Genomic DNA, 113006 nt, shown 5'->3' with positions numbered 1-113006 from the left:
AAACGTCGGTGGCAAAGTCTTCGACGCGGTGGTGCCGCTGCTCAACGCCAAGGCACGCATCCCTCTTTGCGGCTTGATCGCGGCCTACAACGATCATCAGCCGCCAAGCGGTCCGGATCGCTTGCCGCAGCTGCAACGCACGTTGCTGACCAAACGCGTGCGGATCCAGGGCTTCATCGTGTTCGACGACTACGGCGACCGCCAGCCGGAGTTCATCAGCGCGATGGCGCCGTGGGTGCGCGATGGCAAGGTCAAGTTCCGCGAAGATGTGGTGGATGGCCTGGAGAACGCGCCGCAGGCTTTCATCGGGCTGCTGGAAGGGCGCAACTTCGGCAAATTGGTGATACGCGTGTCGAAGGATTGAGTATTTGACGCTAAACGGAGGCGCGGGTATAAACCGCGTCTCGTTGTTATGTCGGACGTTTCCTCCATGAGCTTCAGCCCTTTGATCCGCCAACTGATCGATGCCCTGCGAACCTTGCCGGGTGTGGGTCAGAAAACTGCCCAGCGCATGGCGTTGCAATTGCTTGAGCGTGATCGCAGCGGCGGGTCGCGCCTGGCCCAAGCCCTGAGCCAGGCCATGGAAGGGGTAGGGCATTGCCGCTTATGCCGCACCCTCACCGAAGACGACCTCTGCCCGCAATGTGCCGACCCGCGCCGGGACGACAGCCTGCTCTGCGTGGTGGAGGGGCCGATGGATGTCTACGCGGTGGAGCAGACCGGTTTCCGTGGCCGCTACTTTGTACTCAAGGGGCACTTGTCGCCGCTTGACGGCCTGGGGCCGGAGGCCATCGGCATTCCACAACTGATGGCGCGCATCGAAGAGGCGGGCACGTTCACCGAAGTCATCCTCGCGACGAACCCGACGGTGGAAGGCGAAGCTACCGCCCATTACATCGCTCAGTTGCTGGGCAACAAGGGCCTGGTTGCCTCCCGCATCGCCCATGGCGTGCCATTGGGTGGCGAGCTGGAGCTGGTGGATGGCGGGACGCTGGCGCATTCGTTTGCCGGGCGCAAGCCGATCGCCTTATAGCCGCAACACAAATCCCCTGTGGGAGCGAGCTTGCTCGCGATAGCGGTGTGTCAGCCGGTATAGGTATCGACTGATCTACCGCTATCGCGAGCAAGCTCGCTCCCACAGGGCTATTCATCGCCCTGAGGTTATTTTTCGCTAAGCGAAAACCGGGTCAGGCAGAACGTGGGAATGCCCATGTCTTCCAAGCGCCGGGAACCGAGCAATTCCGGCAAGTCGATGATCGCGGCGGCTTCATGGACCGTGGCGCGCATGCGGCGGATCAGGTTGGCGGCGGCGATCAGCGTGCCACCGGTGGCGATCAGGTCATCGAACATCACCACCGAATCGCCCTCGCACAGGCTATCGGCGTGGACCTCCAGGAAAGCCTCGCCGTACTCGGTCTGGTAACCCTCGGCCAACACGTCGGCCGGCAATTTGCCTTGCTTGCGGAACAGCACCAGCGGTTTGTTCAACTGATAGGCCAGGATCGAGCCGATCAGGAAGCCGCGCGCGTCCATCGCGCCGATGTGCGTGAAGCTGGCCTCGACGTAGCGATGGGCGAAGCTGTCCATGACCAGCCGCAGCGCGGTGGGGGACTGGAACAGTGGGGTGATGTCGCGAAAGATCACGCCTGGCTTGGGGAAGTCGATTACCGGGCGGATCAGGGATTTGATGTCGAAGGAGTCGAAGACCATCGTCGAGGTGTCCTGGCTGGCTGCAAACGCCGCAGTATAGCGCGGCGGCGGCAAAGCCTCAGCCGCGCAGGCGCATCAGCCTTCGACCGAGCCTCCGGCCAGCGCGCAGAGCTGGATCGGGTCAAGGATATGGATTTCCTTGCCCTCGGCGGCGATCAGTTTGCTCTGCTGGAAACGGGTAAACACCCGGGACACGGTTTCCACCGCCAGGCCCAGGTAGTTGCCGATCTCGTTGCGCGACATGCTCAGGCGAAACTGATTGGCCGAAAAACCACGGGCGCGGAAACGCGCCGAGAGGTTGACCAGGAAGGTCGCGATGCGCTCGTCGGCGGTTTTCTTCGAGAGCAGCAGCATCATCTGTTGGTCGTCGCGGATCTCCCGGCTCATCACGCGCATCAGTTGACGACGCAGTTGCGGCAGTTGCAAGGCCAGTTCGTCCAGGTGATCAAACGGAATCTCGCATACCGAGGTCGTCTCAAGCGCCTGGGCCGAGACCGGATGGGTCTCGGTGTCCATGCCCGACAGGCCGACCAGCTCGCTGGGCAAGTGGAAACCGGTGAGTTGTTCTTCGCCACCGTCGCTCAGGTTGAAGGTCTTCAAGGCGCCCGAGCGCACGGCGTAGACCGAATCGAAGGCATCGCCCTGGCGGAACAGGAACTCGCCTTTTTTCAACGGACGGCCTCGTTTGACGATGTCGTCCAGCGCGTCCATGTCCTCCAGGTTCAACGAAAGTGGCAGGCACAGAGGGGCCAGGCTGCAGTCCTTGCAATGGGCCTGGTTATGAGCGCGCGATTTGACTGGCTCGGACATTTCTTAAATCCTTGTGGGAAAACACACATAAGCCGTAAGGGTAACTCAGCACGCAAACACCGGCCAGTGTGGTATTGCCGTCAAATTGTCGCGCTCAGATGACGCGGGAAAAACGCTGCCGATTCTGCTGCTGCAGATACGCGTCGAATACCATGCAAACCGAACGCACCAACAGACGTCCGGCAGGGAGTACCTTGATGTGCGTAGCCGTCAGTTCAACCAGCCCGTCGTCGTTCATCGTCTGTAGTTGCGGCCATATAGAGCCGAAATACCCCCGGAAATCGATATTGAAGACTTGCTCGATCTCGGCGAATGCCAGGCTGAAATGGCAGATCAGTTGTTGGATCACCGCGCGTCGCAGCCTGTCGTCGGCATTGCACACAATGCCCCGGCTGGTTGCCAATTGCCCGTCGGCGAGGGCGTTCTGGTACTGGTTCAGGTCACTGCTGTTCTGGCAGTACAAGTCGCCGATCTGGCTGATGGCCGAGACCCCGAGGCCGATCAGGTCGCAATGGCCGTGAGTGGTGTAGCCCTGGAAATTGCGCTGTAAGGTCGCCTCCTCCTGGGCGATCGCCAGTTCGTCATCGGGCAGGGCGAAGTGGTCCATGCCGATGTAGCGATAACCGGCGGCGGTCAGCTGTTCAATAGTGCCTTGTAACATGGCCAGTTTCTGCACAGGATTCGGCAGGTCCTGGCTGTTGATGCGCCGCTGCGGCATGAAGCGCTCCGGCAGGTGGGCGTAGTTGAACACCGAGAGACGGTCCGGTTGCAGGCTGATCACTTCCTCGACGGTGCGGGCGAAGTTTTCCGGGGTCTGCTTGGGCAAGCCATAGATCAGGTCGATGTTGATCGAGCGAAACTGCAGGGTCCGGGCGGCTTCGATCACCGCACGGGTTTCGTCCAGGCTTTGCAGGCGGTTGACGGCACGCTGCACGGTAGGGTCAAGGTCCTGCAGGCCGATGCTGACCCGGTTGAAACCCAATTCCCGCAGCAGACCCATGGTCGACCAATCCGCCTCTCGCGGGTCGATCTCGATGCCGTAGTCACCGCAGTCATCGTCCATCAGGTTGAAACTCTCGCGCAGCCTGGCCATCAACTGGCGCAGCTCGTCGTGACTGAGGAAGGTTGGCGTGCCACCGCCCAGGTGCAACTGTTCCACGCGCTGGGCCGGGTCCAGGTGGCAGCCGATCAGCTGGATTTCCTGCTCCAGGCGTTGCAGGTAGGCATGGGCGCGGCCGCGGTCCTTGGTGATGACCTTGTTGCAGGCGCAGTAGTAGCAAATGTTCGCGCAAAACGGCACGTGCACATAAAGCGACAAAGGCCTGCGGGCCTTGCGGCTGTCGCGCAGGGCATGGAGCAGGTCGAACGTGCCCACCTGGCCGGCGAACTGGGCCGCGGTCGGGTACGAGGTATAGCGCGGTCCCGCCAGGTCGTAGCGGCGGATCAGGTCTGAGTCCCAACGAATGGCGTCGAGCATGCGGGCGTTCCCCGGTTAGGCTGGCATGCTTGAAGTCTATGAGGCGAAGGGAAGGGGCGTGTTGATTTGCGTCAACGGGGCATGGGGTTGACGCTTCTGGCCTCATCGCGAGCAAGCTCGCTCCTACATTTGGTCCCGGGAGTTCCCCAATCTGTGGTTTGCTACAAGTCCCCTGTGGGAGCGAGCTTGCTCGCGATTGCGGGCGCCTCGGTCAATGCCCCATGAGCCAATGCTGATGCGGCCCCGGCAATGTCCAGATGCCGAAGACAATCACCAGCAACCCCCCAGCCATGCGCACGCTGCGTTTGCGCAGCAGTGCCGTGACGCGCTCTGCCGCGAGGCCGGTGGCGAGCAGGACCGGCCAGGTGCCCAGGCCGAAGGCGAGCATCAGCAGTGCACTGTCCACCGCGTTACCCTGGCTGGCGGACCACAGCAGGGTGCTGTAGACCAGTCCGCAGGGCAGCCAGCCCCACAGCGCGCCGAGCAGCAGGGCCCGGGGCAGGCTCGACACCGGCAGCAGGCGGTTGGCGATGGGTTGGATACGCCGCCACAAACCACGGCCCAGGCTTTCGATACGGGTCAGGCCGCTCCACCAGCCCGCCAGGTAAAGTCCCATGACAATCATCAGTAAACCGGCCAGCACGCGCAGGATCATCGCCGCCGGGCTGTTCGCCACGGCCCAGCCGGCCAGGCCGATCAGCAGGCCGGCCGCGGCGTAGCTGACGATGCGTCCCAGGTTGTACGCGAGCAATAGTCGCAAGCGGCGGCTGCGTTGTTCCTTGGGAATCGCCAGGGTCAGGGCGCCCATCAGGCCACCGCACATGCCCAGGCAATGGCCGCCGCCGAGCAGGCCGAGGATGACGGCGGAAACCAGCATTGGCGCCAGGTCAAGCATGGGGCGGCGCCTTGTCGTCCGGTTTGTGGTCCGCGCTGCTGGCTTCCTCGACGGCCGCCTTGTGGTTCGGGTCCTGGTCGTCGAACAGGATGCTATGGGCCGGGCCGTCGAGGTCATCGTATTGGCCGCTGTCCACGGCCCAGAAGAAAATGTAGACGGCGACGGCCACGATCAACAGTGCGGCCGGGATCATCACGTAGAGAGCTGGCATCTCGGAACTCCATGCCCGCGCGGCTCAGGCCGGCAGCGGACGGGTATCGGGCGTGGTTTCGCCAACCTGCGCTCGCGGTTGGCGGGTCAGCCGCAAGGCATTCAGCACCACGGTCAACGAACTGATGGACATGCCGACCGCGGCCCACACCGGCGTGATCCAGCCGAGGGCGGCGAACGGCAACATGAGGCCATTGTACAGCCCTGCCCAGATCAGGTTCTCAATGATCACGCGGCGGGTACGCCGGGCCAGGCCGAATGCATGAATCAGGGCATCGAGGCGGTTGGACAGCAGCACTGCGTCGGCGCTGGTCTTGGCAAGGTCGGTGGCCGAACCCGTGGCGACACTGATGTCCGCCGCCGCCAGCACCGGCACGTCATTCACGCCATCACCGAGCATCAGCACCTTGCGACCCTGCTGGTGCAACTGCTGGAGCACGGCCAGCTTGTCGTCCGGACGCAAGCCGCCGCGGGCCTCGTCGATGCCCAGCTCGGCGGCGACACTGGCCACCATCGGCGAGCTGTCGCCGGAGAGCAATAGCGTACGCCAGCCCCGCGCCTTGCAGGCGGCGAGCAGCGCCGGCGCATCAGCGCGCAGGCGGTCATCGAGGACAAACCAGGCCAGTGGCCCGATGTCGTCGCCCAGCAACAGCCATTGTCCGGGTTCGTCCGGCATCGGCGGTACGGCCGAGCCGCTCAGTCCGCAGACAAAACCGGGCTGGCCGATGCGCAGGCGTTGTTCGGCGACCAGGCCTTCGAGTCCCAGCCCTGGGCTGCTGTGTACCTGTTCGGCGGCCAACGGTGCGCGACCAAAAGCTCGGGCGATGGGGTGTTCCGAACGGTTTTCCAAGGCCGCGGCCAAGCCCAGGCATTGATCACCGTCGAGGGCGGCCAATGGCCTGATGGCGCGTAACGCCAGGCGACCTTCCGTGAGGGTGCCGGTCTTGTCGAAAATCACCGTGTCGATCTGGTTAAGGCCTTCCAGCACATGACCACGCGTCAGCAGCAGGCCGAGTTTGTGCAGGGTTCCGGTGGCAGCTGTCAGAGCGGTTGGTGTCGCCAGGGACAGCGCACAAGGACAGGTCGCGACCAGCATCGCCAGGACGATCCAGAACGCACGCGAAGCATCCAGCTGCCACCACAACAGGCCGATGGCCGCCGCTGCGACCAGGGAGAACAGCAGGAACCATTGGGCGGCGCGGTCGGCGATTTCCGCCAGTCGTGGCTTTTCGGCCTGGGCCCGTTCCAGCAGGCGCACGATGGCCGATAACCGCGTGTCCTGTCCCAACGCCCGTACCTCGACCGTCAGGGCGCCTTCGACGTTGAGCGTGCCTGCCGTTACCGCGTCGCCTGCCTGGCGCGGTTGCGGCAGGTATTCGCCGGTCAGCAGCGATTCGTCGACGCTGGACTGGCCGTCGAGAATCGTGCCATCGGCGGGCAGGATCGCTCCGGGTTGGACCAGCACCCGGTCACCGGTGCGCAGTTCGCTGAGCAGGATGCGTTCGCTCTGGCCGCGCTCGTCCAGGCGCAGGCACGACGCTGGCAGCAGGTTGACCAGTTGGGCGGTGGCCGCAGCAGTGCGCTCCCGGGCCCGGCGTTCCAGGTAGCGGCCGGCGAGCAGGAACAGGGCGAACATGCCGACCGCATCGAAGTACAGCTCGCCCACCCCGGTGATGGAGGTCCAGATCCCGGCGACGTAGGCGCCGCCGATGGCCAAGGACACCGAAACGTCCATGGTCAGGTGGCGGGTGCGCAAATCTCGCAGCGCACCTTTGAAAAACGGCGCGCAACTGTAGAACACGATAGGCGTGGTGAGAAACAGTGCGACCCAGCGCAGGATGGTGTGCATCTCCGGGCTCAGGTCGATGTTGAATTCGGGCCAGGTCGCCATCGTCGCCATCATTGCCTGGAACCACAGCAACCCGGCCACGCCCAATTGACGCAGGGCCAGGCGGTTTTGCGCGGCGAGCTGCTCGCTGGCCTGATCGGCCTGGTACGGGTGCGCGGCATAGCCGATTTGGCGCAGTTCGGCGAGCAGCGTGCTCAGCGGCAGTTGCGCGTCGGCCCAGCGTACGTGCAGGCGGTGGTTCGACAGGTTCAACCGCGCCTCGGCCACGGCCGGCAGGCTGCGCAATTGCTTTTCGATCAGCCAGCCGCAGGCGGCGCAACTGATGCCTTCCATCAGCAGAGTCGTTTCGGCCAGCTCACCTTCATGGCGGACGAACGATTGCTGCACATCGGGGCGATCGTACAACGCCAGCTCGTCGGTCAATTGAACGGGCAGGGTTTGTGGGTTGGCCGACGCTTCGCTGCGGTGTTGGTAATAATGCTCAAGGCCGCCGGCAACGATCGCTTCGGCCACCGCCTGGCAACCGGGGCAACACAGCTCGCGGGTCTCACCGAGGACAACGGCGGTGAAGCGACTGCCGGGCGGGACGGGCAGGGCGCAGTGGTAGCAGGGCTGTGGAGTGGTCATGTTGTCGCGTGAAAACCTTTTTGTGGCGAGGGAGCTTGCTCCCGCTCGGCTGCGAAGCAGTCGCAGTCTGAGTACAACAATACGCCTGAGGAATGCCTGGATTAAAAAGCGGGGCCGCTTTGCGGCCCAGCGGGAGCAAGCTCCCTCGCCACACAACAGCGGTCTACTTTTTCAGGTCTTCAGCGCCTTGCAGCGGCTCGTCGCCAAGCTGGATGTCCTGGCCGTGGCTGATCTGTTCTTCTTCGAACAAGCGCCAGGTCCGATCGTGTTCCACACCCAGCAATTCGACAAAACGCCGACCTTCGATCTTGTCCGCCAGTTGGCCGACGTAGCGTCCTGGTTCGCTGTCGTTGCGGGTCAACAGGATCTTGCGGTCTTTCTCCGGCTGCGTTGGGGAGATCAGGCTCAGCTCCACGGTCTGGGGCCGGCTGTTGCCGTTCAGGCGCAGGCTCACTTCACCGGTGAGGTCGTCCAATTGCACGTTGGCATGCAACTGCAGGGTCTGGGCCAGCAGTTCGCGTTCCAGCGAGCGATTGATGCCCTTGCCGGCTTCGTAATAGTTGTCATTGACCAGGTTGTCCGGGTTCTTCACCGCGATGGTCACCATGGTCAGGCTCAGCGTCACCGAGCAAGCGAGGATCCCGATGATGATCCACGGCCAGAGGTGCTTGTACCAAGGGCTGGTGGCGGTTGCTGCAGGCATGTGCATTTCTCTCAACGAGTCTGTGGGCCGATGAACCGGCTCTTGGCTTCAACATGGACGCTGTCGTCATCGGCATCCTTGAGGATGAAGGTCACCTCATTGGTGCTGGACGGCAATTGTTCCGGTGCGCTGGATAGCTCTACCGGCTGGCTGTAGATATCACCGGCCGCGACCTTGATCTCCCGTTTACCCTGCAGCTTCAGATCAGGCAAACCGGTGGCTTCCAGCACGTAGGTATGGTCACGCTGGTCCTTGTTCATGATCTTCAGGCTGTAGACGTTCTCGATCCGGCCTTCGGCGTTCTCGCGGTACAGCACGCGGTCCTTGCTGACGTCGAAACCCACCAGCGAGCGCATGAAGAACGCGGTCACCAACAGGCTGATCATTGCCAGCAGCACCAGGGCATAACCGATCAGGCGCGGGCGCAGTTTATGGGTTTTCTGCCCCGAGAGGTTGTGTTCCGTGGTGTAGCTGATCAGGCCGCGGGGATAATCCATCTTGTCCATGATGTTGTCGCAGGCATCAATGCAGGCTGCGCAGCCGATGCATTCGATCTGCAGGCCGTCGCGGATGTCGATGCCGGTAGGGCAGACCTGGACGCACATGGTGCAATCGATGCAGTCCCCCAGGCCCAGCGCCTTGTAGTCGATGCCTTTCTTGCGCGGGCCCCGGGCTTCGCCGCGACGCGGGTCGTAGGAGACGATCAGGGTGTCCTTGTCGAACATCACGCTCTGGAAGCGGGCGTACGGGCACATGTAGATGCACACTTGCTCACGCAGCCAGCCGGCGTTGCCATAGGTGGCGAGGGTGAAGAAACCGACCCAGAAATACGACCAGCCATCGGCCTGGCCGGTGAAGAACTCGAAGACCAGCTCACGGATCGGGGTGAAGTAGCCAACGAAGGTCATGCCGGTGACAAAACCGATCAGCAGCCACAGGCTGTGCTTGGCGAACTTGCGCAGGAATTTGTTGGCGCTCATGGGCGTTTTGTCGAGCTTGATGCGTTGGTTGCGGTCGCCTTCGGTGACCTTTTCGCACCACATGAAAATCCACGTCCATACGCTTTGTGGGCAGGTATAGCCACACCAGACCCGACCGGCATAGACGGTAATGAAAAACAGGCCGAAGGCCGCGATGATCAGCAGCCCCGAGAGCAGGATGAAGTCCTGGGGCCAGAAGGTCGCGCCGAAAATAAAGAATTTGCGTTCCGGCAGGTTCCACCAGACAGCCTGATGACCGCCCCAGTTCAGCCAGACGGTACCGAAATACAGCAGGAACAGAACCGCCCCACCGACCATGCGCAGGTTGCGAAACAGGCCAGTGAAGGCGCGGGTGTAGATTTTTTCCCGAGATGCATAGAGGTCGACGCTTTTGTTGGCGTCCTTGGCAGGCGGGGTAACGTCATGTACCGGAATCTGGTTGCTCATCAATTGCATCCCACGGCAGTGGAAAAATGCCGAGGCCAGTACGTGCCGACCACGGTCAGAAAGGGTGTTGCAATGGCGCAATGATACGCCTGTCGCTCTGGCTCAAGCGTGCGACCTTTGGTCGCGTTGGGCGTCGGCGCCGAATGGTGTAGCGGATGTAACAACTCATGACCCAGATCAATTGACTATAGCCATGTCATGGTTTCCGGCGCGCGCATCTGTTGCTTGGCTAGCTAACCCATGGGTTGATCAGCGCCACGCCGCTGCTTCTGAAATCCGCCACGTTGCGGGTTACCACGGTCAGCCCATGGACCAGCGCCGTGGCGGCGATCAGCGCATCGCACTCATTGCTGCGGTCCGGGACATGCAGGCGGGCGCAACGCAGGGCCACGGCGCGGTCGACCGCGAGGATCCTGCCGGCAAACGCGGGCATGACGTGGTTATTCAGCCATGCACGCAAACGGCTGCCTTGCGCCGGGTCCTTGCGCTCAAAGCGCAAGACTCCGGTTTCCAGTTCCAACACGGTGATGGCCGAAACATACAGGCTGGGAGCGGGGACACTGCGCGCCCAGGCTTGTACGTTTTTATCGGCCTGGGGCTTGCGCAGCTCCGAGATGACGTTGGTATCGAGCAGGAACATTCAGGACAGGTCCACCGAGCGGGGCGTGATGACGGCGCGCTCGGGATCGAAGTCGATATCCGGCGCATCGGGCATGACCAGCAACTCGACGATGCTGGTGCCAGCGCCGGTCAGTTTCTGGTACTCCTCAATGCTTAGCAGCACATGGGCCGGCTTGCCACGGTCGGTGATAATGACCGGGCCTTCTCGGGTAGCTTTTTTGGCACCGCTTGTGTCGTGGTTGAACTCGCGGCTGGAAATGGTGGTGATGGACACGGCGGCGTCCCCCATTGAGTGTGAATGTAGGCACGTTACTACCGGCGCCGGATGCAAGCAAGGGTGAACAGGTGCAGCATGTTTCCCTGTGGACAAAAAAGGCCCCGCCAATGTGATTGGCGGGGCCTTCGTGTATCAGCTGCTTGCCTTACTGAGCGTCAGCAGCCGGAGCCTTTTCGCCGTGGGACAGGCTGTAGACATAGGCAGCCAGCAGGTGGACCTTGTCGTTGCCCTGCAGATCGGCCTGGGCCGGCATCTGGCCTTGGCGACCGTAGCGGATGGTCTGCTGCAACTGAGCGAAGCTCGAACCGTAGATGAAACCGGCCGGGTGCGTCAGGTCGGGTGCGCCCATGGCGGGCGTGCCTTTGCCGGCGGGGCCGTGGCAGGCCACGCAGTTGGCGGCGAACAGCTTCTGGCCGTTGGCCGGATCGGCCTTGGCGCCTTCCGGCAGTTTGCGGCTGTGCAGGCCGGTTACCAGATAGGCAGCCACGTCGGCGACGCCTTGTTCGCCAACCACGGCAGCCCAGCCCGGCATGACGGCATGACGACCGCCCATGATGGTGGTCTTGATGGTCTCCGGCTCGCCACCCCAGCGCCAGTCGGCGTCGGTCAGGTTAGGGAAGCCGTAGGCGCCCTTGGCGTCGGAGCCGTGGCAGACCGAGCAGTTGGAGGCAAACAGGCGGCCACCCATCTTCAGGGCCTGCGGGTCCTTGGCGACTTCTTCAATCGGCATGGAGGCAAACTTGGCGAAGATCGGACCGAATCTGGCATCCGAGCGGGCCATTTCCTTTTCCCACTCGTGCACGCCGGTCCAGCCGGTCTGGCCGTTGGCGAAGGGGGTCTGCTTTTCGGTGTCCAGGTAGTTATAGCCTGGCAGCAGGCCTTTCCAGTTGCCCAGGCCAGGGTAGAGCACCAGGTAACCAAGGGCGAACACGATGGTGCCGATGAACAGCATGAACCACCATTTCGGCAGCGGGTTGTCGTACTCCTCGATCCCGTCGAAGGAGTGGCCAACCGTTTCCTCGGTGGCTTCGCTGCGCTGGCCCTTGCGGGTCGACAGCAGCAGCCAGGTCAGGGCGAAGATCGTTCCCAGGCTGAGGACTGTGACGTACAGACTCCAGAACGTAGTCATTCTTTGTTACTCCTAGAAGCTTGCTCGACGTGCTTGATGGCTTCGGGATCATCCGCGAACGGCAGCAAGGTCGCGTCTTCGAACTCCGACTTGCGCTTGGGGCTGAACACCCACAGGGCCAGGCCGATAAAGGCCACCATCACGACGACGGTGCCCAGGCCACGAATCATCCCGATATCCATCCAGATCACCGTTTGCTTTTGATGATGGTGCCCAGGCCTTGCAGATAGGCCACCAGCGCGTCCATTTCAGTCTTGCCTTTCACGGCATCCCTGGCTCCGGCGATGTCTTCGTCGGTGTAGGGCACGCCGAGGGCGCGCAGGACTTCCATTTTCTTGGCGGTGTCTTTGCCGTCGAGCTTGTTTTCTACGAGGAACGGGTAGGCCGGCATCTTCGATTCAGGCACTACGTTGCGCGGGTTGTACAAGTGCGCACGCTGCCAGTCATCGGAGTAGCGACCACCGACGCGGGCCAGGTCCGGACCGGTGCGCTTGGAGCCCCACAGGAACGGGTGGTCCCAGACGCTTTCACCAGCAACGGAATAGTGACCGTAGCGTTCGGTTTCAGCACGGAACGGACGGATCATCTGCGAGTGGCAGCCGACACAACCGTTGGCGATGTAGACGTCGCGGCCTTCCAGTTCAAGGGCGGTGCGCGGCTTCATGCCTTCGACCGGCTTGTTGGTGACATCCTGGAAGAACAGCGGAACGATCTGGGTCAGGCCGCCAATGCTGACGGCGATGACCATGAAGAAGGCCAGCAGGCCGATATTCTTCTCTACTGCTTCGTGCTTCATCAGTGAGCTCCAACTACGGCGATCTTGGCGGCGGCTTCTGCTTCAACCGGGTCAGAGGCACGAACGGTGCGATACACGTTGTAGGCCATCAGCAGCATGCCGCTGGCGAAGAACGCGCCGCCCAGGGCACGGACGATGAAACCGGGGTGGCTGGCTTGCAGTGCTTCGACGAACGAATAGGTCAGGGTGCCGTCGTCGTTGATCGCGCGCCACATCAGGCCCTGGGTGATGCCGTTGACCCACATCGAGGCGATGTAGAGCACGGTACCGATGGTGGCGAGCCAGAAGTGCGCGTTGATCAGGCCGGTGCTGTGCATCTGCGCACGACCGAACAGTTTCGGGATCATGTGGTAGATGGCGCCGATGGAGATCATCGCGACCCAGCCGAGCGCACCGGCGTGTACGTGGCCGATGGTCCAGTCGGTGTAGTGGCTCAGGGAGTTGACGGTCTTGATCGCCATCATCGGACCTTCGAAGGTCGACATGCCGTAGAACGCAAGGGATACCACCAGAAAGCGCAGGATCGGGTCGGTGCGCAGCTTATGCCAGGCGCCCGACAGGGTCATCATGCCGTTGATCATGCCGCCCCAGCTTGGCGCCAGCAGGATGATCGACATTGCCATGCCCAGGGATTGCGCCCAGTCCGGCAGCGCGGTGTAGTGCAGGTGGTGCGGACCGGCCCAGATGTACAGGGTGATCAGCGCCCAGAAGTGCACGATGGACAGGCGATAGGAATAGATCGGACGCTCGGCCTGTTTCGGCACGAAGTAGTACATCATCCCCAGGAAGCCGGTGGTCAGGAAGAAGCCCACGGCGTTGTGGCCGTACCACCACTGGATCATCGCGTCGGTCGCGCCCGAGTAGGCCGAGTAGGACTTGAAGAAGCTGACCGGCAGCGACGCGTGGTTGACGATGTGCAGCATGGCGGTCACGACGATGAATGCACCGTAGAACCAGTTGCCGACGTAGATGTGCTTGGTCTTGCGCTTGACGATGGTGCCGAAGAACACCAGACCGTAGGTCACCCAGACAATGGCGAGCAGAATAGCCAGGGGCCATTCCAGTTCCGCGTATTCCTTGGTGGTGGTGAAACCCATTGGCAAGGTCACGATCGCGCCGACGATCACCGCTTGCCAACCCCAGAAGGTGAAGGCGGCGAGGCTGTCGGAAATCAGTCGCGTCTGGCAGGTTCGCTGCACGACGTAGTAGGAGGTGGCAAACAACGCACAGCCACCGAAGGCGAAGATCACCAGGTTGGTGTGCAGCGGGCGCAGGCGTCCAAATGTCGTCCATGGCAGATCGAAGTTCAACTCCGGCCAGACCAGTTGCGAGGCGATGAAGACACCGAGCCCCATGCCAAGGATCCCCCAGACCACCGTCATGATGGCGAACTGGCGGACTACCTTATAGTTATAAGCAGTCGGACTGATTGCTGTGCTCATTCTAAGGTTCCACGGTTTGGGTATTTTATTAGGATAAAAATCGGCCGCAAGTATGGAGAAAGCGGGGGGTCATTGCAACGCGCCATGACCTGCGTCAATGCTTTCCAACGCTGATTCTGCGGCCTTTCCATGCGCCGCGTAGGGACAAAAATCGCCCCCGACAAATTGTCGCGTCAAATGTACGAGGCGAGGGGGGCGGGTCGGTTGTAACGGGGTGTGTTCAAACGCTGCGTTCGGGGGATGCCCAGGTGTTCTCGCAACCGTCGGTATCTACCTGACTTCGCGGGGTTTTTATCGAACGAGCGGCAAACACATCGGGTCGGCTCGACCAGGTCCCGGCAGTCGCCCACATGCTTTGGGGCAAGCTTAGACGCGATTGCAGCGAACCGAAAGGAAGACCTTGGAAGGGTGCGACAATGCGTCGCGCAATGACATGGATCAGCCGCATCCGGATGAATGCGACTGATCAAACGGACAGGATTTATTCGCCTTCGCGTTCAGCTTGCAGGCGCTCGGTACCGGCGCCGTGGGAAAGGCTGTAGACGTAGGCGGCGAGCAGTTGCACCTTGTCGTTGCCGAGCAGTTCATTCTGCGCCGGCATATGGCCCTGACGGCCATGGCGGATGGTCTGCTGCAACTGCGCCAGGCTGGTGCCGTAGATGAAACCGGCCGGTTGCGTCAGGTTCGGCGCGCCCATGGCTTCGGTGCCCTGGCCGTTGGCGCCGTGGCAAGCCACGCAAGTGGTGTTGAAGGCTTGCTGGCCGGCTTGCAGGTCGGCACCGCTGTCGGCCGGTAGAGGCAGGCCAGCCAGGTCGTGGCGCACATAGGCGGCGACGTTCCTGACCCCGGCGTCCCCCAGCACTTCACCCCAGGCCGGCATTGCCGCCATGCGACCGCCCATGATGGTTGCCTTGATGGTCTCGGCAGTGCCGCCCCAGCGCCAGTTGCTGTCGGCCAGGTTCGGAAAGCCGAAGGCGCCCTTGGCGTCCGAGCCATGGCAGACCGAGCAGTTGGAGGCGAACAGGCGGCCCCCCATTTTCAAGGCTTGCGGGTCCTTGGCAACCTCTTCCACCGGCATTGCGGCGAATTTGGCGAAGATCGGCCCGAACCTGGCGTCGGCCCTGGCCATTTCCCTTTCCCATTCGTGGGCGCCGGTCCAGCCATTTTCGTAGCCGGGCAGGATACCTTTCCAGTTGCCCAGGCCGGGATACAGGATCAGGTAGCCGACGGAGAACACCAGGGTGCCGGCAAACAGCAGGAACCACCATTGCGGCAAGGGGTTGTCGTACTCCTCGATGCCGTCGAAGCTGTGGCCCATGGTCTGGTCGACGCTGCCCTTGGTCTCGCCCTTGCGGGTGCCGATCAGCAGCCAGGTCAGGCCGATGAGGCTGCCGAGGGTCAGCACGCAGATCCACGTACTCCAGAAAGTGCTCATGACCGGGTACTCCTTGGTGCGGGGTCTTGGGGGGTAGCGTCAGCGGGCGGCTCGTCGGCGAACGGCAGCAGGCGCGCCTGGGCGAATTCCGGGCCGCGCTTGCTGCTGAATACCCAAAGGGTCAGGCCGATGAAGGCCACAAACACCACGACCGTGCCCAGGCCGCGAATCATTCCAGTGCTCATTTCAAGGAACATCGCGCTTACCTCTTGCTCTTGATGGCAGTGCCGAGCACTTGCAGGTAGGCCACCAGTGCGTCCATCTCGGTCTTGCCCTTGAGCGAGGCTGCCGCGCCTGCAATGTCGTCGTCGCTGTACGGCACACCGAGGGTGCGCATGGCGCGCAGCTTGCCTTCGGTGTGGCTGCTGTCGACCGCCTGGGTCACCAGCCATGGGTAGGCCGGCATTTTCGACTCGGGGACGACGTTGCGCGGGTTGTACAGGTGGGCGCGATGCCAGTCATCGGAGTAGCGCGCGCCGACCCGGGCCAGGTCCGGGCCGGTGCGCTTGGAACCCCACAGGAAGGGGTGGTCCCAGACGCTTTCGCCAGCGACGGAGTAGTGCCCGTAACGTTCGGTTTCGGCGCGGAACGGACGGATCATCTGCGAGTGGCAGCCGACGCAGCCTTCGCGGATATAGATATCGCGGCCTTCAAGCTGCAGAGCGGTGTAGGGCTTCATGCCGTCCACCGGTTTGTTGGTCACGTCCTGGAAGAACAGCGGCACGATCTGGGTCAGGCCGCCGACACTCACGGCCAGGACCATCAGCAGCATCAGCAGGCCGACGTTTTTTTCGATTGTTTCGTGTTTCATGGCGGACTCCTCAAGCCATCTGCGCGGCAGCGGCGGCTTCGGCAGGCTGGTAGGCCCGCACGGTGCGCCAGGTGTTGTAGGCCATCAGCAGCATGCCGGCGAGGAAGATCGCCCCACCCGCCAACCGCACGATGAAGCCGGGGTGGCTGGCCACCAGGGTTTCGACGAAGGAGTAGGTGAGCGTGCCGTCCTCGTTCACCGCACGCCACATCAGCCCCTGGGCGATGCCGTTGACCCACATCGAGGCGATGTACAGCACGGTACCGATGGTCGCGAGCCAGAAGTGCGCGTTGATCAGGCCGATACTGTGCATCTGCGCCCGGCCGAAGACTTTCGGGATCATGTGGTACAGCGCACCGATGGAAATCATCGCCACCCAGCCGAGCGCGCCGGCATGAACGTGGCCGATGGTCCAGTCGGTGTAGTGGGAGAGGGCGTTGACGGTTTTGATCGCCATCATCGGGCCTTCGAAGGTCGACATGCCGTAGAACGCGAGGGATACCACGAGAAAGCGCAGGATCGGGTCGCTGCGCAATTTATGCCAGGCCCCCGAGAGGGTCATCATGCCGTTTATCATGCCGCCCCAACTGGGCGCCAGCAGGATCAGTGACATCACCATGCCCAGCGACTGTGCCCAGTCCGGCAGCGCTGTGTAGTGCAGATGGTGCGGGCCGGCCCAGATGTACAGGGTAATCAGCGCCCAGAAGTGCACGATGGACAAGCGATAGGAATACACCGGGCGCTCGGCCTGTTTCGGCACGAAGTAGTACATCATCCCGAGGAAACCGGCGGTGAGGAAAAAGCCCACGGCGTTGTGCCCGTACCACCACTGCACCATCGCGTCCGTGGCGCCGGCATACACCGAGTAGGATTTGGTGAGGCTCACCGGCAGTTCCAGGTTGTTGACGATGTGCAGGAGCGCCACGGTCAGGATGAACCCGCCGAAAAACCAGTTGCCGACGTAGATGTGTTTGGTGTTTCGCTTGGCCACGGTGCCAAAGAACACGATGGCGTAGGCGACCCAGACAATGGTGATGAGAATGTCGATTGGCCACTCGAGCTCGGCATACTCCTTGGAACTGGTGTAGCCCAGTGGCAGGCTGATGGCCGCCAGCAGGATCACCAGTTGCCAGCCCCAGAAGCAGAACGCGGCGAGTTTCGGTGCAAACAGCTGGGTCTGGCAGGTGCGTTGCACCGAGTAGAACGAACTGGCGAACAGGGCGCAGCCGCCGAAGGCGAAAATCACCGCGTTGGTGTGCAGTGGGCGCAGGCGGCCGAAGCTGGTCCAGGGCAAATCGAAATTGAGCTGTGGCCAGACCAATTGGGCCGCGAGAAAAACCCCGAGGCCCATGCCGACGATGCCCCACACCACCGTCATAATGGCGAATTGGCGGACCACCTTGTAGTTGTAGGCGGTACTGATTGAAGTGTTCATGGTTCCCCATCCACGGTTCAGCCGAAGTGCGCGCCCGCGCAGGGCAGGTGCAGCGTTCTTCGCCTGGAGTTATAGGCAGACTGAAAGCGAGGCAAGCATGAACAAACAGCACAAGGCCAGTATTGACGGGGATCAATGGGCGCGATGCGTGACCGAGCGCGGCTGGTTGTGGACAGCCGCGAAACCCGGTGCTGGCGCCGAATCGCCGACGCTGATTTTGGCCCATGGTGCGGGTGCGCCGATGGACAGCGGCTTCATGAACGAAATGGCCGCGCGCCTTGCCGCGCAAGGCATCAATGTGTTGCGCTTCGAGTTTCCCTACATGGCCCAACGGCGCCTGGACGGCGGCAAGCGCCCACCCAACCCGGCGCCTAAGCTGCTGGAATGCTGGCGTGAGGTCTACGCCACGGTGCGACCCTATGTCGCTGGGCGGCTGGCGATTGGCGGAAAATCCATGGGCGGGCGCATGGCAAGCCTGGTGGCCGATGAGCTGGGTGCCGATGCGCTGGTGTGCCTCGGGTATCCCTTCTATGCCGTGGGCAAACCGGAAAAACCGCGGGTCGAGCATTTGGCGGCGTTGAACACCCGGGCGCTGATTGTCCAGGGCGAGCGGGATGCGCTGGGTAATCGTGAGGCGGTCGAAGGTTATGCCTTGTCACCTGGCATCGAAGTGCTGTGGTTGGCGGCCGGGGATCATGACTTGAAGCCGCTGAAGGCTTCGGGATTCAGTCACGAGCAGCATCTGGAGGCGGCGGCGCAGAGAGTGGCTGGGTTCTTGTCTCAAGATTGATGGCGCTTGTGCGGGCCTCTTCGCGAGCAGGCTCGCTCCCACAATTGGAATGCATTTCAATGAGCAACCTGGAACTCCTGTGGGAGCGAGCCTGCTCGCGAAAGCGATCTTTCAGAGCGTAAAAAACCCGGAAGCTTTCGCTGTCCGGGTTTTCAGTTTGCCACTGAAATCAGCGGTTGAACCGCTCCACCAACGAATACTGGGTATTGGCCGTTCGAGTCAGTTCTTCGCTGAGCAGCGCCGAGCTGTGGGCCTGTCCCGAGGTCTGGTCGGCCAGTTCCGAGATGTTGCTGATGTTGCGGCTGATCTCCTCAGCCACCGAGCTCTGCTCCTCGGTGGCAGCCGCGATCTGGGTGGTCATGTCGGTGATGTGGGCCACGGCTTCGCTGATCCCGACGAGCGCCTGGTCCGCTTCCATGACCCGCGCCACGCCTTCTTCGGCCTGGCGATGGCCAGCGTCCATGGTCTGTACGGCGTTGTTGGCGGTCTGTTGAAGCTTGGCGATCAGGGCATGGATCTGCCCGGTGGATTCGCTGGTACGCTGGGCCAGTTGCCGCACTTCGTCGGCCACTACGGCAAAGCCGCGACCCATTTCACCGGCGCGGGCCGCTTCAATGGCGGCGTTGAGCGCCAGCAGGTTGGTCTGGTCGGCAATGCCCTTGATCACGTCGACCACACCACCGATTTCGTCGCTGTCCTTGGCCAGCTGGGTCACGGTCTGCCCGGTCTCGCCCACTACCACCGACAGGCGTTCGATGGCTTCACGGGTTTCTCCGGCAATGTCACGACCGCGACTGGTCAGGCGATTGGCCTCCTGGGTGGCATCGGCGGTGCGCTGCACGTGGCTGGCGACTTCCTGGGTGGTCGCGGCCATCTGGTTGACAGCGGTGGCCACCTGTTCGGTTTCCACCCGCTGGCGCTCAAGGCCTGTGGAACTGTCGTGGGCCAGGGAATTGGATTGCCGCGCTTGCGCGTTGAGATGTTCGGCGGTGTCCTGCAGGCGGGTCAGGCAGGTCTTCAGGCGCGCTTCCTGGCTGAGAATCGACATCTCCAGGCGTGCCTGGACACCGCGGCTGTCGGTGTACATCCGCGCGATCAACGGGTCGGAAGTGGTCTGTTCGGCCAGGCGCAGCAGGCGCTTGATCCCGCGTTGCTGCCATTGCAGGCCCATCAACCCCAACGGCACCGACAGCAGCGCAGCCAGGGCGAAGCCCCAGGAAGAGTTGAGGAACGCGCCAACGACGAAGCTCAACTGGCTGACCAGGATGAATGGCAGCCAGTCCTGCAGGATCGGCAGCCATTTGTCGCTGCCGGGTACCGCGGCCTTGCCCTGGTTGATGCGTTGATAGAGCGCTTCGGCTCGGGAGATCTGCTCGGCGCTGGGTTTGACCCGTACCGATTCATAGCCGACCACCTGATTGCCTTCGAATACAGGCGTGACGTAGGCGTTGACCCAGTAATGGTCACCGTTCTGGCAGCGGTTCTTGACGATGCCCATCCATGGCAAGCCTTGTTTCAGCGTGTCCCACATGTGGGCAAACACGGCCGACGGAACGTCGGGATGGCGTACCAGGTTGTGCGGTGCATGGATCAGCTCTTCCTTCGAGAACCCGCTGATTTCAACGAACGCGTCGTTGCAGTAGGTGATCACACCCTTGGTATTGGTGGTGGAAATCAATCTTTGCTGGGCCGGGAAGGTCCTTTCGCGCTGTGTAATAGGTTGGTTGTTACGCATGGTGGTGTAGTCCGCAAGGCTTTGAAAGGTTGTCGGCACCGTCAGCTTTTTGTTGAAAAAATTCTGCCCGGCGGCGTCACGCCAGCATCGGGTAAGTAAACAGGGCGAAATGCAGCAGATTGAGGCCGAAATGTGTGGCAATCGCCGCGCCCAGGCCGCCAAACCGATAGGCGAGGCCATAACCGATCCCGGCCAGCCCCGACAGCAATACCCACTGCCAGCCGGCACCGGCATGCACCAGGCCGAACAGCAGCGAGGCCAGCAGCAATGCGAGGTTGTCGCCATGGCGCAGATGTTTGAAGCGTCGGCTCAGGCCGCCCTGGATGTAGCCACGAAACAGTGCTTCCTCGACCAAGGTCACCAACAAAAGATTGTTGAGCACCCAGATCCAGGCCTGGTCCGGCCATTTCGGTGCCCAATGGATCATGCCCAGCAACATCGCCCCGCCCAAGGCCATTATCGCGCTTAGCGCAAGCCCCAGGGCCGTGCCGTAGACAGCGCCACGAAACGAGCGGCGGCCAACGATCCAGGGGCATGCCAGCAACAGCCAGAAACCGATCAGGGGCTTGTCCTGGTTCAGATACATCGCAAACCGCACGGCGTCATCGCTGAAGCGTTGCGCCGCGATCGCCCGGCTGTTGAAGAAACCCGGCATCCAATGCAATGCCAACGCGACCGCCAGGACGATGAACAGGCAATGCCCGAGAAACTGCCCGACCGGCGTCTGCCGCTGGCGAACCGCGTACCCGGCGAACAGCAGTAGCGCGACCGAGATGATGGCAGTCCAGGCCAGATGGCCGTACGCGAGGGCCAGGCCATAACCGATCGAGAGAAGGGCCAGGTACGGCCAGGGTAGGGAGAGCATGTGGAGTCCTTTGGGGCGGAAACATTCGAGGCTGTCGGGGCCGGCGGGATTATAGGCAGACCCAAACGAAAACACCGCCCTCAAGAGGCGGTGTTTTCGTAGGACGCTTCTTTTTTTATCCTGCAATCAATTGCCGCAGGACAAAATGCAGGATCCCGCCAGCCTTGAAATATTCCACTTCGTTCAAGGTGTCGATCCGGCACAACACTTCAATCCGCTCCTGGCTGCCATCCTCGCGGGTGATGACCACCGGCAGATTCATGCGCGGCGTCAGCTCGGCATCGCTCAGCCCGAGGATATCAAGGGTCTCCCTGCCAGTGAGGTTCAGGCTCTTGCGATTCTGATCGAGCTTGAATTGCAGCGGCAGCACGCCCATGCCCACCAGGTTGGAGCGGTGAATGCGTTCGAAGCTTTCGGCGATCACGGCCTTCACGCCCAGCAGGTTGGTACCCTTGGCCGCCCAGTCCCGGCTCGAACCGGTGCCATATTCCTGCCCGGCAATGACCACCAGAGGCGTGCCGGTGGCCTGGTACAACATGGCCGCATCGTAGATCGACATTCTTTCGCCGTTGGGGATATAGATCGTATTGCCGCCTTCTTCGCCGCCGAGCATCTCGTTGCGGATACGGATATTGGCGAAGGTGCCGCGCATCATCACCTGATGATTGCCCCGTCGCGAGCCGTAGGAGTTGAAGTCCCGCGGTTCCACGCCTTGTTCGCGCAAGTAACGGCCGGCAGGGCTGTCTGTCTTGATATTGCCGGCTGGCGAGATATGGTCGGTGGTCACCGAGTCTCCGAGCAGCGCAAGGACGCGCGCGCCCTCGACATTCCTGACCACCGGTGGCGGCCCGCCGATGTCGTCGAAGAATGGCGGATGCTGGATGTAGGTCGAGTCGTCTTGCCATACATAAGTAGCCGCCTGCGGCACTTCGATGGCTTGCCACTGTTCGTCACCGGCGAACACGGCGGCGTATTCCTTGTGGAACATGCTGGTGTCGACCTGGGCCACGGCGTCGGCTACTTCCTTGCTGCTCGGCCAGATGTCGCGCAGGTAGACCGGATTGCCGTCCCGGTCGTTGCCCAGCGGTTCGCTGCTGATATCGATGCGCACGGTGCCGGCCAGGGCGTAGGCGACCACCAATGGCGGCGAGGCCAGCCAGTTGGTTTTCACCAGTGGATGCACCCGGCCCTCGAAGTTGCGGTTACCCGACAGCACCGAAGCCACGGTCAGGTCGGCTTTCTGGATGGCTTTTTCGATGGGGTCGGGCAGAGGGCCGGAGTTGCCGATACAGGTTGTGCAGCCGTAGCCCACCAGGTCGAAGCCGAGCTTGTCGAGATACTCGGTCAGGCCCGCGGCGTTGTAGTAGTCGGTCACCACCTTGGAGCCAGGCGCCAGGGAGCTCTTGACCCAGGGCTTGCGCGTCAGGCCTTTTTCCACGGCTTTTTTTGCCACCAGCCCGGCGGCCATCATCACGCTGGGGTTGGAGGTGTTGGTGCAAGAGGTGATGGCGGCAATCACCACCGCGCCGTTTTTCAGGCGATGGGTCTGGCCTTCGAATTCGTACTCGGCTTCCCCTACCTGATCGGCATTGCCTACCGCGACGCCTCCGCCGCCTTCGCTTTCCAGGCGGCCCTCGTCCTTGCTGGTGGGTTTGATCTGCAAGCCGAGGAAATCACTGAAGGCTTGGCCGACATTCGGCAGCGAGACCCGATCCTGGGGACGCTTGGGGCCGGCGAGGCTGGCCTCGACGCTGCCCATGTCCAGTTCCAGCGTGTCGGTGAACACCGGTTCCTGGCCAGGCAGGCGCCACAGGCCCTGAGCCTTGCAATAGGCTTCCACCAGTTTCACGGTTTCTGCGGGGCGCCCGGACAGGCGCAAGTAATCCAGCGTTACATCGTCCACCGGGAAGAAACCGCACGTGGCGCCGTATTCCGGGGCCATGTTGGCGATGGTGGCGCGGTCGGCCAGGGGCAGGTCGGCGAGACCGTCGCCATAAAACTCGACGAATTTGCCCACCACACCCTTCTTGCGCAGCATCTGCGTGACGGTCAGCACCAGGTCGGTCGCGGTGATACCTTCGCGCAGCTTGCCGGTGAGCTTGAAACCGACAACCTCGGGGATCAGCATCGATACCGGTTGGCCGAGCATCGCCGCTTCCGCCTCGATCCCGCCGACGCCCCAGCCGAGCACGCCGAGGCCATTGATCATGGTGGTGTGAGAGTCGGTGCCGACTAGCGTGTCGGGGAAGGCGTAGGTGCGGCCGTCTTCCTCTTTGGTCCAGACGGTGCGACCCAGGTATTCCAGGTTCACCTGATGGCAGATGCCGGTGCCCGGTGGCACCACGCTGAAGTTGTCGAAGGCACTCTGGCCCCAGCGCAGGAAGGCATAACGTTCGCCGTTGCGCTGCATTTCGATGTCGACGTTCTGCTCGAAGGCCTGGCGGCTGGCGAACTTGTCCACCATCACCGAGTGGTCGATCACCAGGTCGACCGGTGACAACGGGTTGATTCGCTGGGGATCGCCTCCGGCCTTTTCCACGGCGGCGCGCATGGCGGCCAGGTCGACCACGGCGGGCACGCCGGTAAAGTCCTGCATCAGCACTCGTGCCGGGCGATACTGGATCTCGCGGTCGGAGCGGCGCTCCTTGAGCCAACCGGCCAGGGCCTTGAGGTCGGCGCCGGTGACGGTTTTTTCATCTTCCCAGCGCAGCAGGTTTTCCAGCAGCACCTTGAGGGACATTGGCAGTTTATCCAGATCACCGAGGCTTCGCGCGGCGTCCGGCAAGCTGAAATAGTGATAAGTCCTGGCGTCGACTTGCAATGTTTTAAGGGTTTTCAGGCTATCGAGGGACGGCATTGAAATCACTCCTTTGAGTCCGCACGGCTACGGACTGACGGAACGGACAGAGCCTTTAACCTAGCCCTGTTTTGAGCGTATGACTAATCACTGGACTCTATGGACAGGTTCGCGGTTCCGAACTCCGCTATCATGCGGCGGTTTTCGTGACAGGCTTTGCTACGGAGTTTCAATGAACACGCTTTTTATGCACTGCCGACCGGGCTTCGAAGGCGAGGTCTGTTCCGAGATCGCCGAACATGCCGCGCGGCTGAACGTGGCCGGCTACGCCAAGGCCAAGCCGGCCAGCGCCTGCGCCGAATTCGTCTGCACTGAAGAGGACGCCGCCGAGCGGCTGATGCGTGGGCAGCGCTTTGCCGAGCTGATTTTCCCGCGCCAATGGGCGCGTGGCTCGTTCATCGAGTTGCCGGAGACCGACCGCATCAGCGTCATCCTCGCCCATCTGGCGGCTTTCCCGACGTGCGGCAGCCTGTGGCTGGAAGTGGTCGATACCAACGACGGCAAAGAGCTTTCGAACTTCTGCAAGAAATTCGAAGGTCCGTTGCGCAAGGCCTTGAGTGGCGCCGGCAAGCTGGTGGACGACCCGCACAAGCCGCGCCTGCTGCTGACGTTCAAGAGTGGCCGCGAAGTGTTCCTTGGCCTGGCGGAAGCCGACAATTCGGCAATGTGGCCGATGGGTATTCCGCGGCTTAAATTCCCTCGGGAAGCGCCGAGCCGCTCGACCCTCAAACTCGAAGAGGCCTGGCACCATTTCATCCCCCGTGACCAATGGGACGAGCGGCTGCACAGCGACATGACCGGCGTGGACCTCGGCGCCGCGCCGGGTGGCTGGACCTGGCAATTGGTCAACCGGGGCATGCTGGTGACGGCCATCGACAACGGTCCGATGGCTGAAAGCCTGATGGACACCGGCCTGGTGCAGCACTTGATGGCGGACGGCTTCACGTTCAAGCCCAAGCAGCCGGTGGACTGGATGGTCTGTGACATCGTCGAAAAACCCGCGCGCAATGCGGCGATGCTGGAAGAGTGGATTGGCGAGGGGCATTGCCGTGAGGCGGTGGTCAACTTGAAACTACCGATGAAGCAGCGTTACGCCGAGGTGAAGCGTCTGCTCGAACGCATCGCCGAGGGTTTCAAGGCCCGGGGTATCAAGGTCGAGATTGGCTGCAAGCAGCTGTATCACGACCGTGAGGAAGTGACGTGCCATCTGCGGCGGCTGGATAGCAGGAAGCCGAAGTCTCGCTAAAGCCAAAGAGCTAGCCTTTGTGGCGAGGGAGCTTGCTCCCGCTGGGTTGCGAAGCGCCCCCAATGCCCTGTCGGATTCCAAGAGCGACGACTGCTGCGCAGCCGAGCGGGAGCAAGCTCCCTCGCCACATTGGATGCGCATTTGTTAAGAGCGCCGACATTGCGCGACAATAGCGGCCAGTTTCAGGAGTAGAACATGAGTGAAATGAACGAAACGCCGGTCGACGGCACGCTGGACGCCACCGGTCTCAACTGTCCGGAGCCGGTGATGATGCTGCATCAGCATATCCGTGACCTGGCCCCCGGCGGACTGCTGAAAGTCATTGCCACCGACCCGTCGACGCGCCGTGATATCCCCAAGTTTTGCGTGTTTCTCGACCACGAACTGGTCAGCCAGGATGAAGTGGACGGCACCTACCGCTACTGGATCCGCAAGAAGCTCGCTTAACCTGTCGAGCGACTGATGCGAATCTGCCCACGGGCACTGCGCGTCAGTCGGATCGACAGCATCAACGCCGCGCAGCTCAATCCCACGATCAGACCCTGCCACAATCCGCTTGGGCCGCTGGCGGTGCCGAGCCAGTCGGTCAGGCCCAGGGCATAACCCACCGGCAAGCCGATGCCCCAGTAAGCGAAGAGCGTCAGGATCATCGTCACCTGGGTGTCCTGGTAACCGCGCAGCGCGCCCGCCGCCGTGACCTGGATGGCATCGGAAAACTGAAACAGCGCCGCGTAGACGATCAGCATCGATGCCACTTCGATCACCACGGGGTCGGCGGTATAGATCGCCGCGATAGGCCCGCGCAACGCGAACATCAGGCTCGCCGACAGGCAGGCGTACGCCAGGGCCGTGGCCATGCCGACACCCGCTGCAAAGCGCGCTTCCCGAGGCTGGCTACGCCCCAGCGCCTGGCCGACCCGTACGGTCACGGCCATGCCCAGGGAATAGGGGATCATGAACACCAGCGAGCTGAAATTCAGGGCGATCTGGTGTCCGGCCACCACCGTGGCACCGAGGCTGCCGATCAGCAGGGCGATGACCGCGAAGATGCTAGATTCGGCAAACACCGCGATGCCGATCGGCAGGCCGATGCCGAGCAGGCGCTTGATGACTGACCATTGCGGCCAGTCGAAACGGCTGAACAGCTGACTCGATTGATAGATCGGGCCCCAGCGTGTCCAGGCGGCCATGCCCGCCGCCATGAACCACATCACGATGGCCGTGGCCCAGCCGCAGCCGACACCGCCCATGGCGGGGACGCCCAGGTGTCCATAGATGAAGATGTAGTTGAGCGGAATGTTCAGGGCCAGCCCGCACAGCCCCAGCACCATCGCCGGTCGCGTACGCCCCAGGCCGTCGCTGAAGCAGCGCAGCACGTAATAGAGCGCCACCGCCGGAAGACCGCTGCCGATGCCGCGCAGGTATTCCATGCAAGGGCCGATCAGTTCGGGATCGACTTTCATGACATGCAGGATCGGTTCGGCGCTGAGCAGCGCCAACGTTGCGATCAGCCCCACCGCGAGTGCCAGCCACAATGCCTGACGCACCAATGGACCGATCTGTTCAAACGTACCGGCACCGAAACGCTGGGCCACCTTCGGGGTGGTAGCCAACAGCGTGCCGGTCATCAACAGGAATACCGGAACCCAGATCGAGTTGCCCAGCGCCACCGCCGCGAGATCCCGCGGCCCGACCCGGCCGGCCATCACCGCGTCGACAAAGCCCATGGCGGTGGTCGCCAATTGCGCCACCATGATCGGCAGGGCCAGGGCCAGCAGGGTCTTGAGCTCCAGGCGCACCCGGGCAGGGCGGGAGAGAGTGGTGGCGGTGTCGATCACAGGATTCACAGGGCAAGCATCCGAAAATATTAAGCGCAAGGCGGCGAATTCTACGCCTTGACGCATCGGTCAGGAAAAAACCTGTGTTGGGGATTTGTAATCGGGCAGTACGGCAGCTTTCGTGGCGAGGGAGCTTGCTCCCGCTCGGCTGCGCAGCAGTCGCTGGCATTTTGGGCCCGCTTCGCAGGCCAGCGGGAGCAAGCTCCCTCGCCACAATGTTACTGCTCGCTCCTGGTAATGCGCGAAGCAACCGGAACGCCTACACTGGCCATCCCGCCAAAGGAGCTTTGCCATGCTGATCGTTGCCGACGAAAACATTCCCTTGCTCGATGCGTTTTTTCAAGGTTTTGGTGAAATCCGCCGGGTGCCGGGGCGGGGCATCGACCGGGCGTTGGTCGAGCAGGCTGACGTGCTGCTGGTGCGTTCGGTCAGCCAGGTCAATCGGGCGCTGCTGGAAGGCAGCAAGGTGCGTTTTGTCGGGACCTGCACCATCGGCACCGATCACCTGGACCTGGAATATTTCGCCGAAGCCGGCATCCGCTGGGCCAGTGCCCCGGGCTGTAACGCCCGCGGTGTGGTGGACTATGTGCTGGGCAGTCTCATGACCCTGGCGGAAATCGAAGGCGCGGATCTTGCGCAGCGCACCTTTGGCGTCGTCGGCGCGGGGCAGGTGGGCGGGCGATTGATCAAGGTACTCAAAGACCTGGGCTGGGTCGTGAAAGTCTGTGATCCGCCGCGCCAGGCTGCCGAAGGCGGCGATTACCTGAGCCTGGAGCAGATTATCGAGCAGTGCGATGTGATCAGCCTGCACACACCCCTGACCCGCGATGGCGAGCAACCGACCTGGCACCTTTTCGACGAGCAACGATTGAACAACCTCAAGCCGGGGACCTGGTTGATCAACGCCGCTCGCGGCCCGGTCATCGACAACACGGCGCTGCGCGAGGTGCTGCTGGAGCGCGAAGATCTGCAAGCGGTGCTGGATGTCTGGGAGCGGGAGCCGACAGTCGACGTCGATCTGGCCGACCTCTGCGTGATCGCCACTCCGCACATCGCCGGCTATAGCCTTGACGGTCGCCAGCGTGGCACGGCGCAGATTTATGAAGCCTTGTGCGGATTCCTGCAGCGGCCGGTGGAAGTCAGCCTGGCCGAGCTGTTGCCACGGCCGTGGCTCGCCGGCCTCACGCTGGATGCCGCCACCGACCCGGCCTGGGCCCTGGCGGCGTTGTGCCGGAGCGTTTACGACCCGCGCCGTGACGATGCGGACTTTCGCCGCAGCCTTATCGGCACCGACAGCGAGCAACGTAGCGCCTTTGATGCCTTGCGCAAGCATTATCCGCCACGCCGGGAAATCGACAGCTTGAAGGTGCGGATCGAAGGGCAATCGCCGACGTTGGAAAATATCGTGGCAGCCCTGGGCGCCACCATTGCTTGAGCATAGAGCGCCTTGTGGCGAGGGAGCTTGCTCCCGCTCGGCTGCGAAGCAGTCGCCGACTGCAACTGTCCAGCCGGAGCAAGCTCCTTCACCCCGCAAGGCGGCAAATCAAAGGCATAAAAAACCCGACATCAAGGTCGGGTTCAGCTGAAGACGGGCTGTATCACTTTTGTTCGGCAGGTTTGACCAGTCGTTTTTCCAGTTCGCTGCAGGCTTTCTGGATCATGTCTTCGGTGATCGGTACTTCGCGCCCTTGGGCATCGATGAACGAGCAGCCCAGGGACTGGTCCGGTTGCGTGCGGATCACTTGAATCTTGTCTTCGCTGCTGTGTTGCAAGGACATGGCCTGTCTCCTCATCAGGTTGCGTGCCTATAGTAATGTCGCCAGGTGACCGAGCCATGACACTCCTTGAGGTTCACGGCGACAGCTCCACTCAACCAGAAACGCTGACGCATTTCCAGCCAGACTTTAGACCGATAACATCTAGAGCCTGATCTTGGCGGTCATATCTAACCTGACTCATCCTGACTCAAATTGGTTCCGCTGCGTTTCGGTGCTCGTGACCGACTCCTTTTCCCGTTGCATTATCGGATGCCCTCGATGCTTTCTTCCCGACAACGCCGTGCCATACGCCTGGCCAGCGGCTTCATTGCTCCTTACCGCAAACAGGTCTTTGGCGCTTTGCTGGCCCTGATCGTCACCGCCGGCATTACCTTGTCCATGGGGCAGGGTATCCGGTTGCTGGTGGATCAGGGTTTCATGACGCGCTCGCCGCATCTGCTCAATCAATCGATCGGGTTGTTCATGGTCCTGGTGGCGGGGTTGGCGGTCGGTACGTTTGCCCGTTTCTACCTGGTGTCGTGGATTGGCGAGCGGGTGGTGGCCGATATCCGCCGACAGGTTTTCAACCACCTGGTGTATCTGCATCCCGGGTTCTACGAAAACAACCGCAGTTCGGAAATCCAGTCACGCCTGACCGCCGACACCACGCTGCTGCAATCGGTGATCGGTTCGTCGTTGTCACTGTTTCTGCGCAACGCGCTGATGGTGGTCGGAGGCATCGTGCTGCTGTTCGTCACCAATCCCAAGCTCACCAGCATCGTGGTGATTGCGCTGCCGCTGGTGCTGGCGCCGATCCTGGTCTTTGGCCGGCGAGTGCGCAGCCTGTCCCGCGAAAGCCAGGACCGCATCGCCGATGTCGGCAGTTACGTTTCCGAAACCCTCGGCCAGATCAAGACGGTGCAGGCCTATAACCACCAGGTCCAGGACGAGCACCGTTTCGCTGCTACCGTGGAGCAGGCCTTCGACACTGCCCGCAAGCGCATCGCCCAGCGCGCCTGGTTGATTACCCTGGTGATCGTTCTGGTACTGGGTGCGGTGGGCGTAATGCTCTGGGTCGGTGGCATGGACGTGATCGCCGGGCGCATTTCCGGCGGTGAGCTGGCGGCATTCGTGTTCTACAGCCTGATTGTCGGGAGCGCTTTCGGTACGCTCAGCGAAGTGATCGGCGAGCTGCAGCGGGCGGCCGGCGCCGCGGAGCGAATTGCCGAGTTGCTGCGTTCGCAGAACATCATCCAGCCGCCGGCGACGGGCCTTGTCACGTTGCCGCAGCGGGTCAGGGGCGACCTGCGCCTTGAAGGTGTACGGTTTTCCTACCCGTCGCGGCCGGAAAGCTACGCGGTCGATGGTCTGGACCTTAGCGTCAACGCTGGCGAAACCGTTGCGCTGGTCGGCCCGTCCGGGGCGGGCAAATCCACCGTGTACGATCTGCTGCTGCGATTCTACGATCCAGTGCAGGGGCAGATATACCTCGATGGTGTGCCGCTGACCTTGCTTGACCCGTTGGACCTGCGTCGTCACTTCGCCCTGGTCTCGCAGAGCCCGGCACTGTTCTTCGGTACGGTGGAAGAAAATATTCGCTACGGCAATCCGCAAGCCACCGACGAACAGGTGCGCGAAGCGGCGCGGATCGCTCACGCCCATGACTTCATCGAGAAAATGCCGGATGGCTACCAGACCCATCTGGGCGATGGCGGCCTGGGTTTGTCCGGTGGCCAGCGCCAACGCCTGGCCATCGCCCGGGCACTGCTGATCGACGCGCCGATCCTGCTGTTGGACGAAGCCACCAGCGCGCTCGATGCACAAAGCGAACACCTCATCCAGCAAGCCCTGCCCAGCCTGATGAAAAACCGCACCACCCTGGTCATCGCCCACCGCCTGGCCACGGTGAAAAATGCCGACCGGATCGCGGTAATGGACCAGGGCAGGGTAGTCGCCGTGGGCACTCATCAGGAGTTGGTGGCGAGTAATGCGCTGTATGCGCGGTTGGCGGCGTTGCAGTTCAACGTTAGCTTGGAGTCGGCAGCCGACTGAGCGCAGCGTCTACACGAATCCCTTGTGGGAGTGAGCTTGCTCGCGATAGCGGTGGGTCAGCTTGCATCCATGTTGAAGGTGCCGACGGCATCGCGAGCAAGCTCGCTCCCACAAGGTCCAGCACCGACCAAGTAACCGACCAAGTAACCGACCAAAAAATGCCCGCACTTTCGATGCGGGCATTTTTTTCTTCTCAGGACAGCTTCTCGCTAATACTCACTGATCATCGAAATAGCGCTCGTGCCAGTCCACCAACGGTTGTGGCGAGTTGAGTTTCTGGCCGTAGATCACCGAGTAGGACAGCACGTTCTGTACGTATTGACGGGTTTCGTCGAAAGGGATGCTTTCGACCCAGACGTCGAAGCTCAGGTGGTCAGCGCCACGCAGCCATTGACGCACGCGGCCAGGGCCGGCGTTGTACGCGGCGGAGGCGAGGACCCGGTTGCCGTTGAACTGGCTGTGCACCTGGCTCAGGTAAGCCGCGCCGAGCTGGATGTTCTTGTCCGGGTTGAACACTTGCTGGGGCGATGCCAGGGGAATGTTGAACTTGCGGGCGGTTTCCTTGGCGGTGCCTGGCATCAACTGCATCAGGCCGCTGGCACCGACGCTGGAGCGGGCATCGTCCATGAATGCGCTTTCCTGGCGGGTGATGGCGAACGCCCAGCTTGGATGCAGGCCGCGGATCCTGGCTTCGCGCACCAGCGTGTCGCGGTGGGCCATCGGGAAGCGGATATCCAGGTCGTCCCAGTATTTGGCCTGGCTGATGGTGCGGATGGCCGGGAAGTACCATTTCAGGTCATAGGCCAGTTTCGCCTGGGCAACCATTTCGTCCCGGCTGAAATGACGGCTGACGTGATACCACTCGCGGCGGCCATCGACGATCTGTCCGCGCGCATGAAACTCCAGCGCGCGGCGCACGCCCGGGGTGTTGCGCACTTTGTTGATCAGCGCCTGGCTCATCACCAGCGGCTTGTTGTTGAGCGAATAGGGTGACTGGGAGCGGTCGGCCGCCAGGAAGCCGTAGAAGTCACGCTCCCGGGCCAGTTGCTTGTAGAGCGTCACCGCTTGCGGGTTCTGCGGCTGCGCCAGCTCCAGGCTGCGGGCCTGCCAGTAACGCCAGCGGTTGGTGGTGGCGAGCGACTCGGGCAGGCGGCGGGTCAACTGATAGGCATCTTCCCAGCGGGCCAGGCGCAACAGCAGGCGCAAACGCCATTCCGAGACAGTGTCATCGCGCAGCTCCGGGTCGTATTTGGTCATCACGTCGAGGGCGCGGCTGTCGAAGCGTTTGGCCAGGGTCAGACCGATTTCCCGGGCGATTGCCACTTTCTCGTCTCGAGAGAAATGCATGGTGCTGGCATACCCGTCCAGCAACGCCATGGCTTTTTCCGGGTCCTGGCGGGCCAGGCGTCGCAAGCCGAGGCTCACGACATCGGACATCGGTTCATCGGCGGGCGCGAAGCGCGAAGGCTGGTTGAGCAGTTCGGGCCTCTGCGCCACGTCGATCAACAGGCTGCCGCGAGGCGCCAGGGTGGTCAGGCCGCTCACCAGGCTGTTGGCCAGCGGATAGTTACGCGCCTGGGCGGCCAGTTTGGCGCGCTCCCAGCGTTTCTGCTCAGTCAGTTGGCCTTGGGCCGCCCACATGCCGAACAGCGCATCGCAGGCCGCCGGCTGGGATTTGCCGGTAAGCCAGAGTTTCTCAGCGTTGGCGTAGCCTTCGGCCTTGAGGCCATGGCTCAGTTGATATTGAGCGTTGAGGCAATCGAGTTCGGTGAAGTTGAGCTTGGGGTCGTAATACTTGACGAAGGTTGCCCAGTCGCCACGCTCCGCCAGCCAGCGCAACCAGCGCAGCTTCATCCAGTTGGCCTGGGGCAGGTCGCCATGTTCGGCGAGGAATTTCTCGATCTCGGCATTGCTCGCGCTTTTCAGGCGAGCGGTCAACTCATCGTAGGCGAGGTAGGGCTCCAGCGGATAATCGCGCAGGGCCTGGCTGTAGCGCAAATAGGGGCCGGAATCACCTTTGGCCAGGGCGCGCTTGGCCTCATCGTAATACTGGCGCTGGGTGGAAATATCCACCGCCTGGGCGGTCTGAACGGCAGTGGCACACACAAACAAACAAGATAAGACACTGAAAAGGCGACTGCGCATGATACGTCCGGGCAGAAAAAACAAGACAAGCCCGGGGGGAGCCCGGGGTAACTGCCTGTAGCTTAGCCTTTTGCCAGCAACCGGCGAAAGCTTTGCAGGGCCGTTCGCGCAAGTTCGCAACAATTGTTGTGCAGAGTGCTTCGGAGGCGAAATTGGCGGACCTTTGAGGCCTCTTCTCAGGTAGAATGCGCGCCCGGTTTTTGGAGAAGCTCATGACCCTGCTCAAATTCAGCGATGTGTCCCTTGCTTTCGGCGCGATGCCGTTGTTGGACAAGGTGTCCTGGCAGATCGCCCGTGGAGAGCGGGTGTGCATCATCGGCCGCAACGGCACTGGCAAGTCCAGCATGATGAAGCTGGTCAAGGGCGACCAGAAGCCCGACGACGGCTCGGTCTGGCGCGCGCCAGGCCTGAAGATCGGCGAATTGCCCCAGGAACTGCCGGTAGCCGACGAGCGGACGGTATTCGACGTGGTCGCCGAAGGCCTGGACGGTGTCGGCGCGCTGTTGGCCGAATATCATCACCTGAGCCAGAACATCGTCACCGATGCCGACCTGGACAAGCTGATGCATGTCCAGCACGACCTCGAAGCCCGTGACGGCTGGCGCCTGCAGCAGTTGGTCGACAGCACGCTGAGCCGCTTGCAACTGCCGGCCGACAAGACTCTGGCCGAGCTGTCCGGTGGCTGGCGTCGCCGCGTCCTGCTGGCCCAGGCCCTGGTGTCCGAACCCGATCTGCTGCTGCTCGACGAGCCGACCAACCACCTCGACATCGGCGCCATCGCCTGGCTTGAAGAAGCCCTCAAGGATTTCCAGGGCGCGGTGCTGTTCATCACTCACGACCGTTCCTTCCTGCAGAACCTGGCGACCCGCATCCTCGAACTGGATCGCGGCGGCTTGATCGACTGGAACGGCGACTACGCCAGTTTCTTGGTGCACAAGGAAGCAGTACTGGCGGCGGAAGAAACCGCCAATGCGCTGTTCGACAAGCGCCTGGCCCAGGAAGAGGTCTGGATCCGCCAGGGCATCAAGGCCCGGCGTACCCGTAACGAAGGTCGCGTACGCGCCCTCAAGGCCTTGCGCGTTGAGCGTAGCGAGCGACGCGAGCGCACCGGCAAGGCGAATATCCAGCTGGAAACCGCCGACAAGTCGGGCAAGCAGGTCATGGTGCTGGAGAACGTCAGCTTCGCCCACCCGGGTGGCCCGTTCCTGGTCAAGGACTTCTCCATGGTTCTGCAGCGCGGCGATCGGATCGGCCTGCTGGGCGCCAACGGTACCGGCAAGACGACCTTGCTCAAGCTGATGCTTGGCGGTCTGGTGCCGACCAGCGGCAAAGTGGAAGAGGGGACAAAAATCGATGTCGCCTATTTCGACCAGTTGCGCCACCAGCTGGATCTGGAAAAAACCGTGATCGACAACGTGGCCGAAGGTCGCGACTTCATCGATATCGACGGCCAGAGCCGCCACGTGTTGAGTTACCTCGGCGATTTCCTGTTCAGTCCGCAGCGCGCCCGTACCCCGGTGAAGGCGTTGTCGGGTGGCGAGCGAGCCCGTCTGTTGCTGGCCAAGCTGTTCAGCAAGCCGGCGAACCTGCTGGTGCTCGACGAACCGACCAACGACCTGGACGTGGAAACCCTCGAACTGCTGGAAGAGGTGTTGCTCACCTTCAACGGCACCGTGCTGATGGTCAGCCACGACCGGGCCTTCCTCGACAACGTGGTCACCAGCACCCTGGTTTTCGAAGGCGAAGGGCTGGTTCGCGAGTACGTTGGTGGTTACCAGGACTGGCTGCGCCAGGGGGGCTCGCCACGTCTCCTGGGCGTGACCGAGAGCAAATCCGGCAAGGCCGACCTGAATTCGGCGGTCGTCAAGGCCGAGCCGGCTCCGGTTGCCGCCACTGCCGCGCCTGCCCCTGCGAAAAAGAAGCTCAGCTACAAACTGCAGCGTGAGCTGGAAGCATTGCCTGGCGATATCGAGGCGAAGGAGCAGCAGATTGCAGCGGTGGAGGCCGAGATGGCTGATGCCGGTTTCTACCAGCGACCAGCGGCCGAAACCGCCAAGGTGATTGCCCACCTGGAGCAGTTGCAGGCCGAGCTGGATGTACTGGTCGAGCGCTGGGCTGAACTGGACGCCTGATCCGTTGACGTAAAAAATCCCGGCACTCAGCGATGAGTACCGGGATTTTTGTTCGAAACGCTTGCCCCTTGTGGGAGCGAGCCTGCTCGCGAAAAGCGCTGTATCAGGTGACTTGAGCGTCGGCTGTCACGGCGCTTTCGCGAGCAGGCTCGCTCCCACCGGTTTGCTCTTTACGAGCGCTTGACCAGGTGCACCGCCAGCACGTCGCATGGAGCGCCATGCAATACGTCGTTGGCAGTGGAGCCCAGCAGCAGCGCGAGACCGTGGCGGCCATGGCTGCCGACAACGATCAGGTCGCAGCCCTGCTCCTTGGCCAGGTGATGAATCTCCTGGCGCGGCTGGCCGTAGGTCAGGTGACTGTTTTCCTTTTTTAATGCCGGGTATTTCACGATCAGTCGATCAAAGCGTTCCTTGGCCTGGTCAAATTGTTGCTGTTGCAACTGGGAAAGGTCCATTGGGACGTCGCCGCCGAAGGCCATGGCCATCGGCTCGACGATATGCACCAGCGACAGTTTGTTGTCCCGGCCTTCGCAGAGAGCGAGGGCTCGCTTGACGACAGGATCGCATTCTTCAGTAAGGTCGACGGCGACCAGGACGTGTTCGTAGTACATGAAAAGCACTCCAGAGAATGGCGATACGGTAAGTATGGCTGGTTTCAAGCGCATTGACGGCGATGCGGGTCAACGGGCTCATCAGAATTCGGGAGTACAGATATGACGGTCTGGATAGTGGTGTCAATCCTGTTGGTGGTATTGAGCCCCTTGGCATGGTTGCGGCCATCGCGTGTCCAGAGCGGTCGCATGGCCCTGCGCATGGAGGCGCGACGCCTCGGCCTGGCCATGCAACTGGCTTCCCAGGAGTGGCCGCACTGGCTCAGTCAGCCGCCGCCCAACCCTTGCGCTCAGTACCATCAGCCCCGACGTGGCAAGCAGCCGGCCCTCTGGAGCTACTGGCAGAGCGCCCCTGGCGTGTGGGTCAATCAGTGGCGCGAGCCCTGTCTGGACGAGTCGCTGCTGGCGCATTTCCACAAGCTGCCCGCCAACGTTTACAAAATCGAAGCCGACAAGCAGATGATTACCTTGTACTGGGGCGAAAAGGGCGAGGCGAGTGTTTTGCAGGATATATCCGCGGTGCTCAACGCATTGGCTTGAGGCGTAAAAAAGCCCGACAGATTCATCGGGCGGGTTGGCCAGGCAGGCCGGTAAACCATCTCCTCGGGACGTTCATTCGAACGTCCTTTCTTCATTCGGCTCAAACGTCTTGTCACCAGCTTAGCCGGTTGAATAAGGCGCGCTCGGAATTAGGGCGACTTTTCTAATTATTGATTCTATGAATGGCTGCCCATGCGGCGTCGTGTTGCGGATCCGCAGGGTACGGAAATGACCGTAAAGTCGCGTTCAAGCGCTTGTTTAGGGCGATTGACAATTGACGGAAATTCCGTGAAGGTGACGTACCCAAATCAAACGGGCGTATGAATTGAGCGTTTGTATTTTCAGAACGTTCCTACAGAACCCGACGATCGCGTTGGCGGGTGTGCCTGGCGGATTGGCGTAGCATCGACGGTAATGTCCATGCCGAACCAGCGGTCAGCGTTCAACGTGTACTGTTCAGCTTCCATATCGTGGAGATCAGTTGATGATTTACGAAGGTAAAGCCATCACGGTTAAGGCTCTTGAAAGTGGCATTGTCGAACTGAAGTTCGATCTCAAGGGTGAGTCCGTCAACAAGTTCAACCGTCTAACCCTGAACGAATTGCGTCAGGCCGTGGACACTATCAAGGCAGATGCTTCGGTCAAGGGTGTGATCGTCAGCAGCGGCAAGGACGTGTTCATCGTCGGCGCCGACATCACCGAATTCGTCGACAACTTCAAGCTGCCCGATGCCGAACTGATCGCAGGCAACCTCGAAGCGAACCGTATCTTCAGCGATTTCGAAGACCTTGGCGTGCCAACGGTTGCGGCCATCAACGGCATCGCCCTGGGTGGCGGACTGGAAATGTGCCTGGCGGCCGATTACCGTGTCATGTCCACCTCCGCCAAGATCGGCCTGCCGGAAGTCAAGCTGGGCATCTACCCGGGCTTCGGCGGTACCGTGCGCCTGCCGCGCCTGATCGGTGCCGACAATGCCATCGAGTGGATTGCCGCTGGCAAGGAAAACCGTGCCGAAGACGCGCTGAGAGTCGGCGCCGTGGATGCCGTGGTCGAACCTGGCAAGCTCCAGGAAGCGGCCCTTGAGACGATCAAGCGCGCCATCAGCGGCGAGTTCGACTACAAGGCCAAGCGCCAGCCGAAGCTGGAAAAGCTCAAGCTCAACGCCATTGAACAAATGATGGCCTTCGAAACCGCCAAGGGCTTTGTCGCCGGCCAGGCTGGCCCGAACTACCCGGCCCCGGTCGAAGCCATCAAGACCATCCAGAAAGCCGCGAATTTCGGTCGCGACAAGGCCCTGGAAGTCGAGGCCGCCGGTTTCGTCAAGCTGGCCAAGACCTCGGCTGCGCAAAGCCTGATCGGCCTGTTCCTCAACGATCAGGAGCTGAAGAAAAAGGCCAAGGCCTACGACGAAATCGCTCGCGACGTGAAGCAGGCGGCTGTGTTGGGTGCTGGCATCATGGGCGGTGGTATCGCCTACCAGTCGGCGTCCAAGGGCACGCCGATCCTGATGAAAGACATCAACGAACATGGCATCGAACAAGGTCTGGCCGAAGCTGCCAAGCTGCTGGTCGGCCGTGTCGACAAAGGTCGCATGACTGCCGCGAAGATGGCCGAAGTGCTTAACGGCATTCGCCCGACGCTGTCCTATGGCGATTTCGGCCATGTCGACCTGGTGGTCGAAGCCGTTGTCGAGAACCCGAAGGTCAAGCAGGCGGTACTGGCTGAAGTCGAAGACAAGGTCAAGGAAGATACGATCCTTGCCTCCAACACCTCGACCATTTCCATCTCGCTGCTGGCCAAGGCCCTCAAGCGTCCGGAAAACTTCGTCGGCATGCACTTCTTCAACCCGGTGCACATGATGCCGCTGGTGGAAGTCATCCGTGGCGAGAAGTCCAGTGAGCAGGCGATCGCCACCACCGTGGCCTACGCGAAAAAAATGGGCAAGAACCCGATCGTGGTCAACGACTGCCCGGGCTTTCTGGTCAACCGCGTGCTGTTCCCGTATTTCGGCGGTTTCGCCAAGCTGGTCAGCGCTGGCGTGGACTTCGTGCGCATCGACAAGATCATGGAAAAATTCGGCTGGCCGATGGGCCCGGCGTACCTGATGGACGTGGTTGGCATCGACACCGGCCACCACGGTCGCGATGTCATGGCCGAAGGCTTCCCGGATCGTATGAAGGACGATCGCCGTTCGGCTGTCGACGTGCTCTATGAAGCCAAGCGCCTTGGCCAGAAGAACGGCAAGGGCTTCTACGCCTACGAGACCGACAAGCGCGGCAAGCAGAAGAAAGTCGCCGATTCGTCGGTGCTCGAAGTGCTCAAGCCGATCGTCTACGAGCAGCGCGAAGTCACCGACGAGGACATCATCAACTGGATGATGATCCCGCTGTGCCTGGAAACCGTGCGTTGCCTGGAAGACGGCATTGTCGAAACCGCCGCCGAAGCCGACATGGGTCTGGTCTACGGTATCGGTTTCCCTCCATTCCGTGGCGGTGCGCTGCGCTACATCGATTCGATCGGTGTCGCCGAGTTCGTTGCCCTGGCTGACCAGTACGCTGATCTGGGCGCGCTGTACCACCCGACCGCGAAGCTGCGTGAAATGGCCAAGAACGGCCAGCGTTTCTTCGGTTAAGCGCCCAACGACTAGAGCGAGAGAACATTTATGAGCTTGAATCCTAGAGACGTCGTGATTGTCGACTTCGGTCGTACGCCGATGGGCCGCTCCAAGGGCGGCATGCACCGCAACACCCGTGCCGAGGACATGTCGGCGCATCTGATCAGCAAGCTGCTGGAACGCAACGTCAAGGTCGATCCCAATGAGGTCGAGGACGTGATCTGGGGCTGTGTGAACCAGACCCTGGAGCAGGGCTGGAACATCGCTCGCATGGCGTCGCTGATGACCCAGATCCCTCACACCGCGGCCGGCCAGACCGTCAGCCGCCTGTGCGGTTCGTCCATGAGCGCGCTGCACACCGCCGCCCAGGCGATCATGACCGGCAACGGTGATGTATTCGTCGTCGGCGGTGTCGAGCACATGGGCCACGTGAGCATGATGCACGGCGTCGATCCGAACCCGCACATGTCGCTGTACGCGGCAAAAGCCTCGGGCATGATGGGCCTGACCGCGGAAATGCTCGGCAAGATGCACGGCATCACCCGCGAACAGCAGGACGCCTTTGGCGTGCGCTCCCACCAGCTCGCCCACAAGGCGACGGTGGAAGGCAAGTTCAAGGATGAAATCATCCCGATGCAGGGTTACGACGAGAACGGCTTCCTGAAGCTGTTTGACTACGACGAGACCATTCGTCCGGAAACCACCCTGGAAAGCCTGGCGACGTTGAAGCCGGCCTTCAATCCAAAGGGCGGCACCGTGACAGCCGGTACCTCGTCGCAGATCACCGATGGTGCCTCGTGCATGATCGTGATGTCGGCCCAGCGTGCCCAGGACCTGGGCATCCAGCCGATGGCGGTGATTCGTTCGATGGCCGTCGCCGGTGTGGATCCCGCAATCATGGGCTATGGTCCAGTACCGGCCACGCAGAAAGCCTTGAAGCGCGCGGGCCTGAGTATCTCCGACATCGACTTCTTCGAGCTCAACGAAGCTTTCGCCGCACAGGCCCTGCCAGTGCTGAAAGATCTGAAAATACTCGACAAGATGAACGAGAAGGTTAACCTGCACGGCGGCGCCATCGCCCTGGGTCATCCGTTTGGCTGCTCCGGTGCGCGTATCTCCGGCACGCTGCTCAACGTCATGAAGCAGAACGGCGGCACTTTTGGGGTGTCCACCATGTGCATTGGCCTCGGCCAAGGCATCGCCACCGTCTTCGAGCGCATCTAAGCGTCACGTCGATGGAAGCCGGGGCCAAGTGCCCCGGTTTTTGTTTTTCTGGGTTTTCAACAAGAAAAATTTTGTTTTTATTTTGGAAAGATTCAGTGAGGGCCAAAGCATGCCGATACAACCTGGGCTCTACCAACATTACAAAGGCCCGCAGTACCGCGTATTCAGTATTGCGCGGCATTCCGAGACCGAGGAAGAAGTGGTCTTCTATCAAGCCCTGTATGGCGATTACGGCTTCTGGGTGCGTCCGTTGAACATGTTCCAGGAGTCCGTCGAGGTTGACGGCGAACAGGTGCCACGCTTTGCTTTGGTGCAGGCCGAGGAGAGCATTTTTTCCAAGCCTTGAGGCCAACATGAGGGCGAGCCTGCCCTTGACCTCACCTTGCAGCCACTATATATAGCGGTGCCGCGTCAGGCGCCAACCGCCTTTCACTTTTTAGAATTCAGGAATTTTCTGATCCATGGGCAAATCGCTGGTCATTGTGGAATCCCCGGCTAAGGCCAAGACCATCAACAAGTATCTGGGTAACCAATACGTGGTGAAGTCGAGTATCGGCCATATCCGAGACCTGCCCACCAGCGGTTCGGCTAGCGCCAGCAAAGAGCCTGCTGCCAAGCGCGGCAAGGCTGCCGCCGGCGAAGCGCCAGCGTTGTCGCCGAAGGAAAAGGCGCGCAAGCAGTTGGTCTCGCGCATGGGGGTTGATCCGGAACACGGCTGGAAAGCCAAGTACGAGATCCTCCCGGGCAAGGAAAAGGTCATCGAAGAGCTGCGCCGGCTCGCCAAGGATGCCGACACCATCTATCTCGCGACGGACTTGGACCGCGAAGGGGAAGCCATTGCCTGGCACCTGCGCGAAGCCATCGGTGGTGATGACAGCCGCTACAAGCGTGTGGTGTTCAACGAAATCACCAAGAAGGCCATCCAGGAAGCCTTCTCCCAGCCGGGCGAGCTGGATATCGATCGGGTCAACGCTCAACAGGCGCGACGTTTCCTTGACCGCGTGGTGGGCTACATGGTCTCGCCATTGCTGTGGGCCAAGATCGCTCGCGGCCTGTCCGCCGGACGTGTGCAATCGGTCGCGGTGAAACTGGTAGTGGAGCGCGAGCGGGAAATCCGCGCGTTCATCCCTGAAGAATATTGGGAAGTCCACGCTGATCTGGGTACCGCCAAGGGCGCCACCGTGCGCTTCGAAGTGGCCCGCGAGAAAGGCGAGGCCTTCAAGCCGCTCAATGAAGCGCAGGCCATGGCCGCGCTGGAAAAGCTCAAGGCTTCTAGCTACAGCATCGTCAAGCGTGAAGACAAGCCCACCAGCAGCAAGCCTTCGGCGCCGTTCATCACGTCCACGCTGCAGCAGGCCGCGAGTAACCGCCTGGGCTTCGGCGTGAAGAAAACCATGATGATGGCCCAGCGTCTGTACGAAGCGGGCTACATCACCTACATGCGTACCGACTCGACCAACCTCTCGGTCGATGCCGTGGCGATGGCGCGTACTTATATAGAAACCGAGTTCGGCAAGAAATACCTGCCGGAAACGCCAAACGTCTACAGCAGCAAGGAAGGCGCCCAGGAAGCTCACGAAGCGATTCGTCCATCCGACGCCAACACCACGCCAAGCAAGCTGTCTGGCATGGAGCGCGACGCCGAGCGTCTCTACGAGCTGATCTGGCGCCAGTTCCTGGCTTGCCAGATGCTGCCGGCCCAATACCTGTCGACCACCGTCAGCGTCGGTGCTGGCGACTTCGAGCTGCGTGCCAAGGGCCGTATCCTGAAGTTCGACGGCTACACCCGTGTCATGCCGCAGATCGCCAAGCCAGGGGATGACGACGTCCTGCCCGACATGGCCCAGGGCGACGTGATGAAGCTGCTCAAGCTGGATCCTACCCAGCACTTCACCAAGCCGCCGGCCCGGTATTCGGAAGCCAGCCTGGTCAAGGAAATGGAAAAGCGTGGCATCGGTCGCCCTTCGACTTATGCGGCTATCATTTCGACGATCCAGGATCGCGGCTACGTGGCGCTGCATAACCGACGTTTCTATTCGGAGAAGATGGGCGACATCGTGACCGAGCGCCTGTCCGAGAGCTTCTCGAACCTGATGGACTACGGCTTCACCGCCGGCATGGAAGAGAACCTCGATGACGTGGCCCAGGGTGAGCGGGACTGGAAAAACGTGCTCGACGAGTTCTACGGTGACTTCAAGAAAAAACTCGAAGTAGCCGAAAGCCCTGACAGCGGCATGCGCGCCAACCAGCCGGTGATGACGGATATTCCGTGCCTGACCTGCGGCCGACCAATGCAGATCCGCACGGCTTCGACCGGTGTTTTCCTCGGATGCTCGGGCTACAGCCTGCCGCCAAAGGAACGCTGCAAGGCAACGGTAAACCTGGTGCCCGGTGATGAAATCGCTGCGGACGACGAAGGTGAATCGGAATCCCTGGTGCTGCGCGGCAAGCATCGCTGCCCGATCTGCAGCACCGCAATGGACGCCTATTTGCTGGATGAAAAGCGCAAGCTGCACATCTGCGGTAACAATCCGGATTGCGCCGGTTACGAGATCGAAGAGGGCAGCTACCGCATCAAGGGCTATGAAGGTCCGAGCCTGGAATGCGACAAGTGCGGCAGCGAGATGCAGCTCAAGACCGGGCGTTTCGGCAAGTTTTTCGGCTGTACGAACCCAACCTGCAAGAATACCCGCAAGCTGCTCAAGAGCGGCGATGCGGCACCGCCAAAAATGGACCCGGTGAAGATGCCCGAGCTCAAGTGCGAGAAGGTCAATGACACCTACATCTTGCGCGACGGTGCTTCTGGCCTGTTCCTGGCGGCGAGCCAGTTCCCGAAAAATCGTGAAACCCGTGCGCCGTTGGTGATGGAGATTGTCCCGCACAAGGACGAAATCGATCCGAAGTATCACTTCCTTTGCGACGCACCGCAGAAAGACCCGGACGGCCGCCCGGCGGTGATTCGCTACAGCCGCAAGACCAAAGAGCAATACGTGCAGACCGAGGTTGACGGCAAGCCTACCGGCTGGAAGGCGTTTTACGACGGCGGCAAGTGGACCGTCGAAGACAAGCGCTGATCGGGATGGCGTAAGGGCCTTTGATGGCGAGGGAGCTTGCTCTCACTCGCCGACGTGGTCGTCGTCCTGCACTTCAGGCAAAAAAAGGCCGCATGACAACCTATGGGTTTTCATGCGGCCTTGCTGTTTTTGGCTTGCAGTGGCCTCGGTTGATCCACGACACTGTCGCACCTGCGTGACGCTTTTATTTCGTTGGGGAGATGCCGCCATGGCCCACGAACTCTATACCCGCACCAATCAGAAAATTTATTTCGCCGGCCTTTCGCTTGAGGCGCTTGCGCGGGCGGAGGATGGGCGTGCAATGAATTCCCCTGCGCTGGTCCAGGCGGGGCGCGAATCGGCGTTGTTTCATTTGTACGGTGCGTTGTTGGGCCTGTGCCACGAAATCGCCGGTTTTTATCGCTTGCCCCAGGCGAATGCGTCACGGGCCGAGCTGGTGTTGACTCGTGAGGTGCTGGAAACCATCGCAATTCCGGAGCTGGCCGAAATGGTCGAACTGGCGCAGAACCCGGAAACCTGGCTGGCCAGATTGCTGGCGGCCCACCAGGCGCTGTTCCAGCCACCTCGGGCTCCGCGCAAGCCCAAGGGCGACGTGACCCAGCCGCTGATCGTGGCGGTCAATCTTGACGAAGAAGAGCCAGAGCAAGAGCTTAATCGGGAAGAGTTGGAGAGCTGGCGGCAGAATCTCAAGAACCTGGCCATTCGCTTTCGCGAAGGGTTGAACGAGTGCTGAGTTCAGTTCGTCCCGTAACGTTCGCTAACGACGCTTGGTCAAGATCCCGAGCGAAGCCTGGCCGATGACTATATAATCCCCGCCTTTCGTGGAGAACAGACTTTTATGCCTACGTCCTTTCTAGAAATTGTCGAGCTTCCTGATGGCCGCATCGAGCTGCGCCGGGCCGAAGACGAGGGGTCTCTGGTTACCCTGAACTTCTCTGAGGACGCCAAGGTATTCCTGCAAGGTCAACACGTTGAGGTCGCCAAGGCGATGCTGAGCGTGGGTGTCCAGATGGCTGGCCGCCTGGTTGAAGGCGAATTCAACAAAGAAGAGGGGCCACGGGTTCTTCATTGATCCTGTTCGGCGACTTTTGAGATCTGGTAGCTGTTCTGGCTTCTCTGCCCTGGAGAAGCCCTGCGTTTGTCTTAGCCCAATCGAATATTCAGGCTTTGTGCGTCCCCGGTGCGTGCGGCGCTGATCAACTGTTGGCGAGCTGTCGCGGTCAGGGGGTTGAGCCAGCTGACCACCGTATGGCTGCGACCCAGGCGCAACGCTTCGCACGTCAATTGCTGGGCGCTCTGTGTGCCGCGCGGTTGCAATAACAGGATCCGCTCGCGATTGAGACCGGCATCCCGCAACCAGGCCTGGGTAACGCTGGCGGGTGGCGCGATCAGCGTCAGCCACCGAGCGTCCTGGTCCTGGCTCAACTCCCGCAGAATAGGTGCCAGCAGGTTCAGGCAATTCCCGGCCGCACCACGCAACGACAATTCGCTGAAGGCCTCGGGTTCGACGCCCCAAGGCGATTCGATGACCTCTTTAAGCACTGGAACCAGCGGTTGGGCCATGAATGCCTCGAACAGCGGAAGTTGCGTGTGCTGTGGTGTGTGGGGGAATTGCATAAAGCCTCCTTTAGCGGCGAATGACGCCGACACTCAAGCCTTCGATGACCAGGTCCTGATCTTTCAGGTCTACTTCGATGGGGGCGAACTCGGGATTTTCGGCTATCAGCCAGACCTTGCTGCCATCGCGCTTGAACCGCTTGACGGTGACTTCGTCGCCGATGCGCGCCACCACGATCTGCCCGTTGCGAGCCTCGCGGGTGGTGTGGACAGCCAGCAGATCGCCGTCGAAAATGCCGATATCCTTCATGCTCATACCGTGCACGCGAAGAAGGTAATCAGCCCTCGGGTGAAAGAACGAGGGGTTGATGTTGCAGGATTCTTCAACGTGCTGCTGGGCTAGGATCGGAGCGCCAGCGGCGACACGGCCGATGATTGGCAGCGTGGTTTCGTCAGCCTTGGCTTCGAAGCCGGGGATCCGAATGCCTCTCGAGGCACCGGGTGTCATCTCGATCGCGCCCTTGCGGGCTAGCGCCTTGAGGTGTTCTTCAGCCGCGTTGGGCGACTTGAAGCCCAATTCCTGAGCGATTTCCGCGCGGGTTGGCGGGTAGCCATTGTCTTCGAGGCAACGTTTGATGAAGGCCAGAATCTCTGCTTGGCGTGGCGTCAGCTTTAGCATATCGATCGCTCTGTCTTTTTATACAGTGACTGGGATTATATACAGTGCGAGCCGCTTGGCAATGCCCCTTTTTTCGTGCGCCGCTCGACGGTCGTTTCGGCCGCTATGAAGGGCAGGGCTACAGCCCGGATGAAGGTGTGGTTAAATAGCTGACCGAGCGTTCGCAAAACGTCCCGGCAGGCTTGACAAGCCCAGGGCTGAAACGTATGTTTCAAACAAGTGTTTGTCAGGCGGAGTAGCCATGGCCCAGTCGGAAACCGTTGAACGCATTCTCGATGCTGCCGAGCAGTTGTTCGCGGAAAAAGGTTTTGCCGAAACCTCTTTGCGTCTGATCACCAGCAAGGCCGGGGTAAACCTGGCTGCGGTGAACTATCACTTCGGTTCCAAGAAGGCGCTGATCCAGGCGGTGTTCTCACGTTTCCTCGGGCCGTTCTGTATCAGCCTCGACCGTGAACTGGAACGTCGTCAGGCCAAGCCTGACGTCAAGCCCACCCTAGAAGAGCTGCTCGAGATCCTGGTCGAGCAGGCCCTTGTTGTCCAACCACGCAGCGGTAATGATCTTTCCATTTTCATGCGCCTTTTGGGCCTGGCATTCAGTCAAAGCCAGGGTCACCTGCGGCGTTATCTGGAAGACATGTACGGCAAGGTGTTCCGTCGCTACATGCTGCTGGTCAATGAAGCCGCGCCACGCATACCACCGATCGAATTGTTCTGGCGCGTGCACTTCATGCTTGGCGCCGCTGCGTTCAGCATGTCTGGTATCAAGGCGCTGCGGGCCATCGCCGAAACCGATTTCGGCGTGAATACATCCATCGAACAGGTCATGCGTCTGATGGTTCCATTTCTGGCTGCCGGCATGCGTGCCGAAAGCGGCGTCACCGATGAGGCAATGGCGACAGCGCAGTTGCGTCCTCGCAGCAAATCCGCCCCGGCGCTCGCCAAGGCGTAAGGCCACGGGTGGGCGCGGCTGCTTACATCCGCTAAGCTAGCCGCCCATGCCGATTCTGCCTTTGAGTTCGTATTAAATTCATCGCCGATGCGCGACCTGCCAGGCCTGGAGCCTGGCGGCGTCATCGTGCATGCGTCGCCGTGCGCATCCATCGTTATTAAGGAATTGCTATGACTGCTGGCCTGCAAGGCTCGTTGATGGTGGACGTCGCCGGTACCTGGCTGACGGCCGAGGATCGCCATCTGTTGCGTCAGCCCGAAGTGGGCGGCTTGATCATCTTCGCTCGCAACATCGAGCATCCGCGCCAGGTGCGCGAGCTGAGTGCGGCGATCCGCGCCATTCGTCCCGACCTGTTGCTGGCGGTCGATCAGGAAGGGGGGCGTGTCCAGCGCCTGCGCCAGGGGTTCGTGCGTCTGCCGGCGATGCGGGCCATTGCCGATAACCCGAATGCCGAATACCTGGCCGAACAATGCGGCTGGATCATGGCCACCGAGGTGCTGGCGGTCGGCCTTGATCTGAGTTTCGCCCCGGTGCTGGATCTCGATTATCAGCGCAGTGCCGTGGTTGGCAGTCGTTCATTCGAGGGCGATCCCGAACGCGCCGCATTGTTGGCCGGTGCTTTCATTCGGGGCATGAACGCCGCGGGCATGGCCGCCACGGGCAAGCATTTTCCTGGGCACGGCTGGGCCGAGGCGGATTCCCATGTGGCCATCCCCAATGATGAGCGCAGCCTGGAACAGATCCGCGCCAACGATCTGCTGCCGTTTGCCAGGCTGGGCAAGCAGCTTGGCGCCGTGATGCCGGCCCATGTGATCTATCCGCAGGTCGATGCCAGCCCGGCCGGGTTTTCCCGACGTTGGCTGCAGGACATCCTGCGAGGCGAGTTGCAGTTCGACGGGGTGATTTTCAGTGATGACCTGTCAATGGCCGGTGCCCATGTGGTGGGTGATGCCGCGAGTCGTATCGAGGCCGCATTGACTGCCGGTTGCGACATGGGGTTGGTGTGCAACGACCGCGCTGCCGCAGAGTTGGCATTGAGCGCCGCCCAACGCTTGAAGATCAAGCCGTCGGCGCGGATCGCCCGCATGCGTGGCCAAGCCTTCGCCAGTACCGAGTATCGCCAGGATCCACACTGGCTGACAGCGATTGGCGCACTGAAAGCCGCCCAACTGATCGATTAAGGACGTTTGTTATGACCGTTTACGCAATTATCGGCGGCACAGGCCTGACCCAGCTGGAAGGCCTGACCATTCGCCAGTCCCTGGCGGTGGAAACGCCCTATGGCGCGCCATCGGCTGACGTGCAGATTGGCGAATATGCCGGGCGTGAGGTGCTGTTCCTGGCCCGTCATGGCCATCCTCATCGTTTTCCGCCGCACCAGGTCAACTATCGCGCCAATCTCTGGGCACTGAAGCAGGCGGGTGCCGAGGCCATCCTGGCGGTCAACGCCGTGGGCGGGATCCACGCGGCGATGGGCACCGGGCATTTCTGCGTGCCCCATCAGTTGATCGATTACACCAGTGGCCGCCAGCACACGTATTTTGCCGATGACCTGGAAGCGGTTACCCATATCGATTTCAGCTATCCCTACACGGAGACGCTGCGCCAGAAGTTGATTGCCGCCCTGGCCGCCGAGCGCTGCGGCTACAGCAGCCATGGCGTCTATGCCTGCACGCAGGGGCCGCGCCTGGAAACGGTGGCTGAAATCGCCCGCCTGGAACGCGATGGCTGCGACATTGTCGGCATGACAGGTATGCCGGAAGCGGCATTGGCTCGCGAGCTGGATTTGGACTATGCGTGCCTGGCCCTGGTGGTTAATCCCGCGGCAGGCAAATCCACGGCGGTGATCACCATGGCCGAGATCGAGCAAGCGCTGCATGACGGGATGGGGAAGGTGAAGTCGACCCTGGCGCGAGTGTTGGCGACAGGCTGATCCGGCCATCTTGACGCAGGGTGGGAGCGAGCCTGCTCGCGAAGCGGTTAACCGTTGTTACGAGGGTGGCTGTGAAGTAGCCATCCCGAGCAGGCTCGCTCCCACAGGCATAAACGAACCTCAGCGCTTCTCCAGCTTATCCGGCAGCGGTGCGAACAACGCCTCGATGTCTTCGTTCTGCAGTTTCCAGTCCCCGGCCACGCGCCCATCCAGCACGCCGGCCGCGAGATCGGACTTTTCCTTCTGCAGCAGTTGGATCTTTTCTTCCACTGTTCCCCGGGCTATCAGCTTGTAGACGAACACCGGCTTTTCCTGGCCGATGCGATAAGCGCGGTCGGTCGCCTGGTTTTCGGTGGCCGGGTTCCACCACGGGTCGTAGTGAATCACCGTGTCCGCTTCCGTCAGGTTCAGACCCACGCCGCCGGCCTTCAGGCTGATCAGGAAGATCTGACGCTTGCCGCTCTGGAATTCCTTCACCGGAGTGCGTCGGTCCCGGGTCTGGCCGGTCAGGATGGCGTATTCCACACCGCGCTTTTTCAGTTCGTCTTCGATCAGCGCCAGCATGGACGTGAACTGGGAAAACAGCAGCACCCGCCGACCTTCTTCAAACAACTCCTCGAGCATCTCCATCAGGCTGTCGAGCTTGCCCGAAGCACTGCCTCGGGCTGGCAGGGCGGCGTCGCTGATCAGGCGCAGGTCGCAGCACACCTGGCGCAGCTTGAGCAGCGCCTCGAGGATGATGATCTGGCTGCGCGCCACGCCTTTGCGGGTGATTTCGTCACGCACCTTCTTGTCCATCGCCAGGCGCATGGTTTCATAGACATCCCGTTGGGCGTCGCTGAGTTCGACCCAATGGATGATCTCGGTCTTGGGCGGCAATTCGGTTGCGACCTGTTCCTTGGTCCTGCGCAGCAAAAACGGTTTTATCCGACCGTTAAGGTGCTGCAATCGTACGGCGCTCCCGCGTTTTTCGATCGGCACGCGGTAGTCGCGGTTGAAATCCTTGATGTCGCCGAGCCAGCCCGGCAACAGGAAATGAAACAGCGACCACAATTCACCCAGGTGGTTTTCCAGCGGTGTCCCGGACAGGCACAACCGCTGCCGGGCATCGAGCTCACGGGCGGCCTGGGCGGCCTTGCTGGTGGGGTTCTTGATGTACTGGGCTTCATCCAGGATCAATACGTGCAGCGGTTGCGCTTTAAGGCGCTCGACATCCTTGGGCAGCAATGCATAGGTGGTCAGGATCAGGTCGTAGTCGGCCAACCGCTCGAAATGTTTCTTGCGTCCGGCACCGTACAGGGCCAATACCTTGAGCTGCGGGGTGAAGTGGCTGGCTTCATCGAGCCAGTTGGGAATCAGGCTCGTCGGCATCACCACCATGCACGGCCTGTCGAGGCGGCCGGCGTTTTTTTCGCTGAGAATGTGCGCCAGGGTCTGTAGGGTTTTGCCCAGGCCCATGTCATCCGCGAGAATGCCGCCAACCTCCAGTTGTCGTAGCGATTGCATCCAGCTCAGGCCTTCGAGCTGATAGGGCCGCAGCGTTGCGTTCAAGCCTTCCGGTGCCGCCGCGGTGTAGTCCTTGATGTCGCGCAGCCGCTGGGCCAGGCCACGGATATGTTCGCCCCCTTCCCAGCGCAGCGGCATGTCTTGCAGCGGGTTCAGGCGCAGGGCGTCCGCACTGTTCAGGCGCAGTTTGCTGGTGCCGGGTTCTTGCAGGTAAAACTCGCCAAGGGTCGCCAGCACCGGCTTCAGGCGTCCATAGGGCAGGGCGACTTGCTGCGGGCCGAATTCCGAATTGGGACGGTGCGGCAGGTTGACCAGGATGAGTTCGTCGTCGCGGCGCCGGGCCAGGCGTTCCGGGTTGAACAGCTCGATGTGCGAGCGCATCAGGTTCAGCAGGATCGGCAGCAGGCTCAAGCGCTCGCCGTTGACGATGATCCCCAATTCCAGATCAAACCAGTCTCGCTCCGGAGTTTCCTCGACGCTGGCGTACCACTCGTCCACGGCCGTCAGGTCGAAGCCGAAATCCTCGTCGATCTGCAGCTCCCAGCCTTGGTTGCGCAGTTTTGGCAGGTCATTGAGGGTAAAGGTCAACCAGGCACTGTCGTTGACCATCTCGTAAAGCTCGCCGGCGCTTTCCGGCAGCGCCTTGCTTTGCCGGGTGGCGACCTTGAAACCGAGGATTCGCAGTTGTTCGCGGTAGGACTGTTCCACATCGGTCTGGCGTTTAATACGCAGCGTCTGGGTTTCCTGGCGAATCAGTACGTCAGTGTTGCGCTGGCCGCTGACGTATTCGTCCAGATAGCTGAAGGACAGGGCAGCGCGGTGCTGGATGTAGCGCTGCATCTTGCCGTTGCGCGGCTCGAAGGCGCTGAACTCGATACTCGCCAGCCACAGGCGCGGCACCGGTTGCACGTTTTCCACGAGCACCTGCGGCGGGGCTTTGGGACTGCGGTTGTCGAGCACGGTCTGGAGTTTTTCCAGCAGATGCGCGTCTTTCTCGGCGGCTGGGTAGGCCAGGGTTTCCTGGACCTGCAACAAGACCGCCGCGCAATGTTTGCAGTTGATGCGCACCGGGCAGGAGCAGGCCGCTTCGAGCAGGATCAGCGTGCCCTTGGCTGACTCCTTGAGGCGAATGGTCTGACGATAGACGCTGCCGCCAGAGCCTTCGCAGCTGGCGATGATGCTGCTGTCTCCGGTCTCGACGATCCTGACGCGATTTTCCAGCGCGTATCGGCGTCCGCGCTCCAGGCTTTGTTCCTTGAATCGATTGACCCAGGAGGGTGCCAGGGGTTTGCTCAGGGGCGAGGGCATAGGCGCGCCGGTCAGTCCGGAATCGCTTCGGGCGCCTGCCGTGGCGCGGGCGCGGTCAGCGAGGTGATCTTGATCAGCAGGCCGAGGTGACCGTTATCGAGGAAATTCAGCTGGCCGTTCTTGGTGTGGCTCTGTTGCTTGAGGCGTTCGCTGGCGGTGACCAGGCCATTGGCGTCGATCTGGTTGACCCAGAAGTCGGCGTCGACGTCGGTAAAGCGGCCCAGTTTCATTTCCAGGGTGCCCTCGATGGGAAACTGGCCGAACTGTTCGGTGCCGTCGCTGACAGCGACCTTGCTGCCCTGTTCGCCCAGGTTCTGTTGCCAGGCCTTGTGCATCAGCACGCTGTATTGGCCGCTGGCGTTGAGTTTTTCGACGATATTGCCCAATGCTGGCGTGCGCTGGCTGTCCGGGGGCAGGCGTTGTGCGCCGGCGTCCCAGTCTTCCGGCGCGGCGCGACTGAGAATCGCCGGCTCGGCATTCTGGCGAACCAGGATCATTTCCACCTGATACAGGTCGTCGGCGAAGGCCAGGGGGGCGACCAGGGTCATCAACAACGTCAAGGAGCGAAACAGGCGCATTGGGCGTCCTTCAAGCAGTGGTCGGAGTGAGGCGCTCGAACAGCGCCTCCACGGTATTAAAACGCTCTTCCGGGCGTTCCATGGGCACCATGAACTTGAACATCGTGGCGCCTTCGAACTTGTAGCGTTTGGGCTGGCCCTGGATCAGCTTGATCAGTACCAGCGGATCGACCGGCGTCTGGGCTTCGAATTCGATGCGGCCGCCGTTGGGCCCACCGTCGACTTTCTTGATGCCCAGTTGCTCGGCCTTGAGTTTGAGCAGCGTGGTGCGCACCAGGTTCTTGGTCGGCTCCGGCAGCAGCCCGAAGCGGTCGATCATCTCCACCTGCAAGTCTTTCAGGCCTTCCTCGTCGGTGGCCGAGGCGATGCGTTTGTAGAGGATCAGCCGCGCATGGACGTCTGGCAGGTAATCTTCCGGGATCAGTGCCGGCACCCGCAGATTGATCTCCGGCCCACCGCCCAGAGGCTGGTCGAGGTTCGGTTGCTCGCCCTTGCGAATCGACTTGACCGCGCGTTCGAGCATTTCCATGTACAGCGTGAAGCCGACGGCCTGGATCTGGCCGCTCTGGCCGTCGCCGAGCAATTCGCCGGCACCACGGATTTCCAGGTCATTGGTGGCCAGCACGAAGCCGGCGCCGAGGTCCTGGGTGTTGGCGATGGCCTCCAGGCGCTTTTCCGCGTCTGGGGTGATCTGCTGGCGCGGCGGCGTCAGCAGGTAGGCATAGGCCTGGTGGTGGCTACGGCCGACCCGGCCGCGCAACTGGTGCAACTGGGCCAGGCCGAACTTGTCGGCGCGCTCGATGATGATGGTGTTGGCGCTCGGCACGTCGATGCCGGTCTCGATGATGGTCGAGGCGATCAGCACGTTGAAACGCTTGTGATAGAAGTCGCTCATCACCTGTTCGAGTTCGCGCTCGCGCATCTGTCCGTGGCCGATGCCGATACGGGCTTCCGGCACCAGCTCGGCGAGGTCGGCGGCACATTTCTCGATGGTCTTCACGTCGTTGTGCAAGTAATAGACCTGGCCGCCGCGCAGCAACTCCCGCAGCAGCGCTTCCTTGACCGTGCTTTTGTTCTGCTCCATCACGAACGTACGCACCGACAGGCGGCGGGCCGGCGGCGTGGCGATGATCGACAGGTCACGCATGCCCGACACCGCCATGTTCAGCGTGCGCGGGATCGGCGTGGCCGTCAGGGTCAGGATGTCGACTTCGCTACGCAGGGCCTTGAGCTGTTCTTTCTGGCGCACGCCGAAGCGGTGTTCTTCGTCGATGATCACCAGGCCGAGGCTTTTGAATTTCACGTCGTCCTGGAGCAGTTTGTGCGTGCCGATGACGATGTCGATCTTGCCCTCGGCCAGGTCGGCCACGGCGGCATTCACTTCCTTGGTCGACTTGAATCGGCTCATCACTTCCACAGTCACCGGCCAGTCGGCGAAGCGGTCGCGGAAACTGTTGTAGTGCTGCTGGGCGAGCAGGGTGGTCGGCACCAGGATCGCCACCTGCTTGCCGCCATGCACGGCGATGAACGCGGCGCGCATCGCCACTTCGGTCTTGCCGAAGCCGACGTCGCCGCAGACCAGTCGGTCCATCGGCTTGGGCGCGAGCATGTCGGCGCGCACGGCTTCGATGGTGGTCTGCTGGTCGACGGTTTCCTCGAACGGGAAGCCGGCGCTGAAGGTTTCGTAATCGGCTTTCGGGTCGGCGAACGCGTAGCCTTCGCGCGCGGCGCGACGGGCGTAGATGTCAAGCAGTTCGGCGGCCACGTCGCGCACCTGTTCGGCGGCCTTGCGCTTGGCTTTCTGCCAGGTTTCCGAGCCCAGGCGATGCAGCGGCGCCAGCGCATCGTCGCTGCCGGTGTAGCGGGCGATCAGGTGCAGGTTCGCCACCGGCACATAAAGTTTGGCGCCCTCGGCGTATTGCAGAGTGAGGAATTCGGCGACCTGGTTTTCGATCTCCAGGGTCGCCAGGCCCAGGTAGCGGCCCACGCCATGGTCGATGTGCACCACCGGCGCGCCCTCGCGCAACTCGGTAAGGTTCTTGATGACCGCGTCGTTGGCAGCGTCTGCGCGCTTCTCGCGACGGCGACGCTGCATCACCCGCTGGCCGAACAACGGGCTCTCGGCGACCAGTGCCAGGGCGGGATCATCCAGGACCAGCCCGTCATTGAGCGGCGCGATGGTGATTGCCAGGCGCTCCTTGCCGGCGACGAAATCCGGCCAGCTGTCGACAGTCTTCGGTCGCAGCTTCAGGCGTTCGAGCAGCTCCAGCAATACTTCGCGACGGCCGGCGGACTCGGCGGTGAACAGCACGCGGCCAGGGAATTGGTCGAGGAAACCGGCCAGGGCCGCCAACGGTTGCGTGGCCTTGGCTTCGATCGCCAGGTCCGGCAGCGCTCTGGCGGGGAAGCGTTCGCGACCGACGCCGGTTTCCACATCCTGTTGGCTCGCCACCACGCGCGGCCAGCTCTTGAGGCGGGCGAAGCAGTCTTCAACCGGCAGGAACAACTCGGCGGGCGGCAATAGAGGACGGGATGGGTCGACACGCCGCTCTTCGTAGCGGTTGCGCACGTCATTCCAGAAGTTTTCCGCCGCTTGCTCGATGCCGGGCAGGGAAAATACCTGGGTATCCTGGGGCAGGTAATCGAACAGGGTGGAGGTTTCTTCGAAGAACAGCGGCAGGTAATACTCGATACCGGCCGGGGTGATGCCGCTGCTGAGGTCCTGGAAGATCGGGCAGCGCCGGAAGTCCACGTCGAAGCGTTCGCGAAACCGCGCCTTGAAACGCGTCACCGCGTCTTTTTGCAGAGGGAATTCCTTGGCCGGCAACAGGCGGATCGACTGCACTTTGTCGATGGAACGCTGGTTTTCCGGATCAAAGGTGCGCAAGGTCTCGATCTCGTCATCGAACAGGTCGATGCGATAGGGCAGTTTGCTGCCCATCGGAAACAGGTCTATCAACGCGCCGCGGACCGTGAACTCGCCGTGCTCGTACACGGTATCGACGTAGCGGTAGCCGCTGGCCTCAAGCCGGGTGCGCATTTGCTCGACGTCGAGCTTCTGGCCGATGTCCAGCACCAGGCTGCTGCCCAGCAGGAATTGGGTCGGCGCCAGGCGATGTAGGGCTGTGGTAATCGGCACTACCAAAACGCCATGACTGAGCTCCGGCAGCCGGTAAAGGCTGGCGATGCGCTGGGAAATGATGTCCTGGTGCGGCGAAAAAAGGTCGTAGGGCAGGGTTTCCCAGTCCGGGAAATGCAGCACTGGCAAATCCGGGGCGAAGAAAGCCAGCTCCTGTTCCAGCCGTTCGGCGCTTTGGCTGTCGGCGGTCAGCAGCAGGGTAAAGCGCTTTGCAGCGCTGGCAGCCTCGGCGATGGCCAGGCTCAGGGCGGCACCGGGCAGGTTGCCCCAGTGCTGTTTACCTGCCGCGGCAGGGAGAAGCGGAAGACGCAGAACGGGCACGGAAGGTTGAGCTCCAGCGTTGCGACAAAGTCGACAATTGTAGCGGGGGAAGGGGGCTGCTGTCAGTCGCGGACTATGCTGCAGGAACGCAAAACCACGGCGCGACGGGCGCGCATTGCTCCGCCGATGACTCGGCGGCATAATGTAGCCCCTTTTTTCAGCCCCTACATGTGGAAGGTTACCGTGACTCAGAAGCCCGACCAGTGTCTTGGTGAATGGATTGATCGTGAAGCACTCGCAGAAGCGATGATCCCTCTCATCGGTCAGCTCTACCGCAATAACAACGTGGTGAGCTCGATCTATGGCCGCAGCCTGATCAACCAGTCTGTCATCGCGATCCTCAAGGCCCACCGCTTTGCTCGCCACCGTTCTTCCGACGACAGCGAACTCTCCGTCCACGAAACATTCCCCCTGCTCAAGGCGATGAGCGAGCTCAAGCTCGGCGCGGCCTCGGTGGACCTGGGCAAGCTGGCGTTCAAATTCCGTAACGAAGCCAATGGCCGTAGTGCCGAACAGTTCGTGCGCGAAGAAATGGCTGACGTGGTTGGTCAGCAGAACGCTTCGGCTCGTAAAGGTACCGACGTGGTCCTGTACGGCTTCGGTCGTATCGGCCGTCTGCTGGCGCGTATCCTGATCGAGAAAACCGGTGGTGGCGACGGCCTGCGCCTGCGCGCCATCGTCGTGCGCAAGGGCGCCGAGAACGACCTGACCAAGCGTGCCAGCCTGCTGCGCCGCGACTCGGTGCATGGCTCCTTCAACGGCACCATTACCATCGACGAAGAAAACAACACCATCACCGCCAACGGTAACCTGATCCAGGTGATCTACGCGAAGAACCCGACCGAGGTGGACTACACCCAGTACGGCATCAAGGACGCCCTGCTGGTGGATAACACCGGTGTATGGCGCGATGCCGATGGCCTTGGCCAGCACCTGGCCTGCCCGGGTATCGACCGCGTTGTCCTGACCGCACCTGGCAAGGGCAAGCTGAAGAACATCGTTCACGGTATCAACCACACCGAAATCACCGCTGACGACAAGATCATCTCTGCCGCTTCCTGCACCACCAACGCCATCGTGCCGGTGCTCAAAGCCGTGAATGACAAGTTCGGCATCATCAACGGTCACGTCGAAACCGTTCACTCGTACACCAACGACCAGAACCTGATCGACAACTTCCACAAGGGCGATCGCCGTGGCCGTAGCGCCGCGTTGAACATGGTCATCACCGAAACCGGTGCCGCCACTGCTGCCGCCAAGGCCTTGCCTGAGCTCGCTGGCAAGCTGACCGGCAACGCGATCCGTGTGCCGACGCCGAACGTGTCGATGGCCATTCTCAACCTGAACCTTGAGAAAGCCGCCACCCGTGAAGAGATGAACGAGTACCTGCGCTACATGGCGCTGCACTCCGACCTGCACAAGCAGATCGACTTCGTCAACTCGCAGGAAGTGGTGTCCACTGACTTCGTCGGTTCGCGCCACGCTGGCGTTGTCGACGCCGAAGCGACCATCGTCCAGGACAATCGTGTTGTCCTGTACGTCTGGTATGACAACGAGTTCGGCTACAGCTGCCAGGTAGTTCGCGTAATGGAAGACATGGCTGATGTGAATCCGCCTGCGTTTCCGCGCTAAGCCTTAAAGCTTTAGCTGCTGGTGAAAAAACGCCCCGACTTGTCGGGGCGTTTTTTTGTCTGGGTTTTGCTGTGTTTGGGCGGGCCTCATCGCGAGCAAGCTCGCTCCCACATTGGACCGCATACATCAGCAACAACTCGGTCAACTGTGGGAGCGAGCTTGCTCGCGATGACGATTTATCAGGCACCGCCCACTACAGAGGCCTGCGCCGTGCGCAGTTCATGCCGATTACCCTTGAACAGTACCAACGTCGCAATCAACCCCAACACCGCCGCACCACTGAGCCAGATCCCCGGCGCCGCTTTGTTATCCAGCACATGGATCAGATAGGTACAGGCCGCCGGCGTGAACCCGCCGAACGTTGCCGTCGCGAGGCTATAGGCCAGGGAAAAGCCAGTAGTACGCACTTCAACCGGCATGATTTCCGTCAGGGCGACCACCATGGCGCCGTTGTACGATCCATACAGGAACGACAACCACAGCTCGACGATCAGTAAATGGCTGAAGCTGGGGTTCGCCACCAGCCAGGACAGCGCCGGGTAGGCGGTCAGGATCGCCAGGATTGTCGCAGCCAGCAGCAGGGGTTTGCGCCCGATCTTGTCGGAAAGCGCGCCCATGACTGGCAGCCAGAAGAAATTCGACAAGCCGATACACACCGTGACCAGCAACGCATCCAGCTCCGACAGGTTGAGCTCAGCCTTGCCAAATGTCGGCGTGTAGGCCGTGATCAGGTAGAACGACACCGTAGTCATCACCACCAGTGCCATGCCGGCCAGGACAATGCCGAAGTTCTGGCCAATGGAGCGGACGATTTCCGACAGGGTAGGGCGGTGTTTTCTCGCCTGGAATTCCGGCGTTTCTTCCAGCGAGCGGCGAATTACAAAAATGACCGGTACGATCAGGCAACCGATCAGGAACGGCACGCGCCAGCCCCATTCGCCCATTTCTTGCGGGTTCAGCCAATGATTGAGGCCAACCCCCAGCAGACCGGCAAAGACCACGGCGGCCTGTTGGCTCGCGGACTGCCAACTGACAAAAAAGCCCTTGCGCCCCGGCGTAGAGATTTCCGCCAGGTACACCGAGACCCCACCGAGCTCCACGCCTGCGGAAAAGCCCTGCAGCAATCGGCCCAGCAATACCAGCAGCGGCGCCGCCACGCCCAACGTGGCGTAACCCGGTACACAGGCGATCAGCACCGTGCCGGCGGCCATCATCGCGAGGGTGATGATCAGGCCTTTGCGCCGGCCGTGACGGTCGATGTAGGCGCCAAGGAAGATCGCGCCCAGCGGACGCATCAGGAACCCGGCGCCGAATGTCGCCAGGGACAGCATCAGCGAGGCGAAGGCACTGTCGGTCGGGAAGAACGTCTTGGCAATGGCCGTGGCGTAGAAGCCATAGACCATGAAGTCGAACATCTCCAGGAAGTTGCCGCTGACAACGCGAAAAATCGCCTTGCCGTTGCTCGTGTTGGAAGGCATGTGTAGGTACTCACTCTGGCAATCTTGTATGAAAGCGCTGCAATCCCATGTGGGAGCGAGCCTGCTCGCGAAGGTGGTGTGTCAGGCACCTTGACCTTGATCGGTCCATTGTCGCGAGCAGGCTCGCTCCCACAGGTTTTTTTGCATGCGCTGTAGCCCATAATGGCCGGCGTGGTTTTGTGGGGAGATGAAGATTTGTTAACTGGACGATGGATTGGGCTTGTGATGCTGGCCGGCGTTGTGTCCGGCTGCGGCCGGGGCGATACCCTGGAACGCTTCGATGGCCCGACCATGGGCAGCCGTTATTCCGTCCAGTACGTCAGGCATGCCGCCACGCCCGGTCCGAACGTGGTGCAGGCCGAGGTGGAAAAAATTCTCGCTGAAGTGGATCGGCTGTTTTCCACCTATCGCAGCGATTCGGAAATCGAGCGCTTCAATGCCCTGCCTGGCGGCAGTTGCCTGACCATGCCGGGACCTGTGTTTGAACTTGTCCGGGTGGGTGAGCAGCTATCTTCGCAAAGCCATGGCGCGTTCGATCTGACGGTGGAGCCTTTGCTGAACCTGTGGGGCTTCGGCCCGCAATCCCGGCGAGAGGCGGTGCCCAGCGCCGAGGCCCTGGCCCTGGCGCGACGACAGGTTGGCCATGGCTACTTGCGGATCGAAGGCGACCGGTTATGCAAGGACGCCGCGGTGGAAGTCGATTTCAACAGCATCGCGGCGGGTTATGCCGTCGACCGCATCGCCGCGAAGCTCCAGGCTTTGGGCATCGACAGCTACCTGGCCGAAGCCACCGGGGAGCTCAAGGCTGTCGGGCACAAGCCGGATGGGTCGGCCTGGCGCATCGCCCTGGAAGAGCCTCGGAACGATCGGCAAATGGCTGAGCGTGTCATCGAGGTCAACGGCTACGGGGTTTCAACGTCGGGCGACTATCGTAAATATTTCGAGCAGGGCGGCAAGCGTTACTCCCACACCTTTGATGCGCGCACCGGGGCGCCGGTCCTACACAACCTGGCGTCAGTCACGGTAATTCATCCTTCAGCGATGTTGGCCGATGGACTATCGACGCTGTTGCTGATTCTCGGTCCCGAAGAGGGTTGGGATTATGCCCAGGAGCACGGCATCGGAGTATTTTTTGTGCTGCGCGATGGAGAGCGTTTCGTCGTACGCACAAACGATGCGTTTGAACGGATGGCCGGCGAAAAAACCCAATGATGACGATGAGCTTGTTCAGCGCTGTACTCGTGGCGAGGGAGCTTGCTCCCGCTTGAGTGCGAAGCGCTCAAAAAAGGGGCCGCTGCGCAGCCCAGCGGGAGCAAGCTCCCTCGCCACGATGATTCAGTTGAACTTGAGATGATTGTCACGCAATGCTGACAGGGTTATGAAAGCCCACCTGTGGCGAAATAGCGCAGGCAAAACTAGCCTACGACGCGACCAAGGGGTAATGTGCGCGGCGTTGACGCTTCTATAGACTGTGGCCGGGCGCGTGAACCGGTCCCAAATTGTTCCTTCATGCCGCCGGCCGGCATGATTTAGCCGTCGGTGCCAACTGTGGCATCGCGGCCTGTTCTGAGGAGTACGCATGGCTGTCTATAACTACGACGTGGTGGTACTGGGTTCCGGCCCGGCGGGGGAAGGTGCGGCAATGAACGCCGCCAAGGCAGGGCGCAAGGTGGCGATGGTCGACAGCCGTCGGCAGGTTGGCGGCAACTGCACCCACTTGGGTACCATCCCGTCCAAGGCCTTGCGTCACTCGGTCCGGCAGATCATGCAGTTCAACACCAACCCGATGTTCCGGGCAATCGGCGAGCCGCGCTGGTTCTCCTTCCCGGACGTGCTCAAGAGCGCCGAGAAGGTGATTTCCAAGCAAGTAGCCTCGCGTACCGGCTACTACGCCCGCAACCGTGTGGACGTGTTTTTCGGCACCGGCAGCTTCGCCGACGAGCAAACGGTCGAAGTGGTCTGTGGCAATGGCGTCGTCGAGAAACTGGTGGCCAAGCACATCATCATCGCCACCGGCTCGCGTCCGTATCGCCCGGCGGACATCGATTTCAACCACGCACGTATCTACGATAGCGACACGATCCTGAGCCTGGGGCATACCCCGCGCAAACTTATCGTCTACGGTGCCGGCGTGATCGGTTGCGAATACGCCTCGATCTTCAGCGGCCTGGGCGTGCTGGTGGAACTGGTGGACAACCGTGGCCAATTGCTGAGCTTCCTGGACTCGGAAATTTCCCAGGCCCTGAGCTACCACTTCAGCAACAACAACATCACCGTGCGCCACAATGAAGATTACGAGCGCGTCGAAGGCGTGGACAACGGTGTGATCCTGCACCTCAAGTCCGGTAAGAAGATCAAGGCCGACGCCTTGCTCTGGTGCAACGGCCGCACCGGCAACACCGACACCCTGGGCCTGGAAAACATCGGCGTGAAGGTCAACAGCCGGGGCCAGATCGAAGTTGACGAGAACTACCGCACCTGCGTGCCGAACATCTACGGTGCCGGTGACGTGATCGGCTGGCCGAGCCTGGCCAGTGCCGCCCACGACCAGGGCCGTTCGGCCGCCGGCAGCATCGTCGACAACGGCAGCTGGCGTTTCGTCAATGACGTGCCGACCGGCATCTACACCATTCCGGAGATCAGCTCGATCGGCAAGAACGAGCAGGAGCTGACCCAGGCCAAGGTGCCTTACGAGGTCGGCAAGGCCTTCTTCAAGAGCATGGCGCGGGCGCAGATCGCCGGCGAGCCGCAAGGCATGCTGAAAATCCTGTTCCACCGCGAGACCCTGGAAGTGCTGGGCGTGCACTGCTTCGGCTACCAGGCCTCGGAAATCGTCCACATCGGCCAGGCGATCATGAACCAGCCGGGCGAACTGAACACGTTGAAGTACTTCGTCAACACCACGTTCAACTACCCGACCATGGCCGAAGCCTATCGGGTAGCGGCCTACGACGGGCTCAACCGGCTTTTTTGAGCGGCTCCGGCCGGTGGCCTGAGCCGGCCGGGGAGACCGATTTCAGCAATTCTCGAGGGTGGCGGTGGCCAAACCGGGAAAGTCTGTAATCAGGCTGTCAGCGCCAAAGTCGGCGAGCCTGCGCATGAGCGCGGGCTCGTTGACGGTCCACACCGACACATGCAGCCCCTGGCGCTGCGCCTTGATCAGGCGTTCCGGCGTGCACAGGGTCCAGTTCAGCGCCAGAATCTCACAGCCATAGCTCTGGGCGACCTTCAACGGGTCGAGCCAGGCGTATTCGGCGACCAGTCCACGGGAAATGTCCGGCGTCAGATCCAGCGCGGCCTTGAGCACTTCCCGGGAACTGGAAGTGATGGTGATTTTGTCCAGCAGGCCGAAGCGCTGGGCCATTTCACGGATGCCCAGCACGGTGGCGGCGGCGCGGGTGCGTGAGGCGCTTTTCACCTCCAGTTGCCAGTGCTCGAAATCACACTTCTCGAACAACTCTTCCAGGCGTGGAATCGGGCACGGCTTGATCCAGCCCGGGCCACCCTTGCGCGCGTCATAAGTCACCAGTTCAGCGGCGGTGTGTTCGACCACCTTGCCCCGGCGATCGGTGGTGCGCTTGAGGGTCGGGTCATGGATCACCATCAACTCGCCGTCCATGGACAGGTGCAGGTCCAGCTCGCAACGGCGTACGCCGTGCTTGAGGCATTCCTGGAAGCCGGTGAGGGTGTTTTCCGGTGCTTCGCCCTTGGCGCCGCGGTGGCCATAAATGAGGGTCACGGTTATTCCTTATCGATGCCAGATTCGTTCAGTTCCCGGGCCAGGCGCCGTTCCTGCGCCTGCTTCTGCAGGATGTAGCGGGCCAGCAATTGGCGCTGGGCGTCGGTCGGGTGCTCAAACTCGGTGCCTACGTCATAACCGTTGCCCTTGGGGTCGCAATGGGTGACGCGGGCGCGCAACAACAGCCCCAGGGCCTGGGGCATCAGCACCAGCTTGACCGACAGGTGCGCGCCGACAGCAATGGCGCTTGGGTATTGGAAATCGATGCCGCCTTCGGAAATGATTACCGGCTGGGGATCGCCGATTTCGCCGAGCACCGTTACGGCGATGACCTGGCTGAGCAGGTCGATGCGTTTGTTCATGGCCTTGAGGTAGGCCGCGATGCTGCGCTCGCGCTCGCTGATCTGGCGCAACAGGTGTTGTGATTCGAACTCGCTCAGGTGCAGCTCGCTGAGCAGGTTGAACAGTGGGGACTCATCCTGCAACACTTCCTGGCTGGCAGCTTCAGGAATGGACAGGGGCCGAATTTCCAGTGCGATCGTGTCCTCGATACGGTAGTATTCGCGGCGATCTTCTTCATCTAATGTCGACATGGCGAACCCATGGTAGCGGCGGTGGTCTGAGTGTAAAGCTGGTTTGTGACCCCCGCCACAAGGACGTTCCTTTTCCCTCCGAACAAGCCCCGACATGTTCAGACCTCTCTTCGTATTCATCGGCACGCGTTATACCCGTGCAAAGCGTCGCAATCATTTCGTATCGTTCATTTCCCTGACGTCCATCATCGGCCTTGCCCTTGGCGTGGTCGTGATGATCGTCGTGCTGTCGGTCATGAACGGCTTCGACCATGAAATGCGCACCCGCGTGCTCGGCATGGTGCCCCACGCGACCCTCGAAACCGGCGAAGCCATCAGCGACTGGCCAAGCCTGGCCGCCAAGGTCAAGCAGAACCCGCAGGTGCTGGCCGTTGCGCCCTTCACCCAGATGCAGGGGCTGCTGACCAACGACGGCAAGGTCTCCAAGGTCTTGCTCAATGGCATCGATCCCGGGCTGGAGCGGCAGGTGTCGATCATCGACAACTTCATGCGGCAGGGCAAACTCGACGACCTCGCGCCGGGCAGCTTCGGTATCGTGATCGGCGACAAGGCGGCGACCAAGCTCGGCGTGGCCATCGGCGACAAGCTGACGTTTGTCGCGCCGGAGGTCACTGTCACTCCAGGCGGCATGTTCCCGCGCATGAAGCGCTTCACCGTGGTCGGCATCTTCCATGTTGGCGCCGGCGAGCTGGACGGTTACCTGGGGGTGACCAACCTTCAGGACCTCGCGCGCCTGCATCGCTGGAAACCGGATCAGGTCCAGGGGCTGCGGTTGAAGTTCGACGACCTGTTCCAGGCGCCGCGCGTGGCGTGGAACATCGCCCAGCAGCTCGGCGAAGACCGTTATTACGCCCGCGACTGGACCCGCACCCATGGCAACCTGTATCAGGCGATCCGCATGGAAAAAGCCATGATCGGCCTGCTCCTGTTGCTGATCGTCGCCGTGGCGGCGTTCAACATCATTTCCACGCTGGTGATGGTGGTGAACGACAAGAAAGGCGACATCGCCATCCTGCGCACCCTCGGCGCCACGCCGGGGCAGATCATGCGGATCTTCATGGTCCAGGGCACCGTCATCGGCGTCATCGGCACGTTTGTAGGCGCCTTGGTCGGGATGTTCGCCGCACTGAATGTCAGCGCCGCGATTGCCGCCCTCGAAGGGCTGATCGGGCACAAGTTTCTCAACGCCGACGTGTACTTCATCGACTACCTGCCCTCGCAGTTGCAGGCCGATGACGTGTTGATGGTCTGCGGCGCCGCGTTGATCCTGAGTTTCCTCGCCACCCTGTATCCAGCCTGGCGTGCCGCGCGCACCCAGCCTGCGGAGGCGTTACGTTATGAGTGAGTCGGGCATGAGTGAAAAAGCAATCTTGAGCTGCCGCAACCTGGGCAAGTCCTACGAGGAAGGCCCGGAATCGGTGGTGGTGTTGTCGGGCCTCCAATTGGAGCTGCATCCCGGTGAACGCGTGGCGATCGTCGGGACTTCCGGATCGGGCAAAAGTACCTTGTTGAACTTGCTCGGTGGCCTCGATACGCCGACCGCCGGCAGCGTCTGGCTGGCGGGCGAAGAGCTTTCGGCGCTGAACGAAAAGGCCCGCGGCCTGTTGCGTAACCGCTCCCTGGGCTTCGTCTACCAGTTCCACCATCTGCTGCCCGAGTTCACCGCGCTGGAAAACGTCTGCATGCCGCTGTTGATCGGCCGCACCGCTATTCCCGAAGCCCGCCAGCGAGCTACGGCGTTGCTGGAGCGCGTGGGACTGGGCCATCGCCTGGAGCACAAGCCGGCCGAGCTGTCCGGCGGCGAGCGCCAGCGCGTGGCGATTGCCCGGGCCCTGGTCAACAAGCCTGGGCTGGTGATGCTCGACGAGCCGACCGGCAACCTCGATTCCCACACCGCGCAAGGCATTCAGGACTTGATGCTGGAACTCAGCACCTCGATGCGCACGGCGTTCCTGGTGGTGACCCACGACATGAACCTGGCCCGGCAGATGGACCGCGTCCTGCATTTGCAGGAAGGTTGCCTGACGCCGATCTGACCGACCGAAACCCGGTAGCTGATACGGCGCCGGGTCTTTTATTTTCATACGGTGCCCAGCGAATGTTCAGACCGTTATCGATTTTCATCGGCACGCGCTATACCCGCGCCAAGCGCCGCAATCGTTTTGTCTCGTTCATTTCCATGACCTCGATGATCGGCCTCGCCCTTGGCGTGTTGGCGATGATTGTCGTGCTGTCGGTGATGAACGGCTTCCAGCGCGAAATGAGCTCGCGCATCCTCGGCATGGTGCCTCACGCCACCATCGTCGGGGTCAACCCGATCGACGATTGGCAGCCGGTGGCCGCCGCGGCATTAAAAAATCCTGAAGTGACGGCTGCGGTGCCGTTCACCGAGATGGAAGGGATGTTGAGCCATAAAGGTTCGATGCAGCCGATCCAGATCAGCGGCGTCGATCCGGCCCATGAAGGCAAGGTCTCGATTGTCGCCCAGCACATCGTCCAGGGGCGTCTCGATGCCTTGAAGCCCGGCGAGTTCGGCGTGGTGATCGGTGAGATCACCGCGCGACGCTTTCGCTTGAATGTCGGCGACAAGGTCACCTTGATCGTGCCGGAAGTCAGCACCGCGCCGGGGGGCATCACCCCGCGGATGCAACGACTGAATGTGGTGGGGGTGTTCAAGGTCGGCGCCGAGCTGGACGGTTCCATGGCGCTGATTCACTTGGCCGACGCCGCGCAGATGCAGCATTGGCAACCGAACCAGGTACAGAGCGTGCGTCTGGCGGTGAAAGATTTGTACGCAGCGCCGAAAGTCTCCGGTGACATCGCCACCGGGCTTGGCGCGGCCTACAAGGCTGACGACTGGACCCACACTCAGGGCAGTCTGTTCAGTGCGATGAAAATGGAAAAAACCATGATCGGCCTGTTGCTGTTGATGATCGTCGCGGTGGCGGCGTTCAACATCATCGCCACGTTGATCATGGTGGTGAACGACAAGGGCGCGGACATCGCGATCCTTCGTACCATCGGCGCCACGCCGCGACAGATCATGGCAATCTTCATGGTCCAGGGCACGGTGATCGGCGTGGTGGGCACGTTGATCGGCGGGGTGCTGGGGGTGATTGCGGCGTTGAATGTCAGCGCGCTGGTGGGTTGGCTGGAAAGGGTCAGCGGCCAGCACATTTTCAGTTCCGATGTGTACTTCGTCAGCAACCTGCCGTCGGAACTGCAGCGTGGCGACGTGGTGCTGATCTGCTCCGCCGGGTTCATCCTCAGCTTCCTCGCCACCGTATACCCGGCCTGGCGCGCGGCGAAGATCGAACCTGCGCAGGCGTTGCGGTATTCCTGATAACGCGGGAAAGCGACACGAGCATCATTGTGGCGAGGGGATTTATCCCCGCTGGGCCGCGAAGCGGCCCCAAAATGAACAACTCAGGCTGTCTGGGGCACCGAGGCGTCTGGGTTTAGGGCTGCTTCGCAGCCCAGCGGGGATAAATCCCCTCGCCACAGGTTTGTGTTGCCTTTAATTGCTCTTGGGCAACTCCACCACGAACCGCGTCCAGCCATCGGCCGATTCACAGCGGATATCCCCGCCATGGGCGCGGATAATCGAGCGGGTAATGGCCAGCCCCAGCCCGGCGTGTTCACTGCTGCCTTCCTGGCGAGCCGGGTCGGCGCGGTAAAAACGGTCGAACAGGCGCGGCAGCAGCGCCGCCGGAATTTCCCCGCCACTGTTTTCCACATCGATGCGCACAGTCTGCGGCCCGTCGACAATCCGTATCCGCACCTCGCCACCACCGCGGCTGAAGCGCAGGGCGTTGTCCAGCAGATTGGACAGCGCGCGGCGCAGCATGCTGCGGTCGCCCTCGATACGTCCGTTCCCTTCGCGGCTCAGCTTTACCTCGGCGTCTTCGGCCAGTGGCGCGAAAAACTCCAGCAGCAGGTCCGTTTCCAGCGCCAGCTCCAGCGGCTCGCGCTGGACGGCCAGCAAGCCATGGTCGGCCTTGGCCAGGTAAAGCATGTCGTTGACCAGTTGCGCCATCCATTGCAGCTCTTCGAGATTGCTGTGCAGGGCTTCGCGATAGTCGTCCAGCGAGCGTTCGCGGGTGAGCGTGACCTGGGTATGGGTCAGCAGATTCGACAACGGCGTACGCAGCTCATGGGCGATATCGGCGGAGAAGGCGGAGAGGCGCTGGAAGGCATCGTCGAGGCGTCCAAGCATGTCGTTGATGCTGTGGGCCAGTTCCGCCAGTTCGGCGGGCATGTGTTCTTCTGGCAGTCGAGCATTGAGCGAACGTGCCGAGACGCTGCTGGCAATGGCGCCCATACGGCGCAGGGGGCGCAAGCCACGCCGGGCGGCCCAGGCGCCAAGCAGGGCGGTCGCCAGCGCCGAGAGGCCGACGGTCAGCCAGATCAGACGCTGCATGCGTTGCAGGAAATGCTGGTGGTGGGTGATGTCCAGCAACAGTGTCAGTTGGGGCGAATCCGCACGATTGGGATCCAGCGGCGCGTTTAATACGCGGTAGTCATTGTCGGTGTCGTTGAGGGTCGACAGGCCCGGCCGTTCAGGCACCTGGGCCGGCAGGCGGATCGAGCTGTCATGCCAGCGCACGCCATCGCGGTCCTTGATGCGCAAGGCAAGGTCCGGCTGGCGGCTCAACTCGTCCGCCAGGCGCGCCTGGGGGTTGGGGCCATCTTGCAGGGCGCGGCGCACGCCAGTCAATTTGGCTTCGAGCAACTGCTGGTCCAGTTCGATGAAGTGTGCCTCGCTGCCGCGGCTGAACAGCACGCCGGCAAACAACGACACGATGGCAGTGCAGGCGGCAAAAAGCAGCGCCAACCGATTGCTCAGCGACCATCGGCGACTCACAGGTTGCGCTCTTCAAGGACATAGCCCATGCCGCGCACGGTGTGGATCAGCTTGTCGGGAAACTCGTCGTCGATCTTGATCCGCAGACGCCGGATCGCCACCTCGATGACATTGGTGTCACTGTCGAAATTCATGTCCCAGACTTGTGAGGCAATCAACGACTTTGGCAATACCTCGCCTTGGCGCCGCAGCAGCATCTCCAGCAGGGCGAATTCCTTGGCGGTCAGGTCGATGCGTTTGCCGCCGCGTTCTACCCGGCGCCGGATCAAGTCCAGCCGCAGGTCCGCCAGTTGCAGGCTGGTTTCCTGGGCCGCCGAACTGCCTCGGCGCAGCAGGCTGCGCACCCGGGCCAGCAGTTCGGAAAAGGCGAAGGGCTTGATCAGGTAATCATCGGCACCCAGTTCCAGGCCATGCACACGATCCTCTATCGCATCCCGCGCGGTGAGAAACAGCACCGGCGTGTCCAGCCCGGCGCCGCGCACCGCTTGCAGAATCTGCCAGCCATCGCGGCCGGGTAGCATCACGTCAAGAATCAACAGCGCGTATTCACCGCTCACGGCCAGTTGCTGGCCGGTGCTGCCATCAGCCACCAGATCGGCGTTGAACCCGGCTTCGCTCAAACCTTGGCGCAAGTACTGGCCGGTTTTCAGTTGGTCTTCGACGATCAGCAGTTTCATGGTCGGGCTCAAGGCTGTGTTTGAACGTGGGCGTTATACCGTGGCGCATGGTGTCATGGGGCAAGCTGACAAAGTTGTAATGCAACTGTAAGCCAGTTGGCGGAGCAAGCGCTCAAGGAAACCGTAAAGGCTGGTAGAATCCGCTGATTCTTCAGTCAGGTTTCCGTCATGCATCCCGCAGCCGAACACTCGCCGCTGGGCAAATCCAGCGAATACATCGCCACGTACACGCCGTCACTGCTGTTTCCGATCCCGCGAACCGCGAAATGGGCGGAACTGGGCCTGACGGCCGAGACCCTGCCGTACAAGGGCGTGGATTTCTGGAACTGTTTCGAGCTGTCATGGCTGCTGCCGTCCGGCAAGCCGGTTGTCGCCATCGGTGAATTCGCGATCCCGGCGGATTCGCCGAATATCATCGAATCCAAATCCTTCAAGCTGTACCTGAACTCCTTGAACCAGACGGCGTTCAGCGACAGCGCGAGCCTGGAAGCCACGCTGCGCCAGGACCTTTCCGCCGCGGCGGGCAAGCCGGTAGGTGTGCGGATTCGCAGCCTCAAGGATGTCGAGAGCGAAGGCACCGTTGCATTACCCGGTGTCTGCGTTGACGACCTGGACATCACTGTCGACTCCTACGAGCACCCGCGTCCGGAGCTGCTGCGTTGCGATGCATCGCGTATCGTCGAGGAAAGCCTGCACAGCCATCTGCTCAAGTCCAACTGCCCGGTAACCAGCCAGCCGGACTGGGGCAGCGTGGCGGTGGAGTATCGCGGCGCGGCGCTGGACCACGCCAGCCTGCTGGCTTACATCGTCAGCTTCCGCCAGCATTCGGACTTCCATGAACAGTGCGTCGAGCGGATCTTCCTCGACCTGCAACGCTTGCTCAAGCCGGAGAAATTGACGGTGTATGCGCGGTATGTGCGCCGGGGTGGGTTGGATATCAATCCGTATCGCAGCACCGAGGATGTACAACTGCCGAACCAGCGTCTGGTTCGGCAATAAAGTTTCTTGCTGAAGAGCCCTTGTAGAAGAGCCCTTGTGGGAGGACTCTTGTGGGAGCGAGCCTGCTCGCGAAAGCGGTCGTACATTCAACACATGTGCTGACTTTCACACCGCTTTCGCGAGCAGGCTCGCTCCCACAGTGGATTGCATTTCAATATGCAGATTACTAAAAAGCCCTGCTGGCGATAGCGGGGCTTTTTGCGTTTGACGGGCTTAGATCCCCATGCTGCCCAAGGTGTTCACGATATTGCGCAGTGTTCCGGCGATCGTCGGATGGTCCACCTCAAAACGTTCCACGGCCAAGTTCACGCCGTCGACCAGGTTGTTGTCCTGAAGTTGGTTTTCCAATTGGATCTCAGAGTCGATCTGCGCCATCAACTGGTGCAGGTTTTCGCGCTCTGACTCAGACAGCGGCGGGTTCTGTTCCAATTGCTCGCGCAGGGCATTCAGTTGTTCTTGCAATTCGCGGCGGGCAGGCATTGGCGTACTCCCTTTATTGATAGGCACTGCCATGGACCGCGACGCTGCGTCAAAAGTCCATGGCTTGCCTTAAGAGTAATCCACACTCAAGCGCCCTGCATGATCCTGGTCACGGCTTCTCGCCTTTGAGGCGACGCAGGCTGATATCGGCCAGGCAGGTATCGAGTTCGCCCAGGTGATCGATCACCGAATGCACGCCCAGGCCGAACAATTGCACGGTGGCCTTGGCCCGTTTGATTTCCCGTTCCTGCTGGCTCAAGGCTTGCCATTCGGCGGGCGTAAGGCCGCACAGCGACCCGCAGGATGCCAGCCCGATGGTCCATAGACCGGCGTTTAGCCCCGACTGCAACAGCTTCGGTTCGCCGCTGACCAATACGCAGCCATCCAGTTGCCTGACATCCAGCGCCATAAGGGCTTGCCAACAGGCATGGGGCGCTGGCCACGGATTATTTGTTGCAGGAAGTTGCGGAGATTTCACCCATGCCGGCAGTGAGGCCGCCAACCCGTGGCTGATGGCGGGCGGCAATTCGTCAAGCCAGGCGCAGGGGATGTCGAGCTGCCGCAGGCGTTGCAGGCTTTCCAACGCCCCGGGTGTAAGTTGCGTGTGCTCGGCCGGCACAATCCCTGGCTGGCGAGCACGCGAGCCGAAATCAACCAGGCATCCGCTGAGGCCAAACAGGACGGCCGTCAGGCTGGGGGCGGGGAGCGGCTTGGTTTCGGCGCGGGGCATGTGGACGTCCTTGAAATAACCCGCAGCCTAACGAGGCACGATGACAGTTCGGTTACAGTGGGATGAAGGCGACCCGTATGGAAAATTCCTACGGAGAGCTTCCTTTTTCTGTGCTGCCTATCCACGCGTTCCGCCTTATACTAGCCACCTTACCGCCTGGGCTCGGCGCCCTTGCCTGAATAATCCAAGGAGTTTTTCCCTATGCGCTGGAGCCATCGTCTAGCTCAGCTGTGTCTATCTGCCAGCGTTCTGCTGGTGCCGTTCGCCGCTCACGCCGCCACGGAAGAAGATCCTTGGGAAAGCGTCAACCGTCCGATATTCACCTTCAACGACACCATCGATACCTACGCGCTGAAGCCGCTGGCCCAGGGTTACCAGTACGTGACGCCGCAGTTCCTCGAGGACGGCATCCACAATATGTTTCGCAACATCGGTGACGTCGGCAACCTGGCCAACGATGTGCTGCAAGCCAAGCCGGCTGCCGCCGGAGTCGATACTGCCCGGTTGATCTTCAACACGACGTTCGGCCTGCTGGGCTTCTTCGATGTCGGGACCCAGATGGGGCTGCAGCGCAACGATGAAGATTTCGGCCAGACCCTGGGATATTGGGGGCTGGGCAGCGGCCCCTACCTGATGTTGCCACTGCTGGGGCCGAGCACTCTGCGTGATGCGCCGGCCAAACTGGTCGACAGCTACGCCACCCCATACCCCTACATCGACAACGTCTCGGTGCGTAATTCGATCTGGGGCCTGAACATCGTCGATACCCGCGCCAGCCTGTTATCGGCCGAGAAAATGGTCAGTGGCGACAAGTATGTGTTCCTGCGCAACGCCTTCCTGCAGAACCGTGAATTCAAGGTCAAGGATGGTCAGGTCGAAGACGATTTCTGAGTTCGGCCGGTTGAATGTGAAAGGCGGCCCGAAAGGCCGCCTTTCGTGCTTTGGCTTATGTCCAGGGCCGGAATCAACCTTCCATTGAGTTACGCTTCGCTCGGTTCTTATAACTCTCTGTGCTTTGACAAATAAAGAGCTCGAGCGGGCTATCTGCATGAGCTTGAAACGCCCCGCGGATGGGAGTACCGTCTGCGCCTTAGAAGGGCACCTCTGATGTATATGCGTGTAGGGCAAACGCCTGAAACCTGTACGACAGAGAGGCTAGAAAGCGAATCCAGTAGTGCGTGCCAGGCCCAGTTGCCCAGCCCCCTACGCCAACCTAATTCTGGCGCCGTTTGCCCACATGCCAAAAACCAGTGCCACGCTGCTGATAATCGATGATGACGAAGTGGTGCGAGCCAGCCTCGCCGCCTACTTGGAAGACAGTGGTTTCAGCGTCCTGCAGGCCAGCAACGGCCAGCAGGGTCTTCAGGTATTCGAGCAGGACAAGCCCGACCTGGTCATCTGCGACCTGCGCATGCCGCAGATGGGCGGACTCGAACTCATTCGCCAGGTCACCGAGCTGTCGTCACAGACTCCGGTGATCGTGGTGTCGGGCGCGGGGGTGATGAACGACGCGGTCGAGGCATTGCGCCTGGGCGCGGCGGATTACCTGATCAAGCCCCTCGAAGACCTTGCCGTGCTCGAGCATTCGGTGCGTCGAGCCCTGGACCGCTCGCGGCTGTTGGTCGAGAACCAGCGCTATCGCGAGAAGCTGGAAACGGCCAACCGTGAGCTGGAAGCCAGCCTGAACCTGTTGCAGGAAGACCAGAACGCCGGGCGTCAGGTGCAGATGAACATGCTGCCGGTCAGCCCCTGGACCGTCGACGGTTTCCGTTTTGCCCACCAGATCATCCCGTCGTTGTACCTGTCGGGTGATTTTGTCGATTATTTCCGGGTCGACGAGCGCCGAGTGGCTTTCTACCTGGCGGATGTTTCCGGACACGGTGCTTCGTCGGCATTCGTGACCGTACTGCTGAAGTTCATGACCACGCGCCTGCTGTTCGAATCCAAGCGCAATGGTACGTTGCCCGAATTCAAGCCTTCGGAGGTCCTTGGGCATATCAACCGAGGCCTGATCAGTTGTAAGCTGGGCAAACACGTCACGATGGTCGGTGGAGTCATCGACGAGGAGACTGGTTTGTTGACGTATAGCATCGGCGGTCACCTGCCGTTGCCCGTGTTGTACACACCTGACAGTGTTCGTTACCTGGAAGGGCGTGGCTTGCCGGTGGGCCTGTTCAACGAGGCCACCTATGAAGATCACGTGCTGGAACTGCCCCCGGCTTTCAGTCTGACGCTGATGTCTGATGGCATTCTGGACCTTTTGTCGGAACCTACACTCAAAGAGAAAGAAGCGGCCTTGCCTGAACGGGTAAGTGCGGCGGGCGGCAGCCTGGAAGGCCTGCGGCAAGTGTTTGGATTAGCCACGCTAGGGGAGATGCCGGATGATATCGCCCTGTTAGTGTTGAGCAGGAATCTTTGATGAGTACCGGTAGAATCCAGTTCGCCGAGCAGGACGGCACCTTCGTCCTGAAGTTTGTCGGTGAAGTGCGCCTGACCTTGTGTTCGGCGCTGGATGCGACAATCGAGAAGATCTTCACCGCGTTGAACTTCAACGCCATCGTGATCGACCTGACCGAAACCCGCAGCATCGACAGCACCACCCTGGGCCTGCTGGCCAAATTGTCGATCCTGTCGCGGCAAAAGGTCGGCCTGCTGCCGACCGTTGTCACCACCCACAACGACATTACCCGTTTGCTGCAGTCGATGGGCTTCGATCAGGTGTTCAACATCGTCGGCGATCCGGTGCCATGCCCGGAATGCCTGGATGATCTGCCTGATCAGGACCAGTCCGAAGAGGACGTGCGGATCAAGGTGCTTGAAGCGCACAAGATCCTCATGGGGCTGAACGACTCCAATCGTGAAGCGTTCCATGACTTGGTGAGTGCGTTGGAGCGGCCCTGATTCCTGGGTGTTGTAGACCGAGCTGAGGCCTTCGCGAGCAGGCTCGCTCCCACAGGGATCAAGGTTGGACTCGGTCAGAAACTATGGGAGCGAGCTTGCTCGCGATGGCGTTTGTCGATCCGCCATATCTTTTGAGCCAAACAGAACAAAAAAGGGCGAACCCATCCAGGTTCGCCCTTTTTCATGCCGCCGGTTCAGCTCAAAGCTTGGCTTGCAGCAACGCTTCCAGCTTCTCCTGGTCCCGAGCGAACTGACGAATGCCTTCAGCCAGTTTCTCGGTTGCCATGGCATCCTCGTTGGACAACCAGCGGAACTGCGCCTCATTGAGGCTCAGACGCGCTTCCCCGGCCTGGCCAGGCGCCAGCTTGCGTTCCAGCTTGCCCTCGTCGGCGGCCAGTTTTTCCAGCAGTTCGGGGCTGACGGTCAAGCGGTCGCAGCCGGCCAGTTGCTCGATCTGATTGAGATTACGGAAGCTGGCGCCCATGACCACGGTCTTGTAGTCATTGGCCTTGTAGTAGTTGTAGATGCGCGTCACCGACTGCACGCCGGGATCGTCGGCCCCGGTGTAGTCATTGCCATTGGCCTTTTTGTACCAGTCATAGATACGGCCCACGAATGGCGAAATCAGGAACACACCGGCGTCGGCGCAGGCCGCGGCCTGGGCGAAGGAGAACAGCAGCGTCAGGTTGCACTGGATGCCTTCTCGCTCCAGTTGCTCGGCGGCGCGGATGCCTTCCCAGGTAGAGGCGATCTTGATCAGCACGCGATCCCGGCCCACACCGGCCTTTTCGTACAGGTCGACCAGGCGATGGGCGCGCTTCAACATGGCCTCGGTATCGAACGACAGGCGTGCATCCACTTCGGTGGAGATGCGCCCCGGAATCACCTTGAGGATTTCTTGCCCGACCGCTACACCAAAACGGTCGCTGGCCAGGCCCACGTCACCCTTGCAATCCGCCACGCAGGCGTTCAGCAGCTCGGCATAACCGTGAATGGCCGAAGCCTTGAGCAGCAGGGAAGGGTTGGTGGTTGCGTCCACCGGTTTGATGCGGGCGATGGCTTCGAAGTCGCCGGTATCGGCCACGACGGTAGTGAACTGCTTGAGTTGTTCCAGCTTGGAAGTCATGAGCGTGCTCTGTCCTATGGGTCCGTTGACATTACCCGAGGGCCGGCAGCCACTCAAGGGCGTGAAGAGGTATCGATGGCCCCAGCGGCAACAACCCGGAAACGGCTGTTTGAAAGGCCGGGGCAACTATCGGTAGATACGATGCCAAAACAGCGCGCAGGTTCAAAGCAAGTGATGGTTAACGCCCTTCAAGCAACTGCCCGGCCTGATCCAGGAGCGCCAACGGATCCTTGGTCTTGTGAATGTCCACCGACAACAACTGCCGGAACCGCCGCGCCCCCGGAAACCCCGTGCCCAGCCCCAGCACATGCCGGGTGATGTGATGCATGGCGCCGCCAGCCGCCAAGTGGGCGGCGATATAAGGCCGCAATTGCGCCAAGGCCTCGGCGCGGCTGATGACGGGCGCAGTGCTGCCGAACAATTGCTGGTCCACTTCGGCCAGCAGATAAGGGTTGTGGTATGCCTCGCGTCCGAGCATCACCCCGTCGAACGTCCGCAGGTGTTCATGACACGCCTCCAGCGTCTTGATGCCGCCGTTGAGGACGATTTCCAGCTCAGGGAAGTCAGCTTTCAGCTGCGCCACCACGTCATAACGTAGCGGTGGAATGTCGCGGTTTTCCTTGGGCGACAACCCCTCCAGAATGGCGATTCGCGCATGCACGGTAAAACTGCCGCACCCGGCCTCACGCACTGTCCCGACGAAATCGCACAATTGTTCGTAGCTGTCTCGACCATTTATTCCAATCCGATGTTTCACCGTCACTGGAATCGACACCGCATCACGCATGGCCTTCACACAATCGGCCACCAGCCCGGGATGGCCCATCAGGCAGGCGCCAATCATGTTGTTCTGCACCCGGTCGCTGGGGCAACCGACGTTCAGGTTGACTTCATCGTAGCCATGTTCCTCGGCCATTCGCGCGCAGGCGGCCAAGTCGGCGGGAACGCTGCCGCCCAATTGCAGGGCCAGCGGGTGCTCGGCTTCGTGGTGACGCAGGAAACGCTCGTGATCACCATTGAGCAGGGCGCCGGTGGTGACCATCTCGGTGTAGAGCAGGGCATGTTTGGAGAGGATGCGCAGGAAGTACCGGCAATGGGGGTCAGTCCAATCCATCATGGGGGCAACGGAAAAGCGGCGGGACAGCGGAGCAGGTTGTAGGGGCATCGGAAATCTGAGTCATCGGGGCGAATGGGGCGCAGTTTATCAGGGTTGCTTGTCGGGTACTTGGCGGGTTCTCGAGCCTCGCCACTCAATCTTCGGCGACATCCAGACGGATCGCAGCTCGGTTAGGGTTCGACGCGCACCTTGTGTTGATAAATTATTGTGGATACGATAATTGCATGCTGATTTCTTATGACCCGGCCAAAGACGCTCGCAACGTGGAAGAACGTGGACTCCCGTTTGCTCTCGTGCGGGACTTTGAATGGTCTACCGCATTGATCCTGGAGGATGATCGATTCGACTACGGTGAGTGTCGTTATAGGGCGATGGGATACATAGGGGATCGGCTGCATGTCGTAGTGTTTACACCACGGGGTGACGCGGTCCACGTCATCAGCTTTCGTAAAGCCAACAAACGGGAGGTCAAAAATTATGACCAAGAAACCCAGTCTTGAGAAGGTCGATACGGCAAACCCCGAATGGTCGACCGAGGACTTTGCCAAGGCCAAACCCGCCAGCGAGGTGCTTGTGGGGTTGTTTGGTGGAGCTCAGGCAAAGGAAATGCTCAAGCCGAAGCGTGGCCGGCCAAAGTCGGCAGCCACTAAAGAGCACGTCAATGTTCGTTTCGATGCCGACGTGCTGGAGAGATTCAGAGCTTCAGGGCCGGGCTGGCAAACAAGGATGAACGCCGCCTTGGCCGATTGGCTTAAGACGCATAAGCCAGAAGAACTGAAGGCTTAGTCGCTAAAATATCTTTCCAAAAAAATTAGCCGCCGATGAGGCGGCTTTTTGAGGGCTGCTGATTGGATTTGTGTCGGTAGCTGTATAAATGATCCGTCCCCTTTTTCCAAAACAGAAACTTGGACTCATTTTCGATGGCTCGGTGTGAAGCGACACCGTCGGCCATGCCGCTAACGTTCCCCAAGGCTCATATCAGCGTGTACGCCTTGTCAAAATCACTGAAAGCCTGTTCGACTTTGTAGCGAAGCATCAACGATGCAGAAAGCTTAACCATCGCTTCGAAAAGCACGTGCCCTGATTTAATCTCACATTGACCAACGCATCGCCCACCATATCCGCCGGGCTCATATGCGTAGACAGTATAGAAAACACCACGAGAGTCTCGATTTAAACCTGCAGTGAGATGCGTTAGATGGCTTTCTCCGTTTGAGCCGTCAGGAAGCGTAAATTCTAAGACATCATCAAAAGGAATGAACATAGCTGAAGCGGACATTACAAACAGACTTGCGATGTCTAGCGCTTCCTCAACTGATTTAAGCTCTGGGAGTCCATATTCATGCTCAAGAATATTCCGCATTTTGACCACTTTACGCAAAAGGCTCGGCGCCAGTAAGCCAAGCGCTCTCAATCGCCTTATCTTTTCCGGTACATCCAATCTGAGTGACTGATACCCAAACGAGATCAGCAGTTGGTCAAGCTGACAGACAATTGCGCGCTTCACATTAGTTGTTGCATTGATAAGGGCCGACAGGCCGCCTCGTTCAAAATCGTCTTCCGCTAAGCTCAAGAATTCCACAGGCGAGGCTTTGAGCTTCACCAATACGAAGCTCCCACCACCTAACGCGACTGCACATTTGCTCATATCGAATCCATGAGCGAGGCAAAACTCTTTGATATCCATTTTCTTAACCCAGCTTGTCGTTTAGGGCAATGACCAGATGTCAATTCATATCTGCACTTGAGCGCAAACTGAGATGCATATGTTTGATGATTGGGTTCAGCTATGAAAAGGCGTCGTCGTTGCAACCGACGCGGGACTCTCAACGTATGGGTCGGGTAGATCTCGTACCAATTTCAGTACCAATCGTTGCGTTTCGGCGAAAGAAATCAGGTAACCCTGAGCTCACCCCCTCCCCAATTTCATTTCCTCTCGCTACCAAGCGGAACCCACCCTACATAGCGGTGTGATTCTCGGCCAGCGCCGCACGGTTGTAAACGCGCCAAGCTGTGGTTGCTAGATATTTGCACCAGCAACGATGAAGAAAGCGGCGCTAAGCAAGCGGAGCGGAGTGTAAAGACATTGGGAATTTGAATCAGAAGGGCGGATCGGCGCAGTTTATCAGTGATGAAGTGCAACTGTCCGCGGCTCAGGTCTGAATCATTTCCCCAATGCACTTCTCAAAAACCGCCTCCATGGGGCCCAGCACACAGTTATAAGCCGCGATATTGGCGTCGATCCATTCGTCTTTATCGATCCCCCACCAACTGATCTCGAATCCGGCATTCATGATGAGGTGTTCGAACAGGATGCGCTGGGCGCGGCCGTTGCCTTCGCGGAATGGGTGGATGATGTTGATATCGGAATAGGCATCTGCCACGGCGATGATCAGTTCAGTTCTGCTCAGTCCCTCGAACCAGTTCGACGCCGCCAGGTTGGCGAATATCTTGTTGGCTTCCTTTTCCATGTATTCAGGTTGGCAAAAACGCGTGGCTTGCTTGGCCATGCCAACGGTCCGCAGCGCTCCGGCCCATTCGAACAAATCCGAGAACAGCGCTCGATGAATATCCTGCAGATAAGCCAGGTTGTAGGGAGGAGGGTTGAATTCGACGTTGCCCGCGGCGATGGCCGAGAGCTGTTGTTCGGCTTCGCTCAAGGTCTGTTCATCGCGGATATCGAGTTTATTGCGCAGGACCGTGGAGCCCGGGTAACAATAGGCGTCTTCGCCGACGCCGTATTTGTCGGGCATCAGGCTCGAGTCTTGGTGAAGGTCTTCAAGACTTCCTCACGGGAAGGCAGCTTGTCTTCGCTGTCTTGCGCAGACACCTTGAACCCTTCCAGGCGCAGGCTGGCCGCGTAGTTGGACCGGCGAGTCCTGGCCGCGTAGGCCTTTTTTGTTTCCAGGCTGACAGTGCCCATCGGGGTGGACCTCGAATCGCGTTGGTTGGCGAATTATAGCCCATCGCCCCGGCAAGGCCTATGTCGCGGTCGGGCTCAGTCTTCCATCGGCAAACGGATTGACCAACGGGGTTTGCATATCGGCGTATCTCCAGATACTGTTCATGCATCCAGTATTCGGGAATTCTCCATGCAGCTCATCGCCAAGCTCGGCATTCTTGCAGACGCCGCCAAATATGACGCGTCGTGTGCCAGCAGTGGGGCGCCCAAGCGCAGTTCGCGTGGTCGCGACGGGCTTGGGGCCACGGATGGCATGGGGATCTGCCATAGCTACACGCCGGATGGGCGCTGTGTCTCGCTGCTCAAGGTGCTGCTGACCAATTTCTGTCTGTACGACTGCCAGTATTGCGTCAACCGTCGTTCCAGCAACGTGCCGAGGGCGCGCTTTACGCCGGAGGAAGTGGTGCGGTTGACGTTGGATTTCTATCGTCGCAATTGTATCAGCGGGCTGTTCCTGAGTTCCGGCATCATTCGCTCGGCCGATTACACCATGGAGCAACTGGTTCGTGTGGCGCGCTTGCTGCGCGAGGAGCATCAATTCCGAGGCTACATTCACCTCAAGACCATTCCCGATGCCGATCCGCTATTGATCGAGGAGGCGGGTCGGCTAGCGGATCGCCTGAGTGTGAACATCGAACTGTCCTCCGAGGTGAGCCTCAAGCGCCTCGCGCCGGAAAAGCAATTGACCACGATTCGTCAGGCCATGGGCACCATCCATGACGGTCAGCAGGCGGTGGCTGGCGAGCCGCGGGCGCCGCGCTTTGCGCCGGCCGGGCAGAGCACCCAGGTGATCGTGGGAGCGGATGCCACCGACGACCATGCCATCCTGAGCAACGCCGAGTCGCTCTACCAGGGCTATGGTTTGCGGCGGGTCTACTATTCCGCCTTCAGTCCGATTCCCGACAGCCCAGCCAGTGTGCCGCTCGCCGCGCCGCCGTTACTGCGTGAGCATCGGCTGTATCAAGCCGACTTCCTGATGCGTGGCTACGGCTACAAGGCGGGCGAACTGTTGAACACGTCCAGCAACCTGGACCTGGACATCGACCCGAAACTGGCCTGGGCGCTGGCTAATCGCGATGTGTTTCCACTTGACCTCAACCGTGCCGAGCCGGCGCTGCTGGCGCGCATTCCCGGGATCGGCCTGCGTAGCGTGCAGCGCCTGGTGACGCTGCGCAGGGAGCGGCGGATTCGGTATGACGATCTGGTGCAGTTGCGCTGCGTGCTGGAAAAGGCCCGCCCGTTCATTGTGACCAGCGATTACCGGCCCGCTGACGCGCAAACGCGCAGCGGCTTGCTGCGGGCACGTTTGCGCGATCCGCAAAGGCCTGTGCAAATGGGGCTGTGGGGATGATCGCGCTGGATTGCGATGACGATTTCGCCATCTGGCGCGACCAAGCCCGGACGTTGCTTGGTCACGGAATAGACCCCTGTGACGTGACTTGGGCTCAGGGCCCCATGGCCGATCTGTTGGCAATGCCGACGCTATTGCCGCAAGGCCCGGGTCCGTTCCGCACTCGCGTCCCGGCAGCGTTGTTGAGCCAGTTGCAACAGGCCAGTCGTTATCACGGCGAACAGCGCTGGAACCTGTTGTACGAAGTGCTCTGGCGCGTAGCGCATGGCGACCGCACCGCCATGCTCGCGGGCGATCGCCTGGGTAGCGAGTTGCAACGGCGCATCAAGCAGGTCAGTCGCGAGGCTCATCACTTGCACGCCTTCGTGCGCTTCATTCCCTTGCCGCCAGCCGTGGCAGAACAATTGCAGTTGGACCTGGTGGCGTTCCACCAGCCGGCGCACGACATCCTCGAAAGCGCGAGCGGTCATTTTGCCGAGCGGCTCGGTCGGCAACGCTGGCTGATTGCAACGCCTCGCGACGGTATTCGTTTTGACGGCCAATCGCTGGATTACCAGCGCCACTGCCCCGCGCAATGGCAACAATGGGCCCGCCACGCCGAAGACCCCGGCGCCGAGTTGTGGCGCACCTATTACAGGCACATCTTCAACCCGGCGAGGCTCAACCCGACCGCGTTGCGCCAGCACATGCCCGGGCGGTTCTGGAAGCATTTGCCTGAAGGGGAATTGATTCCTTTACTGGTGGGGCAGGCGCGGCAGGGGAAGCAGAAGGATGGGCAGGCGTTGGAGGTGGGGGAGAAGATGGGTAAGCGGATTGTCGTAGGCGCTGCGGTAGGGGCACAGGGATAAGACAGCGCCCACGATGGCTCCGGCACAGTAGTCAGATACCCTTGCTCGCACTTGCCGGCCTGCGCAACGCCGCAATGTCCCGCTTGGGCGACGCACCGAACAGGCGGGCGTATTCGCGGCTGAATTGCGAGGGGCTTTCGTAACCCACTCGGTAGGCGGCGTTGGCCACGTCCAGGTGTTCGTTGAGCATCAGCCGTTTTGCTTCGTTCAGCCGCAGCCACTTCTGGTATTGCAGGGGGCTCATCGCCGTGAGTTGGCGGAAGTGATGGTGAAAGGTCGGGGCGCTCATCTGCACCCGCGCCGCCAGGTCATCCACGCGGATTGGCGCGGCGTAGTTCAACTTCAGCCAGTCGATGGCCTTGGCGATCCGGTAGCCCTGGCTGTCGACGGACGCGATCTGGCGCAGCCGTGCCGCCTGGTCGCTCATCAGTAATCGGTAATGGATCTCGCGCTGGATCAGCGGCGCCAGGATGGGGATCGCCTCGGGTTCATCCAGCAATGCCAGCAGGCGTACGAACGGCGCCAGGAAGTCCGCTGTGCTGGTGCCGATTCCCGCACCAATCCCGACTGGGCGCTCAAGACGCGGCGCCAGCCCGCCTTGGGCGACCAGATCGGCAACCATGCGCAAATCCAGCCGCAGCACCAAGCCCAGGCATGGCTGTTCCGGGCTTGCGACCATCACTTCGGAATTTGCCGGCATATCCAGTGAAGTCATCAGGAATCGCCCGGTGTCGTACCCATACGCCTGGCCACCAATCCAGACCTGCTTCATCCCCTGGGCGACGAGGACGATGCTCGGTTCGATCATGCAGGTCGCGGGCGGGGCAGGGGCGTCGCGCCGGAAAAGGCAGAGGCCAGGCATCGACGTTTCGACGTCTCCCGATTCTGTGGTCCGGGGAGCGATGAGGTCCGCGAGCATCCTCTGCGGCGATTTGCCATGGCTGGTCATGTCGATTGTCTGTCGAGGTGATAGTTATAGGCAGAACCTTAACTCGCCAAGCGAAGCGCTGCCTACGGCAAATAAGCAGGCTCACAGGATCGGGCAAGAACTTCAGCGAAATGTTCTACCGGCGAATGGCGCCGGTCCCTGAAACTGCCAGTCGAATTCAACTCAACAAGGAGTCATCTCATGCGTGTACAAGCCTACGGCGCCCACGCGGGCGACAAACCCCTTGAACCAATGCAAATCAATCGCCGCGCACCCGGCGCGCATGACGTGCAAATCGACATCGCCTTTTGTGGGATCTGCCACTCGGACCTGCACCAGGTGCGCGCGGAGTGGGCAGGCACTCAGTTCCCTTGCGTCCCTGGCCACGAAATCGTCGGCCGCGTGTCGGCGGTGGGCGCCCATGTTTCCGCGTTCAAGACCGGTGATCTGGTCGGCGTCGGCTGCATTGTCGACAGCTGCAAACACTGCGAGGACTGCGAAAGCGGCCTGGAAAACTACTGCGATGGCATGATCGGTACCTACAACTTCCCGACGCCGGATGAACCGGGCTGGACCCTGGGTGGCTACTCGCAGAATATCGTGGTGCATGAGCGTTATGTGCTGCGCATCCGTCACCCCGAAGAACAGCTGGCCGCCGTCGCGCCACTGCTTTGTGCAGGCATCACCACCTATTCGCCATTGCGTCACTGGAACGCCGGGCCGGGCAAGAAAGTCGGCGTGGTCGGTATCGGTGGCCTGGGGCACATGGGCATCAAGCTCGCTCACGCGATGGGCGCACACGTCGTGGCGTTTACCACTTCGGAATCCAAGCGCGAGGCCGCCCGGCAGTTGGGCGCCGATGAAGTCATCGTGTCGCGCAATGCTGATGAAATGGCCGCCCACGCCAAGAGCTTCGACTTCATCCTCAACACCGTGGCGGCGCCCCACGACCTCGACGTTTTCCTGGTATTGCTCAAGCGCGACGGCGCGATGACCCTGGTGGGCGCTCCGGCGACGCCTCATTCGTCGCCCAATGTCTTCAACTTGATCCTGAAGCGTCGAACCATTGCCGGCTCGATGATCGGTGGGATTGCCGAAACCCAGGAAATGCTGGATTTCTGCGCTGAGCACGGCATCGTTGCCGACATCGAGCTGGTTCGTGCCGATCAGATCAACGCGTCCTACGAGCGGATGCTCAAGGGCGACGTCAAGTATCGCTTCGTGATCGACAACGCTACGTTGGCCGGTTGAATGTAGCCTCAAAGCGTTCAGGCCCGATTGATGCGGGAGCGGGCCTGCTCGCGATCGCGGTGTTCCAGTCGCCTGTGCGCGGATTGCGCCGCCGTCATCGCGAGCGAGCTCGCTCGCCCAAGGGTTTCGAGCCCTTCCATAAATTTCAGGTTGTAACCCATGACCCATACTTTATCGCCCACCCCGCAGGGTAAGCCTGCGTGGGGCGCGGTGCTTGCCATGTCGTTGGCTGCCTTCGCGCTGGTCGCCTCGGAATTCATGCCGGTCAGCCTGCTGACACCGGTAGCGGCGGACCTTCATGTCAGCGAAGGGCAGGCCGGCCAAGGCATCGCCGTCTCCGGCGCCTTCGCCCTGGTCACCAGCCTGTCCGTCGCCTCGATTGCCGCCCGGGTCGACCGCAAATGGCTGCTCTCGGCATTGACACTGCTGATGATCGTTTCCGGCACAGTGGCTGCGCTGGCCCCCGACTACGTGACGTTCATGGTCGGCCGCGCCTTGATCGGCGTTGCGATTGGCGGCTTCTGGTCGCTGTCGGCGGCTACGGCCATGCGCCTGGTGCCGGAGGACAAGGTCCCCCGCGCATTGGCCATCGTCAACGGCGGCAATGCCTTGGCGACGGTAGTCGCTGCGCCATTGGGCAGCTTCCTGGGGGCAATCATCGGTTGGCGTGGGGCGTTCTTCTGCATCGTCCCCGTCGCCGCGCTCGCCCTGGCGTGGTTGCTGTTGAGCCTGCCCTCGCTGCCCTCGCGGGTGAAGCAGGACAGCGGCAATCCTTTCAGACTGATGACCCAGGCACCGGTTGCGTTGGGCATGCTGGCCGTCAGCACGTTCTTCATGGGCCAGTTCATGTTGTTCACCTATCTGCGTCCCTTCCTCGAAACGGTGACGCAGGTGAGCGTGTCGCTGTTGTCGTTCATGTTGTTGGTGATTGGCCTGGCCGGTTTGCTCGGAACCTTCCTGATCGGTTCGTTCTTGAGGAGCGGGCTGTATCGGACCCTCATCGTCATCCCGTTGTTGATGGCTGCAATCGCTCTTGCGCTGGTTGCGTTCGGCGGGTCAGCGGTCATGACCGCGGTGCTGCTGGGCGTCTGGGGGCTGGTGGCAACGGCGGCGCCGGTTGGCTGGTGGACCTGGCTGGCCAGGACGTTGCCGGAAAATGCCGAGGCCGGCGGCGGATTGATGGTGGCGATCGTCCAGCTCGCCATTGCGTCTGGTGCCACGGTGGGTGGCGTCCTGTTCGACCTGAGCGGTTATCGGGCGACGTTTGAAACCAGCGCGGCCGTGTTGGTCGTTGCGGCGGTGCTGACCATGCTGGCGGCCCGTGCCGCGGCTCGCAAGTCTTCGCAAGCGTCGAGCGACGCGACATATGGCGCGGTGCGGGAGTCAACCTGATCGAAACCAATGCAGGCTTCGTTGATCCATAAGCAGGGGAAAAAATCCCTGATGCTATCGGGCAACCGAAGCTGGACGAGACCGTTGGGCGCCTGCAGTTTGGTGGCATATTGATATCTTGGTAAGCTTCAAGCTCGTTACCTACCGAGTTGGTTAGTTGTGTCTACTGAAAGAATTTCCCAATTGGAGCAGGCGCTCCTGGCGGTCATTGCGGCCGCGGGCAAGATGGGCGTCAGTTGTGATGAACTTTGCGCGCAGGCTGTGGGCGGGCTGGTGTCCGAGCGCTACTGGAGCTGGGCGGATGCCCAGCACGCTCAAGGCGCGGCTGACGAGATCGATAACGCCTTGGCAGTCCTGGTCGGCCGGTATACGGCTACGCCTGGCAATCCCGTGCAAAGTGGGCCCGATGCTGCATTTGAATCGGCTGCCGGCTGATCCTCCTGTCTTCAGAAATGGGCGACTCGATAGGTCGCCCATTTGCTTTAAAGCCCCAACCCTTCCTCGATGATCAAGAGAAGAGCATCTTCATCCAGCGCTACGGGTTCGGTGTGTTGCCCGGCCGGCCGCAGCTGCCAAAGCGATTCGCCATGCTCGCCCACGGTGCGCAGGATGCAGTGCTTCACGCCTTGCATATGGATTTCGATGCATCCCTCTGCGCTGGTGGAGAAGCGGGCGATCGGATCGAGCGAGATACGCCGGTGGTTGCCCTCGATCACCAATTGGTCAATGGCGTAGTTGTACGTCGAACCGCTGGAGTGGCGCTCGAAGACGTGGGTCGGATTGCGCCGGATAACCAGGCCCGCCTCGCACACCGGCGCGAGCCACGTTTCGATCTGACGGTACAAATCGTAGACCTGGCCGGGCCAGTGTTCGATGGCCAGGTCAGCGCAGTTGTCGACGCCGGCTGGGGTTCGTTGGGCCTGCCTCAGCTTCGCCGCGAGTTCGTCTGCCTTGCTCATGTCGATTCCCTGTCGTGGTGATAGGTTGAGCGTAGCTGATGGAGTGGGGGGCTCAGTTGCGCTGGGTCATGGCGCGGTTTCGTTTTGCGCAGCGAGCTGATTTCGGGCGTTTCGCAGCCATATGCGAGTATCCTTTCGAATCTGATGACCTATATGGCGAGGGCATTGATGACGTGTTCAGGGTCGTTATGAATGGCGCGCAACAGAGCTTTCGCGGGACCGGTTGGCTCGCGCCGCCCTTGCTCCCAATTGCGTAGCGTGCCCAACTGAACGTCGATCAATGCTGCAAACTTGGCTTGGGTCAGGCCGGTGGCTTTTCGTATCTCCTTCACCTGCAGCGCATCGACGATGAATTCCCGGGACGGCTGACGCTCTCCTCGGACAATCTCATCCATCTGTTGCACGCTTTCCATCAGCTCATCGAAAAATCTGCTCATGGTTATCTCCATTGCTCGACGATCATTTTTCAACGCCTTGCGTTGATCACCGGCGGACAATGCTATAGGACGCAGCTCCCCTATTCATTTGGTGAGTTGTAACGGCAATCTCCAACGTCTGCGTGGACTCAGTGTTGCGCCCGAAACGAGGGAGCGCTTTGCGTGGGGGGCCTCTCGTTGCCTCTGCTGGCCATCCGCTCCACCGCATCCGGCAACGAAGCCACATGCACCGCGCGCGACGGCATGGCGAAGCGCACGCCGATCGTGGCGAACTCTTCCATCATGCCCAGGTTGATCGCCTGCTGGATGTCCATGTAGACGTTGTAGCTGGGGTCCAGCACGATATAGACCGTTTCGAACTCCAGTGCGCTTTCGCCGAAACCACGAAAATGCGCGCGGTCGAAGCGGGTTTTTTCCTGGGCCTTGATGATCTTTTCGACGATGACCGGCACTTGCCGCAGTTGTTCTGTCGAGCATTCCTGGGGCAGGGCGAATTCGAAGACGATCCGGCGCTCCTGGAGGCGTTTGTAGTTCTGGATGGTGGTGCTGATCATGCCGGCGTTCGCCATGACGATTTGCTCGCCACCCAGGCTGCGGATTCGCGTGGTCTTCAGGCCGACATGTTCCACGGTCCCGGCCAGGGAGCCGACGACGATGAAGTCGCCGACTTCGAAAGGTTTGTCCACGGCAATCGACAGCGAAGCGAACAGGTCCCCGAGGATATTCTGCACCGCGAGCGCCACGGCGATGCCGCCCACGCCGAGGCTCGCAACGAACGCCGTGATGTTCACGCCCAGGTTGGAAAGCATCGCCAGGAGCACCACCGCCCAGAGAAATACTTTCGCACCCCACAGGCTCAGGGTGGCCAAGGCGCTTTTCTGATGGATGTCGGAGTGGCTGTGGCGGGCGAAATAATGCATCAGCGCCAGGGCGATCGCTCGGTTTGCCCATAATCCCACTTGCAGGGCCGCCACCACGAACCAGAGGCTGCTGACTCGACTCAGCCAGCGTTCCGGCAAGTCCAGTACGCCAACGCCGATCAGGATCGAGGCCAGCAATAACAAGGTATTGCTGGTACTGGACAGTACTTCGACGGCGATGTGGCTGACATAAGCGTCGGGTTTTTGTGCCCGGGCACGCACGTTTTTCAACAGAAAACCGACGCCAGCCCTGGCGATGATGAAGCTCACCGTCATCACGCTCAGTGCCAGCAGCCAATTGGCGATGGAAATGCCCAGTACCTGGGTGTCGGTAAAAATATCGAGGGAGCTTGAGTCCATGGATGGATCACCTGTGCCATTTCTGTTCAGGTTGTGCCCTGGCCGCACCGGCCGGGCCATGAACTTGGTTAGTTCGCAGATGGCAGAGGCCCGTTCAATTTTCTTGCCGTCAGCGGCCCCGGGCATGGGCCGCTGATCCGACTCAAGCGCCTCTCTTAGCGCAGCAGATGCACCGCCAGCCCGGCCAGGCCGCAGGCCAGCAACACCTGGATGACGCCGCGTTTATAGCGGAACAATGCAATGAACGCCGCGACTGCAAGAATTGCCGATGGCCAGTCCAGTGCTGCGTGTAAGCCCTTGGGCCAGAGCACGTGATAACCAAAGAAGCAGGCGAGGTTGAGAATCACCCCCACCACCGCCGCGGTGATCGCTGTGAGCGGCGCGGTGAATTTCAACTCGTCATGGGTCGATTCCACCAGCGGACCGCCGGCCAGGATGAACAGGAACGAGGGCAGGAAGGTGAACCAGGTCACCAGCGTGGCCGCAACCGCGCCCGCCAGAAACGCCTGTTCGGGGCCGAACACCTGCGTCACGTAACCCCCGACGAAACCGACGAACGCGACTACCATGATCAGCGGTCCCGGAGTGGTTTCGCCCAGGGCCAGGCCGTCAATCATCTGGGTCGGTGTCAGCCAGCCGAAATGTCCGACGGCGCCTTGATATACGTAGGGCAGAACCGCATAGGCGCCGCCGAAAGTCAGCAGTGCCGCCTTGGTAAAGAACCAGGCCATCTGCGTCAAGGTTCCTTCCCAACCAAACATCGCGGTCAACAGGCCTATCGGCAGAATCCACAGCAGCGCCCCGACGATCAGCAGTCGGGCCAGGCGGGTGGCACTGAAACGAGCGTGTTCCGGGGTCGGTGTATCGTCATCGATCAGGGCCGGGCCGAACGACTTGTGCCTGGCATCGTGGCCGCCCAGGCTGAACTTTGCCGGTGCCCAGCGACCGCCGAAGTAACCGACGACCGCCGCCCCCAGTACGATTAGCGGGAACGGTACGTTGAAGGCGAAGATCGCCGTAAACGACGCGGCGGCGATTGCCCACAGCCAGTTGTTCTTGAGCGCGCGCGAGCCTATCCGGTGCGCGGCATGCACGACGATCGCCGTCACGGCGGGCTTGATGCCATAAAAAATGCCGGCCACCACCGGCACTTCGCCAAAGGCGACGTATAGCCAGGATAATGTGATGAGAATGAACAGCGAGGGCAGGACAAACAACGCCCCGGCGATTACTCCGCCCCAGGTTCGATGCATCAGCCAGCCCAGGTACGTCGCCAGTTGCTGGGCCTCGGGGCCGGGCAGCAGCATGCAGTAGTTCAAGGCGTGGAGGAAGCGACGCTCGGAGATCCAGCGCCGACGCTCCACCAATTCCTGGTGCATGATCGAGATCTGGCCCGCCGGTCCGCCGAAGCTGATGAAACCCAGTTTCAGCCAGAACCAGAAGGCCTCTCGCAGGCTGACGGTCGACGGTCTGGTCTGTACCTGTTCTACAGTGCTCGGGTTCGGAGTGCTCATGGTCCGCGGGGCCTTGATATAAAGGCCACCTACGTTATGGGGCGAGACACGTTTTAGATAGCCCCCGGTAAGGTTCGCGTGTAAAAAAAAACGCGCCAAGGGGCGGCGGAATTGCCAGATGATGAGGGGGATTTTGGATCCACTGCGCCATCCATCGACTTCGCCCCACTGGCAAATTGCCGGCCTCCAAGCGGTACGCTAAGCTCACGAATATTGGGGGCTTTGAGCGTTTTGCTCATGCTTTGCCCTCTTCAGGAATTCGCTTGCCTATCCCCATCAACGATCCGCTCCATGCGCCCGGCGGCACCCTCAAGCGCCTGCCATTGCTCAAGGCTGCGGTGGCGTTTATTGCGGCGGTTTGCCTGTGCCTCTGCGGTTTGCTCTATCTGCAACTGGAGCAATCTCGTCGTCACGACCTGGAGTCGGCGCGGATTGCTTCGGCCAACCTTACCCGTGCCATGGCCCAGCAGGCCCAGGATACTTTCCTGCAGGCCGATCTCGTGCTCGGCAGCCTGGCAGACGGGATCCAGATCGATGGCTACGGCCCGGCCGTGCGCGCGCGCCTGCAACAGACATTCGCCCGGCGCGTGCAGTCTCTGGAACAACTGCATGGCCTGTTTCTGTTCGACAAGAGCGGCCAGTGGATCATCACCTCGTTTGAAAAGCTGCACCGGGGATCCGGTATCGCGGATCGCGAGTATTTCCAGTTTCACCAGGAGAATGCCTCGCTCGTCGCCCATATCGGCCCGGCGATCCGCAGCCGGCAGAACGGCGAATGGATCATCCCCGTTTCCCGTCGGCTGAATGACCGCAAAGGCAATTTCCAGGGCGTGCTGATGGCCGGGATCAAGATGTCGTATTTCGACCAGTTCCTGAAGAGTTTCAATCTCGATGACCAAGGCGAGATGGCCCTGGCGTTGTCCGATGGGACTTTGCTGGCGCGCCGGCCCTTCGACGAGGCGCTGATTGGTGCGTCCATGGCGCGGCATCATATTTTCCAGCACGATCCGGTGGTGGGGGCTTCCGGCGATGAGATGATCCGCTCCGACACCGATAATATCGTCAGGCTCTATGGCCATCGGCATCTGCAAGCCTACCCACTGGTGGTCGTTGCCGCGATGTCCGAATCAGCGATCCTGGCGGGCTGGTATGACCGGGCGGTGCAATCGAGCCTGATCGTGGCCTTGGTGGTGCTGGGTATCTGTCTGTTTGGCTGGGTTTTCGTGCATCAGGTGCGTAACAGCGAGCGGATTGAAGCGGACCTGCGCAAGGCCCAGCAAGCGCTGGAGCTGATCGCCACTCATGACAGCCTGACCGGGCTGGCAAACCGCCGGCTGTTCGAGCGGGCCCTGGGCATCGAGTTCGGCCGAGGCGCCCGCCAGCGCAGCCCCCTGAGCCTGATCATGCTCGACATCGATTTTTTCAAGCGCTACAACGATACCTACGGGCATGTCGCGGGTGATCATTGCCTGGCGGAGGTCGCGAAGGTGCTCAAGGACTGCTGTCATCGCAAGGCCGACCTGGCGGTGCGTTTTGGTGGCGAAGAGTTTGCTGTCCTGCTGCCCGATACCAACCTGCACGGCGCCATGGCATTGGCCGAACAGATCCGCCGCCGCGTCATCGACAGGCAGATTACCCATTCGGCTGCCCCCTCCGGCTACCTGACGGTGAGCCTGGGTTGTCATGCCTTCGTGCCCAGCAGCCTGGACAGTACGGAAGTCTTCATCCAGCGAGCCGATGCGGCGCTGTATCAGGCCAAACACAGCGGTCGCAACTGTGTCGCGGCGTTGTCCAGGGAAGACGCGTTCGATGCGCTGGAGCGTTCCGATCGCTGAGATTCGTCGGAATCATCGGTGGCGGATCAAGGTCCATTGTTCAACGCACAGGCGACGCGTAGCCCTTTTCGTCAAACTCTGTAGGCTCGCCAACTGACGCGGCAGCGGCTGCTAAGGTTAAGAAAACCCAAGGGTCAAACGCAGTTCATGCAGTGAAGTTTGCACGGCGAAGCCAACGCCGAAGGACAGGAGCAGGTCAATGGACACCGCTGCCGATATCCCCCCTGACGTCACGCGTCACACGCCGATTACCCGTCGCCTGGTGGTGGCGGTCGGCGTGCTGTTCGTAATGGGTGTCCTGATGGCTGTCGCCGCGCTGTTCAACATTGCGCAAAAGCTGGACGCGGACGACGTGGGCAAGACCCACTTCTACATCGAGCGCGCGCTCGAGAATCGCATCACCGCGTCGAAAAACTACATGGCCAGTTACGCCTACTGGACCACCGGCTATGAGCGTCTTAACGGCGAGGTCGATGTGCAATGGGCCTATGCCGAACAGAACATCGGCAAGACCCTGTTCACCAACGATGAATACGAAGGGGTGTTCGTCATCGACCGTGAACGCACCAAATATGCGGTGGTGCGGGGACAAAATGTCCAGGCAGAGGCGACAGCCTACATCGATACACCGCTGAGGGACCTTGTCGATCAGCTCCAGGCGCAACCGGACCTGACCAGGCCCATGATCCGCTACACCTTGTTCGACGGCTGGCCGGCCATCGTCACGGCTTCGGTGATCCTGCCCAACGACGAACGTCCTCAGGTCGAGGCCAAGGGGACGTCGGTGCTGCTTTTTGTCGACCAGCTGACGCCGGTCAAGCTTCGCAAGGTAGGCAAGAGCTACGGCCTGAACGAGTTGAACCTGGTGAAAGATACGGCGCTGGCGCCCGGTCAGCCAGCCGTACCGCTGGATAGCACCGGTTACAGCCTGGTATCCCGACTGGAGCGGCCAGGCCACCAATTGTTGTGGTCCCTGGTTCCGCCATTGGGCGGGGCGTTGCTGATCCTGGCGTTGCTCACCGCTTATTTTTTCCGCTATGCCATGCGTACCGCTCGACAGGTGGACGCCAGCTACGACAGCCTGGAAACCTCAAAGCAGGCGCTCCAGGCGAGCGAAGAGCGCTTCCGTGCCGTGGCGGAGGCGGCGTCGGACTGGATATGGGAAATCGACAGCCAGCAGCGCATCACCTATCTGTCGGGGCGCTTCAACACCGTTACCGGTTTTTCCGATCAGCAATGGCTGGGACAGGACATCGAACAGTTGCTGTATTGCGACACCACGCCGATTGCCTTGTGGCTGGGCAAACTGGTCGAAGAACAGAATGCCAGCAACCTGCGGTGTTCCTACCGCGACCATTCCGGACAGTTGCGATTTTGTCGGGTATCGGCGCGGCCGATCTATGACAAGGCCTTGGTAACGGGCTATCGCGGCACCGCCAGCGACATCACCGATGAAGTTGCCGCCCACGCCCAGGTCCAGCATCTGTCGATGCACGATGCGCTGACCGGCCTGCCGAATCGAAACAAGTTGGCCCGGCACCTGGACGATGCATTGCTTGCCAAGGAGCATTCCGTACCGCTGGCCTTGCTGATGGTGGATCTGGATAACTTCAAGCCGATCAACGATTCACTGGGCCACCCGGCTGGCGATGCGGTGCTGCTGGAAGTGGCCCAGCGCCTGCGCGACTGCACCCGAGAGCACGATCTGGTGGCGCGCCTGGGTGGGGATGAGTTCGTGGTGGTGCTCAGCGGAGTGGAGCACTCCACTGAAATCGACCGGTTTTGTGCACGGCTGATCGACAGCCTGCAGCAACCGATCCATTACGAGACCCATTCGTTGCACATTGGCGCCAGCATCGGCATTGCCGTAAGCCGGCGCCAAGGTTATGTGCCGGGCGAGTTGATCCGTTGTGCCGACATCGCCCTGTACCAGGCCAAATCCGAGGGCAAGAAGACCTGGTGCTACTTCGCCTCGCACATGAACGATCAGATCCAGCATCGTCGCCAGCTGGAAAGCGACCTTCGCCAGGCATTGAAGAAAAATGAGTTCGTCCTGCATTTTCAGCCTCGCTATACCGTGGATGGCAAGACCATCGTCGCTGTCGAGGCGCTGGTCCGTTGGCAACATCCGACCCAAGGCTTGCTGGGGCCCGACGCGTTTATCCCGCTGGCCGAGCAAACCGACCTGATTGTCCCGCTTGGGCGTTGGGTGTTACGCGAGGCCTGCGAAACCGCGTTGACCTGGCCGGGCGAGCTGATGGTCTCGGTCAACCTCTCGCCTGCGCAATTCGAACGCAGCGATGTGGTCGAGGACGTGCGCCAGGTATTGATCGAAACCCACTTCCCGGCGAGTCGCCTGGAGCTGGAAATCACCGAGAACGTCATGCTGAACGATGTGGACGGTGCGCTCCAGGTCATGAATGCGCTCAAGGAACTGGGGGTGCGCCTGAACATGGACGATTTTGGTACCGGCTATTCGTCGCTCGGTTATTTGCGCACCTATCCGTTTGATGGCATCAAGATCGACAAGCGCTTCATCGCCTCCATGAGCAACAGCAGCAACGACCGCGCCGTGGTCCAGGCGATCATCAACCTGGGCAAGGCCATGGGCCTGACGGTCACCGCCGAAGGTGTCGAAACCCTGGCCCAACTGGGCACGCTGGGTTCGGATGAATGCCACGAGGTGCAAGGCTATTTTCTCAGCCGCCCCATCGACAAGCAGGCGTTCGCGCATCTGCTGGAGAGCGCCCCGCCCCTGTCGAAAACCGGCTCCTGAGCGGTTGTTGCAACCTCCGCGGCTTGTCATCGGTCACAGCTAGTACTTTGGTTTTTCGAGTTGCCTGCCCATGAAAAAGCTGCGAATCGCGACCTTCAATATCAACGGTATCCGGGCTCGGCTGCCCAACCTGCTGGAGTGGCTGGAGCGGGAGAAACCCGACATCGCCTGCTTGCAGGAGTTGAAGGCTGCCGATAAGGATTTCCCGGCGGCGGAGCTTGAGTCGGCCGGGTACGGGTCGATCTGGCACGGCCAGGCTTCCTGGAATGGCGTCGCGATCCTGGCCCGCGATGCGCAACCGCTGGAAAGTCGGCGCGGCCTGCCGGGCGGAGAGGAAGACAATCACAGTCGGTATATCGAGGCAGCCGTGCATGGCGTCCTGGTAGGTTGCCTTTATCTGCCCAACGGCAATCCGCAGCCGGGTCCGAAGTTCGACTACAAGCTGGCATGGTTCGAGCGGCTGATCGATTATGCCCAGGGACTACAAGCCAGCGATCACCCGGTGGTGCTGGCGGGCGACTACAATGTCGTGCCCACCGACTTCGACATCTACAACCCACGCTCCTGGCTCAAGGATGCCCTGTTGCAGCCGGAAAGCCGCGAGCGATACCAGCGCCTGCTGGACCAGGGCTGGACGGATGCGTTGCGTCATCTCTACCCGGAGGAACGGATCTATACGTTCTGGGACTATTTCCGCCAGCACTGGCAAAAAAACTCCGGGCTACGTATCGACCACCTGTTGCTCAACCCCGTCGCCAGTGCCTACCTGAGCGAGGCGGGGGTGGATGCCTGGGTCAGAAACCAGCCACACCCCAGCGACCATGCCCCGACCTGGATTCGTCTGTCTTCGCGCAAGCGCCGTTGAAGCCGCCGGATCATTGTCCACCCAAGGGAAATGCCTTATACCTGTGCCAAACGGCGGGGTGCCTGCACAAGCCCTGCACCTGAACAGGAAAGGACACCCCATGAACCCACCTCGACTGAGTGATTGCGCTCGTTATCTGCGGCGCCTGGGCTTCGACACGGCACCACCCCCGACGCTCGATTCGTTGCGCCAGTTGCAGTGGCGTCATACGGCCGAGTTCCCTTTCGAAACCCTTGCGACGCTGCTGGGGCAGCCGGTGCCGATCGACCTTGAGTCGGTGGAACGAAAAATCTTCGAGCAAGGGCGCGGCGGTTATTGCTACGAGCTCAATCAGCTATTCCTGGCCCTTTTGCAGGACCTGGGCTTCGAGGCCCGCGGCATTACCGGGCGAGTAGTGATGAACGCACCTGAAGGCGCCTGGACCGCACGCACCCATCGCTTGAGCCTGGTGACGCTTGACGGCGTGCGCTATGTAACCGACGTCGGCTTCGGTGGCATGGTGCCGACCGCGCCACTGTTGCTGGACAGTCGCGAGGTCCAGGCCACTCCTCACGAGCCATACCGCATCGAGACCACTGAAGACGGCTACATGCTGCGCGCCAACATAGGGGGCGAATGGCGGCCGATGTACCTGTTCGACCTGCAGCGCCAGGAAGAGATCGATTACATCGTCGGCAATTGGTACGTCTGCAGTCATCCGGATTCCCCGTTCAAGGACCGGTTGATGGTCGCCCGCACGGGTGACGGTTTGCGCAAGACCCTCAACGGCAACAGCTATGCCGTGCACCAGATCGGGCAGGAAAGTGAGCGACGCACAATCATGGACGTCGACGAGTTGATCGACCTGCTGGAGACGGAGTTCGGGCTGCGGGTGCCGCCACGGGAACTGCTGCGGCCGGCGCTGGAAGGGCTGATAGCGCGAAGTTGAATGCAATCTGGTTCGGGATTTGCAACCTTGTCCGTAATCAGTGCGCAACAAGTTGTATACAACTCTATGGACATTTGTCCTGAATTTTGAATACAGTGTGCGCATAACAAAAAACAGGGAACCCCCGAACCATGAAAACGCCCCATGTTTCACTCCCACGGCCCGAGGACGAAAACCTTGGCGTCGGCGCGAATATGGCTTACGGCCTACAACATGTGTTGACCATGTACGGCGGCATCGTCGCGGTGCCCTTGATCATCGGCCAGGCGGCCGGCTTGTCGCCGGCGGACATCGGTCTGCTGATCGCCGCGTCATTGTTCGCGGGAGGGCTGGCGACGTTGCTGCAAACGCTTGGCTTGCCGTTCTTTGGCTGCCAGTTGCCGCTGGTGCAGGGCGTTTCGTTCTCCGGCGTCGCGACCATGGTGGCGATCGTTGGAACCGGCGGGGAAGGGGGCTTCCAGGCCATCCTTGGTGCGGTAATCGCGGCGTCCCTGATCGGCTTGTTGATCACTCCAGTATTCTCGCGCATTACCCGGTTCTTCCCGCCGCTGGTCACCGGCATCGTCATCACCACCATAGGCCTGACGCTGATGCCGGTGGCGGCGCGCTGGGCCATGGGCGGCAACAGCCACGCCGCGGATTTCGGCAGCATGGCGAACATCGGCCTGGCTGCGCTGACCCTGGTACTGGTGCTGGTACTGAGCAAAATGGGTAGTGCGACGATTTCACGCCTGTCGATCCTGCTGGCGATGGTCATCGGCACCGTCATCGCGGTATTCCTCGGCATGGCGGATTTTTCGTCCGTCAGTGAAGGCCCGATGTTCGGGTTTCCAACGCCGTTCCACTTCGGCATGCCGACTTTCCATATCGCGGCGATCCTGTCGATGTGCATCGTGATCATGGTGACGCTGGTGGAAACCTCCGCTGACATCCTGGCGGTGGGGGAAATCATCGACACCAAGGTCGATTCCCGCCGTCTGGGCAATGGTCTGCGAGCCGATATGCTGTCGAGCATGATCGCCCCGATCTTTGGCTCCTTCACCCAGAGTGCCTTTGCCCAGAACGTCGGGCTGGTGGCGGTGACCGGTATCAAGAGCCGTTTTGTCGTGGCAACTGGCGGGATATTCCTGGTGGTGCTCGGGCTGCTGCCGTTCATGGGGCGGGTGATCGCCGCCGTGCCGACCTCGGTGCTCGGTGGTGCTGGTATCGTGCTGTTCGGTACGGTTGCCGCCAGTGGTATCCGAACCCTGTCGAAGGTTGACTACCGCAACAATGTCAACCTGATCATCGTCGCCACTTCCATTGGCTTCGGCATGATCCCGATCGCCGCACCGAACTTCTACGACCATTTCCCCAGCTGGTTCGCGACGATCTTCCATTCGGGGATCAGTTCTTCGGCAATCATGGCAATTATCCTGAACCTGGCGTTCAACCATTTCACCACCGGCAACTCCGACCAGCAGTCAGTTTTTGCCGCCGGTACCGAGCGGGTGCTGCGCTACCAGGACCTGGCTGCATTGCGTGAAGGCGATTATTTCAGCGACGGAAAATTGCATGACTGCGACGGCAACGAGATTCCAGTGGTGGCGGAACCCGCCCACTCGCCGGGAGAGCACGGCCCGGTGCGGCTGAAGAGCAGCGAGCACGTCTGATCTGGCGATCGCAGAGGAGTGAAAACAAAAGCAGCCGGTGATCATCGATCACCGGCTGCTTTTTTATGACCCCTGAACGGACTACCAGCGACCGTAATGGCCGCGCGGCGGGCCATCGTAAAAGCCCCGTGGTGGCCCGTAATACACCGGCGCCGGGCGATAGTAGACAGGGCGCTCGATGTATACCGGTTGCGGCGCGTAATAGACCGGTGGCGGTTGCTGCACATAGACAGGTTGTTGCACGTAGACCGGTTGTGGCTGGACATACACCGGTTGCTGGACATAAACCGGTCGGTCGCGGCTGATGAGCGCGGAGCCGACAATGGCCGAGCCGACGATTGCACCAAACACCGCGGGACCCTCCCAACCACCGCGACCATGGGCGGATGCCTGGCCGGTGGCCGCGAGTGCCCCCACGAGCAGGGCGATAATGGGAAGTTTGCGTTTCATGGCGATTCCTCGTTCCGGCCCCGGCGCCTGTGGCCTGCGACAGACCCGATTAGGGGCGCGGGGATACTTGCTCTGACAGCGATTTTCCCAGGATTTGCACCGCCGTTGGGTAAATATTGTGTAAGGTCTGTGGCTGATTTTTTTACAGCGGATGGCGAGTCGCTGCGCTGCGCCCGAGGTCTGAGCATCGAACAGGACCGGTCGGTACGGCGATCGCGTTTATCCGAAAGTGTTTCAAGGAGACGAGCATGCAGATGAACCCCAACAAAGATACCCAGCTGTGCATGTCACTATCGGGGCGCCCGGGCAACTTCGGCCTGCGCTTTCATAATCACCTCTATGAACAACTGGGCCTGAATTTCTACTACAAGGCGTTCAGCAGTCGCGACCTGCCGGGTGCGGTGCGCGGAATTCGCGCCCTGGGCATCCGTGGGTGTGGCGTGTCGATGCCGTTCAAGGAGGCCTGCATCGCCCTGGTCGATGAGTTGGACCCTTCCGCCGCCGCGATCCAGTCGATTAACACCATCGTCAACACTGACGGCCATTTGAAGGCCTACAACACCGACTATATTGCCGTCGCCCAATTGCTGCAGACCCACGCCGTACCCAAGGATTCGACTTTCGCCCTGCGTGGCAGCGGCGGCATGGCCAAGGCGGTCGCCAGTGCCTTGCGCAATGGCGGCTATAAAAATGGCCTGATCGTCGCCCGCAACGAAACCACCGGCCGAGCCCTGGCCGACTCCCTGGGATACGAATGGCAAGCCGAGCTGGGCGATCGCCGGCCACAAATGCTGATCAACGTGACGCCGATCGGCATGGCCGGCGGTCCTGAAGCGGGCCACCTGGCGTTCGAGCCCGATGCCCTCGTGGCAGCCGAGACGGTATTCGACGTGGTGGCGATTCCATCGGAAACGCCGTTGATCGTCCGGGCCCGGGCAGAAGGCAAGCGGGTCATCACCGGGCTGGAGGTGATCGCGATCCAGGCCTTGGAGCAGTTTGTGCTGTACACGGGCGTGCGGCCCAACCTGGAGCAATTCGACAAGGCCGTGGCTTTCGCCCGGTCCTGATTACTCCAGGCGCGCCAGACGCTCCTCCAGCGCGGCGATCCGCGCTTCGAGCTCTTCAAGGCGTTCCAGTGACACGCCGCTGCCGGCGCCACTGCGTTCTATCGGGTGCTGGCGAGCGGCGAGGATGGCCTCGATGTCCGCGGGGTCGCCCATGGCGTGCACGTAGCGGTCTTCACGCTGGCCAGCCTGGCGCGGCACCAGCAGCGCCAGGCCTCGGGCGATCAGGCGCTCAAGCTGATGCACGACCTGCTCGGTGTCTTCGAAATCATGCATGCGGCCGCTGCGGGTCAGCAGTTCATTGACGGTCTGTGGGCCGCGCAGGAACAGCAATCCCATCAGGATCACCTGGGCCGGCACCAACTCCAGCGCCTTGTCGACCCGGTGCTCCCAGCGGTCGGCGCGGCTGCCCATGACCAGCCGGGTAAAACCGCGGCCTTCCAGGGCCCGCAAGCTCTGGCCGACCTGGCCCGGACTGAGATTGGTCACCGGTTCGCGACTGGTCTTCTGGTTGCAGGCCAGCACTAGCGCGTTGAGGGTGAGAGGGTAGGTCTCGGGGTTGGTGGCCTGTTTTTCGATCAGGGCGCCAAGGATGCGGATTTCCGTGCTGTTGAGCCGTGGTTCTTCGGCCTGGCTTTGTTCTTCGATGCTCATTGCGCGTTTCCCTATGCCGTGGAAGCCGCCTAGCCTAATCGTTGCGTAATAAAAGACAAGGAGCGCAACAAGCCGTGGCTATAATCGCCGACGTTTGATTTGTTTCCTCCTACCACCCGCATGAGATCGCCATGACCATTTCCCTGTACGCCGCCTCCGTCCCGGTTTTCAAACAGATGCTCAACGCCCTGAGTGATGTGCTGAACAAGGCCGAAGCCCACGCCACCGCGAAAAACATCGATCCGAACGCTTTCCTGCAAGCACGCCTGTTCCCGGACATGTTCCCGCTGGTGCGTCAGGTGCAGATCGCCGTCGACTTCGCCAAGGGCGTGTCCGCGCGCCTGGCCGAGATCGAAGTGCCGAAATACGACGACAGCGAGACCACCTTCGCTGAGCTGCAAGCGCTGATCGCCAAGGTGCTGGCCTTCATCGACGGCATCAGCCCCGAGCAGATCGATGGCAAGGAAGGCATTGAAATTGTCACCCGTCCGGGCACCCCGAAGGAAAAACGCTTCAGCGGTCAAACCTACCTGCTGACCTACGGCCTGCCGCAATTCTTCTTCCACGTCACCACCACTTATGCACTGCTGCGTCACAACGGCGTGGAAGTAGGCAAGCGCGATTACATGGGCGCGTTCTAAACCCGAGAGCATGAAAAAGCCCGGGACGGTGTGAGCCGTTCCGGGCTTTTTTGTGGCTGCCTGTCAGGTCATCAGCGCCTGTTGCGCCGCTTCGCGAGCAGGCTCGCTCCCACAGGAATCAATGATTGCGCAGGGTCCTCGTGGGAGCGAGCCTGCTCGCGATGAAGACGCACGGTTTATGCAGTACGCCGCGCCCGCTCTTCTTCACCCAGGCAAGCCGCCGCCGTGAACAGCACATCCGTGGACGAGTTGAGCGCGGTTTCAGCTGAATCCTGCAGCACGCCGATGATGAACCCTACCGCGACCACTTGCATGGCGATTTCGCTGGGGATGCCAAACAGGCTGCACGCCAGGGGAATCAACAGCAGCGAACCGCCGGCGACCCCGGACGCGCCGCAGGCGCAGATGGCGGCGACGACACTGAGCAGCACGGCCGTGGGCACATCCACCACGATGCCCAGGGTATGTACGGCCGCCAGCGTCAGTACGGTGATCGTAATGGCGGCCCCGGCCATGTTGATGGTGGCGCCCAGCGGGATCGAGACCGAGTAGGTGTCTTCGTGCAGGCCGAGGCGCTTGCTCAGCTCCAGGTTCACGGGAATGTTGGCCGCCGAGCTGCGCGTGAAGAACGCGGTGATGCCGCTTTCACGCAGGCAGGTGAACACCAGCGGGAAGGGGTTGCGACGCAGTTTCCAGAGCACGATGAGCGGGTTGACCACCAGTGCCACGAACAGCATGCAGCCGATCAGCACGGTCAACAGGTGCAGGTAACCGAGCAGCGCACCAAAGCCGGAGGTGGCCAGGGTCGAGGCTACCAGGCCGAAAATACCCAGCGGGGCGAAGCGGATGACCAGCCGCACAATCACGGTCACGCCATTGGACAAGTCTTCGAGTACGGTGCGCGTGGTTTCGCCGGCATGGCGAATGGCAATACCCATGCCGATGGCCCAGGCCAGGATGCCAATGAAGTTACCGTCCATCAGCGCTCGAACGGGGTTGTCCACCACGCTGAGCAACAGGCTCTGCAGCACTTCACTGATCCCGCCGGGCGCGGTAACGGCAACGTCCTGGGCGCTCAACACCAGGCTCGAGGGAAAGAGGGTGCTGGCAATGACCGCGACCACGGCCGCAGCGAAAGTGCCCAGCAGATAAAGGAAGAGGATCGGGCGGATATGGGTTTCCTGGCCGTGCTTATGGTTGGCGATCGACGCCATGACCAGCACGAACACCAGGATCGGCGCCACGGCCTTGAGCGCCGACACAAAGACCTTGCCGATGAACGCCGTGGATTTCGCCACGTCAGGGGCCAGCCACGCCAGGACAATGCCGGCGATCAGGCCGATGACAATTTGCGTCACCAGGCTGGTGCGTTTGAAGCGGTGCAGAAGGGAAGAGGACACAGCAGTCATGACGGTATCTCTGATTTTTTATGTGCAACGGTCCGTCAATCAGGGCAACAAGCGGGCAGGCCACATGATCGGGACCGAAAAGAGTGTGGAGCATTTGCAGGCCGCGGACTTTATCACAGCCCGGCGAAAAATCTGACGGACCTGTGACGATCCGTCACCTGCCTGTTTATCTGCTTTTTTCTAACGGCCCCAATCTGTTAGGCTTTGCCACTCTCACTTCATTTGTTTTCCAGCGGGCCCTTGGGCTAACGCTGGTGTCGTCGTTTTGTTGGAGTTCTGCATGCTGTTGCCCATCTTCCTGTTGTCCGCCGCCGGCTTCACGGTGCTGACCACGGAATTCATCATTGTCGGCCTGTTGCCAGCCATCGCCCGGGACCTGCAAGTCACCATCCCTCAGGCTGGACTGCTGGTGACTTTGTTCGCATTTACTGTCGCGGCGTTCGGGCCGTTCCTGACCGCGTGGTTTGCCCGTGTCGAGCGGCGTCGGCTGTTTATCAGCGTGCTGGTGATGTTCGGCCTGGCCAACACTTTGGCGGCGCTGGCGCCGAACATCTGGGTCATGGCCATTGCCCGGTTGGTCCCGGCTTTGGGTCTGCCGGTATTCTGGGCGTTGGCCAGTGAAACCGCAGTGGACATCGTCGGGCCGCAGTTTGCCGGGCGAGCCATCGCGCGGATCGGCTTCGGTATCGTCTGCGCCACGGTATTCGGCATTCCGGTCGGCACCCTGATCTCCGACGCATTCGGCTGGCGCAGCGCTTTTGCAATCCTGGCGGTCATCGCGTTTGCCAAGGCGCTGCTGCTGTTTATCTACCTGCCGAAAACCAATCTGCACCAGCATCAAGTGAGCTTTCGCTCGCAATTCAAGATCCTGCGCAGCCCCCTGATGCAGGGGCATGTGCTGCTGTCGATCCTGGTATTCAGCGGCATGTTTACCGCCTATACCTATCTGGCAGATATCCTCGAACGCCTGGCCGGGTTCGACGGTACGCTCGTGGGTTGGTGCCTGATGGGCTTCGGGGCCGTGGGCCTGCTCGGCAACTCCCTGGGTGGTCGCGCGGTAGACCGGCATCCGCTGATCGCCTCAATGGTGTTCTGCCTGTTCATGATCGGCGGCATGGTGGCGCTGGTGCCGAGCATTCATTCGACGCTGGGGTTGGCCGCCGCGATGGGTATCTGGGGCGTGACCCAGGCGGCGCTGTTCCTGGTCAGCCATGTGCGGCTGATGAAAGCGGCCCCTGAAGCGCCGGCGTTTGCTGCTTCGCTGAACATCGCCGGGGCCAACCTGGGCATTGGCCTGGGGGCGTTGGTGGGCGGTCGGGTCATCGATACGCTGGGCCTGGGCAGCGTCGGTTTCGCCGCGGCCGGATTCATCCTGGTATCGATCCTGCTGGCGCTGTTGCTGATGACGTTCAAGCCGCGCAATGCCTGCGCTGATTGCTAGGCGCTGAACAGCTCGCGGCGTGCCCCTTCGGCAATTGCGACGATGCCAGGGTGGCTGACCTTGCGTTCCACGGAAATGGCGTAGAACGACTCGCTCACTGCCTCGGTCTGGCCGATGACCTGCACCCCATATTGCCGCTTAACCTCTTCGGCAATCACGCTGGGACCGATAAAAATCCCGCTGCCTGACTGGCCGAATGCCTGCATCAACGCGCTGTCGTCGAACTCGCCGACAATCCGCGGCTGGATCTGCTGTTCGGCGAACCAGCGTTGCAGGCGGCTGCGTACGACGGTTTCCGGTCCCGGGATCAGCAGCGGGGCGTCATGCAGGCCATGGGGAAAATTCTGCCCATGACGATCGGCCAGCGCGGCGGTGGCAAAAAAGCTGATCCCGCATTCTCCAAGCTTCTGGCTGTAGCCCTTGATATCCAGGTGAGTCGGCATCGGGCTGTCGGAAATCACCAGGTCCAGGCGTTGGATTGCCAGGTCCGCCAGCAGCCGTTCGAGCTTGTCCTCGCGACAGGTGATACGCAGTGGCTCGCTCAGTTCCATGGTCGGGGCCAGCAGCCGATAGACGATGGACTTGGGCACGACATCCGCCACCCCGACCCGAAACAGTGTCTGCTGCTCGTTGGGTTGGGCGCGCAATATCAATTCCAGTTCGCCGCCGAGTTGGAACATGTGTTCGGCGTAAGGCAACGTCTGGCGACCGGCTTCTGTCAGCTCCAACTGGCGCCCGACGCGCTGGAACAATTTGATGTTGTAGGTCTGTTCGAACAGGGAGATCTGCCCGCTGATGGTTTGCGGGGTCAGGTTCAATTGCTCACAGGCGCGCACGATGCTGCCGGTTTTTGCCACCACCCAGAAATAATGCAGCTGTCGATAATTGAGCATGGTTTTCGCCGATTCGTAAATACCGAAGTATAGCCGCTGAAAATACGAATTTTCCTGAAGTATCTGCCTCTCTAGAATGCCGGGCCATCGGTGAGCCATCTTTGTGCTCCATCCATTTTCTAAAGAGGCACTGTCCATGACGTATAAATCCTTGGGTCTTGCAGCCTTCCTGTCGCTGTCATCGATAGCGCTCGTGGGTTGTGAACAAGCGGAAAAGAGCGCCCAGCAGTTGGCCCAGCAACTTAAGGAACAAGCAGTCGAAACGGCCAAGCAGGCAATCGACGATACTCACAAAGCTGCCGAGCAGGCCATCAGCGAGGCTACTGGTGGGCTGATAAGCCCCAAAAAAGAGCCGGAGAAAGACGCTGAAGAATCCGAATCCTCCACCAAGACCATCTAACCCCGTCAAATCGAGTCAGGACTGACCCATGGATTATCTGTTACAGCTTGCCGCCAGCCCCACCGCCTGGATTGCCTTGGCCACCCTGGTCGTCATGGAAATCGTGCTTGGCATCGACAACCTGATCTTCATTTCGATCTTGACCAACAAGCTGCCCGAACAGCATCGCGCCAAGGCGCGGCGGATCGGTATCGGCATGGCGCTGATCCTGCGCCTGGGCCTGCTGAGCACCATCGCGTTCATTGTGCAGTTGACGGAACCGGTCATCGAAATCCTTGGCCAGGCCTTTTCCTGGAAGGACATGATCCTCATCGCCGGTGGCCTGTTCCTGTTGTGGAAGGCGACCACCGAGATCCATCACAGCATGGACCCGGCGCCGAACGATCCCAAGTCGGCCACATCGGGCGTGACCCTCGGGTTCGCTGCTGCGATCGGTCAGATCCTGATGCTCGACCTGGTGTTTTCCATCGACAGCATCATTACCGCGGTGGGTATGACCGAACACTTGCCGATCATGATCATCGCCGTGGTGGTTTCGGTGCTGGTGATGCTGCTGGCCGCCGAGCCGTTGGCGAAGTTCATCAATGACAACCCCACCGTGGTCATGTTGGCCCTGGGCTTCCTGATCATGATTGGCATGACCCTGATCGCCGAAGGTTTCGGTGCCCATGTGCCCAAGGGCTATATCTACGCGGCCATGGCCTTCTCGGCGGCGATCGAGGTGTTGAACATGTTGTCCCGACGCGCCAGGGAGAAAGCGCTCGTCGACAAAGCCTGATACCAGGCAGACAAAAGCCGCCCGGGTCCAAGGCCCGGGCGGCTTTTTCATGCGCGGCGATAATGTCAGTGTGCGGTGGCGTGGCGCCTGGCGGGTTTGGGGGGCCGTTTCGCTTGAGGGGGAGGTGCGTGATGATGGCGCCGGGCGATCCGCATTACGCCCCACAACATGGCGGTCGCTACGCTCAGCCAGCCAAATATCAGCATCAGAATAGTCGTCGTCAGGCTCATCTGTGCCTCCTTCAGCCCGGACTCGGGCAATGCACTCATTACAATGGACAGTCTAGCCGCTCGAGTGTTACGAGCAGTCGATCGCCGGCAGTGGCGACGGATCGGTTCGTTCTATCGCGGTTGTGAAACTCTTGCTTGTGGCTATACCCAGGCGGGCGCGCACTTTATGATCGTCGGCCCAAGCCCGGCCCGGATGCCGGGTCTGCCTGAACAAGAGAGTCATTAATGGTGCCGGTAATTTCATCTTTTCGATCACTGGTAGTGGCGCTGACCTGTGCCGCTGTCCTGGTTGGGTGCGCGGGGGGCGTGTCGCCGCAGATAAAGCGTCTGCCCGAGCGGGTCGAACTCAACAGCGTGCCGTTCTTTCGCGGCGAGATGTATCAGGGCGCTCCGCAATCGTTGGCGGCTCTGCTGACTCTGCAAGGGACGGTCATCACGCCCGGGTTGCTGGAAAAACCGTTACACCTGCCCGGTGGCGAGGCGCGTTTGCAGCAGAGTCTGCAAACCTTGGCGCGTGAATACGGACTGGTCGTCTATCCCCTCGACCATGAGCTCGCGGCGTTGCTCGAACAGGTGGCGGCGGGTTATCCCGTGCTGTTGCGCTACACCGAGGGTTCGGCGTTCTGGTCCGGGCCACGCTACGCGATCCTGGCTGGCTACAACCGACAAAAACGTACCGTGCTGCTGCGGTCGGGGATGAACCGGCGGTCGTTGATGAGTTTCGATGCATTCGAATCGGCGTTCAAAGGCGCGGGCGGTTGGGCGGTGTTGATACAGCAGCCCACGCAACTTCCGGCCAACGTTGACTCCCAGCGCTGGTTGAAGGCCGCCGACGAGTTAGCCGGGGCGGGGCAGGAGCAGGCCGCCGCGCGGGCCACCAAGGCGCTGGGCTCCGCACGCTGAGTCGCGTCCCCGTTCGTCAGCTTTCGGGCACGACCTCGCATGCCTCGGGTTCTTAACGTCAGGGCCTGGAATTTCCGGGCCATGATTCAAGGAGGCAACCATGGCACAGTCGAAAACACCTTCAGGGCCGCATTCTTCCGAGCATTCATCCGGTGATGATGACTTGGGATTCGATCCGGACTCGCCGGATCTCGACGATCCGCAAGTGGACCCGGTAGGGCCGGCCAAGGCGCCCCGGGACGAGGAGGATGAGGAACCACCTTCCTCGAGAGCCTATGACCCACTGGGTAACCTTAAGCCCTGACAAAAATAGCCCCGACGAGTCGGGGCTATCTGTTTGCGCCTGGCCGAATTATTTTGACGCTTCTACCACGCCACTCTGGCGGCTCTTGAGGTTCTTGGCGGCCTTGTATTGCAAGGCCACGGCAGGGACACTGGCGCTTTTGCCTGTCTCGACCCAGCTGCGAATACGGCTGGCATCGGCAAAATGAGTGTATTTGCCGAACGCGTCGAGAATCACCAGCGCCATCGGACGATTACCCATTTTTGTCACCAGCACCAGGCAATGACCGGCCTGGTTGGTGAAGCCGGTCTTGGTCAACTGAATGTCCCAGTTGGCCTTGTGGACCAGATGATCGGTGTTGCGAAAGCCCAGGCTGTAGACCGGCTTGCGGAACGTCACGGTCTTTTCCTTGGTGGTACTCAATTCGCTCAGCAATGGATACTTGCGAGCGGCGATCAACAGCTTGGTCAGGTCCCGGGCGGTCGAGACGTTGTGAATGGACAGGCCGGTGGGCTCGACATAGTGGGTGCTGGACATGCCCAGCGCCTTGGCCTTGGCGTTCATCGCCGCAATGAACGCCGCGTAGCCGCCCGGATAATGATGGGCGAGGCTGGCGGCGGCGCGGTTCTCCGACGACATCAGGGCGATCAGCAGCGTGTCCCGGCGTGACAGTTCACTGTTGAGCTTGACCCGGGAAAACACACCTTTCATTTCCGGCGTGTTGGCGATGGTCATGGAAATGTATTCGTCCAGGTTCTGCCTGGCGTCCAGCACGATCAGGCCGGTCATCAACTTGGTTACCGATGCGATCGGCACCACGACGTCCGGATTGCTCGAATAGACCACCTTGTCCGTCTGCAGGTCCAGCAGGATCGCACTGCCGGAGGCGACCTGCAGTTTTGAAGTGTCTCGTGGCGGGGCAATGGTTTCCTGCGCGCTGATGTTCTGCGTGATGAAGGTGCCCGTGAAAAGGAAAAACAGGCTGAGGATCGAAAGACGGATTTTCACGCGAGTAGACTCGATGGAGTTGAAGGTGCTGTCGAGCAGCGGCTTGTTGAAAAAGCGCCGCATTTTAGGAGTATGGGCGACGCCAGCGCTATATGCCTGTGCCGTCGGGGCGCATCAATAAATAAAGTTTAATGAAGGCGATTCTGGCGAATCGGATCTGAAAAATTTGTAAACTGGCAGATTCGGGGGCGCGCTGCACGGGCCAACGTCCGCCGATCAGGGATCAGATGACAAAATACTGTGGGAGCGAGCCTGCTCGCGATAGCGGTGTCTCTGCCAGCATTGATGTCGGCTGATCCCAAGCTATCGCGAGCAGGCTCGCTCCCACAGGGTTTGTGGCTGAGTTGAAACGGCTAATCAGCTATGCAGCGTCTCGGCCGCATAAAGGGTGTTTTCCAGCAGGCAGGCCCGGGTCATCGGTCCTACGCCGCCGGGTACCGGCGTGATCCAGCCGGCGCGGGGCAGGGCGGTCTCGTAGACCACATCGCCCACCAGCTTGCCGTCGTCCTGGCGGTTGATGCCGACGTCGATGACGATGGCGCCTTCCTTGATCCATTCGCCTTTGACCAGGCCCGGCTTGCCGGCGGCCACCACCACCAGGTCAGCCCGACCGACGTGGCCCGCCAGGTCCTTGGTGAAGCGATGGGTCACGGTGACGGTACAGCCAGCGAGCAGCAATTCCATGGCCATCGGCCGGCCAACGATGTTGGAGGCGCCCACGACCACGGCGTCGAGCCCGTAAAGATCCACGCCAGTGCTTTCCAGCAAGGTCATGATGCCCTTGGGCGTGCACGGGCGCAGCAATGGGATGCGTTGGGCGAGGCGACCGACGTTATAAGGATGGAAACCGTCGACGTCCTTGTCCGGGCGGATACGCTCCAGCAGTTTAGAGGCGTCAAGGTGTTCGGGCAGCGGTAGCTGGAGCAGCACGCCATCGATGTTCGGATCGTCATTGAGGCGGTCGATCAGATCGGCCAGCGCTTGCTGAGTGGTTTCGGAAGGCAGGTCGTAGGCCTGGGAAAGGAAGCCGACCTCTTCACAGTCTTTACGCTTGTGCGAGACATAAACCTGAGAGGCAGGATCGCTGCCGACCAGGATCACCGCAAGGCCGGGCGTGCGCAGGCCTTGCTGGCGGCGCTCGGTGACTCGTTGGGCGATCTGCTGGCGCAGGCTGGCGGCGATCGATTTGCCGTCGATAAGTTGTGCAGTCATTGCGCGTGGTTAACCATCGAGAGGGGAAAAAAAGAGATCGCATTCTCGCATGCCGAGGCGTGAGGGCAAAGGCGCTTGGTCTGCAAATTCCCCTAACCCCTTTAATTAAATGAATTTTTTTTAAAAAAGAGTTGACGACCTATCGGGCCGTCTATAACATTCGTCGCACTTGTCGGGCACAGCCTAGCACTGGTTAAGAAGGTTGAGCGGAGTTGGTAGTTTAAACTCGGCAAAACTGAAAGCACTTAGTTTGTAATCGTCCAAGAATACAGATTAAAAAGGCGCCCGTAGCTCAGCTGGATAGAGCATCCGCCTTCTAAGCGGATGGTCGCAGGTTCGAGTCCTGCCGGGTGCGCCAATTAGGCAGCTTTGGCACAAGTAACGCTACAAGGCAATATGGTGGGCGTAGCTCAGTTGGTAGAGCACGGGATTGTGACTCCCGTTGTCGTGGGTTCGATCCCCATCGTCCACCCCATATTCTAGAAAGGCGCCAGATCTAACAATCTGGCGCCTTTGCTTTAAAAGCTTGATACGCGGATGTGGTGGAATTGGTAGACACACTGGATTTAGGTTCCAGCGCCGCAAGGTGTGAGAGTTCGAGTCTCTCCGTCCGCACCATACAAGTCGCTATTTAATTAGCAGAGAACGGCGCAGAACCTGAGAAGGGGCTGCGCCGTTTTTGTTTTCACCGGTTACGTGTCGGCGTCGGTCCTTGGGGCGGGCGCGCGGCGGCAGTGTTCGCGATTGTGTTTCGCGATGATACTCGGCATGCCCGTCGGTCTTTTTATAAAAGGCCGCATGCCAAGCGCGCGGTTGCGGTGCTTCTATATAGGAAGGTGCTGCGCAGAGCCTTGGCGGTGATCGACTGTATTAGCAAACCGGGCGGGGCATGAACCATGGCCCTGCTTATAAATTCGGCGTCTGTTTCCTGCGTGTTTTCAGTAGGGTGACTTCTTGAGTTTGACCTACTAGAATGCATGCCCTTGATTCTGGGGTCGGAAACGCCCGGCCAACGTCTGTGCAACGAGGAATATCCATGCAAGTTTCTGTTGAAAATACTTCTGCTCTTGAGCGCCGCATGAGCATCACCGTGCCAGCTGAGCGTATCGAGACTCAGGTCAACAAGCGTCTGCAGCAGACTGCCCAAAAGGCCAAAATCCCAGGTTTCCGCCCAGGCAAAGTGCCAATGAGCGTGATCCGTCAGCGTTACGAAGCTGATGCGCGCCAGGAAGCCGTGGGCGACGTGATCCAGTCTTCGTTCTACGAAGCGGTGGTCGAGCAGAAGCTGAACCCGGCTGGCGCTCCTTCCGTAGAGCCTAAAGTGCTGGAGAAAGGCAAGGATCTCGAGTTCGTTGCCACCTTTGAAGTGTTCCCCGAGTTCATCGTCGCCGGTTTCGAGTCCATTGCCGTCGAGCGCCTGAGCGCTGACGTTTCGGATGCCGACCTGGACAAGATGCTCGACATCCTGCGCAAGCAGAACACCCGTTTCGAAGCCACTGATCGTGCCGCCCAGAACGAAGACCAGCTGAACATCGATTTCGTCGGCAAGGTCGACGGTGAAGTGTTCGCTGGCGGTTCCGCCAAGGCTACCCAGCTGGTGCTGGGCTCCGGTCGCATGATCCCGGGCTTCGAAGACGGCCTGGTTGGCGCCAAGGCTGGCGAAGAGCGCGTTCTGAACGTGACCTTCCCAGAGGACTATCAGAACCTGGATCTGGCCGGCAAAGCCGCCGAATTCACCGTGACCGTCAACAGCATTTCCGAGCCTAAGCTGCCTGAGCTGAACGAAGAGTTCTTCGCCCAGTTCGGTATCAAGGAAACCGGTCTGGAAGGTTTCCGCGCCGAAGTTCGCAAGAACATGGAGCGCGAGCTGCGTCAGGCCATCAAGTCCAAGGTCAAGAACCAGGTCATGGACGGTCTGCTGGCCTCCAACCCGATCGAAGTGCCGAAGGCTCTGCTGGACAACGAAGTGAACCGTCTGCGCGTGCAGGCCGTTCAGCAGTTCGGTGGCAACATCAAGCCTGACCAACTGCCGGCCGAACTCTTCGAAGAGCAAGCCAAGCGCCGCGTCGTGCTGGGCCTGATCGTCGCTGAAGTGGTCAAGCAGTTCGAACTCAAGCCTGACGAAGCCCGCGTTCGCGAGCTGATCCAGGAAATGGCCTCGGCTTACCAAGAGCCTGAGCAGGTAGTGTCCTGGTACTACAAGAACGAGCAGCAGCTGAACGAAGTCCGTTCGGTTGTGCTGGAAGAGCAAGTTGTGGATACTGTTCTGCAGAAAGCTAGCGTGACCGACAAAGCGGTCTCTTACGAAGAAGCGGTCAAGCCGGTGGAAGCTCCACAAGCCGATTGATGGTTCTGCGGTAAGAAATACACACCATAAGCCAGCCTTCGCGCTGGCTTATGCGTATTCAAGACATAACTATTTGGGAGTGACTGCGAGACATGTCCCGCAATTCTTTTTATCAGCAGAGCTCTGACATCCAGGCCGCAGGCGGCCTGGTCCCTATGGTTATCGAGCAGTCCGCCCGTGGCGAACGTGCCTATGACATCTATTCGCGTCTGCTCAAGGAGCGAGTGATCTTTTTGGTAGGTCCGGTAGAGGACTACATGGCCAACCTGATCTGTGCACAACTGCTGTTCCTTGAAGCCGAAAACCCGGACAAGGACATCCATCTCTATATCAACTCCCCGGGCGGTTCGGTGACGGCGGGAATGTCGATCTACGACACCATGCAGTTCATCAAGCCTAACGTTTCGACGACCTGCATCGGTCAGGCGTGCAGCATGGGTGCGTTTTTGCTGACGGCCGGTGCCCAAGGCAAGCGTTACTGCCTGCCGAATTCCCGCGTGATGATTCACCAGCCTTTGGGTGGTTTCCAGGGCCAGGCATCTGATATCGAAATCCATGCCAAGGAAATCCTCTTCATCCGCGAGCGCCTCAACACGTTGATGGCCAAGCACAGCGGGCGCACGCTTGAAGAAATCGAGCGCGATACCAATCGCGACAATTTCATGAGCGCTGAAGCCGCACGTGAATATGGTCTGATCGATGAAGTGATCAGCCAGCGCCCCGCTTAAAATAAGCAGCTCAAAATAAGGTTGATCGGCAGGTCCGATCATCTGCGGGCTTGAAAAAGCCCGCAATTGCCTTCATCTTGTGTTGCAAGCCTATCGGATTTGGATCGATCGAATGACTGACACCCGCAACGGCGAGGACAACGGCAAACTGCTCTATTGCTCCTTCTGTGGCAAAAGCCAGCATGAAGTACGCAAATTGATTGCCGGCCCCTCGGTCTTCATTTGCGACGAGTGCGTCGACCTGTGCAATGACATCATCCGCGAGGAGGTGCAGGAAGCCCAGGCCGAAAGCAGCGCGCATAAGTTGCCTTCGCCCAAAGAAATCAGCGGCATCCTTGACCAGTATGTAATCGGTCAGGAGCGCGCGAAAAAGGTACTGGCCGTAGCGGTGTACAACCACTACAAGCGCCTGAACCAGCGTGACAAGAAGAATGACGAAGTCGAACTCGGCAAGAGCAACATCCTGCTGATCGGCCCGACAGGCTCGGGTAAGACCCTGCTTGCCGAAACCCTGGCCCGTTTGCTGAACGTTCCGTTCACCATCGCCGACGCAACCACCCTCACCGAGGCGGGTTATGTGGGTGAGGACGTCGAGAACATCATTCAGAAACTGCTGCAGAAGTGCGACTACGACGTGGAAAAGGCCCAGATGGGCATTGTCTACATCGATGAAATCGACAAGATTTCCCGCAAGTCCGACAACCCGTCCATCACCCGGGACGTTTCCGGCGAGGGCGTGCAGCAGGCGTTGCTCAAGTTGATCGAAGGCACGGTCGCTTCCGTTCCGCCCCAAGGCGGTCGCAAGCACCCGCAGCAGGAATTCCTGCAGGTCGACACACGTAACATCCTGTTCATCTGCGGTGGTGCGTTCTCCGGCCTGGAAAAGGTCATCCAGAACCGTTCCACCCGCGGCGGCATCGGCTTCAACGCCGAGGTTCGCAGCAAGGAAGAGGGCAAGAAGGTCGGTGAATCCCTGCGTGAAGTCGAGCCTGACGATCTGGTCAAGTTCGGCTTGATTCCGGAATTCGTCGGTCGTCTGCCGGTCCTGGCGACACTGGACGAGCTGGATGAAGCTGCGTTGATGCAGATTCTGACCGAGCCGAAAAACGCCCTGACCAAGCAATATGCCAAGCTGTTCGAAATGGAAGGCGTAGACCTCGAATTCCGTTCCGACGCGCTGAAATCCGTCGCCAAGCGTGCCCTGGAGCGTAAAACCGGTGCCCGTGGGTTGCGTTCGATTCTCGAAGGCGTATTGCTCGATACGATGTACGAAATCCCCTCGCAGTCCGAGGTGAGTAAAGTCGTCATCGACGAAAGCGTCATAGAAGGCAAGTCCAAACCACTGTATATCTACGAAAACAGTGAGCCGGCTGCCAAGGCTGCGCCGGACGCATAAGTGTCCCGCTGTCGGAATAAAGGAGGGGCCTTCGGGCCCCTTTGCTATTAGCGCGTTTTAGACGTGTCTTAGCGCTTGTTTTTTTTGAAGGCTGCCCCCATCTTGGTTTCAAGCTTACTTCCATCTGTTCACGGCCTTACGGCCGCCGTAGAGGCGAAATCATGAAGACAACCATCGAATTGCCTCTCCTGCCATTGCGCGATGTCGTGGTATATCCGCACATGGTTATCCCGCTGTTCGTGGGGCGCGAGAAGTCCATCGAAGCCCTCGAGGCCGCGATGACGGGTGATAAGCAGATTCTTCTGATCGCTCAGAGAAACCCTGCCGACGATGATCCCGGTGAAGACGCACTTTATCGCGTAGGTACGATTGCAACGGTCCTGCAACTGCTCAAGCTTCCTGACGGCACCGTCAAGGTCCTGGTCGAGGGCGAACAGCGCGGGGCGGTCGAGCGTTTCAGCGAAGTGGACGGGCATTGCCGTGCCGAGGTGTCGCTGATCGACGAAGTCGAGGCGCCGGAGCGTGAGTCGGAGGTTTTTGTCCGCAGCCTGCTGTCGCAGTTCGAACAGTATGTGCAGTTGGGCAAGAAGGTGCCTGCCGAGGTCCTGTCGTCGCTCAACAGCATCGACGAGCCAGGACGCCTGGTCGATACGATGGCGGCCCACATGGCCCTCAAGATCGAGCAGAAGCAGGAAATCCTCGAGATTATCGAGTTGTCGGCGCGTGTCGAGCACGTACTGGCATTGCTCGA

105 protein-coding genes and 3 tRNA genes (2 of these 108 cut by a window edge) are annotated in these 113006 nt (G+C 60.8%); 54 read left to right on the top strand and 54 right to left on the bottom strand.

Annotated features, from left to right (window positions below):
• Together J3P86_RS17595 and recR are read left to right on the top strand one after the other, a co-directional pair.
• Window positions 1–364, top strand: the 3' end of a protein-coding gene (locus J3P86_RS17595; protein WP_434697279.1) for an NADP-dependent oxidoreductase. Its footprint begins 665 nt before the window's first position; only the last 364 of its 1029 coding nucleotides appear in the window; the start codon falls outside the window, past its left edge; its stop codon occupies window positions 362–364.
• A 66-nt stretch (window positions 365–430) separates the two neighbouring features.
• A complete protein-coding gene (gene recR / locus J3P86_RS17590) occupies window positions 431–1033 on the top strand; it encodes a recombination mediator RecR (protein WP_305499942.1) in 603 nt (200 codons plus the stop codon).
• A 128-nt stretch (window positions 1034–1161) separates the two neighbouring features.
• Here recR and J3P86_RS17585 read toward each other — a convergent pair whose 3' ends face one another.
• The 18 genes from J3P86_RS17585 to ccoN (J3P86_RS17500) all read right to left on the bottom strand — a co-directional run bounded on the left by J3P86_RS17585 (window position 1162) and on the right by ccoN (J3P86_RS17500) (window position 17654).
• Window positions 1162–1710 (bottom strand): adenine phosphoribosyltransferase, encoded by a 549-nt coding sequence (locus tag J3P86_RS17585; protein WP_434698536.1) that lies wholly within the window; start codon window positions 1708–1710, stop codon window positions 1162–1164.
• Window positions 1711–1785: 75 nt separating this feature from the next.
• Window positions 1786–2520 carry a fumarate/nitrate reduction transcriptional regulator Fnr gene (gene fnr, locus J3P86_RS17580; protein ID WP_305499946.1) on the bottom strand — a complete coding sequence of 245 codons (735 nt, stop codon included), beginning with the start codon at window positions 2518–2520 and terminating at the stop codon, window positions 1786–1788.
• Between the two features lie 94 nt (window positions 2521–2614).
• Window positions 2615–3997, bottom strand: coding sequence for an oxygen-independent coproporphyrinogen III oxidase (hemN, locus tag J3P86_RS17575; protein ID WP_434698535.1), 1383 nt, complete (start codon window positions 3995–3997; stop codon window positions 2615–2617).
• A 211-nt stretch (window positions 3998–4208) separates the two neighbouring features.
• The gene (locus tag J3P86_RS17570; RefSeq protein WP_434601331.1) at window positions 4209–4892 is read right to left on the bottom strand and encodes a sulfite exporter TauE/SafE family protein; all 684 of its coding nucleotides are present in this window, start codon (window positions 4890–4892) and stop codon (window positions 4209–4211) included.
• The gene (gene ccoS, locus J3P86_RS17565) at window positions 4885–5103 is read right to left on the bottom strand and encodes a cbb3-type cytochrome oxidase assembly protein CcoS (RefSeq protein ID WP_434572984.1); all 219 of its coding nucleotides are present in this window, start codon (window positions 5101–5103) and stop codon (window positions 4885–4887) included. The genes J3P86_RS17570 and ccoS overlap by 8 nt, the downstream gene beginning before the upstream one ends.
• Window positions 5104–5127: 24 nt before the next feature.
• Window positions 5128–7578: a heavy metal translocating P-type ATPase gene (locus tag J3P86_RS17560; RefSeq protein WP_434698534.1), complete on the bottom strand. Its 2451-nt coding sequence runs from the start codon at window positions 7576–7578 to the stop codon at window positions 5128–5130.
• A gap of 163 nt (window positions 7579–7741) precedes the next feature.
• A complete protein-coding gene (locus tag J3P86_RS17555; protein WP_434629688.1) occupies window positions 7742–8281 on the bottom strand; it encodes a FixH family protein in 540 nt (179 codons plus the stop codon).
• Between the two features lie 11 nt (window positions 8282–8292).
• Window positions 8293–9708, bottom strand: a complete 1416-nt coding sequence (gene ccoG / locus J3P86_RS17550) for a cytochrome c oxidase accessory protein CcoG (RefSeq protein WP_434601329.1) — start codon at window positions 9706–9708, stop codon at window positions 8293–8295.
• A 229-nt stretch (window positions 9709–9937) separates the two neighbouring features.
• Window positions 9938–10348: a type II toxin-antitoxin system VapC family toxin gene (locus J3P86_RS17545; protein WP_434629691.1), complete on the bottom strand. Its 411-nt coding sequence runs from the start codon at window positions 10346–10348 to the stop codon at window positions 9938–9940.
• On the bottom strand, window positions 10349–10618 hold the full coding sequence (locus J3P86_RS17540) for a type II toxin-antitoxin system Phd/YefM family antitoxin (RefSeq protein WP_434672434.1): 270 nt from the start codon (window positions 10616–10618) through the stop codon (window positions 10349–10351).
• Window positions 10619–10751: 133 nt separating this feature from the next.
• The gene (gene ccoP, locus J3P86_RS17535) at window positions 10752–11735 is read right to left on the bottom strand and encodes a cytochrome-c oxidase, cbb3-type subunit III (RefSeq protein ID WP_434698532.1); all 984 of its coding nucleotides are present in this window, start codon (window positions 11733–11735) and stop codon (window positions 10752–10754) included.
• A complete protein-coding gene (locus J3P86_RS17530; RefSeq protein ID WP_003175465.1) occupies window positions 11732–11917 on the bottom strand; it encodes a CcoQ/FixQ family Cbb3-type cytochrome c oxidase assembly chaperone in 186 nt (61 codons plus the stop codon). The genes ccoP (J3P86_RS17535) and J3P86_RS17530 overlap by 4 nt, the downstream gene beginning before the upstream one ends.
• A 5-nt stretch (window positions 11918–11922) precedes the next feature.
• Complete coding sequence (ccoO, locus tag J3P86_RS17525) at window positions 11923–12531, bottom strand: cytochrome-c oxidase, cbb3-type subunit II (protein ID WP_305499959.1); 609 nt, start codon at window positions 12529–12531, stop codon at window positions 11923–11925.
• Entirely contained in the window at window positions 12531–13973 is a 1443-nt protein-coding gene (gene ccoN / locus J3P86_RS17520; RefSeq protein WP_186636610.1) for a cytochrome-c oxidase, cbb3-type subunit I, read from the bottom strand. The genes ccoO (J3P86_RS17525) and ccoN (J3P86_RS17520) overlap by 1 nt, the downstream gene beginning before the upstream one ends.
• Before the next feature lie 481 nt (window positions 13974–14454).
• On the bottom strand, window positions 14455–15408 hold the full coding sequence (gene ccoP, locus J3P86_RS17515) for a cytochrome-c oxidase, cbb3-type subunit III (protein WP_434698530.1): 954 nt from the start codon (window positions 15406–15408) through the stop codon (window positions 14455–14457).
• A complete protein-coding gene (locus tag J3P86_RS17510) occupies window positions 15405–15605 on the bottom strand; it encodes a cbb3-type cytochrome oxidase subunit 3 (RefSeq protein WP_305499961.1) in 201 nt (66 codons plus the stop codon). The genes ccoP (J3P86_RS17515) and J3P86_RS17510 overlap by 4 nt, the downstream gene beginning before the upstream one ends.
• 5 nt (window positions 15606–15610) lie before the next feature.
• Window positions 15611–16219 (bottom strand): cytochrome-c oxidase, cbb3-type subunit II, encoded by a 609-nt coding sequence (gene ccoO / locus J3P86_RS17505; RefSeq protein WP_434698529.1) that lies wholly within the window; start codon window positions 16217–16219, stop codon window positions 15611–15613.
• Between the two features lie 10 nt (window positions 16220–16229).
• Window positions 16230–17654 carry a cytochrome-c oxidase, cbb3-type subunit I gene (gene ccoN / locus J3P86_RS17500; protein WP_305499963.1) on the bottom strand — a complete coding sequence of 475 codons (1425 nt, stop codon included), beginning with the start codon at window positions 17652–17654 and terminating at the stop codon, window positions 16230–16232.
• Between the two features lie 97 nt (window positions 17655–17751).
• Between ccoN (J3P86_RS17500) and J3P86_RS17495 the strand changes: the two genes are divergently transcribed.
• Window positions 17752–18444: an alpha/beta family hydrolase gene (locus J3P86_RS17495; protein ID WP_434698528.1), complete on the top strand. Its 693-nt coding sequence runs from the start codon at window positions 17752–17754 to the stop codon at window positions 18442–18444.
• Between the two features lie 169 nt (window positions 18445–18613).
• Here the strand turns inward: J3P86_RS17495 and J3P86_RS17490 are convergent, their stop codons facing one another.
• The 3 genes from J3P86_RS17490 to acnA form a co-directional block, all read right to left on the bottom strand.
• Entirely contained in the window at window positions 18614–20179 is a 1566-nt protein-coding gene (locus tag J3P86_RS17490; protein WP_434573002.1) for a methyl-accepting chemotaxis protein, read from the bottom strand.
• A gap of 76 nt (window positions 20180–20255) precedes the next feature.
• A complete protein-coding gene (locus J3P86_RS17485; protein WP_434698527.1) occupies window positions 20256–21044 on the bottom strand; it encodes a lysostaphin resistance A-like protein in 789 nt (262 codons plus the stop codon).
• 115 nt (window positions 21045–21159) lie between these two features.
• Complete coding sequence (acnA, locus tag J3P86_RS17480; protein ID WP_434698525.1) at window positions 21160–23901, bottom strand: aconitate hydratase AcnA; 2742 nt, start codon at window positions 23899–23901, stop codon at window positions 21160–21162.
• 172 nt (window positions 23902–24073) lie between these two features.
• Here acnA and rlmM point away from each other — a divergent pair, with 172 nt between their 5' ends.
• Both rlmM and tusA read left to right on the top strand, forming a co-directional pair.
• Window positions 24074–25147, top strand: a complete 1074-nt coding sequence (rlmM, locus tag J3P86_RS17475; RefSeq protein ID WP_434698524.1) for a 23S rRNA (cytidine(2498)-2'-O)-methyltransferase RlmM — start codon at window positions 24074–24076, stop codon at window positions 25145–25147.
• A gap of 195 nt (window positions 25148–25342) precedes the next feature.
• Complete coding sequence (tusA, locus tag J3P86_RS17470; RefSeq protein ID WP_305499973.1) at window positions 25343–25594, top strand: sulfurtransferase TusA; 252 nt, start codon at window positions 25343–25345, stop codon at window positions 25592–25594.
• On the opposite strand, the gene J3P86_RS17465 is transcribed toward tusA, so the two are convergent.
• Window positions 25591–26994, bottom strand: coding sequence for an MATE family efflux transporter (locus tag J3P86_RS17465; RefSeq protein WP_434698523.1), 1404 nt, complete (start codon window positions 26992–26994; stop codon window positions 25591–25593). The genes tusA and J3P86_RS17465 overlap by 4 nt on opposite strands.
• A gap of 283 nt (window positions 26995–27277) precedes the next feature.
• Here J3P86_RS17465 and pdxB point away from each other — a divergent pair, with 283 nt between their 5' ends.
• Entirely contained in the window at window positions 27278–28420 is a 1143-nt protein-coding gene (gene pdxB, locus J3P86_RS17460; protein ID WP_434698522.1) for a 4-phosphoerythronate dehydrogenase PdxB, read from the top strand.
• 163 nt (window positions 28421–28583) lie between these two features.
• On the opposite strand, the gene J3P86_RS17455 is transcribed toward pdxB, so the two are convergent.
• On the bottom strand, window positions 28584–28763 hold the full coding sequence (locus J3P86_RS17455) for a PA1571 family protein (RefSeq protein WP_123341965.1): 180 nt from the start codon (window positions 28761–28763) through the stop codon (window positions 28584–28586).
• A gap of 249 nt (window positions 28764–29012) precedes the next feature.
• On the opposite strand from J3P86_RS17455, the gene J3P86_RS17450 reads away from it, so the two are divergent.
• On the top strand, window positions 29013–30794 hold the full coding sequence (locus J3P86_RS17450) for an ABC transporter transmembrane domain-containing protein (protein WP_434698521.1): 1782 nt from the start codon (window positions 29013–29015) through the stop codon (window positions 30792–30794).
• Between the two features lie 216 nt (window positions 30795–31010).
• Here J3P86_RS17450 and J3P86_RS17445 read toward each other — a convergent pair whose 3' ends face one another.
• Window positions 31011–32939, bottom strand: coding sequence for a transglycosylase SLT domain-containing protein (locus J3P86_RS17445; RefSeq protein ID WP_434698520.1), 1929 nt, complete (start codon window positions 32937–32939; stop codon window positions 31011–31013).
• 212 nt (window positions 32940–33151) lie between these two features.
• On the opposite strand from J3P86_RS17445, the gene J3P86_RS17440 reads away from it, so the two are divergent.
• The gene (locus J3P86_RS17440) at window positions 33152–35071 is read left to right on the top strand and encodes an ATP-binding cassette domain-containing protein (protein ID WP_434698519.1); all 1920 of its coding nucleotides are present in this window, start codon (window positions 33152–33154) and stop codon (window positions 35069–35071) included.
• A gap of 170 nt (window positions 35072–35241) precedes the next feature.
• On the opposite strand, the gene J3P86_RS17435 is transcribed toward J3P86_RS17440, so the two are convergent.
• The gene (locus J3P86_RS17435) at window positions 35242–35682 is read right to left on the bottom strand and encodes a universal stress protein (protein ID WP_434698518.1); all 441 of its coding nucleotides are present in this window, start codon (window positions 35680–35682) and stop codon (window positions 35242–35244) included.
• A gap of 102 nt (window positions 35683–35784) precedes the next feature.
• Here J3P86_RS17435 and J3P86_RS17430 point away from each other — a divergent pair, with 102 nt between their 5' ends.
• The 7 genes from J3P86_RS17430 (at window position 35785) to J3P86_RS17400 (ending at window position 44206) form a co-directional block, all read left to right on the top strand.
• Window positions 35785–36222: a hypothetical protein gene (locus tag J3P86_RS17430; RefSeq protein WP_434698517.1), complete on the top strand. Its 438-nt coding sequence runs from the start codon at window positions 35785–35787 to the stop codon at window positions 36220–36222.
• Between the two features lie 484 nt (window positions 36223–36706).
• Entirely contained in the window at window positions 36707–38854 is a 2148-nt protein-coding gene (gene fadB, locus J3P86_RS17425) for a fatty acid oxidation complex subunit alpha FadB (protein ID WP_434698516.1), read from the top strand.
• A 30-nt stretch (window positions 38855–38884) separates the two neighbouring features.
• Window positions 38885–40060, top strand: a complete 1176-nt coding sequence (gene fadA, locus J3P86_RS17420; RefSeq protein ID WP_434698515.1) for an acetyl-CoA C-acyltransferase FadA — start codon at window positions 38885–38887, stop codon at window positions 40058–40060.
• A 109-nt stretch (window positions 40061–40169) separates the two neighbouring features.
• On the top strand, window positions 40170–40406 hold the full coding sequence (locus tag J3P86_RS17415; protein WP_434698514.1) for a DUF1653 domain-containing protein: 237 nt from the start codon (window positions 40170–40172) through the stop codon (window positions 40404–40406).
• A gap of 115 nt (window positions 40407–40521) precedes the next feature.
• Window positions 40522–43134: a type I DNA topoisomerase gene (topA, locus tag J3P86_RS17410; RefSeq protein WP_434698513.1), complete on the top strand. Its 2613-nt coding sequence runs from the start codon at window positions 40522–40524 to the stop codon at window positions 43132–43134.
• Window positions 43135–43342: 208 nt separating this feature from the next.
• Entirely contained in the window at window positions 43343–43867 is a 525-nt protein-coding gene (locus J3P86_RS17405; protein WP_434629741.1) for a DUF6586 family protein, read from the top strand.
• Window positions 43868–43972: 105 nt separating this feature from the next.
• Window positions 43973–44206, top strand: coding sequence for a hypothetical protein (locus J3P86_RS17400; protein WP_003183419.1), 234 nt, complete (start codon window positions 43973–43975; stop codon window positions 44204–44206).
• A 71-nt stretch (window positions 44207–44277) separates the two neighbouring features.
• Here the strand turns inward: J3P86_RS17400 and sulA are convergent, their stop codons facing one another.
• Together sulA and lexA are read right to left on the bottom strand one after the other, a co-directional pair.
• A complete protein-coding gene (sulA, locus tag J3P86_RS17395; RefSeq protein WP_003199648.1) occupies window positions 44278–44751 on the bottom strand; it encodes an SOS-induced cell division inhibitor SulA in 474 nt (157 codons plus the stop codon).
• Between the two features lie 10 nt (window positions 44752–44761).
• Window positions 44762–45370 (bottom strand): transcriptional repressor LexA, encoded by a 609-nt coding sequence (gene lexA, locus J3P86_RS17390; protein ID WP_186609823.1) that lies wholly within the window; start codon window positions 45368–45370, stop codon window positions 44762–44764.
• Window positions 45371–45611: 241 nt separating this feature from the next.
• Here lexA and J3P86_RS17385 point away from each other — a divergent pair, with 241 nt between their 5' ends.
• The 3 genes from J3P86_RS17385 (at window position 45612) to J3P86_RS17375 (ending at window position 48252) form a co-directional block, all read left to right on the top strand.
• A complete protein-coding gene (locus tag J3P86_RS17385; protein WP_434629744.1) occupies window positions 45612–46319 on the top strand; it encodes a TetR family transcriptional regulator in 708 nt (235 codons plus the stop codon).
• 182 nt (window positions 46320–46501) lie between these two features.
• On the top strand, window positions 46502–47500 hold the full coding sequence (gene nagZ, locus J3P86_RS17380; protein WP_434700653.1) for a beta-N-acetylhexosaminidase: 999 nt from the start codon (window positions 46502–46504) through the stop codon (window positions 47498–47500).
• Between the two features lie 11 nt (window positions 47501–47511).
• The gene (locus J3P86_RS17375) at window positions 47512–48252 is read left to right on the top strand and encodes an S-methyl-5'-thioinosine phosphorylase (RefSeq protein ID WP_434698512.1); all 741 of its coding nucleotides are present in this window, start codon (window positions 47512–47514) and stop codon (window positions 48250–48252) included.
• Window positions 48253–48372: 120 nt separating this feature from the next.
• Here J3P86_RS17375 and J3P86_RS17370 read toward each other — a convergent pair whose 3' ends face one another.
• The 3 genes from J3P86_RS17370 to mfd are packed head-to-tail and all read right to left on the bottom strand — an operon-like array spanning window position 48373 to window position 55104.
• Window positions 48373–51066 (bottom strand): DEAD/DEAH box helicase, encoded by a 2694-nt coding sequence (locus J3P86_RS17370; RefSeq protein WP_434698511.1) that lies wholly within the window; start codon window positions 51064–51066, stop codon window positions 48373–48375.
• Between the two features lie 11 nt (window positions 51067–51077).
• Window positions 51078–51644 (bottom strand): CsiV family protein, encoded by a 567-nt coding sequence (locus J3P86_RS17365; protein ID WP_434629753.1) that lies wholly within the window; start codon window positions 51642–51644, stop codon window positions 51078–51080.
• Between the two features lie 10 nt (window positions 51645–51654).
• Complete coding sequence (gene mfd / locus J3P86_RS17360) at window positions 51655–55104, bottom strand: transcription-repair coupling factor (protein WP_434629756.1); 3450 nt, start codon at window positions 55102–55104, stop codon at window positions 51655–51657.
• A gap of 168 nt (window positions 55105–55272) precedes the next feature.
• Here mfd and J3P86_RS17355 point away from each other — a divergent pair, with 168 nt between their 5' ends.
• A complete protein-coding gene (locus J3P86_RS17355) occupies window positions 55273–56736 on the top strand; it encodes a glyceraldehyde-3-phosphate dehydrogenase (RefSeq protein WP_305500011.1) in 1464 nt (487 codons plus the stop codon).
• 179 nt (window positions 56737–56915) lie between these two features.
• On the opposite strand, the gene J3P86_RS17350 is transcribed toward J3P86_RS17355, so the two are convergent.
• The gene (locus tag J3P86_RS17350) at window positions 56916–58214 is read right to left on the bottom strand and encodes an MFS transporter (RefSeq protein WP_434697314.1); all 1299 of its coding nucleotides are present in this window, start codon (window positions 58212–58214) and stop codon (window positions 56916–56918) included.
• 225 nt (window positions 58215–58439) lie between these two features.
• Here J3P86_RS17350 and J3P86_RS17345 point away from each other — a divergent pair, with 225 nt between their 5' ends.
• Window positions 58440–59426: an FAD:protein FMN transferase gene (locus tag J3P86_RS17345; protein WP_434629762.1), complete on the top strand. Its 987-nt coding sequence runs from the start codon at window positions 58440–58442 to the stop codon at window positions 59424–59426.
• Between the two features lie 367 nt (window positions 59427–59793).
• Complete coding sequence (sthA, locus tag J3P86_RS17340) at window positions 59794–61188, top strand: Si-specific NAD(P)(+) transhydrogenase (RefSeq protein ID WP_245142796.1); 1395 nt, start codon at window positions 59794–59796, stop codon at window positions 61186–61188.
• Window positions 61189–61230: 42 nt separating this feature from the next.
• Here sthA and J3P86_RS17335 read toward each other — a convergent pair whose 3' ends face one another.
• Complete coding sequence (locus tag J3P86_RS17335; protein WP_003199672.1) at window positions 61231–61953, bottom strand: glycerophosphodiester phosphodiesterase; 723 nt, start codon at window positions 61951–61953, stop codon at window positions 61231–61233.
• A gap of 2 nt (window positions 61954–61955) precedes the next feature.
• Complete coding sequence (locus J3P86_RS17330) at window positions 61956–62546, bottom strand: PilZ domain-containing protein (RefSeq protein ID WP_305500019.1); 591 nt, start codon at window positions 62544–62546, stop codon at window positions 61956–61958.
• A 94-nt stretch (window positions 62547–62640) separates the two neighbouring features.
• Between J3P86_RS17330 and J3P86_RS17325 the strand changes: the two genes are divergently transcribed.
• The 3 genes from J3P86_RS17325 (at window position 62641) to J3P86_RS17315 (ending at window position 65889) form a co-directional block, all read left to right on the top strand.
• Window positions 62641–63891 carry a lipoprotein-releasing ABC transporter permease subunit gene (locus tag J3P86_RS17325; RefSeq protein WP_305500020.1) on the top strand — a complete coding sequence of 417 codons (1251 nt, stop codon included), beginning with the start codon at window positions 62641–62643 and terminating at the stop codon, window positions 63889–63891.
• Between the two features lie 7 nt (window positions 63892–63898).
• A complete protein-coding gene (gene lolD / locus J3P86_RS17320; protein WP_162843734.1) occupies window positions 63899–64582 on the top strand; it encodes a lipoprotein-releasing ABC transporter ATP-binding protein LolD in 684 nt (227 codons plus the stop codon).
• Window positions 64583–64644: 62 nt separating this feature from the next.
• Window positions 64645–65889 (top strand): lipoprotein-releasing ABC transporter permease subunit, encoded by a 1245-nt coding sequence (locus J3P86_RS17315; RefSeq protein ID WP_434698510.1) that lies wholly within the window; start codon window positions 64645–64647, stop codon window positions 65887–65889.
• 174 nt (window positions 65890–66063) lie between these two features.
• Here the strand turns inward: J3P86_RS17315 and J3P86_RS17310 are convergent, their stop codons facing one another.
• The gene (locus J3P86_RS17310) at window positions 66064–67410 is read right to left on the bottom strand and encodes a heavy metal sensor histidine kinase (RefSeq protein ID WP_434698509.1); all 1347 of its coding nucleotides are present in this window, start codon (window positions 67408–67410) and stop codon (window positions 66064–66066) included.
• Window positions 67407–68087 carry a heavy metal response regulator transcription factor gene (locus J3P86_RS17305; protein ID WP_434629774.1) on the bottom strand — a complete coding sequence of 227 codons (681 nt, stop codon included), beginning with the start codon at window positions 68085–68087 and terminating at the stop codon, window positions 67407–67409. Before J3P86_RS17305 ends, J3P86_RS17310 begins: the two co-directional genes overlap by 4 nt.
• 168 nt (window positions 68088–68255) lie before the next feature.
• On the opposite strand from J3P86_RS17305, the gene queF reads away from it, so the two are divergent.
• Complete coding sequence (gene queF, locus J3P86_RS17300) at window positions 68256–69086, top strand: NADPH-dependent 7-cyano-7-deazaguanine reductase QueF (protein WP_434698508.1); 831 nt, start codon at window positions 68256–68258, stop codon at window positions 69084–69086.
• Between the two features lie 213 nt (window positions 69087–69299).
• Here queF and J3P86_RS17295 read toward each other — a convergent pair whose 3' ends face one another.
• Window positions 69300–69566 (bottom strand): DUF4404 family protein, encoded by a 267-nt coding sequence (locus J3P86_RS17295; RefSeq protein WP_434573051.1) that lies wholly within the window; start codon window positions 69564–69566, stop codon window positions 69300–69302.
• 109 nt (window positions 69567–69675) lie between these two features.
• Complete coding sequence (locus J3P86_RS17290) at window positions 69676–70296, bottom strand: HAD family phosphatase (protein WP_434698507.1); 621 nt, start codon at window positions 70294–70296, stop codon at window positions 69676–69678.
• Between the two features lie 201 nt (window positions 70297–70497).
• On the opposite strand from J3P86_RS17290, the gene J3P86_RS17285 reads away from it, so the two are divergent.
• The 3 genes from J3P86_RS17285 (at window position 70498) to rssC (ending at window position 73197) form a co-directional block, all read left to right on the top strand.
• Window positions 70498–71187, top strand: coding sequence for an MlaA family lipoprotein (locus tag J3P86_RS17285; RefSeq protein WP_434629786.1), 690 nt, complete (start codon window positions 70498–70500; stop codon window positions 71185–71187).
• Between the two features lie 346 nt (window positions 71188–71533).
• Window positions 71534–72715, top strand: a complete 1182-nt coding sequence (rssB, locus tag J3P86_RS17280; RefSeq protein WP_434573055.1) for a two-component system response regulator RssB — start codon at window positions 71534–71536, stop codon at window positions 72713–72715.
• Window positions 72715–73197 carry an anti-sigma factor antagonist RssC gene (rssC, locus tag J3P86_RS17275; RefSeq protein ID WP_305500035.1) on the top strand — a complete coding sequence of 161 codons (483 nt, stop codon included), beginning with the start codon at window positions 72715–72717 and terminating at the stop codon, window positions 73195–73197. Before rssB ends, rssC begins: the two co-directional genes overlap by 1 nt.
• A gap of 199 nt (window positions 73198–73396) precedes the next feature.
• On the opposite strand, the gene tal is transcribed toward rssC, so the two are convergent.
• Both tal and dusA read right to left on the bottom strand, forming a co-directional pair.
• A complete protein-coding gene (gene tal, locus J3P86_RS17270) occupies window positions 73397–74323 on the bottom strand; it encodes a transaldolase (RefSeq protein WP_305500037.1) in 927 nt (308 codons plus the stop codon).
• 178 nt (window positions 74324–74501) lie between these two features.
• On the bottom strand, window positions 74502–75488 hold the full coding sequence (gene dusA / locus J3P86_RS17265) for a tRNA dihydrouridine(20/20a) synthase DusA (protein ID WP_434698506.1): 987 nt from the start codon (window positions 75486–75488) through the stop codon (window positions 74502–74504).
• Between the two features lie 176 nt (window positions 75489–75664).
• Here dusA and J3P86_RS17260 point away from each other — a divergent pair, with 176 nt between their 5' ends.
• Window positions 75665–75940, top strand: coding sequence for a BrnT family toxin (locus J3P86_RS17260; RefSeq protein ID WP_434698505.1), 276 nt, complete (start codon window positions 75665–75667; stop codon window positions 75938–75940).
• Window positions 75918–76226, top strand: a complete 309-nt coding sequence (locus J3P86_RS17255) for a BrnA antitoxin family protein (protein WP_434698504.1) — start codon at window positions 75918–75920, stop codon at window positions 76224–76226. Before J3P86_RS17260 ends, J3P86_RS17255 begins: the two co-directional genes overlap by 23 nt.
• 187 nt (window positions 76227–76413) lie before the next feature.
• On the opposite strand, the gene J3P86_RS17250 is transcribed toward J3P86_RS17255, so the two are convergent.
• From J3P86_RS17250 to J3P86_RS17240, 3 genes are all read right to left on the bottom strand, one after another.
• Window positions 76414–77127, bottom strand: a complete 714-nt coding sequence (locus tag J3P86_RS17250) for a hypothetical protein (RefSeq protein WP_434698503.1) — start codon at window positions 77125–77127, stop codon at window positions 76414–76416.
• A gap of 466 nt (window positions 77128–77593) precedes the next feature.
• Entirely contained in the window at window positions 77594–78193 is a 600-nt protein-coding gene (locus J3P86_RS17245; RefSeq protein ID WP_434698502.1) for a putative adenosine monophosphate-protein transferase Fic, read from the bottom strand.
• On the bottom strand, window positions 78193–78363 hold the full coding sequence (locus tag J3P86_RS17240; RefSeq protein WP_434601288.1) for a YhfG family protein: 171 nt from the start codon (window positions 78361–78363) through the stop codon (window positions 78193–78195). Before J3P86_RS17240 ends, J3P86_RS17245 begins: the two co-directional genes overlap by 1 nt.
• Window positions 78364–78532: 169 nt before the next feature.
• Here J3P86_RS17240 and J3P86_RS17235 point away from each other — a divergent pair, with 169 nt between their 5' ends.
• Together J3P86_RS17235 and J3P86_RS17230 are read left to right on the top strand one after the other, a co-directional pair.
• Window positions 78533–79753: a putative DNA modification/repair radical SAM protein gene (locus tag J3P86_RS17235; RefSeq protein ID WP_305500041.1), complete on the top strand. Its 1221-nt coding sequence runs from the start codon at window positions 78533–78535 to the stop codon at window positions 79751–79753.
• Window positions 79750–80601 carry a TIGR03915 family putative DNA repair protein gene (locus J3P86_RS17230; protein ID WP_434698501.1) on the top strand — a complete coding sequence of 284 codons (852 nt, stop codon included), beginning with the start codon at window positions 79750–79752 and terminating at the stop codon, window positions 80599–80601. The genes J3P86_RS17235 and J3P86_RS17230 overlap by 4 nt, the downstream gene beginning before the upstream one ends.
• A gap of 31 nt (window positions 80602–80632) precedes the next feature.
• Here J3P86_RS17230 and J3P86_RS17225 read toward each other — a convergent pair whose 3' ends face one another.
• Complete coding sequence (locus J3P86_RS17225) at window positions 80633–81550, bottom strand: AraC family transcriptional regulator N-terminal domain-containing protein (protein ID WP_434698500.1); 918 nt, start codon at window positions 81548–81550, stop codon at window positions 80633–80635.
• Between the two features lie 180 nt (window positions 81551–81730).
• Here J3P86_RS17225 and J3P86_RS17220 point away from each other — a divergent pair, with 180 nt between their 5' ends.
• The gene (locus tag J3P86_RS17220) at window positions 81731–82780 is read left to right on the top strand and encodes an NAD(P)-dependent alcohol dehydrogenase (protein WP_434573146.1); all 1050 of its coding nucleotides are present in this window, start codon (window positions 81731–81733) and stop codon (window positions 82778–82780) included.
• A 17-nt stretch (window positions 82781–82797) separates the two neighbouring features.
• On the opposite strand, the gene J3P86_RS17215 is transcribed toward J3P86_RS17220, so the two are convergent.
• Window positions 82798–82941 carry a hypothetical protein gene (locus J3P86_RS17215; protein ID WP_434698498.1) on the bottom strand — a complete coding sequence of 48 codons (144 nt, stop codon included), beginning with the start codon at window positions 82939–82941 and terminating at the stop codon, window positions 82798–82800.
• On the opposite strand from J3P86_RS17215, the gene J3P86_RS17210 reads away from it, so the two are divergent.
• Complete coding sequence (locus tag J3P86_RS17210) at window positions 82940–84172, top strand: MFS transporter (RefSeq protein WP_434698497.1); 1233 nt, start codon at window positions 82940–82942, stop codon at window positions 84170–84172. The two genes, J3P86_RS17215 and J3P86_RS17210, sit on opposite strands and share 2 nt — an antisense overlap.
• Before the next feature lie 159 nt (window positions 84173–84331).
• A complete protein-coding gene (locus J3P86_RS17205) occupies window positions 84332–84607 on the top strand; it encodes a hypothetical protein (RefSeq protein WP_434698496.1) in 276 nt (91 codons plus the stop codon).
• A 47-nt stretch (window positions 84608–84654) separates the two neighbouring features.
• On the opposite strand, the gene J3P86_RS17200 is transcribed toward J3P86_RS17205, so the two are convergent.
• The 4 genes from J3P86_RS17200 to chrA form a co-directional block, all read right to left on the bottom strand.
• The gene (locus tag J3P86_RS17200) at window positions 84655–85131 is read right to left on the bottom strand and encodes a hypothetical protein (RefSeq protein ID WP_434656774.1); all 477 of its coding nucleotides are present in this window, start codon (window positions 85129–85131) and stop codon (window positions 84655–84657) included.
• Window positions 85132–85280: 149 nt separating this feature from the next.
• A complete protein-coding gene (locus J3P86_RS17195; protein ID WP_434601281.1) occupies window positions 85281–85568 on the bottom strand; it encodes a helix-turn-helix domain-containing protein in 288 nt (95 codons plus the stop codon).
• A gap of 128 nt (window positions 85569–85696) precedes the next feature.
• Window positions 85697–86848, bottom strand: coding sequence for a mechanosensitive ion channel family protein (locus tag J3P86_RS17190; protein WP_434629921.1), 1152 nt, complete (start codon window positions 86846–86848; stop codon window positions 85697–85699).
• Between the two features lie 155 nt (window positions 86849–87003).
• Window positions 87004–88362, bottom strand: coding sequence for a chromate efflux transporter (chrA, locus tag J3P86_RS17185; protein ID WP_434697330.1), 1359 nt, complete (start codon window positions 88360–88362; stop codon window positions 87004–87006).
• A gap of 263 nt (window positions 88363–88625) precedes the next feature.
• Between chrA and J3P86_RS17180 the strand changes: the two genes are divergently transcribed.
• The 5 genes from J3P86_RS17180 to J3P86_RS17160 all read left to right on the top strand — a co-directional run bounded on the left by J3P86_RS17180 (window position 88626) and on the right by J3P86_RS17160 (window position 96418).
• Window positions 88626–90197 (top strand): diguanylate cyclase, encoded by a 1572-nt coding sequence (locus J3P86_RS17180; RefSeq protein WP_434698495.1) that lies wholly within the window; start codon window positions 88626–88628, stop codon window positions 90195–90197.
• Between the two features lie 199 nt (window positions 90198–90396).
• Complete coding sequence (locus J3P86_RS17175) at window positions 90397–92973, top strand: bifunctional diguanylate cyclase/phosphodiesterase (protein ID WP_434698494.1); 2577 nt, start codon at window positions 90397–90399, stop codon at window positions 92971–92973.
• A 70-nt stretch (window positions 92974–93043) separates the two neighbouring features.
• Entirely contained in the window at window positions 93044–93838 is a 795-nt protein-coding gene (xth, locus tag J3P86_RS17170) for an exodeoxyribonuclease III (RefSeq protein ID WP_434698493.1), read from the top strand.
• A gap of 100 nt (window positions 93839–93938) precedes the next feature.
• Window positions 93939–94766, top strand: a complete 828-nt coding sequence (locus J3P86_RS17165; RefSeq protein ID WP_434698492.1) for an arylamine N-acetyltransferase family protein — start codon at window positions 93939–93941, stop codon at window positions 94764–94766.
• Between the two features lie 131 nt (window positions 94767–94897).
• Window positions 94898–96418: a nucleobase:cation symporter-2 family protein gene (locus tag J3P86_RS17160; protein WP_434629935.1), complete on the top strand. Its 1521-nt coding sequence runs from the start codon at window positions 94898–94900 to the stop codon at window positions 96416–96418.
• Between the two features lie 81 nt (window positions 96419–96499).
• Here the strand turns inward: J3P86_RS17160 and J3P86_RS17155 are convergent, their stop codons facing one another.
• Complete coding sequence (locus J3P86_RS17155) at window positions 96500–96868, bottom strand: hypothetical protein (protein ID WP_434698491.1); 369 nt, start codon at window positions 96866–96868, stop codon at window positions 96500–96502.
• Between the two features lie 248 nt (window positions 96869–97116).
• Between J3P86_RS17155 and J3P86_RS17150 the strand changes: the two genes are divergently transcribed.
• Entirely contained in the window at window positions 97117–97935 is an 819-nt protein-coding gene (locus tag J3P86_RS17150) for a shikimate 5-dehydrogenase (RefSeq protein WP_434698490.1), read from the top strand.
• On the opposite strand, the gene J3P86_RS17145 is transcribed toward J3P86_RS17150, so the two are convergent.
• Entirely contained in the window at window positions 97936–98586 is a 651-nt protein-coding gene (locus J3P86_RS17145) for a YceH family protein (RefSeq protein WP_434629940.1), read from the bottom strand.
• A 131-nt stretch (window positions 98587–98717) separates the two neighbouring features.
• Between J3P86_RS17145 and J3P86_RS17140 the strand changes: the two genes are divergently transcribed.
• Window positions 98718–99227 (top strand): DUF1993 domain-containing protein, encoded by a 510-nt coding sequence (locus J3P86_RS17140; protein ID WP_434573173.1) that lies wholly within the window; start codon window positions 98718–98720, stop codon window positions 99225–99227.
• 176 nt (window positions 99228–99403) lie between these two features.
• On the opposite strand, the gene sstT is transcribed toward J3P86_RS17140, so the two are convergent.
• Window positions 99404–100636, bottom strand: coding sequence for a serine/threonine transporter SstT (sstT, locus tag J3P86_RS17135; protein ID WP_434601272.1), 1233 nt, complete (start codon window positions 100634–100636; stop codon window positions 99404–99406).
• A 280-nt stretch (window positions 100637–100916) separates the two neighbouring features.
• On the opposite strand from sstT, the gene J3P86_RS17130 reads away from it, so the two are divergent.
• Entirely contained in the window at window positions 100917–102077 is a 1161-nt protein-coding gene (locus J3P86_RS17130) for an MFS transporter (protein ID WP_305500068.1), read from the top strand.
• Here the strand turns inward: J3P86_RS17130 and nhaR are convergent.
• Window positions 102074–102970 carry a transcriptional activator NhaR gene (gene nhaR, locus J3P86_RS17125; protein ID WP_434629942.1) on the bottom strand — a complete coding sequence of 299 codons (897 nt, stop codon included), beginning with the start codon at window positions 102968–102970 and terminating at the stop codon, window positions 102074–102076. The genes J3P86_RS17130 and nhaR overlap by 4 nt on opposite strands.
• A gap of 136 nt (window positions 102971–103106) precedes the next feature.
• Between nhaR and J3P86_RS17120 the strand changes: the two genes are divergently transcribed.
• The 4 genes from J3P86_RS17120 to J3P86_RS17105 all read left to right on the top strand — a co-directional run bounded on the left by J3P86_RS17120 (window position 103107) and on the right by J3P86_RS17105 (window position 105585).
• Entirely contained in the window at window positions 103107–103370 is a 264-nt protein-coding gene (locus J3P86_RS17120; RefSeq protein ID WP_305500071.1) for a hypothetical protein, read from the top strand.
• Window positions 103371–103398: 28 nt separating this feature from the next.
• A complete protein-coding gene (locus tag J3P86_RS17115) occupies window positions 103399–104148 on the top strand; it encodes a TerC family protein (RefSeq protein ID WP_434573180.1) in 750 nt (249 codons plus the stop codon).
• Between the two features lie 455 nt (window positions 104149–104603).
• Window positions 104604–105281, top strand: coding sequence for a peptidase C39 family protein (locus J3P86_RS17110; protein ID WP_434629945.1), 678 nt, complete (start codon window positions 104604–104606; stop codon window positions 105279–105281).
• Between the two features lie 100 nt (window positions 105282–105381).
• The gene (locus J3P86_RS17105) at window positions 105382–105585 is read left to right on the top strand and encodes a DUF6021 family protein (protein ID WP_305500075.1); all 204 of its coding nucleotides are present in this window, start codon (window positions 105382–105384) and stop codon (window positions 105583–105585) included.
• 48 nt (window positions 105586–105633) lie between these two features.
• On the opposite strand, the gene pbpG is transcribed toward J3P86_RS17105, so the two are convergent.
• Together pbpG and folD are read right to left on the bottom strand one after the other, a co-directional pair.
• A complete protein-coding gene (gene pbpG / locus J3P86_RS17100) occupies window positions 105634–106572 on the bottom strand; it encodes a D-alanyl-D-alanine endopeptidase (RefSeq protein WP_434631265.1) in 939 nt (312 codons plus the stop codon).
• 357 nt (window positions 106573–106929) lie between these two features.
• Complete coding sequence (folD, locus tag J3P86_RS17095) at window positions 106930–107784, bottom strand: bifunctional methylenetetrahydrofolate dehydrogenase/methenyltetrahydrofolate cyclohydrolase FolD (RefSeq protein WP_039589132.1); 855 nt, start codon at window positions 107782–107784, stop codon at window positions 106930–106932.
• Between the two features lie 281 nt (window positions 107785–108065).
• On the opposite strand from folD, the gene J3P86_RS17090 reads away from it, so the two are divergent.
• From J3P86_RS17090 to lon, 7 genes are all read left to right on the top strand, one after another.
• Window positions 108066–108142, top strand: a tRNA-Arg gene (locus J3P86_RS17090).
• Window positions 108143–108183: 41 nt separating this feature from the next.
• Window positions 108184–108259 (top strand) — tRNA-His (locus J3P86_RS17085).
• A 58-nt stretch (window positions 108260–108317) separates the two neighbouring features.
• Window positions 108318–108402, top strand: a tRNA-Leu gene (locus tag J3P86_RS17080).
• 418 nt (window positions 108403–108820) lie between these two features.
• Window positions 108821–110131, top strand: a complete 1311-nt coding sequence (gene tig, locus J3P86_RS17075; protein ID WP_434698489.1) for a trigger factor — start codon at window positions 108821–108823, stop codon at window positions 110129–110131.
• 92 nt (window positions 110132–110223) lie between these two features.
• The gene (gene clpP / locus J3P86_RS17070) at window positions 110224–110859 is read left to right on the top strand and encodes an ATP-dependent Clp endopeptidase proteolytic subunit ClpP (protein WP_030140021.1); all 636 of its coding nucleotides are present in this window, start codon (window positions 110224–110226) and stop codon (window positions 110857–110859) included.
• A 112-nt stretch (window positions 110860–110971) separates the two neighbouring features.
• Window positions 110972–112255 carry an ATP-dependent Clp protease ATP-binding subunit ClpX gene (gene clpX / locus J3P86_RS17065; RefSeq protein WP_024778305.1) on the top strand — a complete coding sequence of 428 codons (1284 nt, stop codon included), beginning with the start codon at window positions 110972–110974 and terminating at the stop codon, window positions 112253–112255.
• A 161-nt stretch (window positions 112256–112416) separates the two neighbouring features.
• Window positions 112417–113006 carry the beginning of an endopeptidase La gene (gene lon / locus J3P86_RS17060; protein WP_305500081.1) on the top strand. 1807 nt of this gene lie beyond the right edge of the window, so 590 of the gene's 2397 nt are visible here — the first part of the coding sequence; it begins with the start codon at window positions 112417–112419; its stop codon lies off the right edge, out of view.

It is taken from the genome of Pseudomonas sp. D1-1, assembly GCF_051132225.1.
Taxonomy (GTDB): domain Bacteria; phylum Pseudomonadota; class Gammaproteobacteria; order Pseudomonadales; family Pseudomonadaceae; genus Aquipseudomonas.
Note: the sequence above shows the minus strand (reverse complement) of the source record. Positions and strands in the feature narration are given on the sequence as shown.

Excerpts from the sequence above, each read along its gene's own strand:
- recR (WP_305499942.1), top strand. The coding sequence starts at position 431 with ATGAGCTTCAGCCCTTTGATCCGCCAACTGATCGATGCCCTGCGAACC.
- J3P86_RS17585 (WP_434698536.1), bottom strand. The coding sequence starts at position 1,710 with ATGGTCTTCGACTCCTTCGACATCAAATCCCTGATCCGCCCGGTAATC.
- fnr (WP_305499946.1), bottom strand. The coding sequence starts at position 2,520 with ATGTCCGAGCCAGTCAAATCGCGCGCTCATAACCAGGCCCATTGCAAG.
- hemN (WP_434698535.1), bottom strand. The coding sequence starts at position 3,997 with ATGCTCGACGCCATTCGTTGGGACTCAGACCTGATCCGCCGCTACGAC.
- J3P86_RS17570 (WP_434601331.1), bottom strand. The coding sequence starts at position 4,892 with ATGCTTGACCTGGCGCCAATGCTGGTTTCCGCCGTCATCCTCGGCCTG.
- ccoS (WP_434572984.1), bottom strand. The coding sequence starts at position 5,103 with ATGCCAGCTCTCTACGTGATGATCCCGGCCGCACTGTTGATCGTGGCC.
- J3P86_RS17560 (WP_434698534.1), bottom strand. The coding sequence starts at position 7,578 with ATGACCACTCCACAGCCCTGCTACCACTGCGCCCTGCCCGTCCCGCCC.
- J3P86_RS17555 (WP_434629688.1), bottom strand. The coding sequence starts at position 8,281 with ATGCCTGCAGCAACCGCCACCAGCCCTTGGTACAAGCACCTCTGGCCG.
- ccoG (WP_434601329.1), bottom strand. The coding sequence starts at position 9,708 with ATGAGCAACCAGATTCCGGTACATGACGTTACCCCGCCTGCCAAGGAC.
- J3P86_RS17545 (WP_434629691.1), bottom strand. The coding sequence starts at position 10,348 with ATGTTCCTGCTCGATACCAACGTCATCTCGGAGCTGCGCAAGCCCCAG.
- J3P86_RS17540 (WP_434672434.1), bottom strand. The coding sequence starts at position 10,618 with ATGGGGGACGCCGCCGTGTCCATCACCACCATTTCCAGCCGCGAGTTC.
- ccoP (WP_434698532.1), bottom strand. The coding sequence starts at position 11,735 with ATGACTACGTTCTGGAGTCTGTACGTCACAGTCCTCAGCCTGGGAACG.
- J3P86_RS17530 (WP_003175465.1), bottom strand. The coding sequence starts at position 11,917 with ATGGATATCGGGATGATTCGTGGCCTGGGCACCGTCGTCGTGATGGTG.
- ccoO (WP_305499959.1), bottom strand. The coding sequence starts at position 12,531 with ATGAAGCACGAAGCAGTAGAGAAGAATATCGGCCTGCTGGCCTTCTTC.
- ccoN (WP_186636610.1), bottom strand. The coding sequence starts at position 13,973 with ATGAGCACAGCAATCAGTCCGACTGCTTATAACTATAAGGTAGTCCGC.
- ccoP (WP_434698530.1), bottom strand. The coding sequence starts at position 15,408 with ATGAGCACTTTCTGGAGTACGTGGATCTGCGTGCTGACCCTCGGCAGC.
- J3P86_RS17510 (WP_305499961.1), bottom strand. The coding sequence starts at position 15,605 with ATGTTCCTTGAAATGAGCACTGGAATGATTCGCGGCCTGGGCACGGTC.
- ccoO (WP_434698529.1), bottom strand. The coding sequence starts at position 16,219 with ATGAAACACGAAACAATCGAAAAAAACGTCGGCCTGCTGATGCTGCTG.
- ccoN (WP_305499963.1), bottom strand. The coding sequence starts at position 17,654 with ATGAACACTTCAATCAGTACCGCCTACAACTACAAGGTGGTCCGCCAA.
- J3P86_RS17495 (WP_434698528.1), top strand. The coding sequence starts at position 17,752 with ATGAACAAACAGCACAAGGCCAGTATTGACGGGGATCAATGGGCGCGA.
- J3P86_RS17490 (WP_434573002.1), bottom strand. The coding sequence starts at position 20,179 with ATGCGTAACAACCAACCTATTACACAGCGCGAAAGGACCTTCCCGGCC.
- J3P86_RS17485 (WP_434698527.1), bottom strand. The coding sequence starts at position 21,044 with ATGCTCTCCCTACCCTGGCCGTACCTGGCCCTTCTCTCGATCGGTTAT.
- acnA (WP_434698525.1), bottom strand. The coding sequence starts at position 23,901 with ATGCCGTCCCTCGATAGCCTGAAAACCCTTAAAACATTGCAAGTCGAC.
- rlmM (WP_434698524.1), top strand. The coding sequence starts at position 24,074 with ATGAACACGCTTTTTATGCACTGCCGACCGGGCTTCGAAGGCGAGGTC.
- tusA (WP_305499973.1), top strand. The coding sequence starts at position 25,343 with ATGAGTGAAATGAACGAAACGCCGGTCGACGGCACGCTGGACGCCACC.
- pdxB (WP_434698522.1), top strand. The coding sequence starts at position 27,278 with ATGCTGATCGTTGCCGACGAAAACATTCCCTTGCTCGATGCGTTTTTT.
- J3P86_RS17455 (WP_123341965.1), bottom strand. The coding sequence starts at position 28,763 with ATGTCCTTGCAACACAGCAGCGAAGACAAGATTCAAGTGATCCGCACG.
- J3P86_RS17450 (WP_434698521.1), top strand. The coding sequence starts at position 29,013 with ATGCCCTCGATGCTTTCTTCCCGACAACGCCGTGCCATACGCCTGGCC.
- J3P86_RS17445 (WP_434698520.1), bottom strand. The coding sequence starts at position 32,939 with ATGCGCAGTCGCCTTTTCAGTGTCTTATCTTGTTTGTTTGTGTGTGCC.
- J3P86_RS17440 (WP_434698519.1), top strand. The coding sequence starts at position 33,152 with ATGACCCTGCTCAAATTCAGCGATGTGTCCCTTGCTTTCGGCGCGATG.
- J3P86_RS17435 (WP_434698518.1), bottom strand. The coding sequence starts at position 35,682 with ATGTACTACGAACACGTCCTGGTCGCCGTCGACCTTACTGAAGAATGC.
- J3P86_RS17430 (WP_434698517.1), top strand. The coding sequence starts at position 35,785 with ATGACGGTCTGGATAGTGGTGTCAATCCTGTTGGTGGTATTGAGCCCC.
- fadB (WP_434698516.1), top strand. The coding sequence starts at position 36,707 with ATGATTTACGAAGGTAAAGCCATCACGGTTAAGGCTCTTGAAAGTGGC.
- fadA (WP_434698515.1), top strand. The coding sequence starts at position 38,885 with ATGAGCTTGAATCCTAGAGACGTCGTGATTGTCGACTTCGGTCGTACG.
- J3P86_RS17415 (WP_434698514.1), top strand. The coding sequence starts at position 40,170 with ATGCCGATACAACCTGGGCTCTACCAACATTACAAAGGCCCGCAGTAC.
- topA (WP_434698513.1), top strand. The coding sequence starts at position 40,522 with ATGGGCAAATCGCTGGTCATTGTGGAATCCCCGGCTAAGGCCAAGACC.
- J3P86_RS17405 (WP_434629741.1), top strand. The coding sequence starts at position 43,343 with ATGGCCCACGAACTCTATACCCGCACCAATCAGAAAATTTATTTCGCC.
- J3P86_RS17400 (WP_003183419.1), top strand. The coding sequence starts at position 43,973 with ATGCCTACGTCCTTTCTAGAAATTGTCGAGCTTCCTGATGGCCGCATC.
- sulA (WP_003199648.1), bottom strand. The coding sequence starts at position 44,751 with ATGCAATTCCCCCACACACCACAGCACACGCAACTTCCGCTGTTCGAG.
- lexA (WP_186609823.1), bottom strand. The coding sequence starts at position 45,370 with ATGCTAAAGCTGACGCCACGCCAAGCAGAGATTCTGGCCTTCATCAAA.
- J3P86_RS17385 (WP_434629744.1), top strand. The coding sequence starts at position 45,612 with ATGGCCCAGTCGGAAACCGTTGAACGCATTCTCGATGCTGCCGAGCAG.
- J3P86_RS17375 (WP_434698512.1), top strand. The coding sequence starts at position 47,512 with ATGACCGTTTACGCAATTATCGGCGGCACAGGCCTGACCCAGCTGGAA.
- J3P86_RS17370 (WP_434698511.1), bottom strand. The coding sequence starts at position 51,066 with ATGCCCTCGCCCCTGAGCAAACCCCTGGCACCCTCCTGGGTCAATCGA.
- J3P86_RS17365 (WP_434629753.1), bottom strand. The coding sequence starts at position 51,644 with ATGCGCCTGTTTCGCTCCTTGACGTTGTTGATGACCCTGGTCGCCCCC.
- J3P86_RS17355 (WP_305500011.1), top strand. The coding sequence starts at position 55,273 with ATGTGGAAGGTTACCGTGACTCAGAAGCCCGACCAGTGTCTTGGTGAA.
- J3P86_RS17350 (WP_434697314.1), bottom strand. The coding sequence starts at position 58,214 with ATGCCTTCCAACACGAGCAACGGCAAGGCGATTTTTCGCGTTGTCAGC.
- J3P86_RS17345 (WP_434629762.1), top strand. The coding sequence starts at position 58,440 with ATGCTGGCCGGCGTTGTGTCCGGCTGCGGCCGGGGCGATACCCTGGAA.
- sthA (WP_245142796.1), top strand. The coding sequence starts at position 59,794 with ATGGCTGTCTATAACTACGACGTGGTGGTACTGGGTTCCGGCCCGGCG.
- J3P86_RS17330 (WP_305500019.1), bottom strand. The coding sequence starts at position 62,546 with ATGTCGACATTAGATGAAGAAGATCGCCGCGAATACTACCGTATCGAG.
- J3P86_RS17325 (WP_305500020.1), top strand. The coding sequence starts at position 62,641 with ATGTTCAGACCTCTCTTCGTATTCATCGGCACGCGTTATACCCGTGCA.
- lolD (WP_162843734.1), top strand. The coding sequence starts at position 63,899 with ATGAGTGAAAAAGCAATCTTGAGCTGCCGCAACCTGGGCAAGTCCTAC.
- J3P86_RS17315 (WP_434698510.1), top strand. The coding sequence starts at position 64,645 with ATGTTCAGACCGTTATCGATTTTCATCGGCACGCGCTATACCCGCGCC.
- J3P86_RS17305 (WP_434629774.1), bottom strand. The coding sequence starts at position 68,087 with ATGAAACTGCTGATCGTCGAAGACCAACTGAAAACCGGCCAGTACTTG.
- queF (WP_434698508.1), top strand. The coding sequence starts at position 68,256 with ATGCATCCCGCAGCCGAACACTCGCCGCTGGGCAAATCCAGCGAATAC.
- J3P86_RS17295 (WP_434573051.1), bottom strand. The coding sequence starts at position 69,566 with ATGCCTGCCCGCCGCGAATTGCAAGAACAACTGAATGCCCTGCGCGAG.
- J3P86_RS17290 (WP_434698507.1), bottom strand. The coding sequence starts at position 70,296 with ATGCCCCGCGCCGAAACCAAGCCGCTCCCCGCCCCCAGCCTGACGGCC.
- J3P86_RS17285 (WP_434629786.1), top strand. The coding sequence starts at position 70,498 with ATGCGCTGGAGCCATCGTCTAGCTCAGCTGTGTCTATCTGCCAGCGTT.
- rssB (WP_434573055.1), top strand. The coding sequence starts at position 71,534 with ATGCCAAAAACCAGTGCCACGCTGCTGATAATCGATGATGACGAAGTG.
- rssC (WP_305500035.1), top strand. The coding sequence starts at position 72,715 with ATGAGTACCGGTAGAATCCAGTTCGCCGAGCAGGACGGCACCTTCGTC.
- tal (WP_305500037.1), bottom strand. The coding sequence starts at position 74,323 with ATGACTTCCAAGCTGGAACAACTCAAGCAGTTCACTACCGTCGTGGCC.
- dusA (WP_434698506.1), bottom strand. The coding sequence starts at position 75,488 with ATGCCCCTACAACCTGCTCCGCTGTCCCGCCGCTTTTCCGTTGCCCCC.
- J3P86_RS17260 (WP_434698505.1), top strand. The coding sequence starts at position 75,665 with ATGCTGATTTCTTATGACCCGGCCAAAGACGCTCGCAACGTGGAAGAA.
- J3P86_RS17255 (WP_434698504.1), top strand. The coding sequence starts at position 75,918 with ATGACCAAGAAACCCAGTCTTGAGAAGGTCGATACGGCAAACCCCGAA.
- J3P86_RS17250 (WP_434698503.1), bottom strand. The coding sequence starts at position 77,127 with ATGGATATCAAAGAGTTTTGCCTCGCTCATGGATTCGATATGAGCAAA.
- J3P86_RS17245 (WP_434698502.1), bottom strand. The coding sequence starts at position 78,193 with ATGCCCGACAAATACGGCGTCGGCGAAGACGCCTATTGTTACCCGGGC.
- J3P86_RS17240 (WP_434601288.1), bottom strand. The coding sequence starts at position 78,363 with ATGGGCACTGTCAGCCTGGAAACAAAAAAGGCCTACGCGGCCAGGACT.
- J3P86_RS17235 (WP_305500041.1), top strand. The coding sequence starts at position 78,533 with ATGCAGCTCATCGCCAAGCTCGGCATTCTTGCAGACGCCGCCAAATAT.
- J3P86_RS17230 (WP_434698501.1), top strand. The coding sequence starts at position 79,750 with ATGATCGCGCTGGATTGCGATGACGATTTCGCCATCTGGCGCGACCAA.
- J3P86_RS17225 (WP_434698500.1), bottom strand. The coding sequence starts at position 81,550 with ATGACCAGCCATGGCAAATCGCCGCAGAGGATGCTCGCGGACCTCATC.
- J3P86_RS17220 (WP_434573146.1), top strand. The coding sequence starts at position 81,731 with ATGCGTGTACAAGCCTACGGCGCCCACGCGGGCGACAAACCCCTTGAA.
- J3P86_RS17210 (WP_434698497.1), top strand. The coding sequence starts at position 82,940 with ATGACCCATACTTTATCGCCCACCCCGCAGGGTAAGCCTGCGTGGGGC.
- J3P86_RS17215 (WP_434698498.1), bottom strand. The coding sequence starts at position 82,941 with ATGGGTTACAACCTGAAATTTATGGAAGGGCTCGAAACCCTTGGGCGA.
- J3P86_RS17200 (WP_434656774.1), bottom strand. The coding sequence starts at position 85,131 with ATGAGCAAGGCAGACGAACTCGCGGCGAAGCTGAGGCAGGCCCAACGA.
- J3P86_RS17195 (WP_434601281.1), bottom strand. The coding sequence starts at position 85,568 with ATGAGCAGATTTTTCGATGAGCTGATGGAAAGCGTGCAACAGATGGAT.
- J3P86_RS17190 (WP_434629921.1), bottom strand. The coding sequence starts at position 86,848 with ATGGACTCAAGCTCCCTCGATATTTTTACCGACACCCAGGTACTGGGC.
- chrA (WP_434697330.1), bottom strand. The coding sequence starts at position 88,362 with ATGAGCACTCCGAACCCGAGCACTGTAGAACAGGTACAGACCAGACCG.
- J3P86_RS17175 (WP_434698494.1), top strand. The coding sequence starts at position 90,397 with ATGGACACCGCTGCCGATATCCCCCCTGACGTCACGCGTCACACGCCG.
- xth (WP_434698493.1), top strand. The coding sequence starts at position 93,044 with ATGAAAAAGCTGCGAATCGCGACCTTCAATATCAACGGTATCCGGGCT.
- J3P86_RS17165 (WP_434698492.1), top strand. The coding sequence starts at position 93,939 with ATGAACCCACCTCGACTGAGTGATTGCGCTCGTTATCTGCGGCGCCTG.
- J3P86_RS17160 (WP_434629935.1), top strand. The coding sequence starts at position 94,898 with ATGAAAACGCCCCATGTTTCACTCCCACGGCCCGAGGACGAAAACCTT.
- J3P86_RS17155 (WP_434698491.1), bottom strand. The coding sequence starts at position 96,868 with ATGAAACGCAAACTTCCCATTATCGCCCTGCTCGTGGGGGCACTCGCG.
- J3P86_RS17150 (WP_434698490.1), top strand. The coding sequence starts at position 97,117 with ATGCAGATGAACCCCAACAAAGATACCCAGCTGTGCATGTCACTATCG.
- J3P86_RS17145 (WP_434629940.1), bottom strand. The coding sequence starts at position 98,586 with ATGAGCATCGAAGAACAAAGCCAGGCCGAAGAACCACGGCTCAACAGC.
- J3P86_RS17140 (WP_434573173.1), top strand. The coding sequence starts at position 98,718 with ATGACCATTTCCCTGTACGCCGCCTCCGTCCCGGTTTTCAAACAGATG.
- sstT (WP_434601272.1), bottom strand. The coding sequence starts at position 100,636 with ATGACTGCTGTGTCCTCTTCCCTTCTGCACCGCTTCAAACGCACCAGC.
- J3P86_RS17130 (WP_305500068.1), top strand. The coding sequence starts at position 100,917 with ATGCTGTTGCCCATCTTCCTGTTGTCCGCCGCCGGCTTCACGGTGCTG.
- nhaR (WP_434629942.1), bottom strand. The coding sequence starts at position 102,970 with ATGCTCAATTATCGACAGCTGCATTATTTCTGGGTGGTGGCAAAAACC.
- J3P86_RS17120 (WP_305500071.1), top strand. The coding sequence starts at position 103,107 with ATGACGTATAAATCCTTGGGTCTTGCAGCCTTCCTGTCGCTGTCATCG.
- J3P86_RS17115 (WP_434573180.1), top strand. The coding sequence starts at position 103,399 with ATGGATTATCTGTTACAGCTTGCCGCCAGCCCCACCGCCTGGATTGCC.
- J3P86_RS17110 (WP_434629945.1), top strand. The coding sequence starts at position 104,604 with ATGGTGCCGGTAATTTCATCTTTTCGATCACTGGTAGTGGCGCTGACC.
- J3P86_RS17105 (WP_305500075.1), top strand. The coding sequence starts at position 105,382 with ATGGCACAGTCGAAAACACCTTCAGGGCCGCATTCTTCCGAGCATTCA.
- folD (WP_039589132.1), bottom strand. The coding sequence starts at position 107,784 with ATGACTGCACAACTTATCGACGGCAAATCGATCGCCGCCAGCCTGCGC.
- tig (WP_434698489.1), top strand. The coding sequence starts at position 108,821 with ATGCAAGTTTCTGTTGAAAATACTTCTGCTCTTGAGCGCCGCATGAGC.
- clpP (WP_030140021.1), top strand. The coding sequence starts at position 110,224 with ATGTCCCGCAATTCTTTTTATCAGCAGAGCTCTGACATCCAGGCCGCA.
- clpX (WP_024778305.1), top strand. The coding sequence starts at position 110,972 with ATGACTGACACCCGCAACGGCGAGGACAACGGCAAACTGCTCTATTGC.